Genomic DNA, 113,346 nt, shown 5'->3' on the forward strand with positions numbered 1-113,346 from the left:
GGAGCCGCGCCCTTCTTGGCAGTCGCAGGCGTGCCCTTGTTGAGCCGCTGCTGCTGCATCTTCTTGGCGCTCTCCTCGGTGACGATGATGTCACCCTGCTGCTCGGCCGCCGCCTTGTCGTCGGCGGATTTCAGCGCGTCGGCCCAGGTCTGGCCTGCGGCCTTGCAGGAGCAGGACGGGTTGAACTCGCTGCGGAATTTGAACGCGGTCGGCAGCGCCGTGTAGGGCTGGCCGCTGGTGGAGACCGCGGAGTTCATGTCCTCGCCGGGATTGCGATGGGTGTAGAGCACGGCTTCCGCGGCCGGGCACAGCGCCTTGCAGGTCTTCTCGTCGTCGGGGAAGCGCGCCGGCACGGTGGCAAAGGAGACCGGGAAATAGGCGCCATCGCAGGTGCGCACGCACACGGTGCGGTAGGTGCCGGATTGCGGTCCGAGATCGGAGGGCGGCATGCCTTGCGGATTGTTGGGGTTGTTGCCGCCGCCGCCGAACAGATTGTTCAGGAAGTTGCCGCCGCCTTGCGATTGCGCGGCGTTGGCATATTGCGGGCCGCAATTGTTCTGCGCCAGCGCCGCCAGCACCGAGCGGCGCTGGTTGTCGCGCTCCGGGCTGAAGCCGCCGGGGCCGCCGCCGCGCAGGCGTTCGAGATTGCCGGTGATCTGGTCCAGATTGGCGCGCATCTGCTGGATCTGGGTGTTGACCGGACCGCATTGCGCCGACTGGCCGTTGAACAGCGAGAAGAAGCCGGAGGAATCGCAGCCCATGCGCTTGGCCTGCATGGTGACGCGGTCGAGCTCGGCCTGCTGCTTGGCCTGGGAATCCTGGTAGCGGCGGATCTGGTCTTCGCGCGCGGGGTCGCCACCGCCGCCGCCACGATCGAGCCCGGCGAGCTGGCCTTCCAGCCGCACGCACATCGGATTCGGTCCGAGCCCGTTCTGGCTGGGCTGAGGCGGCGGGCCGGGCGGGCCGGCTTGCGCGAAAGCACCGTTGGCGAGCACGACCGTGCTCAGAAGCACGGTGCAGGCAAGGATGGAGCGAGCACGGGAGAGAGACAAAAATTCAGGCATATCCGCCATTCTAGCGAGGTCACGGCTCGGCGTGATTTTGGGGGCCGACGCGCGCCCTCCAATAGCCGCTTCCTGCGGCATCGTCACGTCGTTTCAGGGGCCGAAAACTGGTCCTAAGGTCCGCCAGCTCCGAGGGAATTCAGCGCTGGCAGGTGATTGCGACATATTCGTCGCAATGGCCATGGGAGCAGTTTGCGCCAGTTTTGGGGACAGAGCCGGTAATTTCGTCGGGATCGACCCGGCGGTAGGCCGAGGCCTGGGCAAAATCGCGTGACTGGCAATAGGTGCGCGCGACCTGTGCGCCGCATTTCTCACCCTTGGCGAGGCACTGGTCCACACCGTAGCCGTCCGCCTGGTTGGCGATGATGAAGACGCGGGTCTCGGCGAACGCGCTGGATGCCGCGACGATGGAGGCACAAGAGACGAGCGCGAGCAGGGATCGCATGGGTGCACCGGGGCTTAAGGGAACCGCCGGGTTCCAAGTAAACTCAAAAGGTTAAGGATGATGAACCATCAAGGCGGGACGGCCGCGCTTTGCGGAGATAAAACGGCGTTTTCGCGGCTCTCTTGACGCAAGGGCCCCTCGTGGCCCATATGTTCCCGCATGAACGGTCTCCTCGCCATTTGTGGCATTTGCCGCGAGATTACGAGCTAGCGATTCGCTGGCTGGAGCCGTCTTTTCTCAAAAACATTGAGAGCCTCGGACGCCCGGCCAACAGCCGACGGGTATCCATATGGAATTGCGTCTTTACGATACGCTGAGCCGGGACAAGCGCACCTTCGTGCCGCTCGATGCGAACAACGTCCGCATGTATGTCTGCGGACCGACCGTCTACGACTTCGCCCATATCGGCAATGCGCGACCGGTGATCGTGTTCGACGTGCTGTTTCGGCTGCTGCGCCATCTCTATGGCGAAGCGCATGTCACATATGTTCGCAACATCACCGACGTCGACGACAAGATCAACGACCGCGCCGCGCGCGATTTTCCGGGGCTCCCGCTCAACGAGGCGATCCGCAAGGTCACCGAGCAGACAGGAAGACAGTTTCACGCCGACGTCGACGCACTTGGCGCGCTCCGGCCGAGCGTCGAGCCGCGCGCGACCGAGCATATCGGCGAGATGCGCGAGATCATCGAGAGGCTGATCGCCGGCGGCTTTGCCTATGCTGCCGAGGACCATGTGCTGTTCTCGCCGCAGGCGATGAACGCGGCCAATTCCGGGTTGCCGCGCTATGGCGCGCTGTCCAATCGCTCGTTGGACGAGATGATCGCCGGCGCCCGCGTCGACGTCGCGCCCTACAAGAAGGACAACACCGACTTTGTACTGTGGAAGCCGTCCAAGCCGGGCGAGCCGTCATGGCCGTCGCCGGCCGGCATCGCTGCGCAGGGTCGCCCGGGCTGGCATATCGAATGCTCGGCCATGGCCTGGAAGCATCTCGGCGAATATTTCGACATCCATGGCGGCGGTATTGACCTCGTGTTTCCGCATCACGAGAACGAGGTCGCGCAAACCTGCTGCGCCTTCCACCAGCAGCGCATGGCGAACTACTGGATGCACAACGGCTTCCTCCAAGTCGAGAGCGAGAAGATGTCGAAGTCGCTCGGCAACTTCGTCACCATCCACGAATTGCTCGCAGACTGGCCGGGCGAGGTGCTGCGCTTGAACATGCTGAAGACGCATTATCGTTCGCCGATCGACTGGACGCTGAAGTCGCTGGAGGAGAGCGCCAGGACGCTCGACGACTGGTATCGGGTCGCGGCCGACGCCGAGCCCGGCCAGCCGGCCGCGTCCGTGGTCGAGCCGCTGCTCGACGACCTCAACACGCCGCTGGCGATCGCGGCGCTGCACGGTCTGCGTGGCAGCGACGTGAGCGCGTTGGCGGGCTCGTTGCGCCTGCTCGGCTTCCTCTCCGAAAGCGCTGCGCAGTGGGAAGGGCGCAAGCAGCAGGCCAGCGGGGTCGATGCCAAGGAAGTCGAGCGCTTGATCTCGGAGCGGACGGCCGCCCGTAGCCGCAAGGATTTCAAAGAGTCCGACCGAATTCGCGATTTGCTTGCCGCGATGGGCGTTGCGATCAAGGACTCCAAGGACGGGACGACCTGGGAGGTCGCACGATGAAGCGGCCCGACACGCCTTTTCCGCGGCACTGGCTCTATTACATCGCGCTGAAGATACTGCTGCTCGTGGCCGCCGTGGCGCTGGCGCTGAAACTCTATGGGATGTGGTGAAGACGATGGGACAGACTTTGCCAAAACCCGGCTTGCGGCCGTTCCTGCCTGATGACGTGCCGGTCCTCGCCGCGATCTTCACGGCAAGCATCGAGGAGCTGACCGGCGAAGACTACAACGAGGCGCAGCAGCAGGCCTGGATGGAAGCGGCGGAAACCGAAGAGTTCGGCAAGCGGCTCGCGGCCGACCTGACGCTGGTCGCGACGCTGGAGGGCTCGCCCGTCGGCTTCGCCTCGCTGCGCGGGGCCGATCACATCCATATGCTCTATGTGCATCCCGCCGTGACCGGTCAGGGCATCGCGACGATGCTGGTGGACGCGCTGGAGAAGCTCGCCGGCGGCCGCGGCGCGACCAGCCTGGCGGTCGATGCCAGCGACACCGCGCAAAACTTCTTCGCCAAGCGCGGCTATGTCGCCATGCAGCGCAACAGCATCACCATCAACGACGAGTGGCTCGCCAACACCACGATGAAGAAGACGCTCGGAGCTGCGCAATGAGCAAGGAGCGTCTCTATCTGTTCGACACCACGCTGCGCGACGGGGCGCAGACCAACGGCGTCGATTTCACCCTGACCGACAAGCAGGTGATCGCGGCGATGCTCGACGATCTCGGTATCGACTATGTCGAGGGCGGCTATCCCGGCGCCAATCCGACCGACACCGAGTTCTTCGGCACCAAGCCCAAACTCAAGCATGCGCGCTTCACCGCCTTCGGCATGACGCGCCGGGCAGGCCGCTCGGTCTCCAACGATCCCGGTGTGGCCGGGCTCCTCGAAGCGAAGGCCGATGCGATCTGCTTCGTGGCGAAGTCCTCGGCCTATCAGGTGCGCGTCGCGCTGGAGACGACGAAGGAAGAAAATCTGGCGTCGATCCGCGACAGCGTCGCGGCGGCGAAGGCAGCGGGCCGCGAGGTCATGCTCGACTGCGAGCACTTCTTCGACGGCTACAAGGAGGATTCAACCTTCGCGCTCGCCTGCGCCAAGGCCGCCTATGAGGCCGGCGCGCGCTGGGTGGTGCTGTGCGACACCAATGGCGGCACCATGCCGAACGAGATCGAGGCCATCGTCACCGAGGTGACGAAGCACATCCCGGGCGACCATGTCGGCATCCACGCCCATAACGACACCGAGCAGGCCGTGGCCAATTCGCTGGCCGCGGTGCGCGCCGGGGCGCGGCAGATCCAGGGCACCTTGAACGGCCTTGGCGAGCGCTGCGGCAACGCCAATCTGTGCTCGCTGATCCCGACGCTGAAGCTCAAGAAGGAGTTTTCCGACGCCTTCGAGATCGGCGTCACGCCCGAACAGCTCGCAACTCTCGTCAAGGTCTCGCGCACCCTCGACGACATGCTCAACCGCGTGCCGAACCGGCATGCGGCCTATGTCGGCGAGAGCGCCTTCGTCACCAAGACCGGCATTCATGCTTCCGCCGTGCTGAAGGACCCGCAGACGTATGAGCATGTGCTGCCGGAATTGGTCGGCAATCATCGCAAGGTGTTGGTGTCAGACCAGGCCGGACGCTCCAACGTCATCGCGGAGCTGGACCGGGCCGGCATTGCCTACGAGAAGAGCGATCCCAAGCTGACGCGGCTGGTCGAGGAATTGAAAGAGCGTGAGGCTGCCGGCTACGCCTATGAATCCGCCAACGCCTCGTTCGATCTGCTGGCGCGCCGGACGCTCGGCAAGGTGCCGCATTATTTCGAGGTCGAGCAGTTCGACGTCAACGTCGAGCAGCGCTACAATTCGCACGGCGAGCGTGTCACCGTCGCGCTTGCAGTGGTCAAGGTCGACGTCGCCGGCGAGCGCTTGATCTCGGCCGCCGAAGGCAACGGCCCCGTCAACGCGCTCGACGTCGCGCTGCGCAAGGATCTCGGCAAGTACCAGAAGTACATCGAGGGCCTGACGCTGATCGACTACCGCGTCCGTATCCTCAACGGCGGCACCGGCGCGGTCACGCGCGTGCTGATCGAGAGCGAGGACGAGAACGGTGATCGCTGGACCACGGTCGGCGTGTCCCCGAACATCATCGACGCCTCGTTCCAGGCACTGATGGACTCGGTGATCTACAAGCTGGTGAAGTCGGGGGCGCCGGCGTAGGGGACGGCAATGTAAGGGACGGCGCGGCCACAAACGCCGTCATTGCGAGGAGCGAAGCGACGAAGCAATCCAGAATCGTTCCGCGGAGGGGCTCTGGATTGCTTCGCTTCGCTCGCAATGACGAGGGGAGGGAGCACGGCATATGATCGACCACATCTCCGTCGGCGTCACTGATCTCGATCGCTCCGCAAAATTCTACGAAGCAACGCTTGCCGCGCTCGGCCTCACGCGCCTCGTCGCGCGGCCGCGGACGATCGGCTTCGGCAAGGCCTATCCCGAGTTCTGGATCAATCTGCGCGAGGGTATGCCGCACGTCCCATCGGAGAGCGGCGTGCACATCTGCGTGCGGGCGAAGACGACGGCCGAGGTCGATGCGTTTCACGCCGCGGCGCTGTCCGCCGGCGGTGCGTCCGACGGCGCGCCAGGCATCCGTCCGCATGACCGCGTGCGCTACTACGCGGCCTTCGTGACCGATCCCGATGGCAACCGGATCGAGGCGGTGACGTTTCCGGCGGAGTAAGGCGCTAGAGCTTGCGCGCCACTTCCGGGGCGAGCTGCGTTTCAGATTCGGCGATCTGTGCCGCTGCCGCTTTCAGCTTCGGCAGAATATCCTCGACGCGATCGGCCTTGAGGATGTCGACCGAAAGGCCGGCGCGGATGAACTCGGTCTGGCGCATGTGCGACAGCAGCGAGAACAGCGGCTCCCAGAAATTGTCGATGTTGGCTAGCAGCACCGGCTTGGCGTGACGGCCGAGCTGTTTCCAGGTCAGCTGCTCCACCAGCTCTTCGAGCGTGCCAACGCCGCCCGGCAGCGCCACGAAGGCGTCGGAGCGCTCGAACATCAGCCGCTTGCGCTCGTGCATGTCGGGGGTGACGATCATCTCCTGCACGCGGGTCAGCGCGTTCTCGCGCTTCCGGAGGAATTCAGGAATGATGCCGGTGACGGTGCCGCCGTGATCGAGCACGGAGGTCGCGACCGAGCCCATCAGGCCGAGCGAGCCGCCGCCATAGACCAGGCGGACGTTGTTCTCGGCGAGAGCCTTGCCGAACGCCTTGGCGCCTTCGGTGAAGCTGGGATTGGTTCCTGGGCCGGAGCCGCAATAGACGCAGACAGTTTTGATCGTGCTCATTGGTGCCATGATGCATTGCAGCGCAGGGGCGTCAAGCCCAATCGGTGATTCGGATCACCCGGAAATCTACCGGTAAATGGCGACAAACAATCAAAGATTCGCCATCTGGCGGGGTGCGCTGGCATCGGGAAGGCTCTATATGACGGGCGAAAACCGCAAATCGTAACGCTGCCCGCACCCGGCGGGCTTTCAGGCTTCTTGATGGACCAACCTCAATCGTTCGACGGCGCAGACGTTCCCGATCCTCCCGCAGGGGGATCGCTGGAGCGAGCCACGCTGGTGGGCACGCTGGCGCATCTGTGGCCCTATATCTGGCCAAGCGACCGTTTCGACCTGAAGATGCGGGTGGTCTGGTCGATGGTGCTGCTGCTCGCCGCCAAGCTGATCACGTTGACCGTGCCGTTCAGCTTCAAATGGGCGACGGATGCGCTGACCGGCGCCAACACCGCGCCGGTGCAGCCCGACAACTGGCACCTCTGGGTGATCGCCTCGCCATTGCTGCTGACCGCAAGCTATGGCGTGACGCGCATCCTGATGGCGGTGCTGACGCAATGGCGCGACGGCATCTTCGCCCGCGTCGCCATGCATGCGGTGCGCAAGCTCGCCACCATCACCTTCATCCACATGCACGAGCTGTCGCTGCGCTTTCACCTCGAGCGCAAGACCGGCGGCCTGACGCGCGTGCTCGAGCGCGGCCGCGAGGGCATCGAGGTCATCGTGCGCATGGTGATCCTGCAGCTGATCCCGACCATCGTCGAGGTCACGCTGCTGCTGGCGGTGCTGCTGTGGCAGTTCGACTGGCGCTACGTGGTGGCGACGCTGATCACGGTCGCGGTCTACATGTACTACACCTACATCGCGACCGAGTGGCGGATCGGCATCCGCCGCAAGATGAACGATTCCGACACCGAGGCGAACACCAAGGCGATCGACTCGCTGCTCAACTACGAGACCGTGAAATATTTCAGCGCGGAGACGCGCGAGGCGCAGCGTTACGACAAGTCGGTCGCGCGCTACGAGGAGTCGAGCGTTCAGGCCTATACCTCGCTCGCGGTGCTCAACACCGGCCAGGCCGTGATCTTCACGCTCGGGCTGACCGCGACCATGCTGATGTGCGCGATCGGCGTGCGCAACGGCACCAACACGGTCGGCGATTTCGTGCTGGTCAATGCCATGATGATCCAGCTCTACCAGCCGCTGAATTTCATGGGCATGGTCTATCGCGAGATCAAGCAGGCGATCATCGACATAGAGAAGATGTTTGGCGTGATCGGACGCGAGGCCGAGATCAAGGACATGCCCGATGCGCAGCCGCTGGTCATCTCCGCCGGCATCGTGCGTTTCGACGACGTGCGCTTTGCCTATGAGCCGACGCGGCCGATCCTCAAGGGCATCAGCTTCGAGGTGCCCGCCGGCAAGACGGTCGCGATCGTCGGCCCGTCCGGTGCGGGCAAGTCGACCATCTCGCGTCTGTTGTTCCGTCTCTACGACGTCTCCGGCGGCAAGATCCTGATCGACGGCCAGGACATCCGCGAGGTCACGCAGGATTCACTGCGCGCCTCGATCGGAATGGTGCCGCAGGATACGGTGCTGTTCAACGATACCATCCGCTACAACATCCGCTACGGCCGCTGGGATGCTGATGATACCGAGGTCGAAGAGGCGGCGCGGCTGGCGCAGATCGACCATTTCATCCGCATGGCGCCGATGGGTTACGAGACCCAGGTCGGCGAGCGCGGCCTGAAGCTGTCCGGCGGCGAGAAGCAGCGCGTCGCCATCGCGCGCACCGTGCTCAAGGCGCCGCCGATCCTGGTGCTGGACGAGGCGACCTCGGCGCTCGACACCCACACCGAGCACGAGATCCAGGGCGCGCTCGACCGCGTGTCGAAGAACCGCACCTCGCTGGTGATCGCGCACCGGCTGTCCACCATCGTTGGCGCCGACGAGATCATCGTGCTGGACCAGGGCCGGATCGCCGAGCGGGGCACCCACGCCAAGCTGCTCGTGCAGGGCGGCCTTTACGCCAGCATGTGGAACAGGCAGCGCGAAGCCGAGGCGGCACGGGAGAAACTGGCCAAGATGGCCGACAGCAGCGAGGCGCCCAACCGGGAGCCGCCGCCGGTCGATGACGCCCTCGCGACATCAGCGGCCGCGGAGTGACCTTGTCTCGGGTCCCAACTCTGGCCTAAACAACTCCACCGCGCGGGGGCGACCCGGCGCCATCAACTCCCAGGCGGCAGATAGCGATGTCCATCCTTGATTCGATCCAGCGTCAGATCCCGCCGATCCACAAGGAGGGCTATCCCTTCATTGGCGGCTTTGCGCTGGCAAGCCTGATCCTGTTCTGGCTGTGGTCGCCGCTCGGGTGGATCGGCACGATCCTGACCGTGTGGTGCGCGCTGTTCTTCCGCGACCCTGTGCGCGTGACGCCGGTACGCGAGGGGCTCGTGGTGTCGCCGGCCGACGGCCGCGTCTCGATGATCACCATGGCGCTGCCGCCGGCCGAGCTCGGGCTCGGCGACCGGCCGCTGCCGCGCATCTCGGTGTTCATGAGCGTGTTCAACTGCCACGTGAACCGCAGCCCGATCGCGGGCAGGGTGGATCGCATCGCCTACCGGCCGGGCCTGTTCATCAACGCCGAGCTCGACAAGGCGAGCGAGGACAATGAGCGCAACTCGCTCGTGATCACGACGCCGACGGCGCGGATCGGCGTGATCCAGATCGCGGGGCTCGTCGCCAAGCGCATCGTCTGCTTCGTCAGGGAAGGGCAGGCGATCGGGGCGGGCGAGCGGTTTGGCCTGATCCGCTTCGGCTCGCGCCTCGACGTCTACCTGCCCCTGGGTACCAAGGCGCTGGTGTCGGAAGGGCAGACGGCGATCGCCGGGGAGACGATTTTGGCCGATCTTGCCGGGGACGACCCAAGCCGCGCCTACCGCGCCAATTAACCAATAGTCGGTCCAAAGGGGCCTTCCGCCGCAATGGCGGAGGGGAACAGGGCTTGCTATATCTCGCATTGAGATAAGGACGAGCCATGACGCCCTACGACTTCAAGGATCCCGACGTCCGCCGCCGGCGGTTCCGCCCGATTCCGGTGCGGATGCTTGTGCCCAACGTCATCACGCTGCTGGCGATCTGCGCCGGCCTGACCTCGATCCGCCTGTCGATCGAGGGGCGGATGACACTCGCGGTCTACGCCATCGTGTTCGCGGCCGCGCTCGACGGCATCGATGGTCGCGTCGCGCGCATGATCAAGGGCCAGTCCAAGTTCGGCGCCGAGCTCGACAGCCTCGCCGACTTCGTCAATTTCGGCGTCGCGCCCGGCCTGATGCTGTACTTCTGGCAGTTGCACGAGCTCGGCAATGCCGGCTGGATCGCCGCCATGGTGTTCGCGATCTCCGGGGGCTTAAGGCTCGCGCGCTTCAACGCCACCATGGACGATCCGAACAAACCGGCCTTCGCCGCCAACTTTTTCACCGGTGTGCCAGCGCCGGCCGGCGCGATCACCGTGCTGCTGCCGATCTACGTCGCGTTTCTCGATCTCGGCCGGCTGCCCGCGGCGGTGACGGCGGCCTATACGCTCTTGATCGCCTTCCTGATGGTGTCGCGCCTGCCGGTATTCTCCGGCAAGACCAAGCGCATGCGCGTGCCGCCCGAGCTGGTGCTGCCGGCGTTCGTCGCGGTGATCGTGTTCATCGCTATCCTGATCGCCTATCCCTGGCACGTGCTGTCGATCGGCACGGTGCTGTATCTGCTCGGTTTGCCGCTCGGCTACAAATCCTACCGCGACCAGGCGCGCGCGATGGCGGCCACCGCGCCGTCCGGAGGCGAGGTCCCGTCGCCGCCTTCGGCGCCGACGCTGGCCAATTTGTCGGAGCCGCCGCTCGACGATGACCGGCCCGGACGGCTGCACTAAAGCGCGATGAGATTTGGCTGAATCGTCATCGCGCTTTAGGTCGTTGTTTGAGCATGATCTTTTCGGAAAACCGCTGCGCACTTTTCCGGATCATGCACTGAGCGGTTTTCGCGGATATCTGCCATGAAGGCGGCCGAGTTGGGTTGAAGCCCGATCTCGGCTATATCGCCCTGTGCCGGCGGCACCGCGCCAACAGCGGCCGCCAATCTGGGAGAGAACGCCGTGACTGATAAAGCGACCGGGCCGCTGCCCGCTTCCGTCCTCGAAGCGCTGGGCCGCTATGACACCCCGACGATCTGCAATGCCATGGAGATCGTGGCGCCCGAGCGCCGGTTGATCGGCTACACCACCAAGCAACTGGTCTGCCCATTTCCCGACCTCCCGCCGATCGTCGGCTACGCCCGCACGGTTGCGATCCGCTCGGTGCTGAAGTCCTCGCTGCCGGCCGAAGAGCAGTCCAAGCGCCGCATCGAATATTACGAATATGTCGGCACCGGCCACGGTCCGCGCATCTCGGTGATCCAGGACATCGACGGTCCCGACGTCGGCTACGGCGCGTTCTGGGGCGAGGTGCAGAGCAACGTGCACAAGGCGCTCGGCTGCCTCGGCGTCATCACCGACGGCTCGATCCGCGACATCCCGCAATGGGCCCCGGGCTTTCAGGCGCTGGCCGGCTCGATCGGCCCGTCGCATGCCTGGGTGCATGCGGAAAGTTTTGGTGGCGAGGTGCGCGTCGCCGGCATGACCGTGAAATCCGACGACCTGATCCACGCCGACCAGCACGGCGCGATCGTGATCCCGCTCGACATCGCCGCAAAGCTTCCCGAGGCTGCCGAACTCTGTGGCCGCCGCGAGACGCCGATCCTGGAGATCGCGCGCAGCCCCGACTTCTCGCTGGAGAAGCTGAAGGCCGCGCTGAAGCGCTCGGCGGAGATTCACTAACGGGCGACCGAACGACTTAGGGCCGCGTTGCCGGCCGTGGGCCGCCCTGTTCCGTCAGAAACAGGGCGGCCTGATCCGGCTCGCCGAAGACCGCGGCGGCGCATCCGATCAGGGTGAAGCCGCCGGCGAGATCCCAGAGGGTGATGTCGTCGGCATTATCAGGGACGTGAATCAAGCGCGCTGCGATCACGGCAAAGCCGGCCTCGACAAACAGCAAGACGCTGAACGCCGGCAGGACGAGCCCTGGCTCGAGCAGGTGGAGCGCCAGTACCGCGGGCAGCGCGGTGAGAAGACCGAACAGCGTCAACATGGCAAAACGGCTCCTGCGATGGAGCATGCCGCCCGGCGATAGAATACTGCATGATCTGTCGTCGCGGATGTGGCGCAGGGCCGCAGTCGGAGGACGCACAATGAAGATGACTGGCAAAACCGTCCTGATTACCGGTTCGACGGACGGCGTCGGCCGTCACGTCGCGCGCCGGCTGGCCGAAGCAGGTGCGAGGGTCCTGATCCATGGCCGCAATGCCGTGCGCGCGAAAGCGCTGATCGACCAGATCGTGCAGGCCGGCCACGCCGCGCCGACATTCTACCAGGCCGACTTGTCGTCGATGTCAGGCACGCGAGAGCTCGCCGCGGCCGTTCTCCGCGATCACAGGCATCTCGATGTGTTCGTCAGCAACGCCGGCATCGGCTCGCAGAACGACGGACCGCAACGTCAGGAGAGTCCCGACGGCTACGAACTGCGCTTTGCCGTGAATTACCTCTCGGGCTTCCTGCTTGCGCACTTGCTGCTGCCGCTGTTGACGTCCGCTGCACCTTCGCGCGTCGTCAATGTTGCCTCCCTCGGTCAGCATCCGATCGATTTCGACGACGTCATGATCAGCAAGGGCTACAGCGGCTCGCGCGCCTACGCACAGAGCAAGCTCGCGCAGATCATGTTCACCATCGATTTCGCGGAGGAGTTGAAGCGCATGGGCATCACCGTCAACGCGCTGCATCCGGCGACCTACATGAACACCACGATGGTGCGCGCCGGCGGCATCACGCCGATCTCGACGGTGGAGCAGGGCGGTGCGGCGATCCTGCACCTCGTCGAAGGCGACGACGTCGCCGGCAAGAGCGGACTGTTCTTCAACGGCATGAACGAGACCCGCGCCAATCCGCAGGCCTACGATGGCGGCGCACGCAGGCTCCTGCGCGCACTCAGCCTCGAGCTGACCGGGCTTTCGTCCTGAGCTGCCGTCCTGGCGCCCCGCAATCATGGTTAGCGAAGTGTTGAGATTCCCGTCGGTCGCGGGCAAAGCCGGCGCCCTGTCAGCGCGCTGCGTCGGTCTGGCGCCCCGGCTCAACTTAACCTTTACGCGGCTTTAAGGGGGGCACTCTAGGGTTTCCGATGCGGTTCGGGGTTGGGCCGCGCCAGCGGCCAGGACGGCCGTTGTTGCGTTCGCGTTGGAGTGTCCCATGGATATCATGACGAGCGTCGGGCTCATTGCGGGCATCATCGTCATTACGGCGATGATCTTCATGGGCGGCGACCTCCACATGTTCATCTCCGAACATGCCATGATCATCATCTTCGGCGGCTCGGTCTCGGCCACCATGATCCGCTTTCCGCTCAGCGCGCTCCTGCACGGCCTTCCGCTCGGCGCCAAGTTCGCTTTCACCATGAGCCGCCTGTCGGCGCACGACCTCGTCGACGAGCTCGCCCGCATCGCCGAGATCGCCCGCAAGCAGGGCCCGGTCGGCCTCGAAAAGGTCGAGACCGACGAGCCGTTCCTGGCCAAGGGCATCCGCTACGTCGCCGACGGCTACGACCTCGACTTCATCCGCGACAATCTCGAGCGCGACCGCGACAACTTCCTCATGCACCTCGACGAAGGCAGCAAGATCTACCGCGCCATCGGCGACTGCGCTCCGGCCTTCGGCATGATCGGCACCCTGATCGGCATGGTGCAGATGTTCGCCAACATGACCGATCCCTCCAAGCTCGGCCCGTTCATGGCGACCGCGCTGCTCGCAACCCTGTACGGCGCGCTCGTCGCGAACCTGTTCTGTCTGCCGATCGCCGACAAGCTGCACGGCAAGCTGCTCGACGAGGAAACCAACCGCACGCTGATCATCGACGGCATCCTGATGATCCGCGACTCCAAGAGCCCGACGCTCGTGCGCGAAATGCTGCTGGCCTATTTGCCGGAGAAGCATCGTCACGCCGAAGGCGAGCCGGTGCCGGCGTAAGGCCGCCGCCCGGGATCTCGAGAGATGGCCAAGAAGAAGCGCGGCGATGCTCACGGTGGCGGTCACGGCTGGTTCGTGACCTTCGCCGACCTGATGGGCCTGATGATGAGCTTCTTCGTGATGCTCGTCGCGTTCTCGACCCAGGACGCCAACAAGCTGAAGATCGTCGCCGGCTCCATGCGCGATGCATTCGGCGTGCAGAGCGAGGCGCGCTACGCCGGTATCGTCGAGTCCGACGGCCTGCCGACCCGCCCGCGGCTGAAGAACGTCGACCACATCCAGCCCGAGGACGCCTCCAACACGCCGACGCCGGATCAGGAGGACCGCGACCGCACGTCGGGCGCGAAGATCAAGGTTGACCGCAATTTTGCGCTTGCCGCCGCCTCGCTGCGCCAGGCGTTGCAGGACATGCCGGAACTGACCGAGATGTCCAAGCACATCATGTTCGAGGAGACCAAGCAGGGCCTCAACCTGGAGATCGTCGATCAGGATGGCCGCTCGATGTTCGCCGACGGCTCCAAGGTGCCGTATGACCGCACCCGCCGCCTGATCGAGAAGCTCGCGATCCCGCTGAAGGCAACGCCGCTCCGTGTCTCCATCGCCGGCCACACCGCCGCCGGATTCGTGCCGACCCGCAGCGACTATGCCGCCTTCGACCTGTCGGCCGATCGCGCCAATGCCGTGCGTCAGATCCTCGAACGCGAGGGCCTGCCGCCGTCTCACATCTTCGCCGTCGCCGGCAAGGCGGACACCCAGCCGTTGTTTCCGGACGATCCTTCGCTCGCGGCCAACCGGCGGGTGACGATCACGCTGATGCGCGAGGATCCGCCGCTGCCGCCGAATTTGAAGCCGTAGAGCGTTTCGCGCGAAGCGGCCTCCGGTTTCGCGTGAAGAAAACGCGTCAAACCCGGAATCTCGAGGCCCGCTCCGCTTCCCGCGGAGCGGACGGCTCCAGGCACTTGCGCTACCATCTTACCTGAGGCATGTCGTCGCGCTGGCGACGATCGTTGCTGCGCCGTCACAGCATCCGCCCCGGCGGCTGCTATGGTGGTGTGCCGATTGACAGGCGCGCCGGAACGGTCAAAAGGCGCCGGATCAATTCTCGCGAAGAAGCGTTTCTCATCTCACATGACGGCGAGCATCACATCGACCGACGCTCAGGACGGGCCGGTCACCTCGGGTTTCTGGGGCCTGACGCTCGGAAGCATCGGTGTTGTCTTCGGCGATATCGGCACCTCGCCGCTGTACGCATTCCACGAGGCGGTCAGGGGCGCGGCCCATGGCGAGCCGGTCTCGCGGGTCATGGTGCTCGGCGTGCTCTCGCTGATTCTCTGGGCGCTCTTTATCGTCGTCACCGCCAAATACGTCCTGCTCCTGCTGCGCGCCGACAATAACGGGGAGGGCGGCACGCTCTCGCTGATGGCACTCGGCCAGCGCGCGCTCGGGCGGCGAAGCTGGTTTCTGATGGCGCTCGGCGTGGTCGGCGCCTCCATGTTCATCGGCGATTCCATGATCACGCCGGCCATCTCGGTGCTGTCGGCGGTCGAGGGTCTGAAGCTCGTGACCCCCGCCTTCGACCACTATGTCGTACCGCTCACCGTCATCATCCTGGTGTTGCTGTTCGCGGTCCAGAGCAAGGGGACGGCGCTGGTGGCCTCGGCCTTCGGGCCGGTGATGGTGATCTGGTTCACCGTTCTTGCGGTGATGGGCGCAGTCCACATCGCCGACGATCCGTCGGTGCTGGCGGCCATCAATCCCTATTACGCGCTGCAATTCCTGCTGTCGCACGGCACGATCGGCCTGGTGACGCTGGGCGCCGTGTTCCTGGCGGTGACGGGCGGCGAGGCGCTCTACGCCGATCTCGGCCATTTCGGCCGCAAGCCGATCCAGTCGGCCTGGATGTTCTTCGTGCTGCCCGCGCTCCTGATCAACTATTTCGGGCAAGGCGCGCTGGTGCTGTCCGACCCCAGCGCGATTGAGCATTCGTTCTATCGCATGGTGCCCGAGAGTCTGGTGCTGCCGCTGGTTGGACTTGCGACCGCGGCAACCGTGATCGCGAGCCAGGCCGTGATCACCGGCGCCTATTCGCTGGTCTATCAGGCGGTGCAGCTTGGCCTCCTGCCGCGCTTCGAGGTGCGCTACACCTCCGAGACCCATGCTGGCCAGATCTATCTGCCGCGTGTGAACCGGCTGCTGCTGATCGGTGTGATGCTGCTGGTGCTGTTGTTCCACACCCCCAGCAATCTGGCTTCGGCCTACGGCATCGCGGTCTCCACCACGATGGTCGCCGACGGCGTCATGGGCTTCGTCGTGATCTGGAAACTGTGGAACTGGCGCGCTGCGACGGCTGCGGCGGTGATCGTGCCCTTCGTCGTCGTCGACATAAGTTTCTTCAGCGCCAATCTGCTCAAACTGCTCGAGGGCGCCTGGGTGCCGCTGCTGTTCGGCGCGGTCATGGCCGGGACCATCTGGACCTGGCGCAAAGGGACGGGGATACTGCTCCAGAAGACGCGCCGGATCGAGGTGCCGCTCGACGACCTGATCCGCAGCCTCGAAAAGCGTCCGCCGCACATCGTCAAGGGCACCGCGGTGTTCCTGACCAGCGATCCCGCCTTCGTGCCGACCGCGCTGCTGCACAATCTCAAGCACAACAAGGTGCTGCACGAGCACAACGTGGTCCTGACCATCGAGACCGCGCACACGCCGCGGGTCGAGCTGTCCGAGCGGTTCCGCATGGAGAAGATCAGCGACAAGTTCTCCAAGGTCAGGCTGCGCTTCGGCTACATGGAGCAGCCGAACGTGCCGAAAGCGCTGGCGATCGCCCGCAAGCAGGGCTGGCAGTTCGACATCATGTCGACCTCGTTCTTCGTGTCGCGAAGGTCGCTCAAGGCCTCGGCGCAGTCGGGCATGCCGCTGTGGCAGGACCATCTCTTCATCGCGCTGAGCCGGTCCGCCAACGACGCCACCGACTATTTCCAGATTCCGACCGGGCGGGTGGTTGAAGTCGGCACCCAAGTCACCATCTGAACGCAATTGGCCTACTCATGCAAATTTCGCATGGCAAGGGCCCAAAATCGGGCTAGGCTATGCCGGCAGCGCAGGACTATAAGCCGCGCGCTCTTTCGCCGTTGTGCAGTGAAGCATTCTAGAGGCCACTGGGCTCTCCCATGACAAGTGACGTAGCGATTTCCGCCCCGGAAACGGCGGCGGCCAATGGGCATGGCGAAGCCCACACCACCGCCCGTTTCGGTGCGCTGACGCTCGGCAGCATCGGCGTCGTCTACGGTGATATCGGCACCAGCCCGCTCTACGCGTTCCGCGAGGCGGTGATGGCGGCCTCGGGCGCGGAGGGGGTGCCGACGCCGGCGGCCGTGCTCGGCGTGCTCTCGCTGATCCTGTGGGCGCTCATCGTCGTGGTGACGCTCAAATACGTCGTGATCCTGCTCCGCGCCGACAACAATGGCGAGGGCGGCACGCTGGCGCTGATGGCGCTGGCCCAGCGCGCGGTCGGCACCGGCGGGGCGACCATCGTCCTGCTCGGCATCATTTCCGGCGCCCTGTTCTACGGCGACGCCGTGATCACGCCGGCGCTTTCGGTGCTGTCAGCCATCGAAGGCATGAAGGACGTCACCCTGCACTTCGAGCCCTACATCGTTCCGTTGACCGTGATCATCCTGGTCGGCCTGTTCGCCGTGCAGTCGCGCGGCACCGCCCGCGTCGCCGCGTTCTTCGGTCCGGTGATGTGCGTCTGGTTCGCGGTGATCGCGATCGCGGCAATCCACCCGATCATCGAGCAGCCGCAGGTGCTGTTCGCGCTGAACCCGCTCTACGCCGTGTCCTTCATGTTCCACCACGGCATCATTGGTTTCGTGACGCTGGGCGCCGTGTTCCTGGCGGTCACCGGTGCCGAGGCGCTCTATGCCGACCTCGGCCATTTCGGCAAGCGGCCGATCCAGACCGCCTGGCTGTTCATCGTGCTGCCATCGCTGGCGCTGAACTATCTGGGGCAGGGTGCTCTCGTCCTCGGCGATCCCGGCGCGATCGTGAGCCCGTTCTTCCAGCTGTTCCCGCAAGGCTTTTTCCGCGGCTGCATGGTCGTTCTCGCCACCGCCGCCACGGTGATCGCGAGCCAGGCCGTCATCACCGGTGCCTATTCGCTGACGCGCCAGGCGATTCAGCTCGGGCTGCTGCCGCGCTTCGAAATTCGCCATACCTCTGAAGCCCATTCGGGCCAGATCTTCATCCCGCGCATCAACCAGCTTCTGCTGGTCGCGGTGGTGCTGCTGGTGCTGCTGTTCCGTTCCTCCAGCGCGCTGGCATCGGCCTATGGCATCTCGGTCACCGGGACCATGGTGGTCACGGCGATGATGGGTTTCGTCGTGATCTGGAAGGTCTGGAAGTGGTCGCCGTTCGCTGCCGCCGCCCTGATCGTGCCGTTCCTGTTCCTCGACCTGACCTTCCTCGCCGCCAACCTGCTCAAGGTGTTCGAGGGCGGCTGGGTGCCGCTGGCGCTCGGCGCGCTCATGATCATCCTGATGTACACGTGGCGGCGCGGCAGCCGGCTGCTGTTCGAGAAGTCGCGCAAACTCGAATTCCCGCTCGCCGACCTCGTGGCGATGCTGGAGAAGCGGCCGCCGCAGCGCGTGCCCGGCACCGCGGTGTTCCTGACGTCGGACCCGCTCAGCGCCCCGACCGCGCTGATGCATAGTCTGAAACACTACAAAGTACTTCACGAAAAGAATGTCATTCTCACCATCGAGACCGCGCAGACTCCGCGGATCGATCCGGCCGAGCGGGTGAGGCTGGAGCAGATCTCACCGACCTTCTCCAAGGTGACGCTGAAGTTCGGCTTCATGGAATCGCCCAATGTGCCGAAGGCGCTGGCGATCGCCCGCAAGCTTGGCTGGCAGTTCGACATCATGTCGACCTCGTTCTTCCTGTCGCGCCGGGCGCTCAAGCCCGCCGCCCATTCCGGCATGCCGCGCTGGCAGGACCGGCTGTTCATCTCGCTCAGCCGCTCCGCCAACGACGCCACCGACTATTTCCAGATCCCCTCCGGCCGCGTGGTCGAGGTCGGTACTCAGGTCACGATCTAGCCCCACCGCCGTCGTCGCCCGGCTTGACCGGGCGACCCAGTACTCCGAGACAGTTGTGGTTGAATCGATAGGCCGCGGCGTACTGGATTCCCCGCCTTCGCGGGGAATGACACCGAGCGCGTGGTGGGATGCGAAGCAGGAGTTTCAGGCATCCTGAACGCCGCACTTCAAGTCGCTGCGATTTAGCTTTAACTTGCGGCATGCAGCTCAAGCCTTTGTAGCGCTTGATTTTCGCCTGCCGAGAGGCGAGGTTGCCGCCCGCCGGGATCGCCCCGGCAGGCGGCTCGTGACGTTGGAGGATGATGTGGCAAACCAGGTACAGGATCTGACCCCGGACGAGGTCTCCAAGGGTGTCGCGGAAGGGCGCTATCTCCTTGTCGACGTGCGCGAGCCGAACGAGGTCGAGGCCGAGGCCTATCCCTACGGCGTCGTCGTGCCGCTCTCGACCTTCGATCCCAAGGCGATCCCCGATCCGCAAGGAAAGGAGGTCGTGTTCGCGTGCCGCTCCGGGAAACGCTCGGTGACGGCCTCGCTCGCGGCGCAGGCGGCGGGTCTGCCTTATGACAAGCATCTGGCCGGCGGCATGCTGGGCTGGAAGGCGGCGGGACTTCCCAGCAAGGTCGGTGGCTGACCTCGCGATGACGACCAAGAGCTCCTCGCTGAACAAGGTCTTTGCCGACCTTCCCGTCACCATCTTCGAGGCGATGTCGCAGGCCGCACGCGACAACAACGCCATCAATCTCGGCCAGGGCTTCCCTGATGATCCCGGGCCTGAGGACATCCGCCGCGCCGCGGCCGATGCCTCGCTGAACGGCTACAACCAGTACCCCTCGATGATGGGCCTGCCGGAGCTGCGCCAGGCGATCGCGACTCATTACGGTCACTGGCACGGCCTCAAGCTCGATCCGATGAGCGAGGTGATGGTGACCTCCGGCGGCACCGAGGCGCTGACCTCGGCGATCCTCGCGGTGGTCCAGCCCGGCGACGAGGTGGTCTGCTTCCAGCCGGTCTATGATTCCTACCTGCCGATCATCCGCCAGGCCGGCGGCATTCCGCGCCTCGTCCGCCTCGAGCCGCCGCACTGGCGGTTGAATGAGGACATGCTGAAAAGCGTCTTCAATTCAAAGACCAAGGCGGTGCTCTTCAACAATCCCCTGAATCCGTCCGCAGTGGTCTATCCGCGCGAGGACCTTGAGCTGCTCGCCCGCTACTGCCAGGAGTTCGACGTCATCGCGATCTGCGACGAGGTCTGGGAGCACGTCACCTTCGACGAGCACAAGCACATCCCGCTGATCACCATCCCCGGCATGCGCGATCGCACCATCAAGGTCGGCTCGGCCGGAAAGATCTTCTCGCTGACCGGCTGGAAGATCGGCTTCGTCTGCGCCGCGCCGCCGCTGCTGCGGGTAGCCGCCAAGGTGCACCAGTTCCTGACCTTCACCACCGCACCGAACCTCCAGGCCGCCGTCGCCTATGGGCTCGGCAAGTCCGACGACTACTTCCTGTCGATGCGCAAGGATTTGACGCGGAGCAGGGACCGCCTGACCAGGGGACTGGAGAGCCTCGGCTTCCCGGTGCTGAAGTCGCAGGGCACCTACTTCCTCACCGTCGACCTGTCGCCGCTCGGGCTCAACGAGAGCGACACCGAGTTCTGCTGGCGGATCGTGAAAGACTACAAGGTCGCGGCGATCCCGGTGTCGGCCTTCTACGAGCAGGACGCGGTGACCTCCGTGGTCCGCTTCTGCTTTGCCAAGAAGGACGAGACTCTCGACACCGCGCTGGAGCGGCTGTCGGACGCGGTGCGCGGACGCAAGAGGTGGGAAAGATGACGAACGTCGGCCGCCCCTGGCGTTGCCTTGGTTTTGCAATCGCCGCGGCGCTGACGTTGCTTTCCGCCCCCGCAGGGGCCGAGGAGCGGGTCGTCAACTTCTACAACTGGTCCAACTACATGGCGCCTGACGTCCTTGATGCCTTCACCAAGGAGACCGGCATCAAGGTGGTCTACGACACGTTCGATGCCAACGAGACGCTGGAGACGCGCCTGATGGCCGGCAAGTCCGGCTACGATGTCGTGGTGCCCACGGCCTATTTCCTGCAGCGCCAGATCAAGGCCAACATCTTCCAGAAGCTCGACAAGTCGAAGCTGCCGAACCTCTCCAATGCCTGGCCGGTGGTGACCGAGCGCCTTGGCATTTATGACCCCGGCAATGTCTACGCCGCCAACTACATGTGGGGCACGACGGGCATCGGCTACAACGTCGCCAAGGTGAAGCAGATCCTGGGAGCCGACGCGAAGATCGACAGCTGGGACATCGTCTTCAAGCCGGAGAATTTGGCGAAGTTCAAAGACTGCGGCGTCCACATGCTCGACTCCGCCGACGACATCTTTCCGGCGGCGCTGAACTATCTCGGGCTCGATCCGAACTCGACCAGGCAGGCCGACCTCGAGAAGGCCGCCGAAATCGTCGCCAAGGTCCGACCGTCCGTGCGCAAGTTTCACTCGTCCGAATATCTCAGCGCACTCGCCACCGGCGAGATCTGCTTCGTGGTCGGCTGGTCCGGCGACATCATGCAGGCCCGCGCCCGCGCGGCGGAGGCCAAGAAAGAGAATAGCAGCGGCGTCGAGATCGGCTACACCATTCCGAAGGAGGGCGCGCAGATGTTCTTCGACAATCTCGCGATCCCCGCCGATGCCAAGAACGTCAAGGAAGCCTACGATCTGATCAACTATCTCTACCGTCCGGACGTCGCCGCGAAGAACTCGGACTTCCTGTCCTACGCCAACGGCAACCTCGCCAGCCAGAAGCTGGTCGATCCGAAGATCCTTGGTGACAAGAACATCTATCCGGACGAGGCGACGCTGGCAAAACTGTTCGTCATCACGGCGCGCGAGCCGGCGACACAGCGGATCATCAACCGGCTCTGGACCAAGGTGAAGACGGGGCGGTAGTCGCTCTGGGAACCGCCCGGAAGCCAAAATCTGCAAAACAACCCCATGCACAGTAGAAGCGTCACCTGCGGGTCGCCGGCGGTGGCGGTGCATAAGTCGCGATGACGCCTGGCTTCATCGACGCGCGGACGCAATGACCTGAAACAGCGCGCGCGGCGCCGATCCGCGGCCGGTCTTCTCAGATTGCGCATACAACCTGACGTCGTTGCGATGGTATCCGGATGTGTCCGTGGGGTGACAGCGTCCGGCGCTGTTCCGGTGTATGGAACCGGAATACATTCGTTCATAGGAATTGCCCCGATGAAGAAATTTGTTCTGGCTGCGGCCGGCTCGTTGCTGTTCGTCACCGCTGCGTCGGCGGCTGACATGGCCCCGCGTTACACCAAGGCTCCTGTCGTGGCGTCGGTCTACAATTGGGGCGGTCTCTATCTCGGTATCAACGGTGGCGGCGGTTCTGCGCACACCTGCTGGGACATCTTCAACGATTCCGGCTTCCCGATCGTGCCGTCAGTTCCCGAGGGGTGCCACAACGCGACAGGCGCCACCGTCGGTGGACAGATCGGCTATCGCTGGCAGGCGACCAACTGGGTGTTCGGCCTGGAGGCGCAGGGCAACTGGGCCGATTTTAGGGGCAGCAACGCGGGCCAGTATGCCGTCTTTGGTACCACCTCTCTCCTCAACGACGTCACCAAGGTCGACGCCTTCGGCCTGTTCACGGGGCAGGTCGGATACGCCTTCAACAACGTGCTGCTCTATGCCAAGGGTGGTGCGGCCGTCGTTCACGACAAATACTCGCTCACGGTGACGCCGGCCGGCGCGGCCGCTCTCGCGCCGTTCTTCGCCGTCGTCGCCGGCCAGACCGGTGCCGTCGGCTCCGAGACGCGTTGGGGAGGGACCGTGGGAGCGGGAATCGAGTTCGGCTTCGCGCCGGGCTGGTCTGTCGCTGTCGAATACGATCATCTGTTCATGGGCAGCCGGGACGTGACCACGAACCCCATTGCCCCCTTCGCCGCGCCGCCAAGCACCCACCGCATCAGCCAGGACATCGACATCGGCACGGTGCGCGTGAACTACACGTTCGGTGGACCGGTGGTCGCGAAGTACTGAACGGTTCGAGAGCTTGAATGCGAGAGGCCCCGGTCATGCGCCGGGGCCTTTTTGTTTGGGACGAAGTCTTTCGGCAGAGAGAAGGCCAGACCCTCACCCTGAGGAGCGCGCTCTTCGCGCGCGTCTCGAAGGGCGAGGCCACCGGCCGGGCCTGCATCCTTCGAGATGCGCGTTCCGCGCTCCTCAGGATGAGGAATAGGTAGCCGCGTTAGCCGTTTGGCGGCTCGCTACCGCCACCGTCTGTGCAGCCAAAGCCACTGCTCGGGATGCTCGCGCACCCAGCCTTCCACCACGCTTGTGATCGCCTGCGTCGTGCCCTGGATGTCGATCTTGCCGTCGGCACCGCGCACCGGCTTGATCTCCTCGGTCAGCTCGCCGCGGAAACGGTTGCCGGGCAGGCGGATGATGCGGACGCCGTGGATCGGGCATTCGACCTGACGCAGCAGGCGCGCCAGCATCGGGTTGGCGCGGGTCTTGCGGCCGAAGAAGGTGACCTCGACGCCGCCGGTCAGATACTGGTCGATCAGCATGGCGACGTGCTTGCCGTCCTTCAGCGCCTGCGCGAGCCGCAGCGGCGCATCGCGCCCCGCGGGGATCAGCGTGCCCATGTTGACCTGGCGCATCTCCTGGATGATGCGATCGGCAGAGGCGATGTTCGGCCGGCGATAGAGGATCGCAGTGTCCAGCCCATGGGCGACGGCGGCGAGCGCCGGCAATTCCCAGTTGGCGAGATGCGCAGCGAAGATCAGCGCGGGCTTGCCGTCGTCGCGGATCTGGTCGAACAGCTCGATGCCGCGCTGGGGCAATTCGATCCGGCTCTTTTCCGGATGATCGCGGTCGTAATCCCAGACCTGGTCCATATGGGCGAATTCGGCGCCGACGCGGCCGAGATTGTCCCAGACGCCCATCAGGATCTCTTCGATCTCTTCGGGCGACTTCTCCGGAAAGGCCGCGGTGAGATTGGCGCGGCCGATGCGGTGCTCGCGCAGGCGCGGGCCGATTGTCTTCACCACGCGGGAGAAGAAGTCCGAGGTCTTGGCCGGATCGAAATAGCGCGTGGTGCGCAGCATGCCGACGGTGGCGGCCCCGATCAGGCTTCCGCCGAGCGATTTGCCAGCCTCCCGCGCGCGGGCCTTGATGCTCGCAGGTAACAGCGCCATGCGTCCGGTCAGGCCGGTTCGCGGGTCAGGATCAGCGAGGCGTTCTGGCCGCCGAAGCCGAACGAGTTCGACATGACAGCCGTGACGCGGGCGTCGCGGGCCTTGTTGCCGACGACGTCGAACAGGATCGTGGGATCCGGAGTGTCGTAGTTGATCGTCGGCGGAATGCGCTGATATTCGAGGGTGAGCAGCGAGAAGATCGCTTCCACCGCGCCGGCGGCGGAGATGGTGTGTCCGACCATCGACTTGTTGGAGGTGACCGGGATCTTCTGCGCGAGCTCGCCGAACACGGCCGACGTCGTGTTGAATTCCATCTTGTCGTTTTCGGGCGTCGCGGTGCCGTGCGCGTTGATGTGGTCGATCTGGTCCGGCGTCATGCCAGCATCGGCGAGCGTCTTGTTCATGCAGCCGATGATCGGCTTGCCATCGGGCGAAGAGCGGGTGCGGTGGAAGGAATCGGTGAGCTCGCCGCAGCCGGCGATCACGCCCAGGATTTTTGCGCCGCGCGCGGTCGCTGCTTCGTAGCTTTCCAGCACGAGGGCGCCGGCGCCCTCGGCCATGACGAAACCGTCGCGGTTCTTGGAGAAGGGGCGGGAGGCCGCCTGCGGCGGATCGTTCTGGGTCGACAGCGCCGAGAGCAGCGAGAAACGCACGAGAGCTTCGGGGTTTACGGTGCCGTCGGTTGCCACGCACAGCGCGGCATCGGTCTCGCCGCGGCGGATCGCCTCGACGCCGAGCTGGATCGAGGTCGCGCCGGAGGCGCAGGCCGTCGACAGCGAGATCGGCGAGCCCTTGGTGCCAAAGGTCTCGGCGAGATATGCGGCCACCGAGCCGAACATGAAGCGGTGGTGATAGGCGCTGTACTTGCCGCCGCCGGAGATGCGCAGCAGATCGTCATAGGTGATATCCTGCGCGCCGACGGCACGGCCGAGCTCACGGCGCTGCGGCCACTCGACTTCGACCGGTGCAACCGCAAGGAAGAGCGGACCGGGGAAATCGGCCTTGGCGCCGATGCCGGCCTGCGCGAGCGCCTCCTGCGTGACGAGCTCAGCCATCCGCTCGGACAGGCCGGTGGAGGAGAACGGATCGACGCTGACGAAATCGACCGTGCCGGCCATCGTCGTCCTCAGGCCGTCGACCGGAAAGCGCGTGATGGTGCGGATGCCGGATTCGCCGGCCACGAGCTTCGCCCAATTGTCGGCCTTGCCGTTGCCGAGCGAGGTCATGATGCCCATGCCGGTGACGACGACGACGGGACGCCCGAGTTTGTCGCGTGGTGCAGTCATGTCGATCCCCCGATTGAGCTAGAGCATCCGCCAAAGCGCGACGCGCTTCAGCTTACGGCCTCGACCAGAGCCATGCCCTCGCCGCGCCAGTGTCCGGCCCCCACCACCACAATCTGGGTGGGCGCGCCCTGCATTTCAATCTCGGTCCCGGTGGAATCGTTCGGCGGGAACAGCGCACCGCGCGAGATCGACAGCGCCGCGAGCGCGATGCCAAGCGGGAATTGCGTTTCCATGGCGTGGCCGAACATCGTGCCGGTCGAACGCACCGGGAAGTCAGCATGGCCCTTCAGGAAGCCGCGCTCCTCTGACGTCGCGGGCTCCGCGCCGGTCGCGCCCGATATGATCGCGCCCTTGCCCTCGCGCCTGGGCAGCTTTTCCCAAAGCTTCTCCAGCGTCGCGGCCGTGTCGCCGGGTTGCTTGCGCCGGGCGAGGTCGGCAACGACGCTCGACAGCTTTGCGAACGGCTTTGCGCCGCGCGCTTCCGCGTGCGCCTTCGATTCCAGCACCAGGAACGCGCCGGCAGATCCCAACGCGAAACCGGGGTGATCCTTGCGCGCCCACACCGGAGCAAACTTGTCTTTCAGGTTGAAGTCGCCGAATTCGTAGAGGACCATCAGGTCTTTGCGCTCGCCATTGTGGGAGCCGCCGATCAGCGCGATGTCGCTCTCGCCCGAGGCGATGCGCGCGAGCGCAATGCGCGCCGCATCGGCACCCGCGACCTCTTCGCCCATGAAAGTGCGCGAGGTGCCGCCGAGACCGTGCACGATGGCGATGTTGCCGGCGAGCAGGTTCGAGAGCTGGGCCAGGAACAGCGTCGGCCTGAGATCGCTCATCAGCCGTTCGTTGAGGAAGCCGGGCGCATTGGCGCCCTTGACCTCGGCCGTGAGCACGCCGGAGTCGACATTGAGGTCGCGCTCGCCGCCGCCGGCGGCCACCACCATGTCGATCTTCGACAGGATGTCCTTGTTGCCCTTGATCCCGGCGGAATCGAGCGCAAGGCCCGCGGCATAGGTGCCGATGCGCTGCCAGGCTTCCATCTGGCGCTGGTCGCCCTTCTTCGGGATCTGGCTGTCGAAGGTCACAGGCATCAGGGGATGCACGATGCAGGGCGCAAAGCCCTTCTCGTCGACATTGATGCGCTTGTCCTGAAGCGCGGCCCAGTTGGCGTCCAGGCCTTCGCCGAGCGAGGTGGCGAGGCCAATGCCGGTGATCCAGACTTCCGTCTGGCCGGGCTTCAAAGCAGTGTCAGTCATGGCGATCCGGCCTGTTGCGGGAAGCCGACGCGTTTGGCGACCGCGTCCATGAAGCCGCGCATATCCGCATTGGGGAAGGGGATCTGCGTGAAGGTGAGCGTCGAATTCGCGCGCAGCTTACCGCCGACCTTGATCTTGGCCTCGGTCACCGCATAGCCCGAGCCCTGATGCGACAGGGTCGCCTCGATGGTCATGAGATCGCCGGGGAAGACCGAGCCGCGGACCTTGGCCTCCTTGACGGCGGCCAGGATCGGCATGCGCTCGAACTTGAGCATGCCGAGCTGAAGCCAGCCCGAGGCCTGGGCCATCGATTCGATCAGGAGCACGCCGGGCATCAGGGGATAGCCCGGGAAGTGCCCCTCGAAGATCGTGCTCTCCTTGGGGACCAGGGCTTCGACGACAATCGTCTTCGCGTCGACGTTGAGGTCGACGACGCGATCGATCATGTGGAAGTATTCGAGTTGCATGACCGCGCGCTTAGGCGCTCGCGCCCTTGGCCGCAACCAGTTCGTCGATGCGGGCGCACAGATTTTTCAGCACGAAATACTGCTCGGTGGTCGCCTTGCCGTCGTTGACCTCCTGGGTCCACTTTTCCAGCGGCAGCTTGATGCCGAACTGCTTGTCGATCGCGAACGCGATGTCCAGGAAATCGAGGCTGTCGATGCCGAGGTCATCGATGGCGTGGCTATCCGGCGTGATCGTGTCGCGCGGGATGTCGCAGGTTTCAGCGATGATCGTAGCGACCTGATCGAATGTGGAGGACATCACTAAGCCTTTGATATATTGCTGATATTTGTCTGAGGTTCCAGAGTGGAACGGTGGGTGGGCATCGCGCCCCGATGACGCCCTCACCCCCCCCTCTGGCCGGGTCGAAAGCCCGTATATCGGAGCGCCGCCCTGAGTTCAATGGAGCCGGGCGGCCCCGGCGACAGGGCTGGGGATGCCGTCGGCGGCCCCTTCGGCCGGGGGACGAGCCTAGATATGGGGCGTCGTGATCTTGGCGCAGTCGCGGCGGCCCATCAGCACGCAGTCCTGGGTACGGCGCAGGTCGGCAATGCTCACCGCGAGCCAGATCCCGATTGCGGTCAGCGCGATGGTGAAGGCGAGCGCCGCAATATTGGCGAGCATGCGGTGGCGGAAATTGTCCGGTTCCGGGCGGGGCTTCTCGTAGCGCGACAGGTCGAGCGACTCGGGCGCGACGCGCAGCGGCTGCACGGTACCGCTGCCCCGTTGGACCGGCGGGGGAGACGCGTTGCGCGGCCTGAACTGGAGCACCCGGTGCTCGTCATCCGAGCTGATGGGCCGCTGTGTTTTCATGGTGAGGGGATCACTCCGAAGCAGCGGTTTTTAGATAGCATACGTCGTGAATGCCTTGCAGAAAATCTTCTCAATGCGCACGTGCATTGCGCTTTCGCACTATCTTGCATGGCATCTTTCCGGAACGGCTCGCGAGCGAACGCGGCGCCGGCTGTCAGGTCGGTGACAGGAAGCGGAGGTTGCGTTGCAGCAACAACCCGAAGCATGCATCGCCGGCTCTCGTGAACATCTGCTTGTGATCTCCGCGGCCAGATCGAACGCATTTTGCCACCGCGGGGCCCATGGCATAATCAAGGGAACCGGACCACCGGTTGCAACCATGTGAGGGGCCTTCATCATGACCACCACCAACGCGCGCGAACCGAGAGTGCATCCGGTGCCGATCCTGTCGCTCCGGCCGACGCAGATGACGGTCGGCATGCGCGAGGTCAAGGAGAAGCGCAAGCGCTGGCGCGAGCACGGCAAGAAGAAGCAGGCCGACCTGCTCGGCAATCACATGATCCCCGTCGTCTACGGACCGGACCAGCGCTACTACGTGATCGATCATCATCATCTCGGCCGCGCATTGCACGACGAGGGCGTCAAGGAAGTGCTGGTGACCGTGGTCGGCGATCTCAGAATGGTCGAGCGCGAGGCTTTCTGGGGCGTGATGGACAACAAGCGCTGGGTCTATCCTTACGATTCCAAGGGTGAGCGGCGGCCGTTCCGCGATCTGCCGAAATCGGTCGTCGATCTCAAGGATGATCCGTTCCGCAGCCTTGCCGGCGAGCTCCGCCGCATGGGCGGCTTCGCGAAGGATACCACGCCGTTCTCGGAATTCCTGTGGGCCGACTTTCTGCGCCGGAAACTGACGCGCAAGGCAGTCGATGCCAATTTCGACAAGGCGCTCGAGAAGGCCCTGTCCGCGGCAAAGAGCAAGGACGCTATCTATCTGCCCGGCTGGTGCGGGCCGGCGGATGACGATTAGGCGCAACCGCTCGCATCAGTCGCGCTGGAAGATCTTGGCGCCGGGGTAGACGCGCCGGGCGTAGCTCACGACCAACGCGCGGTCCTGGGTTGCCAGGAAGGGCGTTCGGATCTGGCACGAGCCGACGACGAGGTGCCATAGACCATTGAGCTTCCGGATGACGACGTTCATTTGAGCAATCCTCGATGACTCCGCATTTCTGCGAATACTGCTTATCGCGGCAGTCTTGCGATTCATGATCGTGGCCGCTGGCGTGAAATTCCCGGTACCGCTCGCGACCGTCGCAAGACAACGACGATGATTATTAGTTGGTTACGGCGCGGCGGCCCGAGAAGCCGTATCTCATCACAGCCGCTTGAGCGAAGTCATTTTCCGCAAGGATGAAACCGTCCTGAAACAGAGCCACCCCATCTCTGTGGGGTAGTCGAGCTCACACAGGAGGCCGAAATGCGCCGTCTGGTTTTCGTAATCGCCTTGCTCGCAGTCGCCACAGCAGGAATCTCGGCGTCGTTTGCCGCAGTTCGCCACGCCAAGACGCTGACATTCTCCGAGCGCTTTGCTCCGGCGCTCGAGTTGATGGCGCAGCGCTAGCGGTGTAGCGCCTCGCAGTCGCCGCTACGCAACGGTGGGACGATCACTTCTGGTGCTGCGGGCCGGGTGAGGACAGAAGGCGTTCGATCTCGGCGGCCGCCTCGCCGTTGCGCGCCTTCTGCAACAGTGTGTGGCGTTCGGTGCCGGCGGGCAGCTTCTTGGCCGCGGCGCGGGCGTCCTGCGTGAACCTGTTCAGGCGCTCCTGGAGTGACAGGGCCGGTCGCGTGCGGTTGCGCTTCTTGGTCATGGCTGCACCTTTCCGGCGCAAAGCCAACCATGGGGAGGCGAGTGGCGTCCTTAACTTTTGTTGGAACCGGGGGCGTGGATCGCGGGTTTTTCATTGCAGCGGCGCTTCGGCGCCAGGGATTGCAATACAGGTCCCATCTCATACCAACCGGAGCTAGCTCGCGTGCCCAGCGATACGATCCGTGCTGCGCTTGTCAGGCGTTTGCGTACATCTTCCGGCATCTCGGACGACGACGTGAAGGAGATCGAGGCGCTCCCGATTGCGGTTTGTCAATATTCGGCGGAGGCGCCCGTGGTGCGCGACGGCGAGCGCGCAACCGATTGCTGCCTGATCGCAGATGGCTTCTGTGCGCGTTCCAAGACGATAGCAAGCGGCAAGCGTCAGATCCTCTCTATCCACATCCCCGGCGAGATCCCCGACCTGATGAGCCTGTTTCTGCACGTGATGGATCACGACCTGTCGACGCTGACGCCGTGCACGCTCGGCTTCATCAGTCACGAAACGCTGCGAAAATTGCACCAGCGCAGTCCAAGCGTTGCCGAGCTGTTTTGGCGAGACACGCTGATCGACGCCGCGATGTTTCGCGAATGGATCGTCAACGTCGGCCAGCGTCCCGCGCCCGCAAGGCTTGCCCATGTCATGATCGAGCTGCGCGAACGCCTCCGGGTCATCGGGCATCTTGACGGCAACAGCTTCGAGATGCCGCTGACCCAGGAGCAGATCGGCGAAGCCCTGGGAATCACCGGGGTGCACGCCAACCGCGTGATCAAGCAGTTGCGGCAGGAGGGCATCGTCGAGCTGCACCGCGGCCGCGTCACGGTGCTGGACGAGCGGAAATTTCTGGACCTTGCCGATTTCGACGGCCGTTACCTGCATCAGTCGCCAACGCTTTGAGGCGCGCAGGCGACTTGACCTACCGCAAATTCGTATCGGTGCAGGGCGCTATGGTCCGTCGGCATGATTGCCGAACCGGTGTTGCCTGAATGTCGAGGGCGCAGGTGGTTCCGAGACATGCTGACCTGGAGGCATCACCGTGAGCGCAATCTTTCGCATTCTCTTCATCGTTGCCGGTGCCATCACCGCGCTGTTCGTCGCGCGCGATGCCCTGAATTTCACGATCATCCAGACCTTCGTTGCCGTTCTGCTCGTCACCGCCATCGTCGGCGTCGGAAGCTTCTGGAGCCAGCGACGGAAAACATGACGGATGTGAGAGCCGCGTGCTGGCGCAGCCGGCTAGGTCCGCGGCGGCGCGTCCGGAGACGTCTCCGCGGTGTGCGCATCCTCCTTCCCGCCGAGCACGCGGTGCAACCGTCGCTCGATGTGGCGGCCCACCGTCAGCAGCACGAAGGCGAGCGCCAGCGCGACGGCGACGATCTTCCACTGTCCGGCGCCGCAGACGATGCCGATGCAGGCCGCGAGAAAGGTGCAGGCGGCGCTGGTCAGTCCGCGGACGCGAAATCCCATGCTTTGATGTACGATGACGCCGGCACCGAGAAAGCCGATGCCGGTGAGGATGCCCTGGATGACGCGGCTGGTGGCATCGGCGACCCTAGTTGGTTCGGCGAGCTGCAGGGCGAGCAGAACCACGGTCGCCGTGGAGAGCCCGACGATGCCGAGCGTCTTCAGCCCGATCGGCTTGCCGTGCAGGTCGCGGTCGAGGCCGATCGCGCCGGCGGCGACGGTCGCGGCACCGAGACGAGCAAGGATTTCGGACCAGTCGAGCTCCGTCATTTTTTCGGCAAGCGCCCCATCAGGTAAAACTCCTCGTTCGGCCTCATGCCGGTGAAGTTTGCCAGCCGATTGGACAGCGCGAAGAAGGCGGAGATTGCGGCGATGTCCCAGATGTCGTCGTCGCTGAAGCCGTGCGGTGCAAGCGCCGCGAAGTCCTCCTCGGAGACGCGCTGCGCGTCGGCCGAGACCTTCATCGCGAAATCGAGCATCGCCTTTTGCCGCGGCGTGATGTCGGCCTTGCGGTAGTTCACAGCGACCTGGTCGGCGATCAGCGGGTTCTTGGCGCGAATGCGCAGGATCGCGCCGTGCGCGATCACGCAATACTGGCACTGGTTGGCCGCCGAGGTCGCGACCACGATCATCTCGCGCTCGGCCTTGGTGAGGCCGCTGTCCTTCTCCATCAGCGCGTCGTGATAGGCGAAGAACGCGCGGAACTCGTCGGGCCGGTAGGCCAGCGTCAGGAACACGTTCGGCACGAAGCCGCTCTTCTCCTGCACGGCGAGCAGGCGCGTGCGGATGTCGTCGGGGAGCGTGTCGAGGGCGGGTGCGGGGAAGCGTTGTGAAGGAGGAGGGGACATGACGATGTTCCGGATGGGGCTCTCGGGGAAACGCGGAACATAGTCGATCGCAGTCCTTCGCGCAAAGCGCTTGCGCGGACTACATCCTGGCTAGTGCAGAGAGAGCCGAGGCTCTCAAAGAGTCTTCAAATATTCGAGGAGTGCCTTCTTTTCGTCGTCGCTCAAGCGCGTGCCATAGTCATGCCCGCATCGGCTGTTTCCTGAATTGAGGTCATTGCAATCGGTGACCGGACGATTTGGCCCCTCTTGTGTGACGTCAAGACCAACATTTTGGATGTCGTATCTCGCGCCAACTTTGAATTGTGACATACGCTTCGCAGGCGGTACGAGCAATTCCGCCAATGTCGGCACCGAGCCGTTGTGCAAGTAAGGCGCCGCGGCCCAAATTCCCTCCAGCACGCGAGCTTCATACTTGCCTCTTTTGAGGGTGCGCTTGAAGAACGTCCAAGGCTCGATCGTCAGGCTTTCCGGCGGTCCCGATGGTTGCGCGCTGGGCGGTTCGGCGGAGGCCCGTGCCGGAGCCGGTGACGCTGGCAGCGGAGACTTGGACGCGGTGCGTGCCACTTGCCCGTTGCGAGGCAAGGAGGAGCCAAAGCCGTCACCGGCACCGAGCTCGCTCCCCAGAGACAGCTTATAGTTCAGAATCGTACCGGCGACTGCGCTGAACATCATGTGGACGGCGTAGTCCTCTTCCTCGAGATCCCTGGCGACGCCCAGGGTGCCTGCTCCCTTCAGCGCGCCGGTCTTCACTCTCCAGCCGAGCTCATCGAATTGACGAGTGTCGGTGCCGACATTCTTGAGCGGCGTCTCCCACGTCGTAGCAAACAAGTCACGCAGGGCGTGTATCTCCTTCTTCTCGTGACACCCGTCACTGCAGTGTCTTTGGTAGAGTTTTTGACCTTCGTCAGCCAGTTTCTTGTCGAAAGGCCATTCCAGTGGCCATTTTGGCGGACCCATCTTCAAGACCAGTTTCTCGAGTCTTTCCAGCCCATCGAAGTTGATGGAGTTGGCGTAGTCGAAGAATAAGCCGAGCGAACGCTTTTTTGGTTCGAAGTTGGCGAACGCCAGAGCCTGCCCGGTGTTCCGGGCAAGTGCAAAAATGCGGTTTCCATTCGACACAAAACCGGCCCAGTCGGTTTGGTTCTGCATCGGTGTATTCCACAGGAAAGGATACCGCACCGGAGCGTCGGCAATCCTCATGTTTTCCTTGATCAAAAAATCAGGCGGCGGCCCAACGTCGGTGCCGGATATGCGGTTGAAGATGATCCCGACGGCGTCCAGCCGCCCAGGCCCCCAGCCAACTGGCGGCAATGTACCGGCCACGAATGCATGGAAGCGCAGGTGCCATGCATCAACCCTCTGACGTAGTGCGTCAACATCGGCATCAGAAGGTATCGCAGGTTTGGAGACGGCCGCAGCAAATGCAGCGAATGCCGTCTTGCTGGCGGTTGCGTCTCCTGTCCAGGTCGCTCAGGAACTCCTGGAAATCCATAAAGGCCGGACCGCCATCGATGCGGTACGTCTTGCCCTCCACTTCAACCTGCCGCGTGTGACACGCGGAGCATGTTATCCCGATCATCGGGGACTCTGCGGGACCTGTGGTGTGGAGGCCGACGGGGAGGTTGGCCTTATTGTCCGGATTTGGGAGAAAGCCGTATCGGGTCAGACCATCCGAGAGGAACGGTTGTCCGTCCTTCGCTTTCAATGCCCGTAACCACGTGAGGTTGATTAAGCGGGAGCCTTGGTCGCGCGTGTAGTAGTCAGCCCTGTCTTCCGCTGTCCAATTCGGGCCTTGGTCGACATATATTGGATCGCCGAGAGCGGTCTCAATTCCCGAACTCGCGGCGACGACCAGCGCAAAGCGAATGAGGAAAGCGACACGACGCATCGCATGACCCTCCATGAACTACAAATGAACCACCCGTTTTCTCGAAATCAGAATCTGTGGAGATATGCGCAGCTCGGCGAGACGCAGCTCGCCCGGTAGCGACGAGAGCTGTCAGAAATAGCCGCCGGATGCTCGAGATTGTACTTCCTGGCAAAATCCCGTCAAGGTCGTTGCTCCGAGCCGAAGTTCCGGATTGCATGCCACGCCCGTCGAGCGCGGCGAGCCCGCGACACGGGTTTCCTGTGAACTGGTGTGTCTCGACACGGGCGGCGTTGCTAAACCGCGAGCCGGGATCCGTCCCAGGCAACAATGCCAAACTGATCGCAAATCGCGTGCATCTCGGCGAGGTCCTCAACGACGCGGGCGGTGCCAGGATTCGCCTCGGCGAACAGTCGCGCCCTCAAGCCAAGACATTCGACAATCAGCCATGGATTCCTGATGGTCCTGGCGATGGAAAGAGCGTCATCCAAGGCGCTCAGGCCACGTTCGGATTTCCCGTCCCGAACGAGAGCCTCAGCGTAACCCGCATAGAGGAGGCAGAGCTCGATCTGGCCTGTCCGCAGATGCGTGCCGCTCTCCATACAAGCGTCTATCAGGTCGACGGCCTGATGTGCCTGGCCTGTTCGTGCCAGAGCGGTCGCCATTGCTCCGGTCAGGTTGGCCTTGCTGGCATCGTAGCCGTTACGTTCGCCGATCTCCCTTGCAATCGACAAGCATTCCACAGCCTGGTCATTTCGATGGAGCATGAGGAGATTTCGTCCCATCGTAATGCGGGCGAGCACTTGCCCATATGTATCCTGTTCACGAACTGCGATCTCCAATGCACGCAATGCAAATCCGAGCGCCTCCGCATATTGACCTGTCGCATTCATGAACCAGCTCCTGAATGCCAAAACCGTGCATTTTGGACCGGCCGGTGTCCCGAGACGGGCAGTCTCGAGTTCTCCTGTGAGCATTTCATTCAGTTCGTCCATCGCCGCAATCGCGCGATGGACGTGGCCCATGCTGTGCAACACATTTGCCATGATGGTCTGATTTGAAAATATGAGTGCGGTCGATTTCAGCGCTCGAGCCGTTCTCAATCCCTCGCTCGTTATTTGCAGCCCTTCTTCATACCGGCCCTCAAACCAGTAGACCATCCCGAGTTGCGACTGGACGCTGCACACGTGAGCAATCCTGCCCTGGCGCCGCGCCAGCTCCAACGTTCGTGGCAAATGCATATTTACCTTTTTGAATTCGCCGAGTTGCAGCATCGAAGCGAAGCTCATTCGACCGAAGTCGACATATTTTTCCTCGGCGGCTTCCCCAAGACGCTCGATGAGCTTGAGCGCCCGGTCGTATATCAAACTGAGCGATGAGGCTGCGGCGTTCCGGCGCGCTTCGACGGCGGCCTCCCAGAGATAGCAAAGTGCAGCATCAGCATCTCCGGCTTCCTCTGCATGAAAGGCCAACTGTTCGTAACGACCATCCAGATTCGGGTAACGCCGAATGATCGCCTGGACAGCGGCCTGGTGGATTTCCAGGCGCCGGCCACGCGGTATCGTGTTTGCACAGGCCTCGGCGATGATCTGATGCCGGAAACGCACGGAGTTACCCGCAAGCGGATGGACAAAAGCAAATCGGGCAAGCTCGAACAACGCAGTCAGCAGCTCGCCTACGTCCACGCCGAGCACCGTCGTAGCCAATTGGATTTCGACCTCCTGTCCCAGCAGGCTGAGCGTCTGCACGAATGCCTTCAACTTCGGAGAAAGTCGTTGCAGCCGCGCATGAATCACGGACTCGACGCTCTGAGGCAGCGAATGTTCGCTCGTTGCGTTCGTCGCGTCCGCCGAACGCAAGAACTCTTCCAATACGAAGGGGACGCCGTCGGCGCGATCGATTGCTCTCGCGAACACGGTCGGGGATCGCGTTTTCGGCCACAATTGGCGTCCCAAAGCCTCCATGCAGGCCCGCGACAGCGGTTGCAGATGAATGAGCGAGTCCGCAATCTCCATTGACTGGTCTGATGATTCCGGACGTCCGGTCGGCAATATGCAAAGCGGCTGCGGGGGACTTGCGCGCGCGAGCAATTTCAGGAAATGGCGGCTTTCCGGATCGATCCACTGGAGGTCTTCGATCAGCAAGAGAGTTGGTCTATCAAGCGCCAATGCGAGGAAGGCATTGACAAGTGCACGTGCAATTTGCGTTTGCGTATTGTCGGTCAATCGTTGACGAGAGGACGCTTTTCCAGCGATGAATAGGGCTTCGAGCTTTCTGCGATCGCCTGCCTCGACGTGCAGTTCCGCGAGAGCCTCACGAATATGTTCATCCGAAGATGAGCTGTTTGCAGCGAGCATGTCGCCCACCAAGGTGCGGGCGGCGGCGAACGCGGTGGCACGTTTCTGTACGCCGCCATAAAAGACGCAGCATCTCACGTCGGATGTCAGTGCCTCGGTCATTACGGCTGTCGCAAGGCGGCTCTTACCGATACCTGGTTCGCCAAGCAGCGTGACGGAGCAGCTTTTGGCGCCCGGGCGCGGGAGGAGCTCCCGAAGCGCCGCAAGTTCGTCGACCCGATTCACGATCGGATTTTGATAGCGGCTGGCGATTTCGTTGTGATCGACATCGTCCGGCCGGGCATTCAGCGTGTAGGCCTCGATGACCCGATCGGCGATTCCCGAAGTCGTCTTGTGTGCCGTAAGTTCGAGTGGGGATCGGCACAGCTTTGCGGTTTCGGCGCTAACCCTGATCTCGCCTGCCGCTGCTTCCTGCTGCAGCTTGGCAGCAACGTGCACGGTCGCTCCGGCAACGTCGAAGCGGGCGATGGCATTTTTGCCGCCTATGCGTAAGCCGACCAGGCCGGAGTGAAGTCCGACGCGAAAGTTGACTGGATCTCCCCTGGGGCCGGTCGACTGGCTATGGCTCTGAATGTCCCAGGCTGCGATGCACGCACGATCCGCATGATCCTCATATGCGGTTGGCCAGCCGAATATGGCAATGCAGAGCTGGCCCCGGTTGTTTGGACAGCGCCCCGCTGGATTTAAGTGGATTCCTGCCGGGTTATGCTGAACGCGGGGCTTTACGGTTTTGTCGTTGCGTCGGGAGGGCGTAGCCCGACCAGAGCGACGACAAAACCGTCGGCGACGGTCATGCGGCCATCACCATAGCTTGCGTGCCGAAGTAAGCCTCGTCGGGCGTGCGCCCGTCAAGGCTCGAGTGAGGGCGTCCCTGATTGTAGAAGGCCAGATACTTGGCAATTGACGCTCGCGCCTCGGACACGCTGTCGTAGGCGCGGAGATATACTTCTTCGTATTTGACCGTGCGCCAGAGCCGCTCGACAAACACGTTGTCGCGCCAGGCGCCCTTGCCGTCCATGCTGATGGCGATCTTCGCGTCCAGCAGCACATCGGTGAACTCGAGGCTGGTGAACTGGCTGCCCTGATCCGTGTTGAAAATCTCGGGCCTGCCGTGCTTCGCCAACGCCTCCTGGACCGCTTCGACGCAGAAGGCCGCCTCCATTGTGATCGAGACGCGATGGGCCAGGACCCGTCGGCTGAACACATCGACGACCGCCGCGAGATAGACGAAGCCACGCCGCATCGGAATGTAGGTGATGTCCATTGCCCACGCATGGTCGGGCCGCTCGATCTTCAATCCGCGCAACAGGTACGGGTAGATCTTGTGACCCGGAGCCGGCTTGCTCGTGTTCGGGCGACGATAGACCGCCTCGATCCGCATGCGCTTCATCAGCGTCGCGATGTGGCGGCGACCGGCGTATACGCCCTCCCGCCGCAGCAACGATCGCAGCATACGCGCTCCCGCGAAGGGATAATCGAGATGCAGCTCATCGAGCCGACGCATCAAGGCAAGGTCCTCGGCCGAAACTGGCCGAGGTTCATAGTAGACCGTGCTGCGAGCCAGCTTCAGGACCTTCGCCTGGCGCACGATAGAAAGATCATGATCGCGGTCGATCATCGCTTTGCGCTCAGCAGGCCCGCCTTGGTGAGCGCGCCGGACAAAAAATCGTTTTCCAACGCCAGCTCGCCGATCTTGGCATGTAACGCCTTCAAATCGACCGGCGTCTCGGCCGATGTCTTGTCATGCCCAAACACGCCGGCGGCGCCTTCCAGGAGCTGGTTTTTCCAGATCGTGATCTGGTTCGGATGAACATCAAACAGTTGCGCCAGCTCCGCCAGTGTCTTGTCGCCTTTGACCGCAGCCAAAGCAACCTTCGCCTTGAATGCCGGAGAATGCGTCCGGCGGCTCTTCTTCGTCATCTTCGCTCCTGATTCGCAGCAAGAATCCTCGCCGCTGTCAGGCAGAAAATCCACTCAAGCTACTGTCCGAATTTGCGGGGCCAGCTCTATGCCACCGTCTCCCGCATAGTGGACAATCTGTCCCCCGAGGCGCTCCACGGAGCTGCGGATGTGATCCAGCCACTGGTCCAAAAACGCTTGAGCTTCATCGGGGTCGCAAGCCGCGATGTGGCGAGTTGAACCCACCATGTCGACGGCGAGCACCGTTATGATGTTACGATCCGCAATATTGGCACCGCCCACGGACATCCTCGCGCCCCGGGTGCTCAAACCGGCTCCAAAAGGCAACGGTAGCACGAAGGGCAAGCCTTGGGCTATCCGCGAGACGCGGCCTTGAGCCGCGATATCCGGGGGCATTCCCCGTCTTTCACGACTGTCCGCTGTTCGGGAAATTCCAGAGGCGATCGTGATTGAATCGAGGGGCCGCGGCGTACTGGATGCCCCGATCAAGCCCGGGCATGACAGCGGAATTTGCCGAAGCGGTGTCCGTTCCTTACCGCAGTGGCTTCTTCAGCAGCGAGAAGCGATCCGGGTCCAGCCCCATCGAGGGCTGCAGCATCGGCGCTTCGGCGGTCGCGAGCGTCTTTGCGGGCGGCTGCGAAAACACCGGATCGTTCGGCACGTCGCGTTGCGAGGTGGCGCCGCGCCAGCGCTCGAGCACGGCGCCGACGAAATGCATGTCGTGACCGGAGGTGACCGACGGCACGCTTGAGATGGTGGCTTCGCCGCGCGGCAATTGGTGCGGCGGCACCTCCTTGAAGCGCAGGCGGGTCGGCAGCGCGACGCCTTCGCCGAACGCCAGCACCTCTCGGGTGCCGAGCGATGGCACGAAGGACAGCAGGTTCGCGGCCGCGTCCGATACCGCGGCGCGCAGCAGCGCCTGGTCGCGCTCGTTGGCCAGACGCATCGTGAACAGCGTGTTGCACTGGGAGATAATGGTGGCGTCGAGCTCGGCCGGACGCTGGGTGATGAGGCCGAGATAGACGCCGTATTTGCGGCCTTCCTTGGCGATGCGCGACACCGCCTTGCGCGTCGGCCCGAAGCCGACGTTGCGGTCGGCCGAGGCATAGCGGTGCGCCTCTTCGCAGACGAACAGCATCGGCGACACGCCGTCGCTCCACAGGCCGAAGTCGAAGGCCATGCGGCACAGCACCGAGACGACGGAATCGATGACCTCGGCCGGGAAGCCGGCGAGCTGCATCACCGTCATCGGCTTGCCGTTGGCGGGCAGGCGGAACAGATGGCTGATCACCTCGGCCATGGTGTCGCCGCGGACATTGGCGTTGTCGAACATGAAGGCGTAGCGCGGGTCGTTGCGGACGGCCTCGATGCGCGAGATCAGCTTGTGATAGATGATGCGCGAGGAGCGGTTTTCCAGCTTGCCCATGCGCTCGTCGATCAGCGAGATCAGATCGACCAGGCGGTATGGCACCGGCGTGTCGACGGTGCAGCCGACCTGCTTGGGGTCGATGCGCTTCAGGCCGAGCCGATCGGTGTTCTGATACTGCGTGTAGATGCCCTTGGCCATCGGGATCACCTCGGCGAGGACGTCGAGCTCCTCGGGCACGCCGGCGCGGCCGCCGAACAGCACGTCGACGATCTCTTCGAAGTTGAACAGCCAGAACGGCAGCTTCAGGTTCCGCGGGTTGAGCACCAGCGCGCGGTCGCCGAAGCAGCGGCCATATTCGTTGTGAACGTCGAGCAGGAAGATGCGCAGGTTCGGGCGTGATTTCAGGATCTCGTTGAGCAGCAGCGACACGCCGGTGGATTTGCCGACGCCGGTCGATCCCAGCACCGCGAAATGCTTGGAGAGCATTTCCTCGACGTCGACATAAGCGACGACGGAGCGGTCCTGCTGGAGGAAGCCGACATTGATCTGGTCCGATCCGGTCGGCGCGTAAATCGTGCGCAGCTCCTGGCTGGTGATCAGGTCGACGGAATCGCCGATGGTCGGATAGTTGGTGACGCCGCGCTGAAACTTGGCCTTGTCGGCGGCATTGTGGATTTCGCCGAGCAGGTCGACCGACGCGATGGCGATGTAGTCGGAGTTCGAGAGGTTCTCGCAGGACACCTCGGTGATCATGGCGACGATCACCGAGCTGGCGCAGCGGATGCTGACGAAACGGCCGACGGTGGCCCGAATTTCCGAGACCGGCATCTGGCTTGCCGCCAGTAGTCCGACCCGGGCGAGCGACCCGCGTACCGAAATCACGCGTCCAAAGGATGTCACGATGAATGAACCTGGCATGAGCAAGAGGTTTAACCCTGACTATGCGTGCCGCGGCTGGACAAACGGTTAAACGGCAGGCGTGGGGGCTTTGTTAAATCTGCGACAATTCGGTTGAGAGATTTGCTCCTAATGCATACTTGCGGGCGGAATCGGTAGGGGAATGCCGCTTTTCTGGGCCGATAGGCCCGACAGCGCTTAAGGAAGATTTTACCATTCGGCTAGTCGGTCCGCCGTTCGGGGGATGGAGGTCATCCCGGCCCGCGCGTCATTCGATCCGGGCGGCCATGTTTTGATTTGTTGACGGGACCTAATCATTTGTACATTAGTACAAATGAACCTGCGGCCTGGATGCCGCCCCCCCGGACACTCGAGCGCGTTTGCAGCCTTGCGTCCGGTTGCGCGATCCGGTCCGGCTGATCGCAGCCACGCCTGGAGGAAAGTATGCAGCCCGAACCAATCCTCGATCTTGCTCATCTCGGCCACATGGAGCTGCTGACGCCGAAGCCCGACGAGAGCCTGAAATTCTTCGTCGACGTCATGGGCATGACCGTCAGCGGGCAGAAGGGCGAGTCGGTTTACCTGCGCGGCTGGGACGATTACGAGCGCTATTCGCTCAAGCTGACGGCGTCGAAGACATCAGGCATGGAGCATATGGCGCTGCGCGCGCGCAGCCAGCAGGCGCTGGAGCGCCGCGTCGCCGCGCTCAAAGGCTCCGGCTTCGACATCGGCTGGATCGACGGCGACATGGGGCAGGGGCCGACCTTCCGCTGCCGCGACCCTGATGGCCATATCGTCGAGCTCTATTACGAGACCGAATGGTACCAGGCGCCGCCGGAGCTTAGACCCGCGCTGAAGAACCAGGCGCAGCGTTTTCCCGCGCGCGGCGTCAACGTTCGCCGTCTCGACCATCTCAACTGCCTCGCCGTCGACATCAAGGCCAACCGCGAGTTCTTCGAAAACTATCTCGGCTGCCGCCTCACCGAGCAGATCGTGCTCAACGACGGGCGGGAAGCGGCGATGTGGCTGACGATGTCGAACAAGAGCTACGATTTTGCCTATTCGCTCGACCATTCCGGCACGCCCGGCCGCTTTCACCATGTCACCTACGCGCTCGACAGCCGCGAGGAGATTTTGCGCGCCGCCGATATCTTCCTGGAGAACGGCGTGCACATCGAGACCGGCCCGCATAAGCACGCGATCCAGCAGACCTTCTTCCTCTATGTCTACGAGCCCGGAGGCAACCGCGTCGAAGTCGCCAACGCCGGCGCGCGCCTCATTCTCGCCCCCGACTGGAAGCCGATCGTGTGGACCGAGGAGGAGCGCAAGAAGGGGCAGGCGTGGGGATTGAAGACGATCGAGTCATTCCACACCCACGGCACGCCGCCGGTGGAGGCGCAGAAGCATGGCTAGAGCATGACCCGGACCCGAAGGGCCGCGTTAGCGCAAAGTGTGAAGCAGCTTTTCGATCAGGTCATGCTCCAAAAATCAATGCGTTGAGGTGCGTACGCGCGTGATCGTCTCGCGGACGCCGGTCCAGGCCGGCTTGTCCGGCGCGAACTGCTTGCGCAGGAAGCTGACGAGCTCTTCGACTTGCGCGTCGCTCATGCTGTTCTTGAACGCCGGCATGTAGCCGAGATCGCTCGACACCGGCTCGGCGATGCCGTGCAGGACGACCTGCACGAGATTGTCCGATGTCGCGCTGTGCAGATTGCTGTTGAGCGCGAGCGAGGGCCGAGTTCCGAACAGCGGCAGGCCGCCGACCTCGTGGCAGACGGCGCAGGCGCCCTGATAGAGCCGCGCGCCGGTGGAAGGCGCCACCGTGACCTGCGTTGAGCGTTCAAGCTTTGCGGCAAGTGCATCCTGGCCCCGCGTATCGATCGCGGTGTCGTTGAACGAGTTGAGATAGACCGCCATCGCGCGGATGTCGGGGTCGGGCAGGGCTTTGAGGTCCTTGACGATCGGCGCCATCGGGCCAGCCGCGACGCCGTGATAGCGCGAATGGCCGGTGCGCAAATAGGCGAACAGCTCGTCCTCGCTCCATGGGATCGGTGCGCGTGAGAGCGAGGTCAGCGCCGGCGCCTCCCAGCCCTCGGCAAAGCCGCCGGCGAGATAGGCCTCACGTTGCTCGGCGCCGAGCGCGTTGCGCGGCGAGTGGCAGGCGCTGCAATGGCCGAGGCTCTCGACGAGATAGGCGCCGCGATTCCACTGCTCCGATTTGGCGGGATCGGGCTTGAATTCTTGCGTGTGGTGAAACAGCGCATTCCAGCCCGCAAGCAGCGGGCGGAGGTTGAACGGGAAGGCGAGCGCATTCGCCGGCGCCGTGGCGCGAACCGAAGGCTGGGTCATCAGGTAGGCGTAGAGCGCCTGCATGTCGGCGTCGCTGGTCTTGGCGAAATGGGTGTAGGGGAAGGCGGGGTAGAGCTGCCGTCCGTCGCGATGCAGTCCGTCGCGCATCGCGCGCTCGAAGGCGGGATAGGACCAGGCGCCGATGCCGGTCTCGGCGTCGGGCGTGATGTTGGTTGAGTAGATCGTGCCGAACGGCGTCTGTAGTGCGCGGCCGCCGGCGTTGAGCACGCCATTGAGGCTGGTGTGGCACTCCGCGCAATTGCCGAGTGCTGCGAGTTGCTCTCCGCGCGCGATCGTCGCCGCGGAATAGACCGATGGATCGGGACGTGCGATCGGCGCGATCGCGCGTCCGGGCAGGAGTGCTGCGCCGATGCCGATCGCGGCAGTGCAGACGGCCGCGATCGTCGCGAAGATGCCGGCGCGCTTGGCGAAGGGATTCTCCCAGATGCGGGACGGCGGCGATGCAGCGGGTGCGGGCAGGGCTTGCGGCACGGGCGATGCCTCACCGTGCAATCCCTTCAGGATGCGCTCCGGCGTGAACGGCGGCTCGCGAAAGCGCACACCGGTGGCATCGAAGATCGCGTTGGCGATCGCCGCTGCGCTCGGCACCGAGGCGGACTCGCCGACGCCGAGCGGCGGCTGGTCCTGACGCGGCAACATCAGCACGTCGATCTTGGGCACGTCAGGGAAAGGGATGATCGGATAGGCGCCCCATTCGCGCGCCGTCACCACGCCGCGCTCGAACGAAACCTCTTCCATCAGCGCGCGGCTGGTGGACTGGATGACGTTGCCGTGGATCTGGTGGCGCACGCCGTCCGGATTGATCATCAGGCCGGAGTCCTGCCCGGCGACGACGCGCGTGACGCTGACATCGCCGGTGGACTTGTTCACCGCAACGTCGGCAACCCAGGCCGACCACGCCGCACCATAGCCGGGAAACTTGCTGTGGACATAGAGCGCATAGGCAAAGCCGCGCCCGTGCACGATGTCGCCGTTTTTCTCTTCGCGGACAGGCCGGGGCGTCCAGCCCGCGCGCTCGGCCACCGCATTGACGAGATCGACGGCGCGCTGGTCCTTCAGGTAACGCAGGCGGTATTCGATCGGATCGACGCCGGCCTCGGTCGCGGCCTCGTCGATATAGGATTCATGCGCGAACGTGTTCGGCAGCGCCGAGACACCGCGAAACCAGGACGCGCGCACGATCGGCGCCATGTCGTGGGCGACGACGCGCATGTGGTCGTAGTCGTAAGGCGGAATCGCGGTGCGGTCGCCCATGTGGAGCACATCGGCCACCGGCGAGATTCGCCCCGTCAACAGCAGCGCCAATGTCGGCGCAGCGTTGGAAGGGTAGCGCGTGGCGAGGTCGTAGCCGGCGACGCCGCCGTCCGCGTCGAGCCCGCCATTGACGTCGATGAGCTGCGCGGTGCCCTTGGGCTCCCAGGCATGCTCCTGCTCGCGCGTCAGCTGCACGCGCACGGGCCGGCCGACGGCGCGCGACAGCAGCAGCGCATCCGCGGTGACGTCATCGGCGCAGTTGCGGCCGTAGCAGCCGGCGGCCTCCAGGCGGATCACCTCGATCTGGCTTTCGGGACGTTCGATCAGGAGCGCCAGATCGCTGCGCAGGACATGCGGGTTCTGCGTGCCCGACCAGACGCGGATGTTACCGTCCTGGACATCGGCGACCGCGCAGGACGGCCCGATCGAGGCGTGCATCTGGTACGGCCACACATAAGTGCGCTGCATCGGCTTGGCCGCGCCTGAGATCGCCTTATCGACATCGCCCTTGTCGATCAGCGTGCGCGGCGTCGATGGATTGGCGCGCAGCGCGGTCTCGACGTCGGCGAGATCGGTCAGATGAGGCGTCGGCTTCCAGCTTACCGCGAGCTGCTCCGCCGCGCGGATCGCGTTCTCCTCGCGCTCGGCGACCACGCCGACGAAATCGCCGATGCGCACGACGGCAATGATGCCGGGAATGTCACGTACCGAGGACTCATCCACCGCGATCAGGCTGGTGCCGACGAACGAGCCGGCATCGACGCCGGCATAGGGCGGACGCACGACCCGGCCGTGCAGCATTCCGGGCACCCTAATGTCGTGCACGAAGGTCAGCTCGCGCGTCGCCTTGGCGGGCAGGTCGACGCGGGGCGTCGACTGGCCGACGATGGCGTAGTCGCCAACGGGCTTGAGTGCGACGTCGTCGGCAAGCTCGAGGCGAATGGTCTCGCCGCCGATCAGTTCGCCATAGCTGACGCTGCGGTTGTGCCCGCGCACGAGGCCGTCTTCGATCTTGAGGTCGCTGGCCGGCAGCTCCAGCCGCTCGGCTGCGCGCGCGATCAGAAAGTGCCGCGCTTGCGCGGCGGCCTTGCGCAGGGGGACGGCGGTGATCTGGATGGTCTCGCTCGCGATCGTCGCGCCCTGGTTCGGCACCACGGCGGTATCGCCGAGCACCACGACGACGCGCGCAAAGGACACATCCAGCTCTTCGGCGACGATCTGGCCGAGTGCGGTGCGGATCCCGGTGCCGAGATCGACATGGCCGTTATAGGCCGAGACCGATCCATCTGCGGTGATGCGGACGAAGGTTTCGGACGTGACTTCGTCCACGGTGCGGACGACGACGAGCGAACCGGATTGCCGCTCAGCTCCGTTCGAAAGAGGGGAGGCCATCAATCAACGGCCTCAGTGATCTGGCCGGATGCGCGCATCACCGCGCGCAGGATCTCGACATGGGTGCCGCAGCGGCAGAGATTGTAGCGCAGCGCCGCCAGCGCCTCCTGTTCGGTCGGCTGCGGGTTGATCGCGAGCAACGCCTTGGTGGTCATGATCATGCCGTTGAGGCAATAGCCGCATTGCGCGGCCTGCTCGTCGATGAAGGCCTGCTGCACCACATCCGGCTTGTCGCGCGTGCCGAGCCCTTCGAGCGTCAGGATGTCGCGGCCTGCGCAGCCGCTCACGGGAATCACGCAGGAGCGCGCGGCCTGCCCGTCGATCAGGACAGTGCAGGTGCCGCATTCGCCCAAGCCGCAGCCATATTTCGGACCGTTGAGCGCGAGATCGTTGCGCAGCACATAGAGCAGCGGCGTCTGCGGCGCTGCCGTGATCTCGTGGATCCTGCCGTTCACGGTGAGGCGGATCGGTGTCTGCGTCATCCTCGTTCCCAAGTCCGTGGCCAAGTGCTCGTCAAAACTTACGTCGCGACGATACCGTTTGTACACAAACGTGCAAGCCGCGCATGCCGCACTGCAGCGCGACTGCCTTCTTTGTGGACAGAGCGGATAGGCAAATGGGGTTTTATGCGGCAGCCGCACCTTTTGCGCCGCACCGCCGCTTGACAGCCTTCGGGAGGGCGCGCAACATCGTTCGTATACGAATGATAACCGCAGTCGACTGGCTTTGGACATGGTGACTGAAACGACGAGCGCCGCCATCGACAAGATCCGTTGCGATGCCTGTCCGGTGATGTGCTACATCAAGCCGGGCGCGGCGGGCGCCTGCGACCGCTATGCCAATCACGACGGCAAGCTCGTCCGCGTCGACCCGCACGTGATCCTGGAACGCACCGTCTCGCATGGCGGCAAGCTCGTTCCGTTCAGCCGCACCGAAGACTGGGACGGCAAGATCGTCCACGAGCCCTCGACCTTTGTGACAGCGATCGGTGCGGGCACAACCTATCCCGACTACAAGCCGGCGCCGTTCATCGTCTCGTCCGAGATCGATGGCGTCGATATGGTGACTGTCGTCACCGAGGGCATCTTCTCCTATTGCGGCATCAAGGTGAAGATCGACACCGACCGCTATCTCGGCCCGGAAACCGCGACCGTTCGCGCGCAGGGCGAGGCGGTCGGCCACGTCACGACAAGCGAATACGGTTCGCAGATGCTGTCGCTCGGCGGCGTGCATCATCTCACCGGCGGCTCCAAGAAAGAGGGCCGCGTCACCTGCGATACGCTGATGGATCTCGCCAATTGCAAGGCGGTCGAGCTGACCATCGACGGCGGCGCCAGCGTGGTGGTGCAGGCCGGCCAGCCGCCGATCGTCAACGGCATGAAGGAAGAGCGCATGCGCGTCGGCTGCGGCTCGGCGACGATCGGCATGTTCGCCAAGCAATGGCACGGCAAGGTCGACGAGGTCGTCGTCGTCGACGACCACATCACCGGCGTGCTCTCGGAGCATCAGGCCGGCAAGCTGCTCGACATCGCCGACACCGGCATCAAGATGAAGGGCCGCCGCTCGACGCCCGGCCGCTATTTCCAGGTCGCCGATCCCGGCACGGGGTGGGGCGGCACCAACATTTCCGATCCGCTGGCGATTCTCGGGCCGTTCGACGCCAAGGAAGCCAAGCCTGGTCTCTCCATGCTGATGGTCTCCACGACCGGCGAGCACTCGTCTTACTATGTGCTCGACGAGGCCCTGAAGCCGGTCGAAACCGAGATGCCTGATGACCTGAAGTTCTCGGTCGAGCGCATCCAGGAGAATTGCGAGCCGGCGCTGTGCACGGTGTTGTTCATGGCGGGGGCCGGCGGCTCCTTGCGCGCGGGCGTCACCGACAATCCGGTGCGGCTGACGCGTTCGGTGAAGGACGCGCTGACGCGCGTCACCAGCGGCGGCGCGCCTGTTTATGTCTGGCCGGGCGGTGGCATCACCTACATGGTCGATGTGACGCAGATGCCTTCAGGCGCGTTCGGTTATGTTCCGACGCCCGCGCTGGTCGCGCCGATCGAGTTCACGATGAAGCTGTCGGACTACGCCGCGCTCGGCGGGCACATGGATCACGTCAAACCGCTCTCCGAAGTGCAGAACGGCGAAGATGTTCGCCAATTGCCCTGGCAGAACCCGATTCCGGGGCGCCGGGCATGACCAGGCTCCCGCAAATCGCATTGCTGTCTGGTGGCCGGCGGCTGCATTTGCAGGATGGACCGATTGATCTGATCGTGGAGGCGAGGGGGCACGCGGACGCAGTGCGCGCGGCCTATGAGGCGGCGGCGCGGCGTTTCACCGGACTGCTCGACGAACTCTGCGCGGAATTGCCGGAACTGCGGACGGCTGCTGAGAAGCAGACTTCGCTGAAGGGCGTGGTGGCGCGTCGGATGCACGCTGCTGTCGCACCCTATGCCGCCGATTGCTTCATCACGCCGATGGCCGCGGTTGCCGGCAGCGTTGCAGAGGAGATTCTTGGCGCCATGCTGGGCGCTGCGGCGCTCGATCAGGCCTATGTCAACAATGGCGGCGATATCGCGCTGCATCTCGGCGAGGGCGAGCATTTTTCGGTCGGCTTGATGGATCGGCCTGATCGTGACGGCGTGCTGCGCAAGATGAGGGTCTACTCAGGTGATCCCGTGCGCGGCATCGCGACCAGCGGGCGTCACGGCCGCAGCTTTTCGCTCGGCATTGCCGACGCGGTCACGGTGCTGGCTGCCACCGCATCGCAGGCCGATGCGGCCGCGACGGTCATCGCCAATGCCGTCGATCTGCCCGGGCATCCCGGCATCATCAGAAAGCCTGCGAACGAGCTTCAGCCCGACAGCGATCTCGGCGCGCGTCTCGTCACCCGCGATGTCGGTGAATTGTCGCAGAACGAGGTCGCGGCCGCACTGGAATCTGGCGCGGAATGTGCACGGCAATTGTTCGATCGCGGATTGATCGAGGGTGCCGTGTTGCAGCTTTGTGGTGATATGCTTGTCATCGGAACCAAGGATATAGAAGAGCAACGAACGCGCCCGCTCATGCTGGAGAACGCGGTCTATGCCTGAACAGGGAAGCGAAACATGAGCGCGATCATCCGCAAGATCGTCACGGTCGTCGAAGAGACGCAGATGGAAATGGGCCGCCAGGTCTCGCCGCCGACGCGGCGCGCCGCGGCGATCGCCGTGATCGAAAATCCCTTTGCCGGCAAATATGTCGAGGATCTCTCGCCCCTGATCGCCATCGGCGAGGAGCTCGGCGATCTCCTGGCGAAGCGCGCGGTGGCGGCGCTGGGCATCGATGGCGCGAAGGCGCAGAGCTACGGCAAGGCCGCGGCGGTCGGCGAGAACGGCGAGCTGGAGCATGCGGCGGCTATCCTGCATCCGAAGATGGGCGCTCCGGTGCGCAAGGTCCTGAGCAAGGGCGCGGCGCTGATCCCGTCGTCGAAGAAGCGCAGCGGCCCGGGCACGACGCTGGACATTCCGCTCGGGCACAAGGACGCCGCCTTCGTGCGCAGCCATTTTGACGGCATGGAGGTGCAGATCAACGATGCGCCGCGCGCCAACGAGATCATGGTCGCGGTCGCCGTCACCGATAGCGGCCGACCCTTGCCGCGTGTCGGCGGGCTGACGGTTGCGGAAGTGAAGGGTGAAGACGGTTTGAAATAGAGTTTGAACCGGGGAGGCGGGCATGGCTTCTCCGACAAGATCACGCTGAAGACGTAGAGAGTTCAAAACTGGAGGTTGGGATGCGAGCGAGAAACACTTTTGTGGGCGCGGCCTTCGCGCTGCTGGCGGGCGGCATGGCTCATTCGGCCGTGGCGCAGGAGATCAAGATCGGCGAGATCAACAGCTACTCGCTGTTGCCGGCGTTCACCGAGCCCTATCGCAAGGGCTGGCAGCTCGCAGTCGAACAGGTCAACGCGGCCGGCGGCATCAACGGCAAGAAGCTCGTCGTCGTCTCCAAGGACGACGGCGGCAAGCCGGCCGATGCGCAGACCGCTGCCAACGAGCTCGTCTCCAGCGAGGGGGTTGCGATGCTGACGGGGACGTTCCTGTCGAACATCGGCCTCGCCGTCAGCGACTTCGCCAACCAGAAGAAGGTGTTCTTCCTCGCGGCCGAGCCGCTGACGGATGCCATCACCTGGTCCAAGGGCAACAAGTACACCTTCCGCCTGCGTCCCTCCAACTACATGCAGGCGGCGATGCTGGTGGAAGCAGCCAGCAAGCTGCCGGCCAAGCGCTGGGCGACCATCGCGCCGAACTATGAATATGGCCAGTCCGCGGTCGCGGTGTTCAAGAAGCTGATGTCGGAGAAGCGCCCTGACATCCAGTGGGTCGACGAGCAGTGGCCGCCGCAGGGCAAGATCGACGCGGGTCCGGTGGTGCAGGCGGTTGCCGCAGCCAATCCCGAAGCGATCCTCAACGTCACCTTCGGCGCCGACCTCGTGAAGCTCGTGCGTGAAGGCAACACCCGTGGCCTGTTCAAGGGGCGCGAGGTCGTCTCGTTCCTGACCGGCGAGCCCGAATACCTCGATCCGCTCAAGGACGAGACGCCGGAGGGCTGGATCGTCACCGGCTATCCCTGGTACTCGATCAAGACGCCCGAGCATGACGCGTTCCTGAAGGCCTACCAGGCCAAGTACAACGACTATCCGCGCCTGGGCTCGATCGTCGGTTACCAGACCATCAAGGCGGCCGCTGCGATCCTTGCGAAGGCCGGCTCGACCGATCCGGAGAAACTGATCGCCGCGGCGGAGGGGCTGTCGATGCCGTCGCCGTTCGGCGAGATCACCTTCCGCAAGATCGACCACCAGTCGACGCTCGGTGCCTATGTCGGCAAGACCGCGCTGAAGGACGGCAAGGGCGTGATGGTGGATTCTTCTTACAAGAAGGGCTCGGACTATCTGCCGAGCGACGCCGAAGTCGATAAGCTGCGTCCGAAGGACTGATGTGAAGAGGAACCGGGGCCTCGTGGTTCGAGACGCGCGGCGTTGCCGCGCTCCTCACCATGAGGGTCCCGGACCTCATCCTGAGGAGGCGCGTAGCGCCGTCTCGAAGGATGAAGCCCCATACTGAGACTTATTCTTAACCCGGACCGCCGATGGCCTTTTATGTCGTACAGTTTCTGACCGGTCTCGCCAGCGCAGCGTCGCTGTTCCTGGTGGCCTCGGGCCTGTCGATCATCTTCGGCGTGACGCGGATCGTGAATTTCGCGCATGGCGCCTTCTACATGATCGGCGCCTACATCGCCTTCACGCTGACGGAGCGGCTTTCGGGTGCGTTCGGCTTCTGGGGCGGGATCGTCGTCGCCGCGTTTGCCGTGGCCTTGATCGGCGTCATCGTCGAGATGGTGCTGCTGCGCCGCATCTATCACGCGCCCGAGCTGTTCCAGCTGCTTGCGACCTTCGGCCTGACCTTGATGGTCGAGGATCTCGTCGTGCTGATCTGGGGCCCCGACGATCTCGTCGGCCGCCGCGCGCCGGGCTTCAAGGGCGCCATCGATTTCTTCGGCCAGAACATCCCGAGCTACGATTTGTTCCTGATCGTGCTCAGCCCGGTCGTACTCGGCATTCTCTGGCTGCTGTTCCAGCGCACGCGCTGGGGCGTGCTGGTGCGCGCGGCGACGCAGGACCGCGACATGGTCGCAGCGCTTGGCGTCAACCAGAAATGGCTGTTCACATCCGTGTTTGCGGTCGGCGTCTTCCTCGCCGCACTCGGCGGCGCGCTCCAGATCCCGCGCGATGCCGTGCATCACGCCATGGATTTGCGGATCATCGTCGAGGTCTTCGTCGTCGTCGTGATCGGTGGCCTCGGCAGCATCGTCGGCGCCTTCGTTGCGGCGGTGCTGGTCTCCGAGCTCAACGCCTTCGGCATCCTGATCTTCCCGAAGATCTCCATCATCCTGGTCTTCCTGGTGATGGCGGTGGTGCTGATCGTCCGGCCCTGGGGTCTGTTCGGCAAGCCCGAGGCGCCCGCGCGCAAGACACCAGGCCTCACTGTTAATCCCTGGCGGCCGCTGACGTCGAACGAGCGGCTCGCGGCGCTTGCCGCGCTCGTCATCGCGGCGACGTTGCCGCTGTTCGCCGGCAATTATGTTCTCACAGTCGGTTCGGAGATTGCGATCTTCGTGATCTTCGCCGTCAGCCTGCATTTCCTGATGTCGGTCGGTGGGCTCGCGTCCTTCGGGCATGCCGCTTATTTCGGTCTCGGCGCCTACGGCGTCGCCTTCCTCGCCAAGATGGCCGGGCTGCCGATGGTCGTGTGCCTGCTGCTCGGGCCGCTGCTGGGCTGCATGGGCGCTGCCGTGTTCGGTTTCTTCGCGGTGCAGCTTTCCGGCGTCTATTTCGCGATGCTGACGCTTGCGTTTGCGCAGATCGTCTGGTCGATCGCGTTCCAGTGGGTGAGTGTAACGGGCGGCGACAACGGCATACTCGGCGTCTGGCCGTCAAGCTGGGCGGCGAGCCCGGGGCATTTCTATTGGTTGGCGCTCGGCGTTGCGGCACTTGTGACGGTCGCGCTTCGGGCCATGGTATTCTCGCCGTTCGGCTACGCACTCAGGGCCACGCGCGACTCGCCTCTGCGCAGCGAGGCGGTCGGCATCAATGCCAAGCGCATCCAGTGGACGGCGTTCGTGATCGCAGGCACGACCGCCGGCATCGGCGGCGCGCTGTTCGCCTACCTCAAGGGTAGCGTCTTCCCCGACAATCTTGGGATCTCGCTGTCGGTCGACGCACTGGTCATGGTGCTGCTCGGCGGCGTCGAGACGGTGTCGGGCGCGGTGATCGGCGCCATCGTCTACAAGGCGCTCAACATCTGGCTGGTCAGCCAGACCGACCTGTCAAAACTTGTGCTCGGTGGCTTCATCGTGCTGATCGTCGTCGTCTTCCCCAAGGGCATCGTTGGCATGCTGGAGATGCTGGCGCAGCGGCGCAGGAAGACATCGCCGCCGGGATCTCCCTTGCTTGCCAAGCCGATCGAGTCCGTCGAATGAGCGTCGCACCCCCACTTCTCGCGGTTGAAGGCCTGTCCAAATCCTATGGCGGCATCCACGCCGTGCGTGGCGTCTCGTTTTCGCTGCGATCAGGCGAAATTCTGGCGCTGATCGGCCCGAACGGCGCGGGCAAGAGCACCTGCTTCGACATGCTCAACGGCCAGAACAAGCCTGATACCGGCCATGTCCGTCTGCTCGGCGAGGAGACCACCGGCAAGAAGCCGCGCGAGATCTGGCGGCTCGGTGTCGGGCGCACTTTCCAGATCACCGCGACCTTCGCGACGATGACCGTGCGCGAGAACGTGCAGGTCGCGCTGATCTCGCACGGCAAGCAGCTGTTCAATCTCTTCGGCTCGGCGCCGAACTTCGACCGCGGCGAGGCGGGCCGGCTGCTCGAGCTGGTGGGCATGGGCGGCTACGCCGATCGACCCTGCGGCGAGCTCGCCTATGGCGACCTCAAGCGGCTCGAGCTTGCGGTGGCGCTTGCCAACGATCCCAAGCTGCTGCTGATGGACGAGCCAACCGCCGGCATGGCGCCGCGCGAGCGCGTCGACCTGATGCGGCTGACGGCGCAGATCGCGCGGGAAAAATCGATCGGCGTGCTCTTCACCGAGCACGACATGGACGTGGTGTTCGAACATGCCGACCGCATTATCGTACTCAACCGCGGCACGTTGATCGCCGAAGGTTCGCCGGCCGAGGTGCGCGGCAATCCGCAGGTGCAGGCCGTCTATCTCGGCGAGGGCCTGCTTTACGATGCCGGGCATGGAGCCTCCGCATGAAGCTCACGGTGCAAGACCTCAACAGCCATTACGGCCCGGCCCATATCCTGTTCGACATCGGTTTCGAGGTCGGCGAGGGCGAGGTGGTGGCGTTGCTCGGCCGCAACGGCGCCGGCAAGTCGACGACGTTCCGCTCGATCGTCGGGCTCGTTGCCCAGCGCTCGGGGCGCATCATGTTCGAGGGCAAGGATGTCTCGGCGCGCCCGACGCATGAGATCGTGCGCGACGGGCTTGGTTACGTGCCCGAGGAGCGGCGCATCTTCACTGATTTGACGGTGGAGGAGAATCTCGAGGTCGGCCGGCAGCCGAAGCGTCCGAACGCCCCGCACTGGACCCGCGAAAAGCTGTTCACGCTGTTTCCAAATTTGGGTGAGATGAAGAACCGACCGGGCGGCCGCATGAGCGGCGGCGAGCAGCAGATGCTCACCATCGCGCGCACGCTGATGGGCAATCCGTCGCTGGTGCTGCTGGACGAGCCCTCGGAAGGCCTGTCGCCGAAGATCGTGGAGCAGATGGTCGATGCCATCCTGACCATGAAGAAGGAAGGCGTCAGCATCGTCGTGTCCGAGCAGAATTTGCATTTTGCGCGGCTGATCTCCGACCGCGCCTATATCATCGAGCGCGGCCGCATCTGCTTCGGCGGCACCATGGCCGAGCTCGACGCGCGTCCGGATGTCCGCGACGCGCATCTGTCGTTGTGAGGGGCGGGGAGCGGATGGCGAGAAGCGTTGCGGCGAAGAAAAGCGTCAAACCGGCAAAATTGTCTTACGTGCTCGACGAGCAGGTCGGCTTCATCCTGCGTCAGGTCTGGCAGCGCCACAGCTCGATCTTCTCGCGCGACATCGGCACCAATCTCACGCCGACGCAATGGGCGGCATTGTCGAAGCTGGCCGAGACCGGGCCATGCTCGCAGAACCAGCTCGGGCGGCTGACGGCGATGGATGTCGCGACCATCAAGGGCGTGATCGACCGCCTGACCGCACGGGGCCTGACCGAGACCAGCCAGGATCCCGAGGACGGACGGCGGCTTCTGGTCAGCCTGACGCGCGCCGGTCAGCAGCTTGCGGAGAAGGTCGCGCCGAGTGCGCTCGCGATCACCAGGGAAACGCTCGCGCCGCTCGACGCCAGGGAGCGCGAGATGCTGATGGCGCTGTTGAACAAGCTGCGGTGAGTAAGGTGCCGTAGGGTGGGCAAAGGCGCGTAAGCGCCGTGCCCACCATCTCTGCGGCTTGGCGAAGAACGGTGGGCACGCTTACGCTTTGCCCACCCTACGGCAGTTGAACAAGCTGCGGGGACTGGCGACTAACCTCGATGAAGGGTTTGTCGAGGTCTTCCGATATGAGAGCGGCGACGCGGTTCACACTGATTTTGGGTCTTGGTGCGGCGCTGGCGGGCGAATGCGCTCCTGCCTGCGCGGCACAGCCCTACGAGGGCTTCTGGGCGTCGACCAGAAAGGATTGCCGCGATCAGGACAGCGCCAACCGGATGAGCATCGAAGGCGGCAACCGCCTCTATTGGTACGAGACGCGCTGCCGCGCCAGCGAGATCACCGCAGACGGCAAGCAAAGCTGGAAGATGCGGCTTGCCTGCGAAGGCGAGGGCGAAAAGTTTCGCTCCGATCCCCGAGTCTCCGTTGCGGCGGATGGCCGGCTGGTGATCGAGAATGGCCCGGTCGGCCAGGCCAAGCGCCAGACCTACGTGCGCTGTGAGATCGCAAAGAAGCGCTGATCCCTTACGTCTTCCCCGGCCATTTGGCGCGGTAGCGGATTTCGCTGCCATCGGCGAGCCGCCGCCACGTGCCGAACTCCGGCGTATGCGGCGCCCGGGCCGTCAGGTCGATCGGATAGATCCGGCTCGGCTGGCCCTGGATGTTGACGGCGAGCTGCCGGTGCGAGGTTCTAAAGGCAAGCTCGACTTCGCCTGCGATGACGGGTTGGTCGCCATCACGATAGAAGGCGTAGGGGGTCACTTCACCCGGCATGGTGTTGATGTCGGTCTGCAGCTCGATGGTAATGCCTTGCGGTGACGTCGGCACCGTTGCTTCTGCCGGAAGACGAACCTCGAACACGAGCAGTGGATTGCTGGCGTTCGGATTGAGCCAGGGCGTGGCGGTCGTATACGCGTAGACGGCGTAAGTGACACCGGCGGCGAGGCAGAGCAGGACGACGACGCCGAGTGACTTCAGGCTGTTGCGTGCGAGGCCGCCGCTATTGTCGTCCTTGCGTGTCGCCAGCTTGGTGGCGAGCACCAGGCCGATGACTGCGCCGATGGGGGCGATGACGAACAGGGCGACCAGCCCCGTCGTGATCGGGTCTGCACGATTGCCGAAGCCGGTCAGCTCGAGCAGCCCGATCGTGGCGATGAAGCCTGCCACCGCACCGGCGATGCCGGCGGCAATCCGCAGCGAACTTTTCATGTCTCCCTCGATGGTCCAGCAATGAACTGCCGCCGCCGAGGGCTGCCTGCGTTAGACGCGGCAGGCAGCAGACTTGTTCAATGCCTTCGAGGCGCGACGCGAAGCGGCGAGCTGCTCCGGCTGCGTCACTTCGCCACCACTTCCGGCACCCGGCCGGCCGGCGGCGTGTTGCGGCTGCGCTGGGTGCGCACGATGCCGTCGATGATGGTCATGCCGATGCCGGGGAGGTCGCCGAGCTGCACGCTCTCCAGGATGGTCTTGCCGGGCGAATGCTGCGCCTTGTCCATGATGACGAAATCGGCGGAGCGGCCGACCTCGATCAGGCCGCAATCGAGCTGACGCATTCGCGCGGTGTTGCCGGTGGCAAGACAGAAGGCGAGTTCGGCCGGCAAATCGCCGAGCGAGGACAGCATCGAGACCATCCGCAAGATGCCGAGCGGCTGCACGCCGGAGCCGGCCGGCGCGTCGGTGCCGAGGATCACCCTGTGCAGATCGTTCATCTCGCGCGCGATGCGCAGCGTGAACAGGGCCGAGCGCTCATTGCCGTTGTGAACGATCTCGAGGCCGCGCTTGCAGCCCTCGCAGATGCAGCGGATCTGGTCGTCGGGAAGCGCGGTGTGGCCGCCATTGATGTGGCCGACCACGTCGGTGTCGGCCTCCAGCACCACGTCCTTGTCGATCAGGCCGGAGCCTGGGATCGAGGGGCCGCCGGTGTGGATCGTGCTCTGGATGCCGTATTTGCGGGCCCAGCCGACCATCTTGCGCGCCGTCGGGCCGTCCTTGACGCCGCCGAGGCCGACCTCGCCGAGCAGCTTGACGCCCGCCGCGGCCAACTCCTTGAAATCCTCCTCGACCATCTCGCATTCGATCACCGGTGCGCCGGCGTGAACCTTCACGCCGCCCGGGCGCAGATTCCAGAATGCGCGCTGGGCGAAGATCGCCATCGCCTTCAGCCCGACGACGTCGCGCGGGCGGCCGGGCATGTGCACCTCGCCGGCGGAGATCATCGTGGTGACGCCGCCATGCAAATTGCTGTCGATCCAGCCGATCTGGTTCTGGCGCGGCGTCCAGTCGCCCGCCACAGGGTGGACATGGCTGTCGATCAGGCCGGGCGCGACCGTGGTGCCGTTGGCCTCGACGATGGTGGTCGCGCCTTCGGTGTTGAGGTCCTTGAAGCGGCCGATCGCGGTGATCTTGCCGTTCTCGGCGACGATGGTGTCGCCGTCCAGGATCGGCTTTTCCAGGGCGCCGGACAGGATCAGGCCGATATTCCGGATCACGAGCTTCGAGGGTCCGGTGGCCTGGGGGGCGTCATGCGCCATGGAAGGGGCTCCTTGTTCCTAACTGCAACGCTCGCGATCTTGGGCAGCCTTGACCCCGGGAGCAAGCAGGATTATTCATTAGTACACGAATGATCGTGTACAAACGACGCATAGCTGCCCGCCTCGGAACCGCATTGGAAGCGACAGGGAAGGTGAGATGAGCAATTTCAATCAGGAAAGCGTTTTGAGCGTCCACCACTGGACCGACACGCTGTTCTCTTTCAAGACCACCCGCAGCCCGACCTTCCGTTTCCGCAACGGCGAATTCACCATGATCGGGCTCAAGGTCGGCGAGAAGCCGCTGCTGCGGGCCTACAGCGTCGCCAGCGCCAATTACGAGGAAACGCTTGAGTTCTTTTCGATCAAGGTGCCGGACGGTCCGCTGACCTCGCGCCTCCAGCACCTGAAGGAAGGCGACGAGATCATCGTCAGCCGCAAGGCCACCGGCACGCTGGTGATCGACAACCTCGAAGAGGGCCGCAACCTCTACCTCATCGGCACCGGCACGGGCCTCGCGCCGTTTCTGAGCGTGATCAAGGACCCCGAGACCTATGAGCGGTTCGAGAAGGTCGTGCTGCTGCACGGCTGCCGGCATGTGAAGGAGCTCGCCTATGGCGAGATGATCACCGAGACGCTGCCGAAGGACGAACTGATCGGCGAGTACATCCGCGATCAGCTGATCTACTATCCGACCGTGACCCGCGATCCCTTCCGCAACCGCGGCCGCATCACCGACCTCATCACCTCCGGCAAGCTGTTCGCCGATATCGGCCTGCCGCCGCTGGAAGCCGCCCATGACCGGGTCATGATCTGCGGCAGCCCGGCATTGGTCGCTGACACCCGCGTGCTGCTGGGCGAGCGCGGCCTCATTGAGGGCAATCACGGCGAGCCGGCCCAATTCGTGGTCGAAAAGGCCTTTGCCGAGCGCTGATCGCGGATTTTTCGCGCAATAAGACCGTATTTTCGCCGTTCGGCGGGCGTTGCGGCGCCGATTCCGTGCGCGATACACTGTGGGAGCGAATCAGCGGAGTTCCCACATGGTTGCGGACAGCGACAGCAACATCGCCTGGCACCGGGTCCAGTTGAAGAAGAACCGCGCCGAGTTGAAGGCGCTGGAGACCGCGCGCTTCACGATGGGCGAGATCGCGTCTTCGAAGCGGAATGGGGAGACCCAGAAGACGATTGCGGAACTCAAGCGCAAGATCTCGCTATCCGAGCGCGTCATCGCCGATCACGACAAGCGCACGCGCCGCCCCCTCGGCACCGATCTGCAAAGCCTCGCCAACGGTAGCTGGAGCCATTGGGACGCCTACACCAATCAGCAGCGCAAGACGGGCCAACGCTCGCCGGGGCGCGGATAGGCTCGCTTCTTCTCGCGCGGTTCCGGCCCTTGCGCGTCGCCGCGTACACACCATCTGGTTGAGGCGCCACCAACCAACACGGTGATCCCATGACACCGCGCCTCGATTTCACCAGCGAGGCCTTTTTCCGCGATCCGCCCAAGGCGATCGCGGCGCTGCGCGCGTCCGGCCCCGTGATCGCGACGCGATTTCCTCTGGTCGGCGATGTCTGGGTCACCACGACCCATGACGCCACGGCGCAGGTCCTGAAGGACGGCACCACCTTCACGCTGCGCAAGGGGGACGGCAAAGTCGCTGGCCTGCGCTGGTGGATGCCAAAACTGGTCACCACCATCGCCAACAACATGCTGACGATGGACGAGCCTGATCACACGAGGCTGCGCAGCATCGTGGACGAGGCTTTTCGCCGCCGCGCGATCGTGGCGATGGAGCCACGCATTCGTGCCATCGCCGACGGCTTGGCGAACGACCTGTTTGCCGATGGCAGCCCCGCCGACCTCGTCCAGCGTTACGCCCGCATCCTGCCGGTGTCGGTGATCTGCGAATTGCTGGGCCTGCCTGCGGCCGATCGGCCACGATTCATCGCCTGGGCCAACAAGATGTCGTCGCTGACGAATGTCGTCAGCTTCTTCCGCCTGCTGCTCGCGTTTCGCAAGATGCGCGCTTATCTCGAACGGCAGTTGCAGGTCGCACGCGTGCAGGGCGGCGAGGGCCTGATTGCGGAGCTGGTTCAGGTCGAGCGTGAGGGCGGCCAGATCACGCCGGACGAAATGGTGTCGATGGTGTTCCTGCTGCTTGCGGCAGGATCGGAGACCACGACGCATCTGATCAGCGGCTCGGTCTACGAGCTTCTCAGAAATCCGGGCTTGCGCGATTGGCTGGAGCAAGACCGAAGCCGCGTCGGGCTCGCTGTCGAGGAGTTTTTGCGCTTCGTGTCACCAGTGCAGTTTTCCAAGCCGCGCTATGTGCGGCGGGATATCGAGCTTGCGGGCGTGCCGCTGAAAAAGGGCGATCGCGTCATGGTCATGCTCGCCGCGGCGAACATGGATCCGGCGGTGCATGACCAGCCCGAGCGGCCCGACCTCACGCGCAAGCCAAACCGCCACATCTCGTTCGGAACGGGAATTCACTTCTGTCTCGGCCATCAGCTCGCACGGATCGAGGCGGCCTGTGCGCTGGAGGCGCTGTTTGCGCGATGGCCGAGGCTCGGTCTCGCCGTCGATCCCGCGCAAATCCACTGGCGCAAGCGGCCGGGCATGCGTGCCATCGCGGAGTTGCCGGTCGTTGCGGTGGACCGTCAGCCCGTCGATTTCCGTGATGCCACGACATCGCGCTCCCAGCCGAACACGGAGCGGCCGTCGAGATCGGGCGAGGCTTCACGCTCTCCGGCGATGTAGGCCTCGACCGACGGACCGCTGGCAGTCCGCTCCAGCCGCCGCGCCTGGTCGTCAAGGCGCCTGATTGCCTGCATCTCCTCTTCGCGTCCGAGCTTGGCGTTATGGATCGCGCCCTTCAGCACGCGGATGGTCTCGTCATAGACCTTGATCGGGACGGGGTAGGGATGCCGGTCCTTGCCGCCATGGGCGAGCGAGAAGCGCGCGGGATCGTTGAAGCGATAGGGCGCGCCATGCACGACCTCGGCGACCATCGCCAGCGAGCGCACGGTGCGCGCGCCGACGCCGGGCGTCAGCAGCAATTCCGGAAAATCGACCGGGCCGCGTTCGGCCGCGGCGGCCAGCGTGCCGTGCAGGCGGCGTGCGAACACGTCCTTGGGCCTGACATCATGATGCGCGGGCATGATCAGATGCGGCAGCATCGCCTGCGCCGGCTCGGGCGCAGTGCCGGTGAGCCGCTCGAATTCAGTGAGGATGCGATCGGGGCCGAGGCCGCTCAACAGCTCGAGCTGCGCGGCGCGCGAGACATCCGCGCGGTGATCGGTGAGATTGACGATCTCGCCCTGCTGCGGCCCGTCGATCGCGCTGTGCGGCGTATCGACAAAACTCTTCAGCGCCTCGGAATGCCAGTGATAGCGGCGGGCCTGGCGCTTGTCGCCGTTCATACCCTGCTGCACCACGGTCCACTTGCCGTCGGCAGTGACGAAGAAGCCGTGGAGATAGAGATCAAAACCGTCCTGAACCGCAGCGCTGTCGACCTTGGCGACCAGGCGACTGGCCCGCGTGAGGCTCGCGCCGTCCAAACCGACGCGATCGCCCAGCTGCAACAGCTCGTCCGGCGTCTTGCGCGAATGCTGGCCGCGTCCGCCGCAAACATAGATGCCGAGCTCATCCTGGAGCGGTCCGAGCCCGCGCTTCAGCGCGCCGATCACGGAGGTGGTGATGCCGGAGGAGTGCCAGTCCATCCCCATGACGGCACCGAATGACTGGAACCAGAACGGATGCGACAGCCGCTGCAGGAACGCGTCGCGGCCGTAGTGAAGTACGATCGCCTGTGTGACGATCGCCCCCAGCGAAGACATGCGGGTGGCAAGCCAGGGTGGAACCCGGCCGGTGTGGAGGGGAAGATCGGCGCTGCCGGTACGTCGAGTCATGATTGACGCAAATTAGCGCAGTTCGGCGACGCTTGCATCGAGGGAATATTGTATTGGGCAGGGCGGGAGGACACCTCACCCAAGTCCGCGAGCTACTCGCGCGTCGCCTTGGACGCGCCGCGCAGGCCCGCCTGCTGCTGGATCGTGTCCAGCGCGCCGGACGACTGCTCGTCCGTCACGAAGCGGTTGAGCAGGGGAAGGGCGTCCTCGCGCCCCTTGGGGATCGCGATGGCCATATGCTCGGCGCCCCAATTGCCGTCGAGGATTTTCGCGCCCGGCATCTGGTCGGACATCTCGAACAGCGTCGGTTTGTTGGTGGCGTAGAGGTCGATCTCGCCGCGGCCGAACATGGCGATCGCGACCTTGACGCTTTCCGCGGGGACGATGGTCGCGCTCCTGAACTTCGTCGGCAATGTCCGTTCCGAGGTCGACCCTTTGGTGACGCCGATCTTCACACCCGGTCTGTCGATGTCCTCGATCCTGCCGATCTGCGAGTTCGCCGGGACGAGATAGCCGAGCTCGATCGCCAGCACGGGCTGGCTGAAGCTGACCTCGTTGGCGCGGGCCGGCGTGGCGTTGGTCACGGTGAAGTCGACCTGGCCGTCGTGGATCGCGGTGACGATGTCGGCGACTCGCTGAAACCTGACATAGTCGATGCCAACGCCGAGCCTTCTGGCCAGTTCGCCGCCGAGATCGTAGGCGAGGCCATGCGGCTTGCCGGCCGCATCCGTCACCATCGAGGTCGGGCTGCCCGGATAGATGCCGACACGCAATCTTCCGCTCGGCGCCAGCAGCCTGGCTTCGCCATCGGCGCGCGCGGGCGCGCCGAGCAGGCCGGTCATTGCAAATGCGAGCAGGACGATGGGCGCAATTCGCCGGGAAGAGGTCCTCATGTGACGAGCCGCACTGTGCGCGGATGTCGGCGGCCTTCAGCACCGGCTCCCATTTGGTCGCTTCGGCGTGCATGTAGGCGTCAAAATCCTTGGCGGAGGAGCCGACCGGCGAGGCGCCAATCTTGCCGAGCGTCGACAGCACGTTCGCGTCCTGCAGTGCGGCCTTCAGATCGGTCTCGAGCTTCGCCACGATCTCCGGCGGCATCTTGGCAGGTCCAAGAACGCCCCACCAGACCGAGACGTCGTAGCCGGGGACGCCTGATTCCGCGATAGTTGGCACATTCGGCAGCGCCTTGGAGCGTTCGGCCGAGGTCACCGCGAGCGCGCGCACCGGGCCGCCTTCGAGCTGGCCGATCGCTTCCGCCAGCGGATTGATGCTGAGCGGAATCTCGCCAGCGATCACGGCGGTCAGCGCCGGTGCGCCGCCTTTGTAGGGGATCGCGACGATCTTGCTGCCGGACATGTATTTGAGCAGCTCGCCGGCGAGATGCGCGGAGGTGCCGTTGCCGGACATGCCGTAGGAGAGCTTGTCGGGCTCCTTCTTTGCGGCGGCGAGGAGATCGCCGAGCGTCTTGTAGGGGCTGTCCTTCGCGACCACGATCGCAAGCGGCGAGGAGGCGACCTCGGTGATCGCGGTGAAATCCTTGAACGTGTCGTAGGGCACGCTCGGATAGATGAACTGGTTGAGCGGATGGCCGCTCGCGACCAGGATCAGCGTGTAGCCGTCCGGGGCGGCCTGCGTCAGCGCTTGCGAGGCGACGATGCCGCCGGCGCCCGGACGGTTGTCGATCACCGGCTGCTGGCCCCAGGTCTTCGCCAGCGCCTGGCCGAGCGTACGCGCGAGCACGTCGACGGCGCCGCCCGCCGCATAGGGCACAAGGATATGGACCGGCTTGCTCGGGTAATTGTCGGCGGCCTGCGCGGTGCCGCCCAGCAGCAGACCGGCACCGAGCATCAAACCGCCGATTGTCTTGTTTAAACCCAGCATTTTCCAGCACTCCTTGCGGGCTTTCGCATCCTGCCTCGGTGTTCCGAGCCGTCCGGACGCCGCCCATGGTTCTTGTTGACGAGACCTGATCTTTTGTACGATAGTGCAAATCACATGGTACGCAAGCCCACCAGCAAGGAAACGGCCCGCAAGCCGAACATGCGCGAGGCGATCCTCGCCGCGGCCGAAGAGCTGTTCGCCACCAACGGCTTCAATGCCGTTTCGGTGCGCGACATCGCGCAGGCCGCCGGCGCCAATCCCGGCAGCGTGACCTATCATTTCAAGACCAAGGACGGTCTGCTGCTGGAGATCTACCAGCGCCATTGCGGGCCGATGAATTTGCGCCGTTCCGAGCTGCTCGCCGCGGCCAAGCGCGTGCGCGACCTCCAGGACCGGCTGGAGGCGATCGTGCGCGCCTATGTGGTGCCGGCCTTCACCTCGGGCAGCGATCTCGCCGGGGGCGGGGCGCGCTTCACGCGGCTGCGCGCCGTGATGTCCGCCGAAGGCAACGAGGTCGTGCGAAAAATCATCGCGCAGACCTTTGACGACACCAGCCACGCCTTCATCGATGCGGTCCACGAGAGCCTGCCGCATATTCCGCGCACCGACATCGTCTGGCGCAGCCACTTCCTGCTCGGCGCGCTCTATTACTCGCTGGTGACGCCGGATCGTGTCTCGCGCCTGTCGCGCGGCGAGGCCGACGGCAGCGATGCCGCCAGCGCCATCGAGCAACTGGTGCAGGCCACCGTCGCCGCGTTCCAGGCGCCGCCGCTCGATCAGGCCGCGCCGGTGCGGCGGCGGCCGGTCGTCAGCAGCAAGACTTGAAAGAAGCGATCTCGCTCGGCGGTTCACCTGATGACGATGATGTACACGCCGACCATTCCGCCGCCCGATCCGAACACGCGCACGCCGAAGTTCAAGCTGCCAAAGCTGTCCTGCGATGCGCATTGCCACATCTTCGGGCCCGGCGCGACATATCCGTATGCGCCTGACCGTTCTTACACGCCGCCGGATGCCCCGCTCGAAGATTTTCGAGCGCTGCATGCCAAGCTCGGCGTCGAGCGAGCCGTCATCGTCAATGCCAGCGTGCACGGCACTGATAACACTGTCGCGCTCGATGCGATCGCACAGAGCAATGGTGCCTATCGCGCAGTCGCCAACATTGACGACACCATCACCGAGCGTGGGCTCCAGGTGCTGCACGACGGCGGCTTCCGCGGCTGTCGGTTCAATTTCGTCCGCCATCTCGGTGGCGTCCCCGACAGAAACGTGTTCAACCGCGTCATCGCGATGGTCGCGCCACTCGGCTGGCACATCGATCTGCATTTCGATGCGATCGATCTGCCCGAATATGCCGACATGCTGGCAAAGCTGCCACTGAGCTACACCATCGACCATATGGGACGGGTGAGGGCGTCAGAGGGGCTCGACCAGCTTCCGTTCAGGATTCTGATCGAGCTGATGCAGCGCGACGAGAAATGCTGGGTCAAGATCTGCGGCTCGGAGCGGGTGTCCTCGGCCGGACCGCCGTTCACGGACGCGGTGCCGTTCGCGCGCAAGATCGTCGAGACCGCGCCCGACCGCGTCATCTGGGGCACCGACTGGCCGCATCCCAACGTCAAGGTGATGCCGAATGACGGCGATCTGGTCGACCTGATCCCGCTGTTCGCGCCGGAGCCGGAATTACAGCAGAAGATCCTCGTCGATAATCCCGCGCATCTGTTTGGGTTCGACACATGACGGTGCTCGCGATCGATACGTTGCTTATCAAGGAAAGAGGGGAGTTCGTCCCATGAAAACAGGTCTCGTGATCACCGCCCATCCCGGCGATTTCGTCTGGCGCGCCGGCGGCGCCATCGCGCTGCATGCGAAGAAGGGTTATCGCATGAAGATCGTCTGCATGTCCTTTGGCGAGCGCGGCGAGAGCCAGTTCGCCTGGAAGGAAAAAGGCGCGACGCTGGAGTCGGTCAAGGCAGGTCGCAAGGACGAGGCGGAGCGGGCGGCGAAGCTGCTCGGCGCCGAGATCGAGTTCTTCGACTGCGGCGATTATCCGCTGAAGCTCACCGAGGCGCATTTCGACCGCATGGTCGATATCTACCGCGAGCTCAATCCGAGCTTCGTGCTGACGCATGCGCTGGAAGATCCCTATAATTTCGACCATCCGAACGCGGCGCATTTCGCGCAGGAGACCCGCGTGGTCGCGCAGGCGATGGGCCACAAGCCCGGCGCGCAGTACAAATATTCGGCGCCCCCGGTGTTCCTGTTCGAGCCGCACCAGCCCGAGCAGTGCAACTACAAGCCGGACCTGCTCCTCAAGATCGACGAGGTCTGGAAGGAGAAGTACGAGGCGTTCCAGATCCTCGCCGCGCAAAAACATCTCTGGGGTTACTACGAGCGCGTCGCGCTCAACCGTGGCATCCAGGGCAGCCGCAACACCGGCGTGCCCATGACCTATGGCGAGGCCTATCAGCGCCTGTTCCCGACGGTTGCGGAGGAGCTGGCATGAAGCCCGTCGTCGTTCGCAACATCAAGCGAGCCGATCCCGCCGGAATGGCGGAATACGGCGTCTCGACCGTGCACGAGGCTTACGGTCGCCTCGGCCTGATGAAGCCTTACTTGCGGCCTGTCTGGGCAGGTGCGTCGATTGCCGGCCCCGCCGTCACCGTTCTGGCACAGCCCGGCGACAACTGGATGATCCATGTCGCGGTCGAGCAGTGCAGGAAGGGCGACATCCTCGTCGTCGGCTGCACCACTGATAACACCGACGGCATGTTCGGCGAGCTGCTCGCGACCTCGCTGCAGGCGCGCGGCGTGCAGGGGCTGATCATCGACGCCGGCTGCCGCGACGTGAAAGCGCTGCACGAGATGAAGTTTCCGGTGTGGTCGCGCGCGGTCTCGGCCAAGGGCACGGTCAAGGCGACGCTCGGCTCGGTCAACGTTCCCGTGGTTTGCGCCGGCGTCAACGTCGATCCCGGCGACATCATCGTGGCCGATGACGACGGCGTCGTCGTGGTGCCCAAGCGCTATGCCGCTGAGGTCGCCGAAAAGGCGAAGAAGCGCAACGCGGACGAGGGCGGCAAGCGCAGGCGGCTGGCCTCGGGTGAGCTCGGCCTCGATATGTACAACATGCGCGAGGCGCTGGCGAAGGCCGGGCTCGTCTATGTCGACAATCCCGAGGACGTCTAAGCGGGACCAGAGAAGCGGAGCGGGCGGATGGATCGTCTCAAGTTGAAGGCCGTGCTCGGCAGTCACCCTCACGTGCAGGCGGTGAAGAGCGGCGAGCTCCGCTCCGACCTGTTCGACCTCGATTTCATCGCGTACACGCCGACCAACACGGCGTTCAAGCCGATGGTGCGCGAGCAGGCTTTCGACGTCTGCGAGATGGCGATCGTCACCTATCTGATGGCGAAGGCGCATGGCAAGCCGCTGGTGCTACTGCCTGCCACCATGCTCGGCCGCTTTCAGCATTCCTACGCGCTCTACAACCCTGCAAGGGGAGCGCTCGGCCCCTCCGATCTCGAAGGCAAGCGCGTTGGCATCCGCTCGTTCACGACGACGACGGGCGCATGGATCAGGGGCATTCTCGCCAACGACTATGGTGTCAATCTCGACAAGATCCGCTGGATCACCTTCGAGGATCCGCACGTTGCCGAATATGTCGACACCACCGAGCGTGCGCCGAAGGACAAGAAGGTCCTGCAGATGCTGCTCGACGGCGAACTCGACGCCGTCCTCGGCGAGACCTCTGATCATCCCACATTGAAGCCGCTATTCCCCGATCCGGCCGCAGAGGCTGCCAAATGGTACACCCGTCGTGGCGTCGTCCCGGTCAATCATCTCGTGGTCGTGACCGAGCAGCTTGCAAGATCGCGCCCCGATGTGGTTGCGGGCGTCTATGATCTCCTGAAGCGGAACAAGGCGCAGGTGGGACCCGCGGCGACGCCCGACCTCGTTCCGTTCGGGATCGAGGCGAACAGAAAGCCGTTGGAGCTGATCGTCGACTACGCATTCCAGCAGGCGCTGATCCCGCGCCGCTATGCGGTCGAGGAGCTGTTCGACGCGACGACGCGAGGATTGAATTGATGGCAGGTGATCCCAGGCGCTGGCAGATCGGGCTCGTCGGCTACGGCGAGGTCGGCAGGATCCTGGCTGAGGATTTGCGGCAGCAGGACATCAAGGTAGCCGCTTACGACATCAAGCTCGGAGGCGGGCACGGCGCTCCGCTGAAGGAGCATGCGGCGAAGTTCGGCGTGACGCTGGCGGTGTCTCACGCCGAGCTGACCGCGAAATCCGATTTCATCATCTCCGCGGTCACGGCGAGCCAGGCCGTGCCCGTTGCAAAAGCCTGCGCGGCTGCGATCAACCAGGGCACCTGGTTCCTGGATTTCAATTCGGCCTCGCCGGGTGCCAAGCAGCGCGCCGCCGCTCTGATCGACGGCGCTGCAGGACGCTATGTCGAGGGCGCGGTGATGACCTCGGTGCCGCCTTATCGTATCAAGGTGCCGCTGCTGCTCGGCGGTCCCGGCGCGAGGGAGCTGGAGCCGCTGCTGAACGCGATTGGCTTTGCGGCCAAGGTCGCGAGCGACAAGCTCGGCGTGTCCTCGGCGGTGAAGATGTGCCGCAGCATCATGATCAAGGGCCTGGAGGCCATGGTCATCGAGAGCTTTACCACCGCGCGCGCCTATGGCGTCGAGGATGCGGTGCTGGCCTCGCTCGCGGAGACGTTTCCCGCGATCGACTGGGAGAAGCAGGGCGCCTATTGCTTCCAGCGCGTGATCGAGCACGGCCGTCGCCGTGCCGAGGAGGTGCGTGAAGTCGCGGAGACCGTGCGCGAGGCGGGGCTGACGCCATGGTCGGCGCAGGGCACCGCCGAACGCCAGGCCTGGGTCGCCGATCTCGCTGACGAAGGCCTGTTCGGCATCAAGGGGACGAAGGAATTTGCCCGCAGCGCCGATTGGTGTACCGAGGCGGATCGCATTCTGGCGAAGATCAAGCGCTGAGATCCAGCGCGCATTCAGCTCAAGACTCTGCTGCCGCCGCGTAGTCCGAGAGTTCGTCGCGCGCGAGCTCGATCAGGCTGATCAGGCTCGTGGCTTCGCGGACGACTTCCGTGGTGCGCTCGGTGCGGAACTCGGTGAGAATCGTGCGAATGCATTTGTCGGCCGTATCGAGCGTCAACAGCGCGCGGGCCATGTCGTCCTGCGTGTGGATTGCCGATATGTCGATGCCCGACAGGACTTCGCCGATGCCGGTCAGTCGCTTGATGGCCATCTCGGCGGGCGTGTTGGCCCGAATGGAATGGTAATCGATGCTGCTGAATGCGCTGAACATTCCATACTTCCCCGGAGAACGCAGATGTCAGTGCGCGTCTTAGTATGATCTCCTTGGCCCGTCGTGCAATGCGCGTATTTACGGTCAGGGATTCTACCGGATTGGGGAGTGAGGAAAGCTAGCGGTATAATCGAACGGAAAAGATCCGATCATTACCGCGCTTCCCGACAATCTTACCGTCGCATGCGACGAGCTTGCCTTCCTTGTACACGGAGCGCCCTTGCGGCACGCCGACAACGGCTTCAGGAATATGCTCGGCATTCAGTGTCACGAAATCGGCCTTGGCGCCGACGCGCAGGCCATAGCCTTCGAGCCGCAGCGCTTTTGCGCCTGATACGGTGACGACATCGAACGCGACACGCAGCTCTTCATCGATGTTGAAGCCCGAGCGATAGCCGAGGGTCGTGGCCCGGCGCAGCATGTCGCCGTCGCCATAGGGCCACCAGGAATCGCGGATGTTGTCGTTGCCGCTGAAGACGGTGACGCCGGCATTGCGCAGGGCCAGGATCGGCGGGAACGGCCGAGCGCCCGGCGCATTGGTCATGATCGCGACGCCCGAGCGGGCGAGGGTGTCGGCGATCTTCTTGAGCTGATCCATGGGGATGTCGCCGAGCCCGTAAGCATGGCTGACGGCAACGCGTCCCTCCATACCGAGCGCGCGGGTGCGCGCTGCGATCTGCTCGATTTCGAACGCGCCCAGCGTGCCCATGTCATGCAGATGGATGTCGACGTCGACGCCGTGCTTGCCGGCCGCGCCGAACACGACGTCGAGATGCTTCTCGATGTCGCGATCGAAGCTTGCGGGGTCGAGCCCGCCGACGAGATCGGCGCCGAGCCCGATGGCCTCGTCCAGCAATTGCGGCGTGCCCGGGCTCATCAGGATGCCGCTCTGGGGGAAGGCGACGAGCTGGATGTCGATCAGGCCCTTGTATTCCTCGCGCACGCGCAAAATCGTCTCGAGCGATTTCAGGCCGACCGAGCCGTCGACCATGACGTGGCTGCGCATCTGCGTGGTGCCGTGGCCGATGCAGAGGTCGAGCTGGTTGCGTGCGCGCACATCCATCGGCGCTGATACGGCCATGTTCTGGGCCTGGAAGGCGACGCGCTCATGCACGTCGAACCCGCTGGTGCATGGCTTGTGCGGACGCCAGGCGTCGCCATAGAAGCTGGTGTCGAGATGGATGTGGCCTTCGACGAAGCCGGGAACGACGAGGACGTTGCCGAGGTCGATGGTCTCGTTCGCGGCGGGACGCTCATCGACGGACGTGATCGCGGCGATGCGGCCGTCGGCGACGACGATGTGATGCCGGGCTCCGCCGTCGAAGCGCGCGTTCAGGAAGATCGTGTCGAAGGCCATCCGGTTGCTCCGTTGGTCGATTGTGATGATCATCGCGCAAGCTGCGGGTAGGGCGCAAGGCGCGGAAACTCGGTCAGCCCGGCCCGAACAAGGTGGGCCGCTGCCGTTCAAACGTCTGCCGGCCAGCCTTGAAGCCCATCACGATGTCCGGCAGTTCGGCGATGGCGAAGCGGCTGTCCTGGGTATCGAGCACGACGAGATCGGCGGGGTTGCCGACCTTGATGCCGTAATCGCCAAGGCTCATCAGCCGCGCCGGCAGTTCGGTCACGAGATCCAGGCAGGTATCGAAGTCGCTGACCGAGGCGTGCGCGACGTTGGCGTAGAAATTTGCCATCCGCAGCAGCGAGGCGTCGCCGAATGGCGTGAACGGGTTGAGCACGTTGTTGGTCGCGACCGAACACAGCACGCCGTCGCCGGCGAGCTTGTGCGCAAGCGTCAGCCCGCGCGGCACGTTGTGGGTGGCTTCGCGGCCCATCAGATAGAGATCGGTTGCGGGCAGGACGGTGACGGCAACGCCTGATGTCGCCAGCTGCGCGGTGGCCGCCTTCATCCGCTCCGGCGGTAGCGCCGAGAGTTTTGTCGCGTGGCCGATCGCCACGCGCCCCTGGTAGTTGCGCCGCTCGGTCTGGCGGCAGACCTCGTCGAGGTGCCACCAGGAGGGGTCGAGATCGAAATCGAGATGGAGGTCGACGTCGACGTCGAATTCCTGCGCGAGATCGAAGATGCGCGCGAGGTGCGCGTTCGGGTCGGTGTCCATGTAGGGACAGCCGCCGATCGCTTCGCCGCCGTCGCGCAGCGCCTGCACCAGCAGCTCTTCGCTGCCGGGGTCGTTGGTCAGGCCTTCCTGCGGGAAGACACAGAGCGACAGGTCGATCGCCCAGGCATAGTCGCGCTTCAGCGCCTTGACCGCCTCGAAGCCGCGCAAGGCGATGCGGGGGTCGATCTCGACATGGGTCCGCATGCGCGTCGTGCCATGCACGATGGCGCGTTCGAGCACTTTTGCGCCGCGCGCGTAGACGTCCTCGACCGTAAAGTCCTTCTTCATCCCGGCCACGGCGCGGATCGCGTCCGAGACGCTGCCGTGATTGTGCCCGCAGCGGCCGAGCAGGCAGGCCTTGTCGAGATGGACGTGGGTGTCGACGAACCCGGGCAGGGCGAGGCGCCCGCCGACATCGACCTCGACGGCCTCGCAGGCAAGCTGCGGCTCGATCGCGGCGATGCGGCCGCCCTTCACGCCGATATCGACGGGTGCGGCGGATGATCGCAACAGCGTGTTGCGGAAGATCAGGTCGAAGGCGGGTTGGGCGGTCATGGTGTCGGATTCAGCTGTGGTAGCCTAGCGGAAGCTGGGGAAGTGGGCAGCTCCAGATTGTGTGCAGTTATGCCACCAAATTGTTCAAAAAATGTGCATGCACTTTTGGGTGTGAATTGTAGAATGCCGGCACCTCGGAGAGCCCACCATGTCTGTCCCCGCAAAAGCCGAACGCCCGATGACCGACGCCGAGATCGTGGAGGCCTATCTCACGGCCTCGATGATACCCGATCCCGATGCGGCTGCGGCCTATATGAAGCCGGGTACGGTGATTACGTTTACCGGCGGGCGCGAGTTCGATCATCCGCGCGGCCCGACCGGCTTCAATGCGAAGCGCTATCGCTGGGTCAAGAAGAAGATGGACCGGTTCGACGTCTGTCCGGGCGCGGACGAGACCGTCGTCTACAGCGTTGGCACGCTCTATGGCGAGTGGTTGGACGGCACGCCTTTCGAGGGCAATCGCTATGTCGATCGCTTTGTCGTGCGGGGTTGGCAGATCGTGAAGATGGACGTCTGGAACGACAGCGCCGAGCGGATTTTGGTCCAGCGCGGTATCGAGGCTTAGCCCCTGCGGGCGATCTTCGGTAGCTTGACGACGCGATCACTCGTCACCTCGTCCGCATAGGGCGCGAGAATATCGAGCAGGTCGCGGCCACGTTGCGGGGTGGGGGCCACCAATGCACGATTGGCCACGGAATCCAGATGATGATGCATCAATTGCATCACCTTGGCTTCGTCGCCCTTGGCGAGCGAAGCGATGATAGCGCGGTGCTCGTTGATCGCGCATTCGGTGGAATGCGGTCGGCTGTAGAGCGACAGCGTCAGGCAGCAGCGATAGGCGACCTCGCTGACATAGCGCACCAGGATCGGGCTGTTCGTCATGTGCGCGAGCAGGATGTGGAATTCGGTGGCGAGCCGGATCGAAACTGCATCCGTGCCGCCGCGCGCGCGGTCCTCGGCGTCAACATGGGCATTCAGCTCGGCGATCTGGCTCTTGCTTAGCTTGCCCGCGAGCTGGCGGACGACAAGGCCCTCGAGCTGGATGCGGATGTCGAAGGCATCGCGCGCCTCCTGCCAGCTCGGCGTTGCCACCACCGCGATCCGGTTGCGGCGGAGCTCGACGAGGCCTTCGGCAGCAAGCTGTCCCAGCGCATGGCGCGCAATGGTGCGGCTGACGCCGAAACGTTCGCCCAGCGCATCCTCGGGCAGCTTTGCACCGGGCTCCAGCGCCTGCTCGATGATCGCGCGCCTGAGTGCGCGGCAGATCACGCCGACCTTGTCCGATGATTCAGACGTCTTGCTGGTGGTGCGCGCCGCCATCGGCGAATCCTTGCGGGGAGGGTCGAAACCTCTCTTTAGCACAGACTTACTCCGATCCAGCGCTCCAATTGCATGCAGTTTGGCGTCTGGATTGCCTAAATCGAATCCGGCCGTTTGGTGCGTCGTTTGGCCAAATCATTGATTTCGCGGGGCCGATCGATTGGCACTCAGCTTGCATGCACTTTGGCTGTGATGCGCATGCAACCCAACGCCCAATTCGACGGCCGGCCCGTTCCCGAAGGCTCCGGCCCTGTCGCCATCGAGCTGTCCGAGGCCTCCGTGACCTTCGGGCGCGGCGACCGCGCCGTGCCCGCTCTATCGAAGACGACGTTGCGGATCGCCGACGGCGAGTTTGTCGCACTGGTCGGCCCGTCCGGATGCGGCAAATCGACCATTTTGCGTCTCGTCAGCGGCCTGGTGCAGCCGACCAGCGGCGTCGTCATCGTCGGCGGCCGCGAGGTCGCGGCGCGGGCGCTGCGGGTCGGCATGGCCTTTCAGAACCCGACCATGCTGCCGTGGATGACGATCGAGCGGAACATCATGTTGCCGCTGAAGATCGTCGAGCCGTTCCGCTCGAACTTCCGCAAGCTGCGTAAGACCGAGTTTCGCGACAAGGCCAATGCGCTGCTGGAGCAGGTCGGCCTCAAGGGATTTGGCAGTCGCTATCCCTGGCAGCTATCCGGCGGCATGCTCCAACGTGCCAATCTCTGCCGTGCGCTGATCCATGAGCCGCGGATGCTGCTGCTTGATGAGCCGTTCGGCGCGCTCGACCAGTTCACCCGGGAAGAGCTGTGGGCGATCCTCCAGAACCTCTGGATGACGCACAAGCCGACGGTGCTGCTGGTGACGCACGATTTGCGCGAGGCCGGCTTCCTCGCCAGCCGCATCTGCGTGATGAGCGCGCGTCCCGGCCGCATCCTCGACGACAGCGGTGTGGAGTTCGCGCGGCCGCGCACCGTCGCGATGACCTTCGAGCCGGAATTCGTCGCGCTGAACCAGAAGCTGCGCGCCTTCATCGAGGATGCGCGCAGTGCGGCCCAACAGGGGACAGGCTGATGTTCGGGATCGATGTCAGGCAGAAGGCGTGGTCGGCCGGACTGATCGTACTGTTCTTCGTCGCCTGGGAGTTGTTCTGCTTGATGACGGGCATGTCCGACCTGGTGCTGCCGCGGCCGTCGCAGGTTTTTGTCACGTTGGTCCAGCGCTTCCCGGTTCTGTGGCCGCACATCGTGCAGACGCTCGCGACCACCATGTTCGGCTTCGTCCTCGGCGTTGCGCTTGGGGTCGCCCTCGGCGCCATCATCGGTGTCTCCAGGACGGCTTATGACACCTGCTATCCGCTGCTGATCGGCTTCTCCTCGATCCCCAAGGTCGCGGTGGTGCCGATCTTCGTCCTGTGGTTCGGCTCCGGTACGGTGCCGGCGGTGCTGACCGCGCTGTCGATCTGCTTCTTCCCGATCGTCGTCAATATCGCCACGGGCCTTGCGACCACCGAGCCCGAGCTGGAAGACGTGTTGAAGGCGCTCGGCGCCAGCAAGTTTGACATCCTCTGAAACGTCGGTCTGCCCAGGACCATGCCGTTCTTCTTCGCCTCGCTGAAGGTCGCGATCTCCTATGCCTTCGTCGGCGCGGTGCTGTCGGAGACGGTTGCCTCCAACCGCGGCATTGGCAACGTCATGATGACCGCGTCCTCGAATTTCAACGTACCGCTGGTGTTCGCCGGGCTGTTTGTGCTCGCCGGCCTCGGTGTCGCGCTCTACGCCGTGTTCTCGCTGATTGAAGGCCGTGTCACCGGCTGGGCCACGCGCAAGAACGACGTGATCGCCACCTGAATTTCTGAACCGTCATGCAACGAAGCTTGAGGAGGTCTCGATGTTGAGAAAAGTAACTGTCGCGCTGCTCGGATTGGCTCTGTCCGCGGGCGCTGCCACGGCCGAGGACACCACGATCAAGTTCACGCTGGGCTGGAAGACGCAAGGCAGCGATGCGGCATTCTTCTACGCCAAGGACAACGGCTACTTCAAAGAGGAAGGCCTCAACGTCGTCATCGACCAGGGCGAAGGCTCCGGCGCGACCGTCACGCGCGTGATGTCGGGGGCCTATGACGCCGGCTTCGGCGACGTCAACGCCATCATTCAGAACGCCTCGACCAAGCCGCAGGAGGCGCCCGTCATGGTCTACATGATGTGGAACCAGCCGCCGTTCGCGATCGTCGCCAAGAAGACCAGCGGCATCAACACCATCAAGGATTTTGAGGGCCACACGCTGGGCGGCGCGCAGGGCACGCCGACGACGCGGCTGTTGCCGGTGTTCACCCGCAAGAACGGGCTCGACGGCGAGAAGATCAAGATCTCCAACATGGCCCCGAACCTGCAGGAGCCGATGCTGATCAAGGGCGATATCGACGCGGCGCTCGTGTTCAACATCACCAGCTACTTTAACCTCGTGCTCAACCGCCAGGACCCGGACAAGGATTTCAAATGGTTCTCGTTCGGTGAGTACGGTCTCGATCTCTATTCCAACGGTGTGATGGTCTCGAAGAAGCTGATCGCGGCGAACCCGAAGGCCGTGGCCGGGCTGGTGCGCGCCATCAACAAGGGCGCGATTGCGGTGGCCAAGGACCAGAACGCCGGCATGAAGGCGGCGCTGAGCTACGACAATCTGATCGACGTCGCCGTCGAGAAGCGCCGGCTGCAATATTCCTTCGACAAGCTGATCGTCTCGCCCGAGATGAAGGAGATCGGCATCGGCGACATCAAGGATGACCGCATGACGCGCGCCATCGGCATCGTGGTCGAGGGCTATCAGCTCGCCCGCGCGCCGACACCCGCAGAGGTGTTCTCTCGCGAATTCCTGCCGCCGCGTGCGGAGCGGGAGCTGGTGTATACTGCCAACTGATCGTCACAGATCTTTGGAGAGACCGTCATGGCCACGGAGATTGCGGCAACCAGCCTGTTCCGTGGCCCTGATCTCGGTGTGACCGACAATGTCGTGCTGCGGCACGATAACGGTATCATCACCGACATTCTTGAAGGAGCGGGGCCTGCTGGCGGGCCTCGCTCCTTCGTCATTCCTGCCTTCGTCAACGCCCATGATCATGCGCGCGCGACCGCGTCGTCCTTCGGGGCGGTCGGCATGCCCCTCGAAAGCTGGATCCTGCGGACCGCGCTCGGTTCGCCCATCGACCCCTATCTGACCGCCGCCTCCGCACTGGCACGTTCCGCCAGGGCTGGTTGCGCGGCGATGATGGTGCACTACACCCGCCCAAGCGGGACGATGCCGTTGCTCGATGAAGCCAAGGCGATTGCGAGGGCGGCATCCGATGTCGGCATCCGCGTGGCATTTGCCCTCGCGGTGCGGGACCAGAATCCGATCGTTTATGGCGATGCCGAGCCGATTCTCTCCGGCCTCCCCAGTGATGACCGCAAGACCATCGAAGACCTCTTTGTCCGCGCGCCGATGTCTCCGAAGGCCTATATCGAGCTGACCGATGCGATTGCCGCCGCCATCTCCGGCCCGATGGTGGACGTGCAGCTCGGGCCCGCCGGTGTGCAATGGTGCTCAAAGCCGCTGCTGGAGGCGGTCGCCGAGAACTCGGCGCAGACGGGCCGCCGCATTCACATGCATCTGCTGGAGACCGTCTATCAGCGCGCCTGGGCCGACCAAAACTTTCCGGACATGGTGCGTTGGCTGCGCGATATCGGCTTCCTCTCGGAGCGGCTGACGCTGGCGCACTGCATCCACGCCCGTCCCGATGAACTGGAAATGATCGCGGCCTCCGGCGCGCGCATCGTCACCAATTTCAGCTCGAACATGCATCTGCGCTCGGGGCTCGCCCCGATCGCCGCCGCGCATAGATGCGGCTGCGCCATCGCGGTCGGCGTCGACGGGTTGGCGCTGGACGAGGACGACGACATCCTGCGCGAGATGCGGCTGGTGCAGATGGCCCATGGCGGCCTCGGCTTCAAGGCGACCTGGACGCCGGCCGAGCTGTTCGCGCTTGCTGTCCGCCATGGGCGCCGTGCCACCGGCGCGCCCGGGAGCGGCGAGCTCATCACAGGCAATCCCGCCGATTTCGTCGTGATCGACCTCGACCGGCTGGACCGAGATCAGATCATGCCCGTTGACCCCATGGCGCTTCTGTTCGCGCGAGGCAATGCGTCGCTGGTGAAGGAGGTCGTCGTTGCCGGTAAGACGATCGCGAAGGACGGGGCCTGCATGGGCGTTGACCTGCCGGCCATCGAGCAGGAGTTGCGGGCGATGTACCGCGCCAATGTCGGCAAGCTCGGCAGTTTTCAGCGCATGTGGCCGTCCCTATCGGAGCGCGTCTCCGGTTGGTTCGAGCAGCAGCTCACCTGCGAATAGGGCGGGGCGCCACGCCCCCCTTAGGTCCGGCCGATATAAAACCGCGATAGCTGATAGGCGGAACCTCGTCTGGCGGTTGGTCCGGCTCTGGGCTATCACACGCGCGGCTGCGCCGCGGCGCAGCCCATGACCCCCTTGAGGAGCCCCCGATGCGTCTTCCCATCGTTATCCTGGCCGTCACATGTCTTGCGGGCGCAGCTTCAGCCGAGGACCTGTCGGGCACGCTCCAGAAGGTCAAGGAGACCAAGAAGATCACGCTGGGCTATCAGGAGGCCTCGGTTCCGTTCAGCTATCTCGACGGCAACCAGAAGCCGATCGGCTTTGCGATGGATATCTGCCTCAAGATCGTGGATGCCGTGAAGAAGCAGCTCGGCATGCCCGACATCGCCGTCGACACGCTCGCCGTGACGTCGTCGAACCGGATTCCGCTGATGGTCAACGGCACCCTCGATCTGCACTGCTCGGCGACGACAAACAACGCCGACCGCCAGAAGCAGGTCGCCTTCACCAACACGCATTTCCTCAGCGCGACGCGGTTTGCGGCCAAGAAGGCCGCGAAGATCAACACGATCGACGATCTCAAGGGCAAGGCCGTCACGGCGGTGGCAGGCTCGGTCAATCTGAATCAGCTTGCCAAGGTCAACACCGAGCGAAATCTCGGCATCAGGATAGTGCCGGCCGTGGATCAAGCCGAAGCGTTCCTGCTGCTGGAAACCGACCGCGCTCAGGCTTACGCGCTCGACGACGTCCAGCTTGCGGTCGCGATTGCGCGCTCGAAGGAGCCGGCGCTGTTCATGATCAGCGAAGAGACGTTTTCGAAGGCCGAGCCCTTCGGGATCATGCTGCGGCGGGAAGACGCGCCGTTCAAGGCGCTGGCCGACCGCGCGACCGCGGAGCTCTACGCGAGCCCGGAGATCGAGGTGCTCTACAAGCGCTGGCTGGAATCGCCGACTCCGCCGAACGGCCTCAACTACAATGTCCCGATGTCGGCGGCCTTGCGCAACGCTTTCAAGTCGCCGAGCTCGAGCGCCGACCCCGACGTCTATCTGGTGAAGTGAGGCGAGGAGCTAGCGCGTTCGCGGTGCATCCAGCAGCTGGCCAGCCAGCGCCGCGCCGATCGCCGCGATGGCGGCCATAGCAAGCGCCCACGGAACGAACAGCCGATGACCGATCAGCGCGCCGCTCAGGAGCGGCGCGCTGATATTCGCGCCCGACATCAGCGACTGGTTCAGGCCCATGATCATGCCCTGACGATTGATCGCGGTCGAGCGCGACAGCTCGGCCGTCAGCGTGCTGCGCGCGAACATGGTGCCGACGATGATCAGTGTCAGGTTGATCGCGAGCAGGCCGACATAGTCGCGGGCCGCAAGTCCGGCAAATCCGAGACCCATGCAAGCGAACGCGGCCATCACGATGCTGCGGTCTGACGCGATGATGCTCACACGCGTGATGAGCAGTCCCTGAACCACCATGTTGATGAAACCGGCATAGGCGAACATCCAGCCGAGCTCGCGCGCGCCGAAGGGATGTCCGTCCCACGAGAACCGCGCCGACAGGAACAGGCCGATCTGCGACAGGAACATCGAGTTGACGAAGAAGAACACGATGAGCAGGCCGAGCAGCCGCCAGGCATAGCGCATGCCGAGCAGGCTGCGGGTCAGCGTCGGCTCGGGCAAGCGATGCTGGCAGAGCGGCTCGGACGCCGGGTGATCAGGCGGGAGCAGGGCGATCGTCGCAACGATGCTGATCAGCGAGAGCGCGGCCGCGGCCCACACCGGCGCGGTCTGGCCGTAGTGCACGAGGAAGCTCGAGAGAGCAGGGCCGAGCAGCAGCCCGGTTCCGATCGCACCGCTGGTCATGCCGAGTGCCTGCTTGCGCGTTGCCGGCGCGCTGTGCTCGGCGGCATAGGCGTGAGCAACCGAGATGTTGCCTGATGTCAGGCCGTCGATGATGCGTGCCAGGAACACCAGCGTCAGGTTGCCCGCCAATGCGAGCAGGATGAAGCCGATGAAAGTCCCGATCTGGCTGACGACCAAAACCTTCCGTCGGCCGTAACGATCCGAGAGCATGCCGACCACGGGGCCGGCAACGAGCTGACAGACGGCATAAGCCGAGATCAGCGCGCCGAGAAGGAACGGCGTCGCGCCGAGCCGCTGCGAGTAGAACGGCAGCAGCGGCAGGATGATTCCCATGCCCGTGGCGTCCACAGCGACGACCACGAAGGTCGGGACCAGCGTCAGCGTGCTCTCGCCAACCATCGTCTCCCTTGCCTCGGTCGCGGAACCCGGTCCCATCCAGCGCTGTCCTCGTTCGCATTTGCGTGATCGCTTGCGACACGCCGGATTATATAGTTGCAGGCTAATAGTTCGCGTCCTATCTAATTTGCATGGCTCCCTCGCAGGCTCATATCCACGGCGAGATCGGCCGGCTGATCGCGCGACTGGCCCGCATCTGGCGCCGCGAGTCGGATCAGGCGCTGTCCGATCACGGCCTGTCCTATGCGACCGCGATTCCGCTGCTGGTGCTGTCGCGGCAGGGCGAGAACGTGCGACAGGGCGTGCTCGCCGACGAGCTCGGCATCGAGGGGCCGTCGCTGGTCCGGTTGATCGATCTGCTCGAGGCCGAGGGGCTGGTTGAACGCCGCGAGGATCCGAGCGACCGCCGTGCCAAAACGCTACATCTGACCAAAGCGGGCGAGGTCAAGGTCGAAGAGACCAACCGGGTGCTGCGCCGGGTCCGGGCGAGCCTGCTCAAGGATATCGGCGCGGACGAACTTGCGATAACCTTCGAAACTCTTCAGCGCATCGAGCAGCGGGCCAGTCGCCTGCAGGACACCAAGACCGGTCCAGAGACGAAATAGCATGCGTGCGCAAGAGCCGTTCCTGGTCCGCCACGCGGACGTCATTTTTGCGTTGAAGACGTTTGCCGCGTCGATGCTGGCGCTCGTCATCGCCTTCGCCATGGACCTGCCGCGGCCCTATTGGGCGATGGCGACGGTCTACATCACCTCGCAGCCGCTGGCGGGCGCGACCAGCTCAAAAGCGTTCTTCCGCGTCATGGGCACGCTGGTCGGCGCCACCATGACGGTGGCGCTGGTGCCGAACCTGATCGATGCGCCGGAATTGCTTTGCCTCGCGATCGCGCTCTGGGTCGGGCTCTGCCTCTATCTGTCGCTGCTGGATGGCACGCCGCGCAGCTACGTCTTCATGCTGGCGGGATACACGGTCGCGTTGATCGGGTTTCCCTCGGTCTCCGAGCCCGGCGCCATCTTCGATACCGCCATTGCGCGGGTGGAGGAGATCTCCCTCGGCATCATCTGCGCGAGCCTCGTCTCCACCATCGTCCTTCCCCGCAGCGTCGCGCCAGCCGTCGCCAACCGCGTCGACGCATGGCTGTCGGATGCGCAGCGCCTGAGCCAAGCGGTGCTGCTTCGTCAGGGAACGAGTGAAACGCGCCGTGGCAGGCGACTCAAGCTTGCGACCGACATCGTCGAGATCGACACGCTTTCCACTCATCTTGCGTATGACCGGCTGACCGATCGCAATGCAGTGACTGGCCTCGGCGAGATCCGGCTACGCATGCTGATGCTGTTGCCGGTGATCGCCTCGCTGGAGGATCGGCTGGCAGCGCTGGGGGAGGAGGCGTTGCGCCGGCAGCCCGAGCTGAAGCGGCTGCTGGAGGATCTTGCGCAATGGATTGCGAGCGATGCCGGCGCGCGGCAACCGGCCGAGCCGATCCGCGCCGCGATCGCAGAGCGACAGGCGGTGCTCGATGACAGCGCATCATGGGAGCGGATCATCACCACGAGCCTGCTGTTGCGGCTGCGCGAGCTGGTCGACCTCTCGCGCGACTGCCACGTGCTCAGCGAGGCCATCGCCGAGAGCCGCAATGTTTCGACGCTCGATCTGGCCTTCCGTTCCGAGGCCGGTGCCGCGCCGGTGCGCCATCGCGACCGCGGCCTTGCCTTGTGGTCGGCGGCCGGCGCGGCCACGGCCATCCTGATCTGCTGCGCGTTCTGGATCGGGACCGGCTGGCCGGACGGCGCCTCGGCGCCGATGATGGCGGCGGTCGCATGCTCCTTCTTTGCCGCGCAGGACGAGCCCGCACGTTTCATCCGCAGTTTCGGCCTGTGGTCGCTGGTCGCCATCGTGGTCGTCGCGATCTATCTGTTCGCGCTGGTGCCCGCGATCTCTCATATCGAGGTTCTGATCGTCGCGCTGGCGCCGACCTTTCTGCTCTACGGCTTCCTGATCGGACGGCCGGCAACGGCGGGAACAGGCATGGCGCTCGCGGCCAACACCGCCACGCTGCTGGCGCTGCAATCGACCTACAGCGCGGATTTCGCATCCTATGCCAATTCCGCGGTCGCCTTCTTCGTCGGCGTCGTCATCGCCGAGCTCGTGACGCGGATCGCGCGCGGCGTGGGCGCGGAGTGGGTCGCCAATCGCCTGGTGCTGTCGAGCTGGAAGACGCTCGCGGTCGCTGCCGAGCGCCGTGGCAAGCATGATCGGGCGGAGTTTGCGGGCCTCATGCTGCATCGTCTGGGCCTTCTGGTGCAGCGGATCGCCTTCCTCTCCGAGAGCGATCGCCACGATGCCGACAGCCTCGTGCAGCTTCGAATCGGGATCAATATCATCGACCTGCGCCGCGCCCGCTATGGGCTTGCCGCAACCACCATTGCCGTCATCGACGACATGCTTGATCAGCTCGCGATCGCTTGCCGCAGCCATGCCGGTGGAGCAATGCCGACCGAGCTGTTGACCAGCGTCGATCGGGCGCTGGCCAAGGCGGTGACGGATTCCAATGACCGCGCGCGCGAAGACGCTCTGATCGGCCTCGTCGGCATCCGCCGCGGCCTGTTCCCGGACGCACCGGCCTACCGGCCGCGTACAGGCGCGAGTGTTGCAGCATGAGATACGTGATCGACATCTATGGCGTGCTCGTGCCGGCGCTGCTGCTGTGGATCATCGTCGCCTATGTCCTGAGCGCGATCCTGCGCCGGCTCATGCAGCGCTTCGACCTCTACCGGCTGGTCTGGCACCGTGCGCTGTTCGATTTCGCGATTTTCGTCTGTCTTCTCGGCGGCGTCGTCTATCTCTCGGAGTTTTTGCCATGAAGGGGAATTTCGCCTGGTTTGGCCGCCTTGCGCTGACCGTTCTCGCCGTCGTTGCCGCGCTCGCGGTCGGCCGTGAACTTTGGGTCTATTACATGGAGCAGCCCTGGACCCGCGACGGTCGCGTCCGCGCCGATGTGGTGCAGGTCGCGCCTGACGTATCCGGGTTCGTCACGGAGGTGCTGGTCAAGGACAACCAGAAAGTCCATCGCGGCGATGTGCTGTTCCGGATTGATCGCGAACGTTTCGCGCTGGCCTTGCGGCAAGCCGATGCATCCGTGGCGGGTCATCAGGCCACGCTCGACCAGGCCAATTCCGATTTGAAGCGCTACAGCGCGCTGACCACCGATGCGGTATCGCAGCAGAAGCAGGAGCAGGTGTTGGCCACCCAGCTCCAGGCCAAGGCGGCGTTCGATCAGGCCGTCGCCGACCGCGCGGTCGCCCAGCTCAACCTCGATCGCAGCGAGGTCCACGCCTCCGTGAACGGTGTCATCACCAACATGGATCTGCGTCCCGGCGCTTACGTCACGGCCGGCAAGGGCGTGATGGCGCTGGTCGACACGGATACGTTGCACGTGGAGGGTTATTTCGAAGAGACAAAGCTCGCGCGCATCCGCACCGGCGACAAGGTGCGGGTCCGCCTGATGGGCGAAACGGTCACGCTGTCGGGCCATGTCGAGAGCATCGCCGCCGGCATCGAGGACCGCGACCGCGCTGAGGGCGCGAACCTGCTTGCCAATGTCAACCCGACCTTCAGCTGGGTGCGGCTCGCCCAGCGCGTCCCCGTGCGCATCGCGCTGGACAATGTCCCCGACACCATGTCGCTCGTCGCCGGCCGCTCCGCGACGGTAGAGGTATTGAACTAACGCAACGAGCCCATGGATCGCGCCTGGCTTGGGGAAAACCGCCAACAGGCGTTTCAATGCCAAATCGCAGGGCTAATCCTGACGCGCTTGTGTGAGTCGGGGGACCGTATGGGCGTTTGGTTTTTAGTCCTAGCAGTCTGCGTCGTCGGCGCGTTGCTCCTTTTGGCATTCTGCCGATAGAGCCGACAGCGGACGCAAATGTTGCTGCGAAGCATCAGCCAGCCGTTGAATAGCGGTTCCAGACCGATGGTTTTTGACTGTGCATGGATGACCGCGTTCACTTCCGGGATCGGAGGCGGACATGAGCTGGTTGTTTGTGTTTCTCATTGCCGCGAGCGCAGTCGTTCTGATCGCCCATGCGATTGACGCGATGCGTTCCTGATACTGCATGCGACTCGGTTTCGTCGGTAGCTAGGTAAGCGACGAAATTTTTCCGAGGCGGGCGAGTGTCAAATTGAGGAACCTGGTCCTGCAGGCCAAGGTTTTCACAGCAGGAGGAATACGATCATGCTTGCGTTCTATCTGCCGATCATCATTTTCGGAGCGATGCTCGAAGCGATTTCGAAGCAAAAGGTCTCTGCACCCATCCAGGAGCCGCCAAGCATCGACTAGACCCCGATGCTCAGGCGTCGGTTAGGGACTGACGAACCAACGTCTGCTCAGTCATTCGAGTATTTCTTCAGCTCGAATCGCGCGATCTGGTTTCGGTGCACCTCATCCGGCCCATCGGCAAGCCGCAGCAGGCGCGCGGTCGCGTAGGCCTGGGTCAAGCCAAAATCGTTCGAGGTGCCGCCGCCGCCGTGCGCCTGGATGGCCCAGTCGATGATCTGGCAGGCCATGTTGGGCACGGCGACCTTGATCATCGCGATCTCAGCCTTCGCGACCTTGTTGCCGACCGTGTCCATCGCGTAGGCGGCGTTGAGCGTCAGCAGCCGGGCCTGCTCGATCATGATGCGGGCTTCCGCGATTCGCTCCTGCGTCACGGTCTGCTCCGAGACCGGCTTGCCGAAGGTCACGCGGCTGCGCACGCGGCGGCACATCTTTTCCAGCGTGCGCTCGGCAAGGCCAATCAGCCGCATGCAGTGATGGATGCGGCCGGGGCCGAGGCGGCCCTGTGCGATCTCGAAGCCGCGGCCTTCGCCCAGCAGCATGTTCTCCTTGGGCACGCGCACATTGGTGAAGACGACCTCGGAAGCGCGGTCGGGCACGCCGTAGAAGCTGAACACGGGCAGCGGACGCTTGACCTCGATGCCCGGCGTGTCCATCGGCACCAGGATCATGGATTGCTGCTTGTGGCGGTCGGGATTGTCCGGATCGGTCTTGCCCATGAAGATGCAGATCTTGCAGCGCGGATCGGTCGCGTTGGTCGTGTACCATTTCCGCCCGTTGATGACGTAATGGTCGCCGTCGCGCACGATCGAGCTTTCGATGTTCGTCGCATCGGATGATGCGACCGCGGGCTCGGTCATGGCGAAGCAGGAGCGGATTTCGCCTGATAGCAGCGGCTTCAGCCAGCGCTCCTTGTCCTTCTCCGTGCCATAGCGCTCCAGCACCTCCATGTTGCCGGTGTCGGGCGCCGAGCAGTTGAACACTTCGGGCGCCAGATGCGTGCGCCCCATCACCTCGCAGAGCGGGGCATATTCGAGATTGGTGAGACCCGCGCCGTGGCCGGACTCCGGCAGGAACAAATTCCAGAGACTTTCGGCGCGCGCCAGCGGCTTCAGCTCCTCGACGACCGGATAGACCTTCCACGGTCCGAGCTCCTCCGCTTCGCGATAGAAGCGCTCCTCGTTCGGATAGATGTGCCGGTCCATGAAACTTTCGAGCTTGCGCTTGAGTTCGACGACTTTGGGCGACATCGGGTAGAGCATCTGGACCTCCTGTAGATCAAGCAGCGCCTGCACGCGGGGCCGGCCTGCATCAGAATCGAGTCGGCGATAGCGGCGCTTGCCTCATCGCATTTTCATCGGCGCGGCTCTGCGCAAATCGCGTCAGAGCTCACCTGTTGCGTAGCGATATTAACGTCCATTCATGCGTTGTCTTGCGTTTGTGCACCGAATGAGAAGCGCGTGGGAAACAATCAGCAACTGTGACTTTGACGCGACTGGCAATCCGAAAGGTCGTGCCTAAGATCGGCCTCAATCAAAAGTGGGGGCAGCAGTCATGACAACACAAGGGGACTACGGAAGCACATCCTTACGGATCGCGCGCCCCTAGTTCGCCAGTCGATGGGACGCGGAGCGCATTGTCCTAGACTGCGCGCGGGTTCTTCCAACAACCGGTAGTTCGTCCCGTCGATCCGCAAGCTGCGCGGTCGCCGGTTTCGTTCGTTCAAAAGCAAGCAAGGGCTTGATCCCAACGTCGCACCTCAAGACACAATCTAAAATAGATTAATATAAGCAACACAATCTTGAATTCGAAAAAGGAAACGGACATCGACATGCACACGCAATCAGAACGCTCCGTCACTCGCCGCATCAGGCTCACCGCCGCCGTTGCAGCGATGAGCGCGATTATCGCTTCACCTGCTCTCGCTGGCGGTCCGCCGCCAGCACCCGTCGTCTCCTGGTCTGGATTCTACGCCGGTGTCCATGGTGGCTGGGGATGGGGGAAGTCGGAGTTTCGCGATCCCCTCAACAGCCCCGCCAACAACCCGTTCTCTGCCTACTACAACGGACCGCTCGCGGGCGGGCAGCTCGGCTACAATTGGCAGCTGGGCAACTATGTCCTTGGTGCCGAGGTCGACGGCTCCTGGTCCTTCGTGAAGGGCAACACCAGCACCTCGCCCCTTCTCACGTCGAGCACCACCAACGGGGTCGGCTACACCGCCCTCGCGACCGCGACGGGCCGTGTCGGCTACGCATCGGGCCAATGGCTCGCCTATGCCAAGGGCGGTGGCGCCTATGCCCGCATGGAGCTCTCGTCGCGGTTCACCCCGGAGATCACCAACTACAACCGCGAGCTGTTCGGTGCCGTCGGCGGCGTCGGCCTGGAAGTGGCCTTCCTGCGCAACGTCTCCGCCAAGGTCGAATACAACGCGATCTTTCTCCCCACCGAAACGCTGCATTGGGTGAGCCAGGACACGACCTCCGAGATCAAGCATTTCGTCCAGGTGGTGAAGGCCGGCATCAACGTCCGTTTCAACGGCGACGGCGGCCTCCCGCGTTAATTCCCCGGCACATCGAATCAACATTCAACAGAAATCCTCGGAGACAACATCATGTCCACCATGTCCAAGATCGCCGCAGTCGTCACCGCCGGCCTCGGCGCCATGATCGCCGCACCAAGCCACGCCGCCGCTCCAGTCGAGTACGTCAAGGTCTGCTCCTTGTACGGCGCCGGCTTCTTCTACATTCCGGGCACCGACACCTGCACCAACGCCAACCAGATCGCGACGAACCAGTTCGATCTCGCGCGTGCGCAGACCCGCGCTTCGACCGGCACCGCGATGGCCGCGTCGCTCGTCGCGCCGTGGCTTCCGACCGGCACCAATTACGCGGTCTCGACCCACTGGGCGACCTATGACGGCCAGCACGCAGCGGGCTTCTCAGGGCTCGTGCGGGTCTCCGGCAATTTCGTGTTCTCGGGCGGCTTCTCGCTCGGCCTCGACAAGGGAAGCCTCACGTCCCTCACCAACCGCACGCAGACGGAATTCGGCACGGCGATCCCGGCGCAATCGTGGAGTGACGTCCGTGGCCTCGGCCGCGCGGGGTTCATGTACGCCTGGTGATGCACGCGACGCTCGCTCCTAAAATTCATTCTGACATTTGAAAGACCATCCCATGACAATCTCTCTCTCGCGATCGGCGCGCCGCTTCCTCTCCTGCGTTGCTGCCGTCACGCCGCTTCTCGCGGCCATGCCGCTCACCGCTACATCCGCGAACGCGGCCGACATGACCGTGAAGGCTCCGGTCGTCGCTCCGGTGCCGCTCTGGAACGGCTTCTACATTGGTGCTCATGGCGGTTATGGCATGGGCAGCAGCCGGCTCGTCGACCCGAGCTTCGCATTCGCGCAAGATCGCTTCACGATGGACACAAAGGGCGCGCTCGCAGGTGCGCAGGTTGGCGCCAACTGGCAGTTCGACAACATCGTGGTCGGTGCCGAGCTCGATCTTTCCTGGGCGTCGATCAAGGGCAATCGTCCGTTCGATCCCGCGAACCCCATCTTGTCCGGGCTTTCAGTGTCGTACCAGGCGATGGCGACGGGCACCGGTCGCATCGGCTACGCGTTTGATAACGTACTGGCTTACGCCAAAGGCGGCGTTGCCTGGGCAAATGTCGCCTACCAGGCCTATGTCGGCACGGTTGCTCCGCTCGACGTGAACCACCAGCGGACCGGCTTGACCGGCGGCGTCGGCCTTGAATACTCGCTGACGAGCAATCTCTCGGCGCGACTGGAGTACGACTACCTGTATTTCGGTCCGGCCGCGATCGCGCTGAGCACACGGATCAGCACCCAGAACGTCGACCATGACCTTCATCTCGTGAAGCTCGGCGTGAACTACCGCTTCAACGGCGATGCCATCGTTGCTCGTTACTGAGCCGCGTCAACGTCACTGATTGGAGACAAACATGTGGAAGCAAATCAACGCGGCACGAGACGTCTTCCGACGTCACCTGCGCGCTATCCTTGCGACTGCCGCTCTGGTTCTGGCGATCCCGACGCCCGGCCATGCTGCGGTCGAGTACGAAAAGATCTGCTCGGTCTACGGTGCCAACTTCTTCTACATACCGGGTACTGACACCTGCGTGAACGCGGGGCAGACGGTGCAGAGCCAGTTCGATCTCGCACGCCAGATTACCCGTGCAGCGACGGGAACGGCCATGGCGACTTCGCTCGTCAATCCGTTCCTGCCCGACGGGACCAACTATGCGATCTCGACGCACTGGGCCGTCTTCGACGGGCAGCATGCCGCGGTGTGGTCGGAATGATCAGGATCCAGGGAAACCTGTCACTGACCATGGGCATCGCGTTCGGTCTCGATCGCGGCAGCTTGACGTCCACGTCCAACCGGACCGCGACGGAGTTTGGCGTGGCGCTTCCGGCGCAGTCGTGGAGCGACGTGCGCGCCCTTGGACGCGTGGGGCTCCAGTATTCCTGGTAGCCGGCGCCGAACACGAAGGCGCCGCCCGGACGATCTTCACGACGTCCGGGCGGCGCAAATGCTGTGAGCGCAGGGAAGGGCGGCTAGCCGATTTCGAGATAATCCGGGCCGGGCAATGTCGGGAAGGGCGGGGTCGGCAGCGTCTGGTACCAGAATGCGACCGAGGCGATGTCGTCCTGCAATGGAAGATACTTCGCCTCCTTGACGCCCGGCAGCCAGCCCAGTGCCTGGATCGTCACGCGCAGATCGGAGCGGAAGCGCACGGGATCGGGGATGTGCCAGCGGTATAGGCCGAAGCGTTGCTGCGACTTGTAGACACCATCGGGACGGATCACCTGCGGCAGGCCGGCATAGGGCGTGGTGAATTCCTGGTAGCGTGATTGCCCCTGGCCGGCATGCGCGACATAGGGATCGAAATTATAGGCGCCGCAGAAATAGTCCTCGGTGCCGGTGCCGCAGATGGTCGGGAATGCACCGTCGCCGTCGATGAAGAACTTGATCTCGCCTTCGCCCCACCAGCCGTTGTTGTTGACGCCCCAGGCCATATAGGTGCCGACATAATGGCCCGCACCGCTGACGCCATCGAGGATGGTGTAGACCTCTTTGTACGGCAGCGGGTTGGTACGCCGGAACTGCGCATGGAAATAGGCGCAGTCCTCGGGCACCTCAGTCAGCGCATAGTTGATCTGGTAGTAGACGGTGAGCTGCTCCTCGCTGCGGTTCTCCAGCGTGAAGCGCGCGCGCTTGCGGAACGGCATTTCCCAGTAACAGTTGAAGGCGCGACCGGGATTGACGCAGACCGCGAGCGAGGACACCTGCGCGAATTCCTCCCATCCGCAGGCGAAGAAATCGCCGACCGGGCATTCCACGCTTGGCTGTGCCTGGTCGTCCCAGTAGACGCGCAGGATCGAGTGACGAAGGCGCCCGCGCGCCAGCGTCATCCAGATCTGCTGGATCGCGCCCTGGCCGTGAATGTCGCCGAGCGTAAAGGTCGCGCCGGGCTCGATGACGACATAGGGCGAGACCTTCCAGCCCTGGCCGAGATCGCGGGCCTGGCGTGCGGCAGGGCCGTCGACCGACATGCCGCCCTTGCCCTTCTCGCCGGTGAAATTCTCGGGGCTGATCGAGCGCGTCTGCGCATTCGACAGGCGCGACAGATTGCCGAGATGCAGGCCCAATCCGGAAAACGCCATGCTGTCCTCTATCCCTGGAGTTAGCGACACCTCGATATATCGCCGTCGAATCTACCAAAAGATGAAGACCGCGCACGCAGGGTGCGCGTACTTCAGGCGACGCGGTATTCCCTGAACTTCTCGCGCAGCGCGGATTTGAGCACCTTGCCGGTGCCGGTCATCGGAAGTTCGTCCAGGAATTCGACCGCATCCGGCATCCACCAGCTCGCAATCTTCGGGCGCATGTGGTCGAGCAGGGCCTTGCCGTCCACGGTCGCGCCCTTCTTGCGGACGACGAGGAGCAGCGGACGCTCCTGCCATTTTTCATGGTTGATCGCGACCACCGCGGCCTGAAGCACATCGGGGTGGGACAAGGCGACGTCCTCGAGCTGGATCGAGGAGATCCATTCGCCACCGGACTTGATCACGTCCTTGGAGCGATCGGTCAGCGTGACGTGGCCTTGGCTGTCGATCACCGCCATGTCGCCAGTGATCAGCCAGCCATCACGGTCGAGGCCTTCGTCGAGCTTCATATAGCCCGAGGCGACCCACGGTCCACGCGCGCGCAGATGGCCGACGGTCTTGCCGTCGCGCGGCAGCTCGTTGCCGCCGTCGTCGACGATGCGCAAGGCTGTGCCGAAGCAGGCGCGGCCCGACACCTGGCGCCGGTCGAATTTCTCCTTGTCGCCGAGATGCTCGGAGCCCGGCCGTAAGCCCGGCATCGAGCAGCCCAGGGCCTCGGTCATGCCCCAGGCCTGGACGTAGTTGATGTCATAGTCGCGCTTCAGCTTCTCGACCATCGCGCGCGGCGGCGCCGAGCCGGACGACAGCGTCGCGCGCAGCGTCGAGAATTTATTGCCGGTGCGACCCAGCCAATCGAGCAGGATCAGCCAGAAGCTCGGCACGCCCGCCGACAGCGTCACCTTCTCGCCTTCGAGCAGTTCATAGAGTTTGTCGGGCTCATAGTTGCGGCCGGGTAGCACCAGCTTCGATCCCGTGTAAGGCGCGGTGAACGGCATGTTCCAGCCGTTGCCGTGGAAGAGCGGCGCCATCGGCATCATCACCTCGCGCACGCCCTCGACATGGCCGGGCAGGAAGTCGAAATTGCAGCAGGTCATGGTTTGCAAGATGGCGGCGCGGTGCGAGTAGATCACGCCCTTCGGATTGCCGGTCGTGCCCGACGTGTAGCAGATGGTGGAGGCGGATTTTTCGTCGAACTCCGGCCAGGCGAAACCGCCGTCGTTCTCGCTGGCGAGGAGATCCTCATAGCAATGCACGTTCGCAAGCTTGGTCTCCGGCATCCGCTCGCGCGAGGACATCAGGACGAAGGCCTCGATCGTCTTCAGCTGCGGCGCGATCGCCTCGACCAGCGGCAGCGTGGCGCGGTCGATGAACAGCAGCCGGTCCTCGGCGTGGTTGATGATGTAGACGAGCTGCTCGGGGAACAGCCGCGGATTGATGGTGTGCAGCACGTAGCCCATGCCCGGCGCGGCATAGAACATCTCGAAATGCCGGTGCGTATTCCAGGCCAGGGTGCCGACGCGGTCGCCTTGCTTCATGCCGAGCCGCTTCAGAGCCAGCGCCATGCGCTTGATGCGTGGATGGGCGTCGGCGTAGGTGTAGCGATGGATGTCGCCCTCGATCTCGCGCGCGACGATCTCGGCTTCGCCGTGATAGTCCGCGGCATACTGGATCAGGCCGCTAATCAGGAGCGGCATATCCATCATCAATCCCTGCATGGTCTCCTCCGCAGCCACGTCGTTGCGTGGCATATGTTGTGATTTGCGCGTGAGGTTAGCGGAACGTCACGGGACGTTCACGCAAAAAGCGAGGGACGCGATTGCATGCGTCACTTTTTCGGGGCTAACTGATCCGAAGCAGCGTCCGCCGTGGAGGAAATCGATGTCAGCGGAAAGACACAAGACCGGTACAGCCGGCGAATCTACGGTCGATATTTCCGCACTCCGCGCGCGTTATCGCGACGAGCGCGACCGCCGCCTGCGCGCGGAGGGCAAGGCGCAATATGTCGAGGTCGCAGGCGATTTCGGCCGCTATCCCTGGGCCGATCCCGGATTTGCCCGCGCAGCTGTCAGCGAGGAGACCGAAGTTCTCATCGTCGGCGGCGGCTTCGGCGGCCTGCTCTGTGGCGCGCGTCTGCGCGAGGCCGGCATCGAGGATTTTCGTATCGTGGAAAAGGCCGCCGATTTCGGCGGCACCTGGTACTGGAATCGTTATCCCGGTGCGGCCTGCGATACCGAGAGCTACATCTATCTGCCGCTGCTGGAAGAGACCGGTTACATGCCGGTGCGCAAATATGCGCGGGCGCCCGAGATCTACGAGCACTCCCGCCGCATCGGCCGTCACTTCGGCCTCTACGAGCGCGCGCTGTTTCAGACAATCATCTCGCGGATGGAATGGCAGGAGCAGGAGGGACGCTGGCTGGTCGAGACCGATCGTGGCGATCGCATCCGCGCGCGCTTCGTCATTCTCGCCGGGGGCCCGCTGAGCCGTCCGAAGCTGCCGGGCATTCCCGGCATCGAGACCTTTAGGGGACACAGCTTCCACACCAGCCGCTGGGATTATGGCTACACCGGCGGCACGGCTGAAGGCGGTCTCACCGGTCTCGCCGACAAGCGCGTCGGCATTATCGGGACCGGCGCGACCGCCGTGCAATGCGTGCCGCATCTCGGCCGCTCGGCGAAGGAGCTCTACGTCTTCCAGCGCACGCCATCGGCGATCGGCGTGCGCGATGACCGTCCGACGGACGCAAGCTGGGCGCAGAGCATCAAGCCCGGCTGGCAGCGCGAGCGCATGGACAATTTCACCGCGGTGATCTCCGGCGAGCCGTTCGAACGGGACCTGGTGCAGGACGGCTGGACCGGCCTGCTTGGCGAGATCCTGCTGGCGCCGCGCCGCCAGCCGCAGCCGGTGACCTCGCTCGAAGAGGCGCTGAAGGTCATCGAGCAGGCCGACTACCGCAAGATGGAAGAGATTCGCGCGCGCGTCGATACCGTCGTGAAGGACGAAGCCGCCGCGGCGGCGCTCAAGCCCTGGTACAAGGCGTTCTGCAAACGCCCATGCTTCCACGACGAATATCTCGACACCTTCAATCGTCCCGACGTGCATCTGGTCGACACCAAAGGGCAGGGCGTCGAGCGGATCACCGAGAACGCCGTCGTGGTTGACGGCAAGGCCTATGAGCTCGACTGCCTGATCTATGCCAGCGGCTTCGAGGTCGGCACCGATTACGCCCGCCGCATGGGCTTCGAGGTTTACGGCCGCGACGGCGTGAGCCTGTCCGAGCGATGGCGCGATGGCGTCAAGACGCTGCATGGCTTCTACAGCCGCGGTTTCCCGAATTGCTTCCTGATCGTCACCGTGCAGGCCGGCCAGAGCGCCAATTTTCCGCACATCATCGACGAGCAGTCGCAGCACATCGCCTATGTGATCGCGGAGGCGCGCAAGCGCAAAGCGCGGACGCTGGAGCCGACGCTCGCTGCCGAGAACGCCTGGGTCGACGAAGTCGTCAAGGCCGCGCTCGGCCGCCAGACCTATCTGGCCGAATGCACGCCGGGCTATTACAACAACGAGGGCGTGTTCGATCCGATCGCGGCGAGAAACAGCCAGTACTGGCGCGGGCCGGTGGCGTTCCTGCGGCTGCTCGACAAATGGCGCAAGGAAGGCAATCTGGATGGCTTGGAATTGACTGAGGGGACCGAGGCGGGCGGCTCTCAGGTTCCGGCTTCAACGGCATGATCGCGGCCCCATCAGGCGCGACGCGGCTCTACGTCATCGTCGGCGATCCCATCGCACAGGTGCGCTCGCCGGCGGGCGTGACAGCCGCCTTCGCCGCGCGCGGCCATGACGGCATTCTCGTGCCGGTCCAGGTTGCGCCAGCGGATTTGCCGGATTTCCTTTCGGTGGCGACGCGGCTGAAGAACCTCGACGGCATCGTCGTGACCATCCCGCACAAATTCGCCTGCTATGAGGCCTGCGCCAGTGCGACCGAGCGCGCACATTTCCTGCGCACCGCGAACCTGATGCGCCGGCGCGCCGACCGCTCATGGCATGGCGACATGGTGGACGGCCTCGGCTTCGTCGGTGCGGCGCGGGCCAAGGGGATCGATCCCCGGGGCATGCGGGCGCTGCTCGTCGGCGCCGGCGGCGCAGGATCGGCGATCGCGCTTGCGCTGGTCGAGGCCGGCGTGAGCGATCTCGCGATTCATGACAGCGTGCCCGAGCGCCGCGACGCACTGATCGGCCGGCTCAACGGGCTCGGCAGAACGCCCGTGCGGGTCGGCACCGGGGATCCCGCGGGCTTCGATTTCGTCGCCAATGCGACACCCGCCGGGATGAAAGAGGGCGATCCGCTGCCGGTCGATGTCGCGCGGCTTGCGCCGACGGCCTATTGCGGCTGCGTCATCACAAAGCCTGAAGTCTCGCCCTTCGTCGCTGCCGCCCGCAGGGTCGGCTGCGTGACCGGGACCGGTACGGACATGTACGAGCAGCACCAGGGCATCATGGTGGATTTCCTGCTCGGCCGCGACGGGGAAGGCTAGGCGGTCGCCCCGGTGTCAAGGCACAGGTTACGCCGGATGGGGCTTGAGCGATCAGGGCCGACGTAGGATCATGGGACCGCGCGAGCCGGTCGCGCACGTTTATGTGAGAGGACCAGGGAATGACCAAGGGCAGGACCGTCGCGACGGCCATGATCGGCGCTGCAGCGCTGCTTCTCTCGCTGGCGCCCATGTCCCTGATATCCATGGCCGAAGCCGCGCAATGCGGCAGCTCGCCAGCGGGCTTTGAGGCCTGGAAGCGCGAGTTCAGCGCGGAGGCGCAGGGCAAGGGCGTCGGACAAACCGCACTCTCGGCGCTGATGCAGACCAATTACGCCGGTGCCACGATCGCAGCCGACCGCGGCCAGCGCAGCTTCTCGCTGACGCTCGACCAGTTCCTCGCCAAGCGCGGCGCCACCACCATCGTCGCCAAGGGGCGGCAGCTCAAGCAGTCGCAGGCCGCCTTGTTCGCCTCGATCCAGCAGCGCTACGGCGTCCCGCCGGGGCCGCTGATCGCGATCTGGGGCATGGAGACCGGTTTCGGCAGCCAGCGCGGCAACCAGAACATGCTGTCGTCGATCGCGACCCTTGCCTATGACTGCCGCCGTCCCGAATTCTTCACCGACCAGCTCTATGCCGCCCTCAAGCTGATCGACCGCGGCACGCTGTCAGGCGCGACCCGCGGCTCCATGCACGGCGAGGTCGGCCAGACCCAGTTCATGCCCAAGAACATCCTGGCCTACGGCATCGGCAATCTCGAGGTTGCCGCCAATGCGCTGAACTCGACGGCGAATTTCCTGAAAGCTCATGGCTGGCGCGCAGGAGCCGGTTACCAGCCGGGCGAACCGAATTTTGCCGCTATCGAGGCTTGGAATGCTGCCGGCGTCTATCAGAAGGCAATCGCCCTGATGGGACGGCAGATCGACGAGGGAGGAGGGGCGGCCGCGTTGCGTTGAGGCCGCATGAAGGCTCGGCCGCGCACGAGAAAGTTCTTGCGTTGAGGAACTGACGGCACGAGGTTTGCTTTGATCGGGGGCAGGGCTGGCATGAGGAGACTCAATATGGCTACCCAGATCGTGATGGACCAGACTGGCGACACGCGCCACGAGTTTGATCCTGACAATGCCGAAGCGCTGGCGCGAGCCGAACGGCGCTTTCGTGAGCTGACCGGAGCGGGCTTCACCGCCGCCTATCGTACTGGACCCGGTGAAGTCACCCGCATCAAGTCATTCGATCCGACCGCGCACGAAACGCTGTTCTATCCCCGCCTGGTCGGCGGTTGATCTGAGCTGCTCATGATCGCGGCAATTTGGCTCCGTGCGCCGGCGCGTGCGCGTCTGCATGCGCTGCGCGAGCTGTATCGGCGCTTCTTCGGCGAGAACACGCCGGATGCCCGCGGCCGCCGGCTTTTGGCCGAATGGCTGTCGCCGGCGCAGCGCGCGCAATTCGAGCAGCATCGGTATTTCGATGTCATCGGCTGCGATACCGGCAAAAGGTACCGCATCCACTACGGCACGGCCGCCAATGTCCATGAGATCGACGATGAGGGGCGTGCGGCGATGGGATGGTGCTTCGTCCCGTCAGGCTTTCTCGTGCCCGGCGACGTGATGCTGGCGCAGAAGGTCGCGCTCGAGACTGACGAGAACGCGGCAATCGCGCTCGCCAACCGGTTTCCGCCGGCCACGCACTCGGAGCACTTTTACCGGCGCCCGTTCTAGCGGCCGGAGGGCGTACCGATCAGGAGTGCGTGGTGCGGTAGGCATCCAGCGCATGCGCCGCGAACACAGCGACGCTGCAAAGGGCGAGCACGGCTGAGATCAGCTCGATCATAGCTCATCCTCCCGCAGCGGCTGGGAGACGAGATTTTGGCAGCAGGCATAATCCAGGATGAGGTCGAGGAAGAATTGCATGGTGGCCGTCCCTGTATGATTTTGACAACCAGATAACCGGCAATCTGTTTCAGGCGTGTTTCGTCGTTTTGGGAAACGGGTTTCGCGGGGAACCCGGGGCTGGTTTGTGCACCGCAGACCCGCTACATCCCGCGCTGCTTAGTCCTTCAGCCGCGCCTTTCCGGTGGGCGGCAAGTCATATTGCGAGGCAAAATCATGGCGCAGGTCGAGTGGTTCGACGATCTCACCATCGGAATGCGGTTCAAATCCCCCGAGGTGCAAGTCACCGAAGCCGACATCAAGCGCTTTGCAGCCGAGTTCGATCCGCAGCCGATGCATCTCGACCATGAGGCCGCCAAGCAGACCTTGTTCAACGGCCTGGCTGCATCAGGATGGCACACCGCCGCGATCGCCATGAACCTCGCGATCCAGGCCCGCCCGTTCGGCCCGCATCCGCTGATCGGCGCGGGCGTCGACGGCCTGCGCTGGACCATCCCGGTACGGCCCAATGACCGCCTGCATCTGGTCGGCGAGGTCATGAGCCTGACGCCGTCGAAGTCGAAGCCGCAGGGCATCGCGCTGGTGAAATGGACCATGTTCAACCAGAACGGCGAGGAGGTTTACACCTTCACCCCGATCGCCATCATCCCCAGGCGGGTGTAGGGCCGGCGACGTTCAGCATCGGCCGGGATCAGCCTCCTCGAGCCCTTGCGGGCCGCAGGCTGAGGTGGTCATCTCCACGTGGGGAACGCTGGAGGCTGACATGAGACGATTCCTTCTTGCCGCTTTGCTGAGCGCGGGCGCCTTGGGCGCAGCCGTCTCGAGCGCAGGGCCGGCGTTCGCGCAGCAATCCAGGGTCGGCGACTGGACCATCGAGAAGCGCGCGCAGGACACGCATTGCAATGCGAGCCGCGGCTACAAGGACAAGGAAGACGAGAACCGCAACTACGTCATCGTGATCACCTATTCCGAGAAGGCCATCGTGATCGTGATGATCTATGACGGTTGGGAGTGGGACAAGGTCGGCGAGATCCTCCGGGCCGACGTCGGCACCGATGACGCCGACATCATGAAGAAGGCGAAGTGGGAGGTCATGGACAAGACCACCGTGCGCGGCATCTTCGAATACGACCAGACGATCATGGACCGGCTGTCGAAGGCCAGGCGTCTCTCGCTCGATTTCGAGGATGATGACGAGGACAGCATCGAGATGCAGATCCCGCGCGCCGGCGAGGCGCTGGCCGCGCTGAAGTTCTGCGAGGAGAACCGGAAGTAAAGCGCTGCGCCGCGCACAGTGTGCGCGATCGAGCAAGCAGCGCGAGGGGCGCGTGACCTACAGCACACAGCTCGCGCGCTGTTCGCTTTTATCCTAGTCTTTGGCGAAAACGTCCAAGCCGCACCCTGCGGTTGACGTTACGCAAGGACGATGTTCGATATTTTAGCATCTCGCTGCACTGCTTTTTCCACGCCGAAGGCGACAATCCGCTCCGTCGGCTCTGCCAATTTCCAATGCGCAAGCTCCCTTCGTCACCAGGGCCGCACGCCGATCGCATCGTCGTTCCGATGACGATCCTCCAGGCAAACCGGTTCTCGTCTCTCGTCGGCGAGATCTACGATGCGGCGGTCGATCCCGCGCTACGCAGCGGCCCGCTGGAACAGGTTTCCCATTTCGTCGGCGGGTGTGCCGCGACCATCCTATCCCGCGATGCGGCAAGGCTCTCGATCGAGATTCACCAGCATTTTGGCACCGAACCCCGCTTCCGCCAGCTCTATCGCGACAGATATGTCGAGCAGGATCCTCTGCTCGATCGTCATCTCGCTTTTGCGGCCGGGCACGCCATCGGCGTGACCGATATCATGCCGCACGCGGACTTCGTGGCGACGAGCTTCTATCGCGAGTGGGTCGAGCCGCAGGGCGCGATCGACCTCGCGACCGTCGCGCTCGAGAGATCGGACGCGCGTACCACGGTGTTGCAGGTGTTACGCCACCGATCCCGCGGAACCGTCGACGAGGCGATGCGCGAACGCATGCGGCTGCTCGCACCCCACATCCAGCGTTCCAGGATCATGGGCCGGCAGATCAGGGCGCGCTCGCATACCGTGGACGACCTTGCCGATGTGCTCGACGGCCTGAGCACGGCGATCTGCCTGCTCGATGCGGATGGCCGGGTCGTCCACGCCAACGCGGCGTGCCGGCAGCTGTTCGTCGATGCAAACCTGCTCGCGATGGTCGGCGACCGGATCGTGGTCCGTAACACCCAGGCCGACAAAATATTCCGCGGCCTGTTCGAAGTTGCCGCAGATGGTGAAACTCACCCGGCCGGTCGCCGCCGCATCGGGCTCGCGACGTCGGCGGACGGTCAGCACTATCTCGTCCAAGTCCTTCCATTGAAGCGGGAGCGCAGCCTGCCGAGAGACGTCGCGGCTACGGTGCTTCTCGTACAGAAGGCCGCGATGGTGCCATCGCTCGTGCCCGAAGCCATTGCTGCGGCCTTCGGGCTGACGCGGTCCGAATTGCGCGTGCTGATGGCCATCGTCGAGGTCGGCGGCGTTCCCGATATCGCGGCAAAGCTCGGCATTGCCGAGACCACGGTGAAGACGCATCTCGGTCGCCTGTTCGAGAAGACCGGTGCCGGCAGGCAGGCCGACCTCGTGAAGATCGCGGCCGGCTTCACCGCGCCGTTTGTACAGCGAACGCGCCGCGACGACGACACCATGTGATTCATTTGACGGGGCGAGCCGCGCGGCGATGCAATCTCAATCCATTGTGATGAGCAGGATCGTCTGGTCCTCCGAACGTACGACGCGCGTCATTTGATACTTTCGTATATGGCGCCACTTGAATGAGAAGGGCGGCGTGCGCCACGGAACAATGCGCGCCGGCACCGGACGCGGGAGACGACAGCGCGTGAGCGAGCTTGCCTGTCGGTTGGAGAAATTGCAGTGAGCGGCAAGGACGAATTTTCCATTCTCAATGTTTCGACGGACCACATTCCCGAAGACGAGCGTGTGCCGCTGCTGCGCGAATTCTATTGCCGCGGCGTGCTCAAGGCGGAGGTCGAGCCGACGGACGAAAAGCCGTTCGCCGCGAGCCTCACATCCCATGGCTTGCCGGACGTCCAGCTGGTGATCGGCGGGCTGGTCGGAGCTCGGGTCATCCGTACCAAACAACTGGTCGTCGACGGCAACGACAGCCTTGGCCTGATGATCAACCGATCCGGCATCGTCGAAGTATCTGCGCGAGGACGAGATCTGAGGCTTCATCCCGGTGACGCGGTTCTGACGAGCGCGGAGGACGCGACGATCTACGAACGCCTCTCGCTTGGAAATTGTCTGTCGCTGCGCGTGCCGCGGCGGGTGCTGGCGCCCATGATCGTGGACATCGACGACACCGTGATGCGAATCATTCCGGAGCGCGCCACCGGACTTCGCCTGCTGGTCGACTACGCGACGTCTCTGGTGCGCGAGCGCGCGTTCGCGGTGCCCGCATTGCGCCAGCTCGCTGTTGCACATCTCCATGATCCGATGGCGCGTGTTCTCGGCGCGACGGATGAGGTTCACGAGCTGGCCGGGCGCCGAGGCGTCCGGGCCGCGCGGCTGCGGAAGGTGAAGTCCTTCATCGTCAACAATTGCTGGCAGCAGGACCTCTCGGTCGCGACCGTGGCGCAGGAATTCGGCGTGACCACACGCTATCTCCAGCGGCTGTTCGAAGCCGACGGCAAGACGTTCTCGTCCTTCCTGACGGGGCAGCGCCTCAAACGCGCCCATCGCATGCTGCGCGAGCCTGACTTCGCCGGGCAGCCGGTGAGCTCGATCGCCTACGACGTCGGCTTCGGCGATCTCTCTTATTTCAATCGTTGTTTCCGCCGGGCCTATGGCGCGACGCCCAGCGGCGTCAGGAGCGGCGAAGCGCTGTGACCGCGCGGTGCGCGGCTTGTGCGACCAGACGGGTGCCTGTCGCAGTGCGCCGCTTTCGGCCGACTACGTCTTCTGAGCGCGCGGAGTAGAACGATGACGCTGTGTTTCGGACGGCGCCGGCAATTGGAGTTGTGAATGCGCCGCTTCTTCTTTGATCTCCTGGTCGACAATGTCGTGAAGATCGATCCGGGCGGCATGGTCTTCGAGCAGGCCAGGGCCACGTTCGTCGTGGCCGACGAGATGGCGAGACATCTGTTTGTCTGGCGTGACGATCTGCGCGATCGCGACGCCTGGATTCGCGTCAGGGATGCCGGCGGACGAGAGGTCTATCGCGCCGCGGTCTGGTCAGAAAATGTCGAGAAGGTCGGCTGGGACCAGGCATGACGGTCCCGGCTTCACCTTCCAGGGCGGCAACGCCGACAACAGGTCGCGGCGCCAAGTGCTCAACAATGCTGCGGTGGCCGGCTTCGGCTTCGACTACCGCGCCAGCCGCAACGTGTCCGTGTTCGGCGCGGTCGAGGGCATGATGATGTCCGACCGGAGCCGCACCGGCCCAGCGAAGGGTGGCGTTCGCGTCGCGTTCTGAGCCGGCATCAGCCCTGGCGGCTCGAATGCGATGCCCGCCGGCCGGGCCCCATCCGCCCGGCCGGCGCCTCCTCCGATCGGAGGACGTCGCATGCCGTGGTTATGGTATTCTTGGTGATATTGATCACTCAGGCCATTTCAAGCCATGCACGGACTACGGAAGCTGCCGGAACTGGTCGAGTCCATCTATGACGCAGGGCTCGATCCCTCGCTGTGGAACCACGTCGTCGCCGGCATTCGCGATTTCGTCGGCGGGCAGGCCTGCGGGCTGTTTTCCAAGGATTCGATCAGCAAATTCGGCGTCACTCATTATTATTGCGGGGCCGACCCGCACTATATCCGGCTCTATTCAGAGACCCATTCGAAGTTCGACCCGCTGACGGTGCTGCCGCCGCATGGCGAGATCGTCAGCATCCCCGATCTCGTCAATTTTGATGAATACCGGAAAGGGCGCTTTTGCCAGGAGTGGATGCAGCCGCAGGGTTGCAGCGACGCGGCCAATGTTGTGCTCGAGACATCGCATGCGAACTGCCCCGTGATGATGACGGTGCTGTCGGGCCGGCGCATGGTGGATCCGGCGATGAAGCATCGGCTTTCGCTGATTGTGCCGCACGCCAGCCGCGCGCTGCTGATCAACCGCGCCATCACCTCGCAGCTGACACTGGCGACGGCGCTGGTGGATGTTCTGGACAATCTGGCGTCCGGCATCTTCCTGCTCGATGCCTTTTGCCGGGTGGTGCATGCGAATTCGGCCGGCCACGCCTTGTTTGCCGCCGCCGACGTGGTTCGGTCCGTTGCCGGGCAGCTCGTAACCAGCAGCGCGGAGGCCAATCAGACGCTGCGCGAGGCGCTTGCGACCCGCAGCGAAATTGCCCTGCTTGCCACACGGGGCCATGCGATCCCGCTGCTTTCGCCGAGCGGCGAGCGTTATGTCGCGCATATTCTGCCGCTGTCGTCCGTGCTGCGAAATGGCAGCGAGCAGGTGGTCGATGCCGCCGGTGCGCTGCTCCTGCGCAAGGTGTCGCTTGGCGGGCAGTCCTATGGCGAGCTGATCGCACGGACCTTCGACCTCACGCCGGCCGAGCTGCGCGTGTTCCTGTCGATCGTCGAGGTCGGTGGCGTCCCGGAAACGGCGGCAGCGCTCGGTATCGCAGAAACCACGGCGAAGACGCATTTGCATCGGGTGTTCGCCAAGACCGGCGTTTCGCGTCAGGCCGATCTCGTCAAGCTCGCGGCGGGATTCTCCAATCCGCTCGTCAACTGATCGGTCAATCGCTGTCGGGGTTGAACCTTTTGCTCCCACGATAGACTCACTAGTGCCGCCGGGCACGACGAACATTTCGCGATCTCCAAGTCACCATTGGCTGTTCTGATGTCCCGACCTCCCAAACAGTCCGAGTTGATCGCGAATATATATGACGCGGGTCTTCACCCTGAGTTGTGGAGCGATGTCGTCGTCAAGCTCAATGCGTTCATCGGCAGCCAGGCTTGCGGGCTGATTTCGAAGGATCCGGTCAGCAAGTCCGGCGCGACGCATTATTACTGCGGTGTCGATCCGCACTACATCCAGCTCTATGCCGAGACCTACGCCCAGTACGATCCGCTGGCACGGCTGCCTCGCTATGGCGAGGTTCGTAACATCCCCGATCTCGTGAATTTCGACGAATATCGCCGCGGGCGGTTCTATCAGGAATGGCTGCGGCCCCAGGGCTGCGTCGATGTCGCCAGCGTGGTTCTGGAACAGTCGAAGTCGCCGTGTCCGATGCTGATCACCGTGATTCCCGGCAAGGGGATGCTCGATGCCGAGCAGCGGGCGCGGATGCAATTCCTGGTTCCGCATGCGAGCCGAGCGCTGCTGATCAACCGGGCGATCGAGCGGAAGCAGCAGCGGGCGATCGCGCTCGCCGATGTCGTGGATCGGCTGAATGCCGGCGTCATCCTGCTCGATCCGGCCTGCAACATCGTCCACAGCAATCCTGCCGCGGACACGTTGCTCGCCGCCGATGATGTCCTGCGGTCTGTCGCGGGCCGGCTGGCGGCACGATCTTCCGCGGCAAATTCGGCGCTGCGCGATATCTTCCGTGACGCAGGCGAGGTTGCCGTCGCCGCGGCCGCCGGGCGAAAGATTCCGCTGATGTCGCATGACGGCTCCTACTACGTCGCGCACGTCATCGCGCTGCCGTCGTTGTTGCGTGAAGGCGCGGCGGAGCGCACGTCGGCGGTCGGCGCCTTGTTCATCTGGAAGGCGGAACTCGACGGCCGCTCATGTGCCGGCCTGATCGACCGCGCGTTCGAGTTGACCCCTGCGGAGCTGAGGGTCATGCAATCGATCGTCGAGGTCGGTGGTGTGCCGGAGACGGCCGTGGCGCTCGGCATCGCGGAGACGACGGTGAAGACGCATCTGCATCGGGTGTTCGCGAAGACCGGCGTCTCGCGTCAGGCCGATCTCGTCAAGCTCGCGGCTGGATTCTCCAATCCGGTTCTGCACTGACGCGCTTTCCGAAGGCGCAGGCGAGTCGCTCCGGCTCGCGATAGGTTCAAACAGCAGCATCATTAGAAAGTTATCGCGGGTCGTTCGATCGAATGACGCGATTCTCCGTGCTGTCTTCTACGAGAACTCACGCGTTTTTTTGTTCGACGCGTTCGATCTTCGTGTGAAGCAACTCACAGCAAGCGGAAGTGAACCTCATCAATCTCTCGCACAAGTTGAGAGGAGATTGTCATGCCAAATGCGTCGCCAGCTCCGGCCGGCAAGTTCCGCGACATCGTCGCCCGCATCGGCGCGGCATTCCGCGCGCAGCGCGAGATCGACGCGAAGCGCGCGTTGCGGCGCTACGGCCATTTGCTGGAGCAGCCGCATGAAACGTCGCGTTTGAATGAAATTATTCCCGTCTGCAATGAAGAGGATACTTTTGAAAATGCCAACAGAGTTGATCCGCGCGAGTGCGCGGCCGGCCGCACCACGTTCGAACGCGCGTAACGTCAACATTGTCGCCGCCGCGCTGACGGCGGCGCTCGTCGCGCTTCAATTGGTCGGGCTGGCAATGCTGGAGCGTTCGCACGCGCAGCCGGTCGTTCGGCCTCTCCTGAATTCGCACGATGCGGAGCTCTGCACCGGGACTGCCGATGTCCCGGCGACGCAGACACCCTACGATTGACCCGGAGAACGCATCGTGCCTGATATCACGACCAGCCTTCTCGTGAGCGTCGCCGTGTTCGCCGGCGCCTTCGTTTCGGGGCTCTCGGGCTTCGCGTTCTCGGCCGTGGCAGGCGCGATTCTGCTGCGCGTGTTTCAGCCGCTGGAGGCCGTGCCGCTGATGATGGCGTGCAGCATCGGCGTGCAGGCCACCAATCTGTGGGCGCTTCGGCGCAGCATCCGGTGGGAGGGTAGTCTGCTGCTGATCGTCGGCGGATTGATCGGTGTTCCCATCGCGGTGTCGCTGTTGCAATCCACGGACACGCATCTGCTCCGCCGCGGCTTCGGCATCATCGTGGCACTCTATGCGGCCTACATGCTGCTGCGGCCGACGCTTGTGACGGCCGGTGAGGCAGTCGGCCGGCCCTGGGTCGCACTGATCGGGTTCGGGGGAGGGCTGGTCGGCGGCCTGACCGCGATGCCTGGCGCGATCCCCACGATCTGGTGCGACATGCGCGGCATGCCCAAGAGCGAGCAGCGCGGCCTGGTGCAGCCGTTCATCGCCGCGATGCAGGTCTTCGCGATCGCGCTGCTGGTCGGACACCAGGACCTGTCGTCCAAGGTGTTCGTCGAGCTCGCGATCAGCCTGCCGGCGCTGTTCGCCGGCTCAGCGCTCGGTGTGATCGCCTTTCAGCGGGTCAACGAGACGGTCTTTCGCAAGACCGTGCTCGTTCTGTTGCTGCTCTCGGGGATCTCGCTGATCTAGTGGCCTGCGCCTTCATGCTTGAGACCCTGGACCGGCGCCGCGCTGGTGTCGCTGCTGTGATGCACCAGCGGCTTGTTGCCGGTGACGGTCCGCAGCAGCACATAGAACACCGGCGTCAGGAACAGGCCGAACACGGTGACGCCGATCATGCCGGAGAACACCGCGACGCCCATCGCGCGCCGCATCTCCGAGCCCGCGCCGGTCGAGAGCACCAGCGGCAAGACGGCCATGATGAACGCCATCGACGTCATCAGGATCGGACGCAGCCGCAAGCGGCTCGCCTCGATCGCGGCCCGGATCGGCGTGCGTCCCGCGAATTCGAGCTCACGCGCGAATTCGACGATCAGGATGGCGTTCTTGGCGGAGAGGCCGACCAGCACGATCAATCCGATCTGGGTGAAGACGTTGTTGTCGCCCTTCGAGATCCAGACCCCGAACATCGCAGCCAGCAGCCCCATCGGCACGATCATGATGATCGAGAGCGGCAGGGTCAGGCTCTCATAGAGCGCCGCCAGCACCAGGAACACCAGCAGGATCGCCAGCGGAAACACCCAGAGGCCGGAATTGCCGGCGATGAACTCCTGATAGGTCAGGTCGGTCCATTCGAAGGCAACGCCCGGCGGCAGCGTCTCCGCCGCGATCCGCGTCGCGACCTCCTGCGCCTGGCCCGATGAAAAACCGGGCGCAGCGGCCGCGTTGATGTCGGACGACAGGAAGCCGTTATAGCGGATAGCACGCTCAGGCCCCGCGCTCTGGCGGATCGTGAGCAGCGCCGACAGCGGCACCATGTCGCCGGATGACGAGCGCACCTTCAACTGCCTGATGTCGTCGGCGCGGGCGCGGAACGGCGCGTCGGCCTGGACATAGACGGAGTAGGTGCGACCAAACTTGTTGAAGTCGTTGACGTAGTAGGAACCGAGGTAGATCTGCAGCGTGTTGAACACCTCCGTCACGGGCACGCCCAACTGAAGCGCCTTGGTGCGGTCGATGTCGGCGAAGAGCTGGGGCACGTTGACCTGGAAGCTCGAGAACACGCCGGCGATCTCCGGCGCCTTCTGCATCGCCGCCATGAACGCCTTGGTCGCCTCGTTCAGCGCTTCATAGCCGAGACCGGCACGGTCCTCGATCTGCAGCTTGAAGCCGCCGATGGTGCCGAGGCCGTTGACCGGCGGCGGCGGGAACATGGCGATGAAGGCTTCCTGGATGCCGGAATATTTCTTGTTGAGGTCCGCCGCGATCGCGTTCCCGCTCAGGGCCGGACCCTTGCGCTCGTCGAACGGTTTCAGCGTCGAGAACACGATGCCGGCATTGGAGGAGTTGGTGAAGCCGGCGATCGACAGGCCTGGAAACGCGACCGAGCTCTCGACGCCCGGCTGGGTCAGCGCGATGTCGCTCATCTTGCGGATCACCTCTTCGGTGCGATCGAGCGCTGCACCGTCGGGTAGTCGTGAGAAGCCGACGAGATATTGCTTGTCCTGACCCGGCACGAAGCCGCTCGGCACCTGCTGGAACAGGAAAGCGGTCACGCCAACTAGCACCACATAGAGGCCCATCACGGCCGCCTTGCCCGAGATCACCTTGGTGACGGTGCTGCTGTAGTTCTCCGACGAACGCGTGAAGGCCTTGTTGAAGCCGCGGAAGAACCAGCCGAGGCCCTTTTCCATGATGATCGTCAGCCGGTCCTTCGGCTCGTTGTGTCCCTTGAGCAGCAGCGCCGACAGGGCCGGCGAGAGCGTCAGCGAGTTGACGGCGGAGATCACGGTCGAGATCGCGATCGTCAGCGCGAACTGCTTGTAGAACTGCCCGGTCAGGCCGGAGATGAAGGCGAGCGGCACGAACACCGCGATCAGCACCATCGCGATCGCGATGATCGGACCCGACACCTCGCGCATCGCCTGGTAGGTTGCGTCACGCGGCGACAGGCCACCCTCGATGTTGCGCTCGACGTTCTCGACCACGACGATGGCGTCGTCGACGACGATGCCGATCGCGAGCACGAGACCGAACAGCCTGAGCGCGTTGATGGAGAAGCCGAACAGATGCATCACCGCGAAGGTGCCGACGATCGACACCGGCACCGCAAGCAGCGGGATGATCGAGGCGCGCCAGGTCTGGAGGAACAGGATCACCACCAGCACGACCAGTGCGATCGCTTCCAGCAGCGTGTGGATGACAGCTTCGATCGAGGAGCGCACGAACTGGGTGGGGTCGTAGACGATCTGGTAGGACACGCCCTCCGGCATGTTCTTCTTGATCTCGGCCATGGTGGCGCGGACGTGGTCGGAAATCTCCAGCGCGTTGGAGCCCGGCGCCTGGAAGATCGGGATCGCCACCGCCTGCTTGTTGTCGAGCAGCGAGCGCAGGCCGTATTCGGACGCGCCAAGCTCGATGCGTGCGACGTCGCGCAGCCGCACGACTTCGCCGCGGGTGCCGGTCTTGACCACGATGTCGCCGAACTGCTCCTCGTTGGCGAGCCGGCCTTCGGCATTACGGACATTTGCAGGTCGATACCCCTGACGTTCGGGGAGGAGCCGACCACGCCGGCGGCGGCCTCGACGTTCTGGGCCTGGATCGACTTGACAATGTCGCTCGCGGTCAGGCCGTGCTCGGCCGCCTTTTGCGGATCGACCCAGACCCGCATCGAATAATCGCCGGCACCGTAGAGCTGGACGTCGCCGACACCGTCGATGCGCGCCAGCCGGTCCTTGACGTTCAGCACGGCATAGTTGCGCAAATACGTCATGTCGTAGCGGTTGTTCGGCGACAGCAGATGCACGACCATGGTGAGGTCGGGGGACGATTTCTTGGTGATGATGCCGAGCTGGCGCACCACGGCCGGCAGGCGCGGCTCGGCCTGCTGCACGCGGTTCTGCACCAGCTGTGTCGCCTTGTCGGGGGCGGTGCCGAGCCGGAACGTCACCGTCAGCGTCATCGCGCCGTCGGTGGTCGCCTGGCTCGACATGTAGAGCATGCCTTCGACGCCGTTGATCTGCTCCTCGATCGGGGTCGCCACCGTCTCGGCGATCACCTTGGGGTTGGCGCCGGGATAGGTCGCGCGCACCAGCACCGAGGGCGGCACCACGTCCGGATATTCGGAGATCGGCATCGCGAACAGCGAGATCAGGCCTGCGAGGAAGATCAGGACGGACAGCACGCCGGCGAAGATCGGACGGTCGATAAAGAACTTTGAGAGATTCATGGCCTTGCCCCTGCAAGAGAGACAGCTCTCCCGTTACCGGGACGCGGGAAATACCCGCGAACCCGGAATCGAGATGCGATGTCTTGGTAGCTCTATGACGTCGTTATTCCGGGCACGCGGTCCGGAATGATGTAACTAGCGTTGCACCACGTCCTGGTTGCTGTGGTTGGAGGCCTGCTGCGGTCCACGCGCGCCCATCGCGGCGACCTCCGTCTTGAGGAGGGCACCGGGACGCACGCGCTGCAGGCCATTGACGATGATGCGATCACCGGGCTTCAGTCCCGCCGTCACGATGCGAAGGCCATCGACCGAGCCGCCGAGAGTGATCGGCCGGTAGACCGCACGGCTGTCGTCGCCGACCCCCATCACGAACTTCTTGTCCTGGTCGGTGCCGATCGCGCGCTCGTCGATCATCACCAGCGTCTGCTGCTTCGGCTGGCCCATGCGTACGCGTGCGAACTGGCCGGGGATGAGACGCCCGTCCTCGTTCCGAAACACCGCGCGGACCCGAATGGTGCCGCTCTGGCCGTTGACCTGGTTGTCGATCAGCTGAATATGACCTCTCGCCGAGAGACCGCCGGATGTCGTCATTTCCACCGGGATCTGGTCGAGATTGCCGCGCTTGCCGGAGGCATCCGCGATCGAATTCAACGCGCGCAGCACGACCTCTTCATCCGCATCGAACGATGCGTAGATCGGATTGACCGACACCAGCGAGGTCAGCACCGGGGAGGCGGTGCCGGCGGCGACGAGATTGCCGACGGTGATCTCGAACTTGCCGACGCGGCCGTCCACGGGCGCACGCACCTCGGTGTAGTCGAGATTGAGCTTTGCGGTCTGGAGCGTCGCTTCGGCCGCCTTCACGTTTGCGATGGCTTCGCGATTGGCATTGTCGCGCTGGTCGTAGTCGCGCCGTGTGACGACGGCGTTGCCGACCAGCTGTGCGCCTCGCTCGAGCTCGCTCTGGGTGAACACGACGCGCGCCTTGGCAGCCTCGAGCTGGGCGTTGGCCTTGTCGACCTCCGCGGCGTAAGGCGCCGGATCAATCTTGAACAGCACATCGCCGGCCTTCACCAGCGCGCCTTCGGTGAAGTTGGTCGCAAGGATCGCACCCGCGACGCGGGGACGAAGCTCGACACGGTTGATGGCCTCGAGCCGGCCGGAGAAATCGTCCCACAGCACGGTCTGCTTCGGTTCGATCAGCGCGACCGTGACAGGGACGGCCTGCTCAGCTGCCGCAGCCGTTGCGGTCGCCTGCGCGGCACGTAAGTAATGGCCGGTCGCGATCGAGCCGGCCACGGCGAGGGCGCCCACGATGGCAACGCCGCCGAGGAGGCGGCGGAAACGGCCAGTGCGGGGGGAGTTTTGCGAGGGATGCATTTGCGCGCTCCAGATATGTAGTGTTCACTACAGATGTGGAGCTGGATGTCGCAGTGCAAGATACTTATGTACCATTCACTAAGAAAATTGTAGCGGCATACCGCAAGAATTGGAAGACGGCAGAGAAAATAAAGCTAGAACAAATAGATAGGATTCGGCGTTAAGCTTCAGGCAGAACGTGAATTCCGAGGAGACAGGCACATGGGCATGGGACGCCCCCGCGAATTCGACGCCGAAACGGCGTTGGACCAGGCGATGGAAGTGTTTTGGCGCCATGGCTATGAGGGCGCCACCATTGCCCAGCTCACCGAGGCCATGGGCATCAATCCGCCGAGCCTTTACGCCTGCTTCGGCAACAAGGAAGGCCTGCTCAAGGCCGCGCTCGACCGTTACACCAAATTGCGGGGCGTCTGGATGGACGAGGTGGTCGCCGCACCGACCGCCCGCGACGTCGCCGAGCGGATGCTGATGGGCATCGCCGACAAGCAGACCGATCCCGCCAATCCGCCCGGCTGCCTGCTCGTGCAAGGCGGCATCGCCTGCGGCAGCGGCTCCGAAAATGTCCCGTTCGAGCTCGCCGCCCGCCGCGCCCAAAATGAAGACCAGCTCCGCGACCGCTTTGTTCGCGCCAAGGCCGAAGGCGATCTCAAGCCGGGCTCTGATCCCGCCGCACTCGCGCGCTACGTCTCGGCCGTCTCGGTCGGCATGGGCGTGATGGCGTCCTCAGGCTCCGACCTCGAGGCGCTGCGTCAGGTCGCGAGCGTTGCCGTGCAGGCGGTCGAGGCGCAGTCGGCCGACAGAACGTGACGGCCGCCGGCCGTTGTCATTTTGAGGATTGCAGTGACGGCGGCGCGACGAAGCCACCGAACTCGCGCTCAATCAGTCCGGCGAGCGCAATCGTCGTGCGGTCCTCGAGATAAGGCCCGATGATCTGAACCCCGACCGGCAGGCCCGACGGCGTTCGCTCGATCGGTACGGCGGTCGCCGGCAGTCCGCAGGTCGAGGCCGGGTCCGCCCAGATGAAGCACGCATCGGCGTAAGGGTGCAGCTTTCCGTCGATGTCCAGCTGCCGCGCATCGAACGGCTCGGACTGGTCCTGCGGAAAGGCAGGCACGGCGGCGGCCGGATAGATCACGGCGTCGAACTCGCGGAAGAACTGCTGCCACCGTTGCTGCAACTGCAGGCGCGCCGCGTCGGTCGCCAGCCATTCGCGATGGATCATGCCCCAGCCGCGGGCGCGCTCGGCTTGCAGGCTGCGGTCGTCGGCCGAGAGTCCCGCGGCAACGCCTTGCGCCTCTGCGAGGGCGGCCGGTGTCAGGCGCGGGCTTCGCGCTGCGTTCAACAGCTTCATGTAGAGCCGCGCGGAGTCGGCGAGGTCGGGCAGCGACGTGCTCGCACGTGCGACCCGCGCACCAGATTTGTCGAGCCGGTCGGCCAATCGCCCAATGGCTGAACGCACGGCATCGCCCGTCGGCATCAGCGGATGGGTATCGATCACGAGGATCCTGAAATCCTTGAGATCGTTGTGCCGCGGGGCCGGTAGCGCAAGGCATAGCCGATCCCGTCGCGCGTCTCGTCGGGGCCGGCAATCACGTCAAGCGCCAGCGCGAGGTCTGAGGCGGTGCGCGCCATCGGCCCGACGACAGCCAGATCGCCCTGGCCGGGGACGGGTAGTGCAGGCGGCAGGCTGTAGCCGCGCAGCGGGACCAGGCCGAGGCTCGGCTTGTGTCCGAACACACCACAGAAGTGCGCAGGTACGCGGATCGAGCCGCCGATGTCCGAGCCGATCGAGAGCGGACCGAAACCCGCGGCCAGCGCCGCGCCCTATCCGCCCGAGGAGCCGCCGGGCGACCGGCCGAGTTCCCATGGGTTGTTCGTCGCTCCGTAGATGTCGTTATAGCTCTGGAAATCCCGGAGCCCGATCGGGATATTGGTCTTGCCGATGATGATGGCGCCTGCCGCCTTCAACCGCGAGACGACAAGGGCATCGTCCGCCGGCTTAAAATCCCTGAAGTGAGGAAAGCCCCATGTCGTCGGCAGGCCGGCGACGTTGAACGGTTCCTTGAGGGTCACGGGAATGCCGAGCAGCGGCAGCCGCTCGCTGCGGCCAAGCGCGGCATCGGCGGCGCGTGCGGCCTCTCTCGCGCGATCGAAATCGCGAACGATGATCGCGTTGATCCGCCCGTCCAGCGCCTCGATGCGCGCGATCGTATGCGCGAGCAACTCGGACGCGGACACTTTGCGAGCGTGCAGGGCGGTCAGCAGTGCGCCGATCGAGCTGTAGTCCAGGTCAGCGGCATCTGCGGTCATCACGAGCTCCATTGTATCCCGGCTGAGACCTTGTAGCCCGGATGGAGCGCAGCGCAATCCGGGAGATATCCCGACGCGGATGCATGACCCGGATTACGCTATCGCTTCATCCGGGCTACGACGTTATCGCATCTGGTCGTCATGCCCGGGCTTGTCCCGGGCATCCACGTTCTCAGTGCGGCGTCGCAAGGCGTGGATGGCCGGGACAAGCCCGGCCATGACGCGGTGGAGAGCCTCAGGAAGCTTCCTTCAGCACCGGCGCGGCAGATTCCTCCGCCTTGAGCTCCTCGAGGCTGCGATGCCGGGGCTCGATGCCCAGCGCCCAGACCGTGATGATCTGCACCACCAGCAGTCCGATCATCAGCGCCATCACGCCGGCCACGCCGCGCGTCTCGAACAGCGACACGACGAGAAACGGTGTGACGATGGTGGCGCCGCGCCCCAGCGTGTTGACGATGCCGGAGGCGCGCAGGCGGACCTCGGTCGGAAACAGCTCGGGGATGTAGATGCCGAACAGGAGGGCGACCAGGACGTAGATCGGCACCGTCAGCGCGAACCCCACGGCCGGCAGCAGAATCGGATCGGAGATCATGGGGTAGAGGATTCCGAGCGCCACCGTGATCAGGGATGCGCCGATGATGGTCGGCTTGCGGCCCCAGCGGTCGGCCATCAGCGCGCCGATGGCCGAGCCTACGGGCGCGCCGAGCGCCATCAGCAGCGAATAGCCGAACGAGGTCGCGATCGAGAGGCCCTGCTTGACGAAGAACACGGGCAGCCAGGTCACGAAGCCATAGAGCAGGGTGTTGATCGTGATCAGGCAGACGGCGCCGACGATCATCCGCGACAGCAAGGGCGCGGTGAACAGCGTGCCGAGATCCGCAGATGCCGGGACCGGTGTCGTGGCCGCGGGAGGAGGCAGAGGCTGACCCTGCGCAGCTTCCTTCTCGATGGCTTGCATGAGCGCTTCCGCCTCGGCGGTGCGTCCCACAGCTTCCAGCCAGCGCGGCGATTCCGGCAGCGACTTGCGCATGTACCACACCACGAGCGCGCCGACGCCGCCGAGCACGAACATGGAGCGCCAGCCGAATTGCGGCACCACCACGGACGCGATCAATAGCGCCACGGGCAGACCGGTGACGACGCACACGGTCGTGAAGCCGAGCCATTTGCCACGGGTGCGCGCGGGCACGAATTCCGTCATCGTCGAATAGCCGACGACGTTCTCCGCCCCGAGCCCGACGCCCATCACGAAGCGGCAGGCGATCAGGAAGGCCATGTTCGGCGAGAACGCCGCGGCCAGGGAGGCAACGCCGAAAAGGAGTAAATTGAATTGATAGGTGAAGCGGCGTCCGTAGCGGTCGCCGAGGAAGCCGGTTCCGAATGATCCCAGCATCATGCCGACGAAGGTCGCGGAGATGAAAACCGCATTCTGGGCGAGGGTCGAAAAGCCTGTCTTCAGCGTGACGCTGAGCACGGTCCCGGCGATATAGATGTCGAAACCGTCGAAAAACATTCCGATGCCGATCAGCAGCATGATGCGGCGGTGGAATGGCCCGATCGGCAGCCGATCCAGACGGCTGCCTGCGTTCACCATTGTCGACATATACGCTCTCCCCTGACTGTTGTTCTGGTCGATGCGGCCCGCCTTCTATGGGCGGTCGGCCGCTCGTCGTTTTTGCAAGTTCAGGCGCTGCTGGTTGGCCGTATCGCGATACCAGTCGAACGGCTGCTCGTGGGTCGCGACCATCACGCTCTTAGTGTTGAAGTGGTCGTTGAAGCTTTCGGTGCCGCATTCGCGGCCGATGCCGGAATCATCGACGCCACCCCAGGGCGAGGCCGGGTCGAGACGGTGGTGATCATTGATCCAGACGATGCCGGCCTTGACGGAGGCGGCGACACGATGCGCGCGCGCGACGTCGCGGGTGCGGATGGCCGCGGCGAGGCCGAAGGGCGAATTGTTGGCAAGCCGCAGCGCATCGGCCTCGTCCTTGAACGGCGTCACCGAGGTGAAGGGACCGAACACTTCCTCCTGGAAGATGCGCATGTCGGATGTGACGTCGGCGAACACGGTCGGCTCGACGAAATAGCCGTTGTCGTGGCCCGGCACCTTCGCGGCAACGCCGCCGGTGACAAGACGCGCGCCATCCTCGTGGCCGTAGCCTACGTAGGTGAGAACGCGGTCGCGCTGCCTGGCGGAGATCACGGGGCCCATCTGGGTGTTCGCGTCGAAGGGATCGCCGACGCGGATCGTGCGGGTCTTGGCCTGCAGCTTCTCGACGAATTCGTGATAGATCGAAGCCTGGACGATGTGGCGCGAGGCACAGACGCAGGTCTGTCCGGCGCCGATGAAAGCGCCGAACGCCGGCGTAGTTGACGGCGCGGTCGACGTCGAAATCGTCGAACACCATCACCGGCGTCTTGCCGCCGAGCTCCATGGTTTGATGCGCGAACACTTTTGCGGCCGCGCTGCCGGCGATGCGGCCTGCCTCGGTGCCGCCGGTCAGGACCAGCTTGTTGATGTCGCCGTGCTCGGCCAGCATCTTGCCGGCGCTCTGGCCGAGGCCGAGAACGATGTTGAAGACGCCGGGCGGAAGGCCGGCTTCGGTGAAGATCTGCGCGAGCTTCAACGTCGTCAGCGGCGTGTATTCGGACGGCTTGACCACGGTGACGCATCCGGTCGCCAGCACCACGGCCAGCGACTTGCACAGGATCATCAAGGGATGATTGAACGGCGTGCAATTGGCGACGATGCCGATGGGGGTGCGGAGCGTATAGTTCAGATAGGCGCCTTCGACCGGTATCACGGAGTCGCGGCGCGCCAGCGCAACACCGGCAAAATAGCGGAAGAAATCGGGCAGGCGGGAGAGCTGGGCGCGGGTCTCGTTGACCGGCCGGCCGTTGTTGAGGGTTTCCAGCCGGTACAGGCTGTCGAGATTGGCCTCGAAAGCATCGGCGAGCTTGTTGACCAGTCTGGCCCGCGCGCGCGTGTCCATGCCGCCCCAGGCTTTGCCTTCGAACGCCGCGCGGGCGCTCTTC

General features: G+C 64.2%; 105 protein-coding genes and 5 pseudogenes (2 of these 110 cut by a window edge). 71 read left to right on the top strand and 39 right to left on the bottom strand.

Annotation, left to right across the window (positions count from 1 at the left end; all coding sequences use genetic code 11):
• Together J4G43_RS20815 and J4G43_RS20820 are read right to left on the bottom strand one after the other, a co-directional pair.
• Positions 1-1,073, bottom strand: partial view of a DUF2865 domain-containing protein gene (locus J4G43_RS20815; RefSeq protein WP_208086128.1) — the 5' portion only. Its footprint begins 127 nt before the window's first position; 1,073 of the gene's 1,200 nt are visible here — the first part of the coding sequence; its start codon is at positions 1,071-1,073; its stop codon lies off the left edge, out of view.
• A 130-nt stretch (positions 1,074-1,203) separates the two neighbouring features.
• Positions 1,204-1,509, bottom strand: coding sequence for a hypothetical protein (locus tag J4G43_RS20820; protein ID WP_166094360.1), 306 nt, complete (start codon positions 1,507-1,509; stop codon positions 1,204-1,206).
• Between the two features lie 289 nt (positions 1,510-1,798).
• Between J4G43_RS20820 and cysS the strand changes: the two genes are divergently transcribed.
• The 4 genes from cysS to J4G43_RS20840 all read left to right on the top strand — a co-directional run bounded on the left by cysS (position 1,799) and on the right by J4G43_RS20840 (position 5,903).
• Positions 1,799-3,181 (top strand): cysteine--tRNA ligase, encoded by a 1,383-nt coding sequence (gene cysS, locus J4G43_RS20825; RefSeq protein ID WP_208086129.1) that lies wholly within the window; start codon positions 1,799-1,801, stop codon positions 3,179-3,181.
• Between the two features lie 115 nt (positions 3,182-3,296).
• Positions 3,297-3,788, top strand: a complete 492-nt coding sequence (locus tag J4G43_RS20830; RefSeq protein ID WP_208086130.1) for a GNAT family N-acetyltransferase — start codon at positions 3,297-3,299, stop codon at positions 3,786-3,788.
• Positions 3,785-5,383 (top strand): citramalate synthase, encoded by a 1,599-nt coding sequence (gene cimA, locus J4G43_RS20835; protein WP_208086131.1) that lies wholly within the window; start codon positions 3,785-3,787, stop codon positions 5,381-5,383. The genes J4G43_RS20830 and cimA overlap by 4 nt, the downstream gene beginning before the upstream one ends.
• A 142-nt stretch (positions 5,384-5,525) precedes the next feature.
• The gene (locus J4G43_RS20840) at positions 5,526-5,903 is read left to right on the top strand and encodes a VOC family protein (RefSeq protein WP_208086132.1); all 378 of its coding nucleotides are present in this window, start codon (positions 5,526-5,528) and stop codon (positions 5,901-5,903) included.
• Positions 5,904-5,907: 4 nt separating this feature from the next.
• On the opposite strand, the gene J4G43_RS20845 is transcribed toward J4G43_RS20840, so the two are convergent.
• The gene (locus J4G43_RS20845) at positions 5,908-6,513 is read right to left on the bottom strand and encodes an LOG family protein (RefSeq protein WP_071915130.1); all 606 of its coding nucleotides are present in this window, start codon (positions 6,511-6,513) and stop codon (positions 5,908-5,910) included.
• Between the two features lie 201 nt (positions 6,514-6,714).
• Here J4G43_RS20845 and J4G43_RS20850 point away from each other — a divergent pair, with 201 nt between their 5' ends.
• The 4 genes from J4G43_RS20850 (at position 6,715) to J4G43_RS20865 (ending at position 11,368) form a co-directional block, all read left to right on the top strand.
• Positions 6,715-8,673, top strand: coding sequence for an ABCB family ABC transporter ATP-binding protein/permease (locus J4G43_RS20850; protein WP_208086133.1), 1,959 nt, complete (start codon positions 6,715-6,717; stop codon positions 8,671-8,673).
• Positions 8,674-8,759: 86 nt separating this feature from the next.
• Entirely contained in the window at positions 8,760-9,458 is a 699-nt protein-coding gene (locus J4G43_RS20855) for a phosphatidylserine decarboxylase (RefSeq protein ID WP_071915128.1), read from the top strand.
• A gap of 86 nt (positions 9,459-9,544) precedes the next feature.
• Positions 9,545-10,426, top strand: a complete 882-nt coding sequence (locus J4G43_RS20860; protein ID WP_028146689.1) for a CDP-alcohol phosphatidyltransferase family protein — start codon at positions 9,545-9,547, stop codon at positions 10,424-10,426.
• A gap of 222 nt (positions 10,427-10,648) precedes the next feature.
• Positions 10,649-11,368, top strand: a complete 720-nt coding sequence (locus J4G43_RS20865) for an RraA family protein (protein WP_208086134.1) — start codon at positions 10,649-10,651, stop codon at positions 11,366-11,368.
• Between the two features lie 16 nt (positions 11,369-11,384).
• Here the strand turns inward: J4G43_RS20865 and J4G43_RS20870 are convergent, their stop codons facing one another.
• Positions 11,385-11,678 carry a hypothetical protein gene (locus J4G43_RS20870; protein WP_166094405.1) on the bottom strand — a complete coding sequence of 98 codons (294 nt, stop codon included), beginning with the start codon at positions 11,676-11,678 and terminating at the stop codon, positions 11,385-11,387.
• Positions 11,679-11,778: 100 nt separating this feature from the next.
• On the opposite strand from J4G43_RS20870, the gene J4G43_RS20875 reads away from it, so the two are divergent.
• The 9 genes from J4G43_RS20875 (at position 11,779) to J4G43_RS20915 (ending at position 22,756) form a co-directional block, all read left to right on the top strand.
• Positions 11,779-12,603 carry an SDR family NAD(P)-dependent oxidoreductase gene (locus J4G43_RS20875; RefSeq protein WP_208086135.1) on the top strand — a complete coding sequence of 275 codons (825 nt, stop codon included), beginning with the start codon at positions 11,779-11,781 and terminating at the stop codon, positions 12,601-12,603.
• A gap of 226 nt (positions 12,604-12,829) precedes the next feature.
• Positions 12,830-13,603, top strand: coding sequence for a motility protein A (locus J4G43_RS20880; protein WP_028146686.1), 774 nt, complete (start codon positions 12,830-12,832; stop codon positions 13,601-13,603).
• Between the two features lie 24 nt (positions 13,604-13,627).
• Positions 13,628-14,458, top strand: coding sequence for an OmpA/MotB family protein (locus tag J4G43_RS20885; RefSeq protein WP_208086136.1), 831 nt, complete (start codon positions 13,628-13,630; stop codon positions 14,456-14,458).
• 273 nt (positions 14,459-14,731) lie between these two features.
• Positions 14,732-16,630, top strand: a complete 1,899-nt coding sequence (locus tag J4G43_RS20890) for a potassium transporter Kup (protein ID WP_085404824.1) — start codon at positions 14,732-14,734, stop codon at positions 16,628-16,630.
• A gap of 140 nt (positions 16,631-16,770) precedes the next feature.
• Positions 16,771-18,699, top strand: a complete 1,929-nt coding sequence (locus tag J4G43_RS20895; protein ID WP_028146684.1) for a potassium transporter Kup — start codon at positions 16,771-16,773, stop codon at positions 18,697-18,699.
• 304 nt (positions 18,700-19,003) lie between these two features.
• Entirely contained in the window at positions 19,004-19,330 is a 327-nt protein-coding gene (locus J4G43_RS20900; protein ID WP_008139644.1) for a rhodanese-like domain-containing protein, read from the top strand.
• Positions 19,331-19,337: 7 nt separating this feature from the next.
• Positions 19,338-20,528 (top strand): aminotransferase, encoded by a 1,191-nt coding sequence (locus tag J4G43_RS20905; protein ID WP_208086137.1) that lies wholly within the window; start codon positions 19,338-19,340, stop codon positions 20,526-20,528.
• On the top strand, positions 20,525-21,649 hold the full coding sequence (locus J4G43_RS20910; RefSeq protein ID WP_208086138.1) for a polyamine ABC transporter substrate-binding protein: 1,125 nt from the start codon (positions 20,525-20,527) through the stop codon (positions 21,647-21,649). The genes J4G43_RS20905 and J4G43_RS20910 overlap by 4 nt, the downstream gene beginning before the upstream one ends.
• A gap of 300 nt (positions 21,650-21,949) precedes the next feature.
• The gene (locus tag J4G43_RS20915; RefSeq protein ID WP_208086139.1) at positions 21,950-22,756 is read left to right on the top strand and encodes an outer membrane protein; all 807 of its coding nucleotides are present in this window, start codon (positions 21,950-21,952) and stop codon (positions 22,754-22,756) included.
• A 227-nt stretch (positions 22,757-22,983) separates the two neighbouring features.
• Here J4G43_RS20915 and J4G43_RS20920 read toward each other — a convergent pair whose 3' ends face one another.
• From J4G43_RS20920 to J4G43_RS20945, 6 genes are all read right to left on the bottom strand, one after another.
• Positions 22,984-23,916, bottom strand: a complete 933-nt coding sequence (locus tag J4G43_RS20920; protein ID WP_071915114.1) for a lipid A biosynthesis lauroyl acyltransferase — start codon at positions 23,914-23,916, stop codon at positions 22,984-22,986.
• 8 nt (positions 23,917-23,924) lie between these two features.
• Complete coding sequence (locus tag J4G43_RS20925) at positions 23,925-25,202, bottom strand: beta-ketoacyl-ACP synthase (protein WP_208086140.1); 1,278 nt, start codon at positions 25,200-25,202, stop codon at positions 23,925-23,927.
• 47 nt (positions 25,203-25,249) lie between these two features.
• A complete protein-coding gene (locus J4G43_RS20930; RefSeq protein ID WP_071915112.1) occupies positions 25,250-26,455 on the bottom strand; it encodes a beta-ketoacyl-ACP synthase in 1,206 nt (401 codons plus the stop codon).
• Positions 26,452-26,922 (bottom strand): 3-hydroxyacyl-ACP dehydratase FabZ family protein, encoded by a 471-nt coding sequence (locus J4G43_RS20935; RefSeq protein ID WP_208086141.1) that lies wholly within the window; start codon positions 26,920-26,922, stop codon positions 26,452-26,454. Before J4G43_RS20935 ends, J4G43_RS20930 begins: the two co-directional genes overlap by 4 nt.
• Before the next feature lie 10 nt (positions 26,923-26,932).
• Positions 26,933-27,220 (bottom strand): acyl carrier protein, encoded by a 288-nt coding sequence (locus J4G43_RS20940; protein WP_007592476.1) that lies wholly within the window; start codon positions 27,218-27,220, stop codon positions 26,933-26,935.
• Positions 27,221-27,430: 210 nt separating this feature from the next.
• Entirely contained in the window at positions 27,431-27,772 is a 342-nt protein-coding gene (locus J4G43_RS20945) for a hypothetical protein (protein WP_208086142.1), read from the bottom strand.
• Positions 27,773-28,109: 337 nt separating this feature from the next.
• On the opposite strand from J4G43_RS20945, the gene J4G43_RS20950 reads away from it, so the two are divergent.
• Positions 28,110-28,739 (top strand): ParB-like protein, encoded by a 630-nt coding sequence (locus J4G43_RS20950; RefSeq protein ID WP_063983964.1) that lies wholly within the window; start codon positions 28,110-28,112, stop codon positions 28,737-28,739.
• 15 nt (positions 28,740-28,754) lie between these two features.
• Here the strand turns inward: J4G43_RS20950 and J4G43_RS20955 are convergent, their stop codons facing one another.
• The gene (locus J4G43_RS20955; RefSeq protein WP_166352319.1) at positions 28,755-28,910 is read right to left on the bottom strand and encodes a hypothetical protein; all 156 of its coding nucleotides are present in this window, start codon (positions 28,908-28,910) and stop codon (positions 28,755-28,757) included.
• A gap of 276 nt (positions 28,911-29,186) precedes the next feature.
• Here J4G43_RS20955 and J4G43_RS20960 point away from each other — a divergent pair, with 276 nt between their 5' ends.
• Positions 29,187-29,330, top strand: a complete 144-nt coding sequence (locus tag J4G43_RS20960; protein ID WP_166094525.1) for a hypothetical protein — start codon at positions 29,187-29,189, stop codon at positions 29,328-29,330.
• Between the two features lie 43 nt (positions 29,331-29,373).
• On the opposite strand, the gene J4G43_RS20965 is transcribed toward J4G43_RS20960, so the two are convergent.
• Positions 29,374-29,577: a hypothetical protein gene (locus J4G43_RS20965; RefSeq protein WP_063983963.1), complete on the bottom strand. Its 204-nt coding sequence runs from the start codon at positions 29,575-29,577 to the stop codon at positions 29,374-29,376.
• A gap of 93 nt (positions 29,578-29,670) precedes the next feature.
• Between J4G43_RS20965 and J4G43_RS20970 the strand changes: the two genes are divergently transcribed.
• Entirely contained in the window at positions 29,671-30,471 is an 801-nt protein-coding gene (locus tag J4G43_RS20970; RefSeq protein ID WP_321576339.1) for a Crp/Fnr family transcriptional regulator, read from the top strand.
• A 139-nt stretch (positions 30,472-30,610) separates the two neighbouring features.
• Positions 30,611-30,778 (top strand): hypothetical protein, encoded by a 168-nt coding sequence (locus J4G43_RS20975; protein ID WP_166094532.1) that lies wholly within the window; start codon positions 30,611-30,613, stop codon positions 30,776-30,778.
• A gap of 32 nt (positions 30,779-30,810) precedes the next feature.
• On the opposite strand, the gene J4G43_RS20980 is transcribed toward J4G43_RS20975, so the two are convergent.
• The 7 genes from J4G43_RS20980 to J4G43_RS21010 form a co-directional block, all read right to left on the bottom strand.
• Positions 30,811-31,308 carry an MgtC/SapB family protein gene (locus J4G43_RS20980; RefSeq protein ID WP_208086143.1) on the bottom strand — a complete coding sequence of 166 codons (498 nt, stop codon included), beginning with the start codon at positions 31,306-31,308 and terminating at the stop codon, positions 30,811-30,813.
• Complete coding sequence (locus J4G43_RS20985) at positions 31,305-31,886, bottom strand: peroxidase-related enzyme (protein ID WP_208086144.1); 582 nt, start codon at positions 31,884-31,886, stop codon at positions 31,305-31,307. The genes J4G43_RS20980 and J4G43_RS20985 overlap by 4 nt, the downstream gene beginning before the upstream one ends.
• A gap of 114 nt (positions 31,887-32,000) precedes the next feature.
• Positions 32,001-33,281, bottom strand: a complete 1,281-nt coding sequence (locus J4G43_RS20990) for a di-heme-cytochrome C peroxidase (RefSeq protein WP_249814856.1) — start codon at positions 33,279-33,281, stop codon at positions 32,001-32,003.
• Positions 33,271-33,774, bottom strand: coding sequence for a hypothetical protein (locus J4G43_RS20995; RefSeq protein WP_225004999.1), 504 nt, complete (start codon positions 33,772-33,774; stop codon positions 33,271-33,273). The genes J4G43_RS20990 and J4G43_RS20995 overlap by 11 nt, the downstream gene beginning before the upstream one ends.
• A 275-nt stretch (positions 33,775-34,049) precedes the next feature.
• Positions 34,050-36,803, bottom strand: a complete 2,754-nt coding sequence (locus tag J4G43_RS21000; RefSeq protein WP_321576348.1) for an ATP-binding protein — start codon at positions 36,801-36,803, stop codon at positions 34,050-34,052.
• A 97-nt stretch (positions 36,804-36,900) separates the two neighbouring features.
• Positions 36,901-38,030, bottom strand: a protein-coding gene (locus J4G43_RS21005) for an IS3-like element ISRj2 family transposase (protein WP_085967151.1) whose coding sequence is annotated in 2 segments (ribosomal slippage) — positions 36,901-37,778 and positions 37,778-38,030 — 1,131 coding nt in all. Because the reading frame shifts where the segments join, the coding sequence is not laid out codon by codon here.
• 532 nt (positions 38,031-38,562) lie between these two features.
• Entirely contained in the window at positions 38,563-40,317 is a 1,755-nt protein-coding gene (locus J4G43_RS21010) for an ATP-binding protein (protein ID WP_208086146.1), read from the bottom strand.
• 423 nt (positions 40,318-40,740) lie between these two features.
• Between J4G43_RS21010 and J4G43_RS21015 the strand changes: the two genes are divergently transcribed.
• Positions 40,741-41,709, top strand: a complete 969-nt coding sequence (locus J4G43_RS21015) for a catechol 2,3-dioxygenase (RefSeq protein ID WP_208086147.1) — start codon at positions 40,741-40,743, stop codon at positions 41,707-41,709.
• Positions 41,710-41,784: 75 nt separating this feature from the next.
• Here the strand turns inward: J4G43_RS21015 and J4G43_RS21020 are convergent, their stop codons facing one another.
• On the bottom strand, positions 41,785-45,312 hold the full coding sequence (locus J4G43_RS21020) for a molybdopterin cofactor-binding domain-containing protein (protein WP_208086148.1): 3,528 nt from the start codon (positions 45,310-45,312) through the stop codon (positions 41,785-41,787).
• Positions 45,312-45,794: a (2Fe-2S)-binding protein gene (locus J4G43_RS21025; RefSeq protein ID WP_028159320.1), complete on the bottom strand. Its 483-nt coding sequence runs from the start codon at positions 45,792-45,794 to the stop codon at positions 45,312-45,314. Before J4G43_RS21025 ends, J4G43_RS21020 begins: the two co-directional genes overlap by 1 nt.
• 250 nt (positions 45,795-46,044) lie before the next feature.
• Here J4G43_RS21025 and J4G43_RS21030 point away from each other — a divergent pair, with 250 nt between their 5' ends.
• From J4G43_RS21030 to J4G43_RS21070, 9 genes are all read left to right on the top strand, one after another.
• Positions 46,045-47,502: a 6-hydroxynicotinate reductase gene (locus J4G43_RS21030; RefSeq protein ID WP_208086149.1), complete on the top strand. Its 1,458-nt coding sequence runs from the start codon at positions 46,045-46,047 to the stop codon at positions 47,500-47,502.
• Positions 47,499-48,395, top strand: a complete 897-nt coding sequence (locus tag J4G43_RS21035; protein WP_208086150.1) for a UPF0280 family protein — start codon at positions 47,499-47,501, stop codon at positions 48,393-48,395. The genes J4G43_RS21030 and J4G43_RS21035 overlap by 4 nt, the downstream gene beginning before the upstream one ends.
• 15 nt (positions 48,396-48,410) lie before the next feature.
• Entirely contained in the window at positions 48,411-48,995 is a 585-nt protein-coding gene (locus tag J4G43_RS21040; RefSeq protein ID WP_085404807.1) for an amino acid synthesis family protein, read from the top strand.
• Between the two features lie 80 nt (positions 48,996-49,075).
• Positions 49,076-50,278, top strand: coding sequence for an ABC transporter substrate-binding protein (locus J4G43_RS21045; protein WP_063983953.1), 1,203 nt, complete (start codon positions 49,076-49,078; stop codon positions 50,276-50,278).
• A gap of 152 nt (positions 50,279-50,430) precedes the next feature.
• Positions 50,431-52,320: an ABC transporter permease gene (locus tag J4G43_RS21050; protein ID WP_208086151.1), complete on the top strand. Its 1,890-nt coding sequence runs from the start codon at positions 50,431-50,433 to the stop codon at positions 52,318-52,320.
• Complete coding sequence (locus J4G43_RS21055; RefSeq protein ID WP_166352338.1) at positions 52,317-53,102, top strand: ABC transporter ATP-binding protein; 786 nt, start codon at positions 52,317-52,319, stop codon at positions 53,100-53,102. The genes J4G43_RS21050 and J4G43_RS21055 overlap by 4 nt, the downstream gene beginning before the upstream one ends.
• Positions 53,099-53,803, top strand: coding sequence for an ABC transporter ATP-binding protein (locus J4G43_RS21060; protein ID WP_166352340.1), 705 nt, complete (start codon positions 53,099-53,101; stop codon positions 53,801-53,803). Before J4G43_RS21055 ends, J4G43_RS21060 begins: the two co-directional genes overlap by 4 nt.
• Positions 53,804-53,817: 14 nt before the next feature.
• Positions 53,818-54,273, top strand: a complete 456-nt coding sequence (locus J4G43_RS21065; RefSeq protein WP_208086152.1) for a MarR family winged helix-turn-helix transcriptional regulator — start codon at positions 53,818-53,820, stop codon at positions 54,271-54,273.
• 167 nt (positions 54,274-54,440) lie between these two features.
• On the top strand, positions 54,441-54,830 hold the full coding sequence (locus tag J4G43_RS21070; RefSeq protein WP_208086153.1) for a hypothetical protein: 390 nt from the start codon (positions 54,441-54,443) through the stop codon (positions 54,828-54,830).
• Between the two features lie 4 nt (positions 54,831-54,834).
• Here the strand turns inward: J4G43_RS21070 and J4G43_RS21075 are convergent, their stop codons facing one another.
• Together J4G43_RS21075 and J4G43_RS21080 are read right to left on the bottom strand one after the other, a co-directional pair.
• On the bottom strand, positions 54,835-55,518 hold the full coding sequence (locus J4G43_RS21075; protein ID WP_208086154.1) for a hypothetical protein: 684 nt from the start codon (positions 55,516-55,518) through the stop codon (positions 54,835-54,837).
• A gap of 125 nt (positions 55,519-55,643) precedes the next feature.
• The gene (locus J4G43_RS21080; RefSeq protein ID WP_085404802.1) at positions 55,644-56,840 is read right to left on the bottom strand and encodes an amidohydrolase family protein; all 1,197 of its coding nucleotides are present in this window, start codon (positions 56,838-56,840) and stop codon (positions 55,644-55,646) included.
• Between the two features lie 157 nt (positions 56,841-56,997).
• On the opposite strand from J4G43_RS21080, the gene J4G43_RS21085 reads away from it, so the two are divergent.
• The 3 genes from J4G43_RS21085 (at position 56,998) to J4G43_RS21095 (ending at position 59,598) form a co-directional block, all read left to right on the top strand.
• Positions 56,998-57,771, top strand: a complete 774-nt coding sequence (locus J4G43_RS21085; RefSeq protein WP_208086155.1) for a ferredoxin--NADP reductase — start codon at positions 56,998-57,000, stop codon at positions 57,769-57,771.
• A 106-nt stretch (positions 57,772-57,877) separates the two neighbouring features.
• Positions 57,878-58,201, top strand: coding sequence for a hypothetical protein (locus tag J4G43_RS21090; RefSeq protein WP_166352348.1), 324 nt, complete (start codon positions 57,878-57,880; stop codon positions 58,199-58,201).
• An 89-nt stretch (positions 58,202-58,290) separates the two neighbouring features.
• Positions 58,291-59,598 (top strand): cytochrome P450 family protein, encoded by a 1,308-nt coding sequence (locus J4G43_RS21095; RefSeq protein WP_208086156.1) that lies wholly within the window; start codon positions 58,291-58,293, stop codon positions 59,596-59,598.
• On the opposite strand, the gene J4G43_RS21100 is transcribed toward J4G43_RS21095, so the two are convergent.
• From J4G43_RS21100 to J4G43_RS21110, 3 genes and pseudogenes are all read right to left on the bottom strand, one after another.
• Positions 59,499-60,749: a DUF763 domain-containing protein gene (locus tag J4G43_RS21100; RefSeq protein WP_208086157.1), complete on the bottom strand. Its 1,251-nt coding sequence runs from the start codon at positions 60,747-60,749 to the stop codon at positions 59,499-59,501. The two genes, J4G43_RS21095 and J4G43_RS21100, sit on opposite strands and share 100 nt — an antisense overlap.
• Before the next feature lie 92 nt (positions 60,750-60,841).
• Entirely contained in the window at positions 60,842-61,642 is an 801-nt protein-coding gene (locus tag J4G43_RS21105) for an ABC transporter substrate-binding protein (RefSeq protein WP_208086158.1), read from the bottom strand.
• Between the two features lie 13 nt (positions 61,643-61,655).
• Positions 61,656-62,630, bottom strand: a pseudogene (locus J4G43_RS21110) (tripartite tricarboxylate transporter substrate binding protein); the annotation flags it as partial.
• Positions 62,631-62,744: 114 nt separating this feature from the next.
• Here J4G43_RS21110 and J4G43_RS21120 point away from each other — a divergent pair.
• The 6 genes from J4G43_RS21120 to J4G43_RS21145 are packed head-to-tail and all read left to right on the top strand — an operon-like array spanning position 62,745 to position 67,630.
• Positions 62,745-63,455 carry a TetR/AcrR family transcriptional regulator gene (locus J4G43_RS21120; protein ID WP_208086159.1) on the top strand — a complete coding sequence of 237 codons (711 nt, stop codon included), beginning with the start codon at positions 62,745-62,747 and terminating at the stop codon, positions 63,453-63,455.
• A 30-nt stretch (positions 63,456-63,485) separates the two neighbouring features.
• Positions 63,486-64,370: an amidohydrolase family protein gene (locus tag J4G43_RS21125; protein ID WP_208086160.1), complete on the top strand. Its 885-nt coding sequence runs from the start codon at positions 63,486-63,488 to the stop codon at positions 64,368-64,370.
• Between the two features lie 52 nt (positions 64,371-64,422).
• The gene (locus tag J4G43_RS21130) at positions 64,423-65,136 is read left to right on the top strand and encodes a PIG-L deacetylase family protein (protein WP_027517331.1); all 714 of its coding nucleotides are present in this window, start codon (positions 64,423-64,425) and stop codon (positions 65,134-65,136) included.
• Positions 65,133-65,816: a 4-carboxy-4-hydroxy-2-oxoadipate aldolase/oxaloacetate decarboxylase gene (locus J4G43_RS21135; protein ID WP_208086161.1), complete on the top strand. Its 684-nt coding sequence runs from the start codon at positions 65,133-65,135 to the stop codon at positions 65,814-65,816. Before J4G43_RS21130 ends, J4G43_RS21135 begins: the two co-directional genes overlap by 4 nt.
• A 27-nt stretch (positions 65,817-65,843) precedes the next feature.
• Complete coding sequence (locus J4G43_RS21140) at positions 65,844-66,713, top strand: substrate-binding domain-containing protein (protein WP_208086162.1); 870 nt, start codon at positions 65,844-65,846, stop codon at positions 66,711-66,713.
• Positions 66,713-67,630 carry a DUF1932 domain-containing protein gene (locus tag J4G43_RS21145; protein WP_208086163.1) on the top strand — a complete coding sequence of 306 codons (918 nt, stop codon included), beginning with the start codon at positions 66,713-66,715 and terminating at the stop codon, positions 67,628-67,630. The genes J4G43_RS21140 and J4G43_RS21145 overlap by 1 nt, the downstream gene beginning before the upstream one ends.
• Positions 67,631-67,649: 19 nt before the next feature.
• Here J4G43_RS21145 and J4G43_RS21150 read toward each other — a convergent pair whose 3' ends face one another.
• From J4G43_RS21150 to J4G43_RS21160, 3 genes are all read right to left on the bottom strand, one after another.
• Complete coding sequence (locus J4G43_RS21150) at positions 67,650-67,961, bottom strand: hypothetical protein (protein ID WP_071915057.1); 312 nt, start codon at positions 67,959-67,961, stop codon at positions 67,650-67,652.
• A 118-nt stretch (positions 67,962-68,079) separates the two neighbouring features.
• On the bottom strand, positions 68,080-69,318 hold the full coding sequence (locus J4G43_RS21155; protein ID WP_208086164.1) for an amidohydrolase family protein: 1,239 nt from the start codon (positions 69,316-69,318) through the stop codon (positions 68,080-68,082).
• 73 nt (positions 69,319-69,391) lie between these two features.
• A complete protein-coding gene (locus tag J4G43_RS21160) occupies positions 69,392-70,630 on the bottom strand; it encodes an amidohydrolase family protein (protein WP_208086165.1) in 1,239 nt (412 codons plus the stop codon).
• A gap of 148 nt (positions 70,631-70,778) precedes the next feature.
• On the opposite strand from J4G43_RS21160, the gene J4G43_RS21165 reads away from it, so the two are divergent.
• Positions 70,779-71,195: a nuclear transport factor 2-like protein gene (locus J4G43_RS21165; protein WP_208086166.1), complete on the top strand. Its 417-nt coding sequence runs from the start codon at positions 70,779-70,781 to the stop codon at positions 71,193-71,195.
• On the opposite strand, the gene J4G43_RS21170 is transcribed toward J4G43_RS21165, so the two are convergent.
• A complete protein-coding gene (locus tag J4G43_RS21170) occupies positions 71,192-71,950 on the bottom strand; it encodes a GntR family transcriptional regulator (protein WP_208086167.1) in 759 nt (252 codons plus the stop codon). The two genes, J4G43_RS21165 and J4G43_RS21170, sit on opposite strands and share 4 nt — an antisense overlap.
• A 198-nt stretch (positions 71,951-72,148) precedes the next feature.
• On the opposite strand from J4G43_RS21170, the gene J4G43_RS21175 reads away from it, so the two are divergent.
• From J4G43_RS21175 to J4G43_RS21195, 5 genes and pseudogenes are all read left to right on the top strand, one after another.
• Positions 72,149-73,006: an ABC transporter ATP-binding protein gene (locus tag J4G43_RS21175; protein WP_225005003.1), complete on the top strand. Its 858-nt coding sequence runs from the start codon at positions 72,149-72,151 to the stop codon at positions 73,004-73,006.
• Positions 73,006-73,782 (top strand): annotated as a pseudogene (locus J4G43_RS21180) (ABC transporter permease). Before J4G43_RS21175 ends, J4G43_RS21180 begins: the two are co-directional and overlap by 1 nt.
• A 40-nt stretch (positions 73,783-73,822) precedes the next feature.
• The gene (locus J4G43_RS21185; protein WP_208086169.1) at positions 73,823-74,848 is read left to right on the top strand and encodes an ABC transporter substrate-binding protein; all 1,026 of its coding nucleotides are present in this window, start codon (positions 73,823-73,825) and stop codon (positions 74,846-74,848) included.
• A 27-nt stretch (positions 74,849-74,875) separates the two neighbouring features.
• Positions 74,876-76,315, top strand: coding sequence for an amidohydrolase family protein (locus J4G43_RS21190; protein WP_208086170.1), 1,440 nt, complete (start codon positions 74,876-74,878; stop codon positions 76,313-76,315).
• 149 nt (positions 76,316-76,464) lie between these two features.
• Positions 76,465-77,373: an amino acid ABC transporter substrate-binding protein gene (locus J4G43_RS21195; RefSeq protein ID WP_208086171.1), complete on the top strand. Its 909-nt coding sequence runs from the start codon at positions 76,465-76,467 to the stop codon at positions 77,371-77,373.
• A 9-nt stretch (positions 77,374-77,382) separates the two neighbouring features.
• On the opposite strand, the gene J4G43_RS21200 is transcribed toward J4G43_RS21195, so the two are convergent.
• Entirely contained in the window at positions 77,383-78,609 is a 1,227-nt protein-coding gene (locus J4G43_RS21200; protein ID WP_208086172.1) for an MFS transporter, read from the bottom strand.
• Between the two features lie 92 nt (positions 78,610-78,701).
• On the opposite strand from J4G43_RS21200, the gene J4G43_RS21205 reads away from it, so the two are divergent.
• From J4G43_RS21205 to J4G43_RS21220, 4 genes are read left to right on the top strand one after another with little or no spacing between them, the layout of a single operon-like run.
• A complete protein-coding gene (locus J4G43_RS21205; protein ID WP_063983920.1) occupies positions 78,702-79,175 on the top strand; it encodes a MarR family winged helix-turn-helix transcriptional regulator in 474 nt (157 codons plus the stop codon).
• 1 nt (position 79,176) lies between these two features.
• Positions 79,177-81,228, top strand: a complete 2,052-nt coding sequence (locus J4G43_RS21210; RefSeq protein ID WP_208086173.1) for an FUSC family protein — start codon at positions 79,177-79,179, stop codon at positions 81,226-81,228.
• Positions 81,225-81,431: a DUF1656 domain-containing protein gene (locus tag J4G43_RS21215; RefSeq protein WP_028146630.1), complete on the top strand. Its 207-nt coding sequence runs from the start codon at positions 81,225-81,227 to the stop codon at positions 81,429-81,431. The genes J4G43_RS21210 and J4G43_RS21215 overlap by 4 nt, the downstream gene beginning before the upstream one ends.
• Complete coding sequence (locus J4G43_RS21220; protein WP_208086174.1) at positions 81,428-82,294, top strand: efflux RND transporter periplasmic adaptor subunit; 867 nt, start codon at positions 81,428-81,430, stop codon at positions 82,292-82,294. The genes J4G43_RS21215 and J4G43_RS21220 overlap by 4 nt, the downstream gene beginning before the upstream one ends.
• Positions 82,295-82,953: 659 nt before the next feature.
• Here the strand turns inward: J4G43_RS21220 and J4G43_RS21225 are convergent.
• Entirely contained in the window at positions 82,954-84,165 is a 1,212-nt protein-coding gene (locus J4G43_RS21225) for an acyl-CoA dehydrogenase family protein (protein WP_208086175.1), read from the bottom strand.
• A 569-nt stretch (positions 84,166-84,734) separates the two neighbouring features.
• On the opposite strand from J4G43_RS21225, the gene J4G43_RS21230 reads away from it, so the two are divergent.
• Genes J4G43_RS21230 through J4G43_RS21250 form a run of 5 tightly spaced genes read left to right on the top strand, consistent with a single transcriptional unit; the run spans position 84,735 to position 87,399 of the window.
• The gene (locus J4G43_RS21230) at positions 84,735-85,463 is read left to right on the top strand and encodes an outer membrane protein (protein WP_208086176.1); all 729 of its coding nucleotides are present in this window, start codon (positions 84,735-84,737) and stop codon (positions 85,461-85,463) included.
• A 51-nt stretch (positions 85,464-85,514) separates the two neighbouring features.
• Positions 85,515-86,024 (top strand): porin, encoded by a 510-nt coding sequence (locus J4G43_RS21235; RefSeq protein ID WP_063983916.1) that lies wholly within the window; start codon positions 85,515-85,517, stop codon positions 86,022-86,024.
• A gap of 52 nt (positions 86,025-86,076) precedes the next feature.
• Positions 86,077-86,835: an outer membrane protein gene (locus J4G43_RS21240; protein WP_208086177.1), complete on the top strand. Its 759-nt coding sequence runs from the start codon at positions 86,077-86,079 to the stop codon at positions 86,833-86,835.
• A 31-nt stretch (positions 86,836-86,866) separates the two neighbouring features.
• A complete protein-coding gene (locus tag J4G43_RS21245; protein WP_225005005.1) occupies positions 86,867-87,226 on the top strand; it encodes a porin in 360 nt (119 codons plus the stop codon).
• On the top strand, positions 87,223-87,399 hold the full coding sequence (locus J4G43_RS21250) for a hypothetical protein (protein WP_225005007.1): 177 nt from the start codon (positions 87,223-87,225) through the stop codon (positions 87,397-87,399). The genes J4G43_RS21245 and J4G43_RS21250 overlap by 4 nt, the downstream gene beginning before the upstream one ends.
• 83 nt (positions 87,400-87,482) lie before the next feature.
• On the opposite strand, the gene J4G43_RS21255 is transcribed toward J4G43_RS21250, so the two are convergent.
• Together J4G43_RS21255 and J4G43_RS21260 are read right to left on the bottom strand one after the other, a co-directional pair.
• Positions 87,483-88,592, bottom strand: coding sequence for a glycoside hydrolase family 172 protein (locus J4G43_RS21255; RefSeq protein ID WP_208086178.1), 1,110 nt, complete (start codon positions 88,590-88,592; stop codon positions 87,483-87,485).
• A gap of 92 nt (positions 88,593-88,684) precedes the next feature.
• Entirely contained in the window at positions 88,685-90,310 is a 1,626-nt protein-coding gene (locus J4G43_RS21260) for a long-chain fatty acid--CoA ligase (protein WP_208086179.1), read from the bottom strand.
• A gap of 163 nt (positions 90,311-90,473) precedes the next feature.
• Here J4G43_RS21260 and J4G43_RS21265 point away from each other — a divergent pair, with 163 nt between their 5' ends.
• From J4G43_RS21265 to J4G43_RS21335, 15 genes are all read left to right on the top strand, one after another.
• Positions 90,474-92,327 (top strand): flavin-containing monooxygenase, encoded by a 1,854-nt coding sequence (locus J4G43_RS21265; RefSeq protein WP_208086180.1) that lies wholly within the window; start codon positions 90,474-90,476, stop codon positions 92,325-92,327.
• A complete protein-coding gene (locus J4G43_RS21270) occupies positions 92,324-93,130 on the top strand; it encodes a shikimate dehydrogenase family protein (protein ID WP_208086181.1) in 807 nt (268 codons plus the stop codon). Before J4G43_RS21265 ends, J4G43_RS21270 begins: the two co-directional genes overlap by 4 nt.
• Positions 93,131-93,249: 119 nt before the next feature.
• On the top strand, positions 93,250-94,083 hold the full coding sequence (locus tag J4G43_RS21275) for a lytic murein transglycosylase (protein ID WP_208086182.1): 834 nt from the start codon (positions 93,250-93,252) through the stop codon (positions 94,081-94,083).
• 105 nt (positions 94,084-94,188) lie between these two features.
• Entirely contained in the window at positions 94,189-94,410 is a 222-nt protein-coding gene (locus J4G43_RS21280; protein WP_028146622.1) for a hypothetical protein, read from the top strand.
• 12 nt (positions 94,411-94,422) lie between these two features.
• On the top strand, positions 94,423-94,845 hold the full coding sequence (locus J4G43_RS21285; RefSeq protein WP_063983909.1) for a hypothetical protein: 423 nt from the start codon (positions 94,423-94,425) through the stop codon (positions 94,843-94,845).
• 387 nt (positions 94,846-95,232) lie between these two features.
• Positions 95,233-95,679, top strand: coding sequence for a MaoC family dehydratase (locus J4G43_RS21290; RefSeq protein ID WP_014496047.1), 447 nt, complete (start codon positions 95,233-95,235; stop codon positions 95,677-95,679).
• Positions 95,680-95,779: 100 nt separating this feature from the next.
• Positions 95,780-96,292 carry a hypothetical protein gene (locus J4G43_RS21295; protein WP_166352411.1) on the top strand — a complete coding sequence of 171 codons (513 nt, stop codon included), beginning with the start codon at positions 95,780-95,782 and terminating at the stop codon, positions 96,290-96,292.
• A 287-nt stretch (positions 96,293-96,579) separates the two neighbouring features.
• Positions 96,580-97,737 (top strand): helix-turn-helix transcriptional regulator, encoded by a 1,158-nt coding sequence (locus J4G43_RS21300; RefSeq protein WP_208089375.1) that lies wholly within the window; start codon positions 96,580-96,582, stop codon positions 97,735-97,737.
• 222 nt (positions 97,738-97,959) lie between these two features.
• A complete protein-coding gene (locus J4G43_RS21305) occupies positions 97,960-98,934 on the top strand; it encodes a helix-turn-helix transcriptional regulator (protein ID WP_208086183.1) in 975 nt (324 codons plus the stop codon).
• A gap of 135 nt (positions 98,935-99,069) precedes the next feature.
• Positions 99,070-99,318 carry a DUF6894 family protein gene (locus tag J4G43_RS21310; RefSeq protein ID WP_085404769.1) on the top strand — a complete coding sequence of 83 codons (249 nt, stop codon included), beginning with the start codon at positions 99,070-99,072 and terminating at the stop codon, positions 99,316-99,318.
• Positions 99,287-99,520, top strand: coding sequence for a hypothetical protein (locus J4G43_RS21315; protein ID WP_208086184.1), 234 nt, complete (start codon positions 99,287-99,289; stop codon positions 99,518-99,520). Before J4G43_RS21310 ends, J4G43_RS21315 begins: the two co-directional genes overlap by 32 nt.
• A 144-nt stretch (positions 99,521-99,664) precedes the next feature.
• Entirely contained in the window at positions 99,665-100,783 is a 1,119-nt protein-coding gene (locus tag J4G43_RS21320) for a helix-turn-helix transcriptional regulator (RefSeq protein ID WP_208086185.1), read from the top strand.
• A 108-nt stretch (positions 100,784-100,891) separates the two neighbouring features.
• Positions 100,892-102,010, top strand: a complete 1,119-nt coding sequence (locus J4G43_RS21325) for a helix-turn-helix transcriptional regulator (RefSeq protein WP_208086186.1) — start codon at positions 100,892-100,894, stop codon at positions 102,008-102,010.
• Positions 102,011-102,241: 231 nt separating this feature from the next.
• On the top strand, positions 102,242-102,499 hold the full coding sequence (locus tag J4G43_RS21330) for a hypothetical protein (RefSeq protein ID WP_208086187.1): 258 nt from the start codon (positions 102,242-102,244) through the stop codon (positions 102,497-102,499).
• 193 nt (positions 102,500-102,692) lie between these two features.
• Positions 102,693-103,421: a sulfite exporter TauE/SafE family protein gene (locus J4G43_RS21335; protein WP_208086188.1), complete on the top strand. Its 729-nt coding sequence runs from the start codon at positions 102,693-102,695 to the stop codon at positions 103,419-103,421.
• On the opposite strand, the pseudogene J4G43_RS21340 reads toward J4G43_RS21335, so the two are convergent.
• Together J4G43_RS21340 and J4G43_RS21345 are read right to left on the bottom strand one after the other, a co-directional pair.
• Positions 103,418-106,620 (bottom strand): annotated as a pseudogene (locus tag J4G43_RS21340) (efflux RND transporter permease subunit). The gene J4G43_RS21335 and the pseudogene J4G43_RS21340 sit on opposite strands and share 4 nt — an antisense overlap.
• A 135-nt stretch (positions 106,621-106,755) precedes the next feature.
• The gene (locus J4G43_RS21345) at positions 106,756-108,000 is read right to left on the bottom strand and encodes an efflux RND transporter periplasmic adaptor subunit (RefSeq protein ID WP_071915009.1); all 1,245 of its coding nucleotides are present in this window, start codon (positions 107,998-108,000) and stop codon (positions 106,756-106,758) included.
• Positions 108,001-108,201: 201 nt separating this feature from the next.
• Between J4G43_RS21345 and J4G43_RS21350 the strand changes: the two genes are divergently transcribed.
• Entirely contained in the window at positions 108,202-108,807 is a 606-nt protein-coding gene (locus J4G43_RS21350) for a TetR/AcrR family transcriptional regulator (protein WP_208086189.1), read from the top strand.
• 16 nt (positions 108,808-108,823) lie between these two features.
• Here J4G43_RS21350 and J4G43_RS21355 read toward each other — a convergent pair.
• The 3 genes and pseudogenes from J4G43_RS21355 to J4G43_RS21365 form a co-directional block, all read right to left on the bottom strand.
• Positions 108,824-110,322 (bottom strand): annotated as a pseudogene (locus tag J4G43_RS21355) (amidase).
• A 223-nt stretch (positions 110,323-110,545) separates the two neighbouring features.
• The gene (locus J4G43_RS21360) at positions 110,546-111,913 is read right to left on the bottom strand and encodes an MFS transporter (protein WP_208086190.1); all 1,368 of its coding nucleotides are present in this window, start codon (positions 111,911-111,913) and stop codon (positions 110,546-110,548) included.
• 45 nt (positions 111,914-111,958) lie between these two features.
• A pseudogene (locus J4G43_RS21365) lies at positions 111,959-113,346 on the bottom strand (aldehyde dehydrogenase) (it continues 173 nt past the right edge of the window).

This window comes from Bradyrhizobium barranii subsp. barranii (assembly GCF_017565645.3).
GTDB classification, from domain to species: Bacteria; Pseudomonadota; Alphaproteobacteria; order Rhizobiales; family Xanthobacteraceae; genus Bradyrhizobium; species Bradyrhizobium barranii.

Bases quoted from the DNA above. Each gene is read 5' to 3' on its own strand.
- J4G43_RS21100 (WP_208086157.1), bottom strand. From the start codon at position 60,749: ATGACTCGACGTACCGGCAGCGCCGATCTTCCCCTCCACACCGGCCGG.
- cimA (WP_208086131.1), top strand. From the start codon at position 3,785: ATGAGCAAGGAGCGTCTCTATCTGTTCGACACCACGCTGCGCGACGGG.
- J4G43_RS21095 (WP_208086156.1), top strand. From the start codon at position 58,291: ATGACACCGCGCCTCGATTTCACCAGCGAGGCCTTTTTCCGCGATCCG.
- J4G43_RS21140 (WP_208086162.1), top strand. From the start codon at position 65,844: ATGGATCGTCTCAAGTTGAAGGCCGTGCTCGGCAGTCACCCTCACGTG.
- J4G43_RS21020 (WP_208086148.1), bottom strand. From the start codon at position 45,312: ATGGCCTCCCCTCTTTCGAACGGAGCTGAGCGGCAATCCGGTTCGCTC.
- J4G43_RS21040 (WP_085404807.1), top strand. From the start codon at position 48,411: ATGAGCGCGATCATCCGCAAGATCGTCACGGTCGTCGAAGAGACGCAG.
- J4G43_RS21150 (WP_071915057.1), bottom strand. From the start codon at position 67,961: ATGTTCAGCGCATTCAGCAGCATCGATTACCATTCCATTCGGGCCAAC.
- J4G43_RS21255 (WP_208086178.1), bottom strand. From the start codon at position 88,592: ATGGCGTTTTCCGGATTGGGCCTGCATCTCGGCAATCTGTCGCGCCTG.
- J4G43_RS20885 (WP_208086136.1), top strand. From the start codon at position 13,628: ATGGCCAAGAAGAAGCGCGGCGATGCTCACGGTGGCGGTCACGGCTGG.
- cysS (WP_208086129.1), top strand. From the start codon at position 1,799: ATGGAATTGCGTCTTTACGATACGCTGAGCCGGGACAAGCGCACCTTC.
- J4G43_RS21195 (WP_208086171.1), top strand. From the start codon at position 76,465: ATGCGTCTTCCCATCGTTATCCTGGCCGTCACATGTCTTGCGGGCGCA.
- J4G43_RS20930 (WP_071915112.1), bottom strand. From the start codon at position 26,455: ATGACTGACACTGCTTTGAAGCCCGGCCAGACGGAAGTCTGGATCACC.
- J4G43_RS21060 (WP_166352340.1), top strand. From the start codon at position 53,099: ATGAAGCTCACGGTGCAAGACCTCAACAGCCATTACGGCCCGGCCCAT.
- J4G43_RS20960 (WP_166094525.1), top strand. From the start codon at position 29,187: ATGCGCCGTCTGGTTTTCGTAATCGCCTTGCTCGCAGTCGCCACAGCA.
- J4G43_RS20955 (WP_166352319.1), bottom strand. From the start codon at position 28,910: ATGAACGTCGTCATCCGGAAGCTCAATGGTCTATGGCACCTCGTCGTC.
- J4G43_RS21200 (WP_208086172.1), bottom strand. From the start codon at position 78,609: ATGGGACCGGGTTCCGCGACCGAGGCAAGGGAGACGATGGTTGGCGAG.
- J4G43_RS21240 (WP_208086177.1), top strand. From the start codon at position 86,077: ATGACAATCTCTCTCTCGCGATCGGCGCGCCGCTTCCTCTCCTGCGTT.
- J4G43_RS20940 (WP_007592476.1), bottom strand. From the start codon at position 27,220: ATGTCCTCCACATTCGATCAGGTCGCTACGATCATCGCTGAAACCTGC.
- J4G43_RS20905 (WP_208086137.1), top strand. From the start codon at position 19,338: ATGACGACCAAGAGCTCCTCGCTGAACAAGGTCTTTGCCGACCTTCCC.
- J4G43_RS21190 (WP_208086170.1), top strand. From the start codon at position 74,876: ATGGCCACGGAGATTGCGGCAACCAGCCTGTTCCGTGGCCCTGATCTC.
- J4G43_RS21135 (WP_208086161.1), top strand. From the start codon at position 65,133: ATGAAGCCCGTCGTCGTTCGCAACATCAAGCGAGCCGATCCCGCCGGA.
- J4G43_RS21225 (WP_208086175.1), bottom strand. From the start codon at position 84,165: ATGCTCTACCCGATGTCGCCCAAAGTCGTCGAACTCAAGCGCAAGCTC.
- J4G43_RS21165 (WP_208086166.1), top strand. From the start codon at position 70,779: ATGTCTGTCCCCGCAAAAGCCGAACGCCCGATGACCGACGCCGAGATC.
- J4G43_RS21030 (WP_208086149.1), top strand. From the start codon at position 46,045: ATGGTGACTGAAACGACGAGCGCCGCCATCGACAAGATCCGTTGCGAT.
- J4G43_RS21250 (WP_225005007.1), top strand. From the start codon at position 87,223: ATGATCAGGATCCAGGGAAACCTGTCACTGACCATGGGCATCGCGTTC.
- J4G43_RS21145 (WP_208086163.1), top strand. From the start codon at position 66,713: ATGGCAGGTGATCCCAGGCGCTGGCAGATCGGGCTCGTCGGCTACGGC.
- J4G43_RS21215 (WP_028146630.1), top strand. From the start codon at position 81,225: ATGAGATACGTGATCGACATCTATGGCGTGCTCGTGCCGGCGCTGCTG.
- J4G43_RS21315 (WP_208086184.1), top strand. From the start codon at position 99,287: ATGTCGAGAAGGTCGGCTGGGACCAGGCATGACGGTCCCGGCTTCACC.
- J4G43_RS21330 (WP_208086187.1), top strand. From the start codon at position 102,242: ATGCCAAATGCGTCGCCAGCTCCGGCCGGCAAGTTCCGCGACATCGTC.
- J4G43_RS21210 (WP_208086173.1), top strand. From the start codon at position 79,177: ATGCGTGCGCAAGAGCCGTTCCTGGTCCGCCACGCGGACGTCATTTTT.
- J4G43_RS21080 (WP_085404802.1), bottom strand. From the start codon at position 56,840: ATGGCGCATGACGCCCCCCAGGCCACCGGACCCTCGAAGCTCGTGATC.
- J4G43_RS20965 (WP_063983963.1), bottom strand. From the start codon at position 29,577: ATGACCAAGAAGCGCAACCGCACGCGACCGGCCCTGTCACTCCAGGAG.
- J4G43_RS21010 (WP_208086146.1), bottom strand. From the start codon at position 40,317: ATGCCAGGTTCATTCATCGTGACATCCTTTGGACGCGTGATTTCGGTA.
- J4G43_RS20935 (WP_208086141.1), bottom strand. From the start codon at position 26,922: ATGCAACTCGAATACTTCCACATGATCGATCGCGTCGTCGACCTCAAC.
- J4G43_RS20910 (WP_208086138.1), top strand. From the start codon at position 20,525: ATGACGAACGTCGGCCGCCCCTGGCGTTGCCTTGGTTTTGCAATCGCC.
- J4G43_RS21345 (WP_071915009.1), bottom strand. From the start codon at position 108,000: ATGCATCCCTCGCAAAACTCCCCCCGCACTGGCCGTTTCCGCCGCCTC.
- J4G43_RS20995 (WP_225004999.1), bottom strand. From the start codon at position 33,774: ATGCGTCGTGTCGCTTTCCTCATTCGCTTTGCGCTGGTCGTCGCCGCG.
- J4G43_RS21290 (WP_014496047.1), top strand. From the start codon at position 95,233: ATGGCGCAGGTCGAGTGGTTCGACGATCTCACCATCGGAATGCGGTTC.
- J4G43_RS20820 (WP_166094360.1), bottom strand. From the start codon at position 1,509: ATGCGATCCCTGCTCGCGCTCGTCTCTTGTGCCTCCATCGTCGCGGCA.
- J4G43_RS20945 (WP_208086142.1), bottom strand. From the start codon at position 27,772: ATGAAAACACAGCGGCCCATCAGCTCGGATGACGAGCACCGGGTGCTC.
- J4G43_RS21350 (WP_208086189.1), top strand. From the start codon at position 108,202: ATGGGCATGGGACGCCCCCGCGAATTCGACGCCGAAACGGCGTTGGAC.
- J4G43_RS21035 (WP_208086150.1), top strand. From the start codon at position 47,499: ATGACCAGGCTCCCGCAAATCGCATTGCTGTCTGGTGGCCGGCGGCTG.
- J4G43_RS21360 (WP_208086190.1), bottom strand. From the start codon at position 111,913: ATGTCGACAATGGTGAACGCAGGCAGCCGTCTGGATCGGCTGCCGATC.
- J4G43_RS20875 (WP_208086135.1), top strand. From the start codon at position 11,779: ATGAAGATGACTGGCAAAACCGTCCTGATTACCGGTTCGACGGACGGC.
- J4G43_RS20870 (WP_166094405.1), bottom strand. From the start codon at position 11,678: ATGTTGACGCTGTTCGGTCTTCTCACCGCGCTGCCCGCGGTACTGGCG.
- J4G43_RS20855 (WP_071915128.1), top strand. From the start codon at position 8,760: ATGTCCATCCTTGATTCGATCCAGCGTCAGATCCCGCCGATCCACAAG.
- J4G43_RS21260 (WP_208086179.1), bottom strand. From the start codon at position 90,310: ATGCAGGGATTGATGATGGATATGCCGCTCCTGATTAGCGGCCTGATC.
- J4G43_RS21155 (WP_208086164.1), bottom strand. From the start codon at position 69,318: ATGGCCTTCGACACGATCTTCCTGAACGCGCGCTTCGACGGCGGAGCC.
- J4G43_RS21245 (WP_225005005.1), top strand. From the start codon at position 86,867: ATGTGGAAGCAAATCAACGCGGCACGAGACGTCTTCCGACGTCACCTG.
- J4G43_RS21285 (WP_063983909.1), top strand. From the start codon at position 94,423: ATGATCGCGGCAATTTGGCTCCGTGCGCCGGCGCGTGCGCGTCTGCAT.
- J4G43_RS21265 (WP_208086180.1), top strand. From the start codon at position 90,474: ATGTCAGCGGAAAGACACAAGACCGGTACAGCCGGCGAATCTACGGTC.
- J4G43_RS21025 (WP_028159320.1), bottom strand. From the start codon at position 45,794: ATGACGCAGACACCGATCCGCCTCACCGTGAACGGCAGGATCCACGAG.
- J4G43_RS21015 (WP_208086147.1), top strand. From the start codon at position 40,741: ATGCAGCCCGAACCAATCCTCGATCTTGCTCATCTCGGCCACATGGAG.
- J4G43_RS20895 (WP_028146684.1), top strand. From the start codon at position 16,771: ATGACAAGTGACGTAGCGATTTCCGCCCCGGAAACGGCGGCGGCCAAT.
- J4G43_RS21090 (WP_166352348.1), top strand. From the start codon at position 57,878: ATGGTTGCGGACAGCGACAGCAACATCGCCTGGCACCGGGTCCAGTTG.
- J4G43_RS21310 (WP_085404769.1), top strand. From the start codon at position 99,070: ATGCGCCGCTTCTTCTTTGATCTCCTGGTCGACAATGTCGTGAAGATC.
- J4G43_RS21070 (WP_208086153.1), top strand. From the start codon at position 54,441: ATGAGAGCGGCGACGCGGTTCACACTGATTTTGGGTCTTGGTGCGGCG.
- J4G43_RS21220 (WP_208086174.1), top strand. From the start codon at position 81,428: ATGAAGGGGAATTTCGCCTGGTTTGGCCGCCTTGCGCTGACCGTTCTC.
- J4G43_RS20860 (WP_028146689.1), top strand. From the start codon at position 9,545: ATGACGCCCTACGACTTCAAGGATCCCGACGTCCGCCGCCGGCGGTTC.
- J4G43_RS21075 (WP_208086154.1), bottom strand. From the start codon at position 55,518: ATGAAAAGTTCGCTGCGGATTGCCGCCGGCATCGCCGGTGCGGTGGCA.
- J4G43_RS21235 (WP_063983916.1), top strand. From the start codon at position 85,515: ATGTCCACCATGTCCAAGATCGCCGCAGTCGTCACCGCCGGCCTCGGC.
- J4G43_RS20915 (WP_208086139.1), top strand. From the start codon at position 21,950: ATGAAGAAATTTGTTCTGGCTGCGGCCGGCTCGTTGCTGTTCGTCACC.
- J4G43_RS21045 (WP_063983953.1), top strand. From the start codon at position 49,076: ATGCGAGCGAGAAACACTTTTGTGGGCGCGGCCTTCGCGCTGCTGGCG.
- J4G43_RS21295 (WP_166352411.1), top strand. From the start codon at position 95,780: ATGAGACGATTCCTTCTTGCCGCTTTGCTGAGCGCGGGCGCCTTGGGC.
- J4G43_RS21120 (WP_208086159.1), top strand. From the start codon at position 62,745: ATGGTACGCAAGCCCACCAGCAAGGAAACGGCCCGCAAGCCGAACATG.
- J4G43_RS21320 (WP_208086185.1), top strand. From the start codon at position 99,665: ATGCACGGACTACGGAAGCTGCCGGAACTGGTCGAGTCCATCTATGAC.
- J4G43_RS21065 (WP_208086152.1), top strand. From the start codon at position 53,818: ATGGCGAGAAGCGTTGCGGCGAAGAAAAGCGTCAAACCGGCAAAATTG.
- J4G43_RS21325 (WP_208086186.1), top strand. From the start codon at position 100,892: ATGTCCCGACCTCCCAAACAGTCCGAGTTGATCGCGAATATATATGAC.
- J4G43_RS21300 (WP_208089375.1), top strand. From the start codon at position 96,580: ATGACGATCCTCCAGGCAAACCGGTTCTCGTCTCTCGTCGGCGAGATC.
- J4G43_RS20920 (WP_071915114.1), bottom strand. From the start codon at position 23,916: ATGGCGCTGTTACCTGCGAGCATCAAGGCCCGCGCGCGGGAGGCTGGC.
- J4G43_RS20845 (WP_071915130.1), bottom strand. From the start codon at position 6,513: ATGAGCACGATCAAAACTGTCTGCGTCTATTGCGGCTCCGGCCCAGGA.
- J4G43_RS21050 (WP_208086151.1), top strand. From the start codon at position 50,431: ATGGCCTTTTATGTCGTACAGTTTCTGACCGGTCTCGCCAGCGCAGCG.
- J4G43_RS21230 (WP_208086176.1), top strand. From the start codon at position 84,735: ATGCACACGCAATCAGAACGCTCCGTCACTCGCCGCATCAGGCTCACC.
- J4G43_RS21130 (WP_027517331.1), top strand. From the start codon at position 64,423: ATGAAAACAGGTCTCGTGATCACCGCCCATCCCGGCGATTTCGTCTGG.
- J4G43_RS21185 (WP_208086169.1), top strand. From the start codon at position 73,823: ATGTTGAGAAAAGTAACTGTCGCGCTGCTCGGATTGGCTCTGTCCGCG.
- J4G43_RS20925 (WP_208086140.1), bottom strand. From the start codon at position 25,202: ATGACTGCACCACGCGACAAACTCGGGCGTCCCGTCGTCGTCGTCACC.
- J4G43_RS20880 (WP_028146686.1), top strand. From the start codon at position 12,830: ATGGATATCATGACGAGCGTCGGGCTCATTGCGGGCATCATCGTCATT.
- J4G43_RS21275 (WP_208086182.1), top strand. From the start codon at position 93,250: ATGACCAAGGGCAGGACCGTCGCGACGGCCATGATCGGCGCTGCAGCG.
- J4G43_RS20950 (WP_063983964.1), top strand. From the start codon at position 28,110: ATGACCACCACCAACGCGCGCGAACCGAGAGTGCATCCGGTGCCGATC.
- J4G43_RS20830 (WP_208086130.1), top strand. From the start codon at position 3,297: ATGGGACAGACTTTGCCAAAACCCGGCTTGCGGCCGTTCCTGCCTGAT.
- J4G43_RS20850 (WP_208086133.1), top strand. From the start codon at position 6,715: ATGGACCAACCTCAATCGTTCGACGGCGCAGACGTTCCCGATCCTCCC.
- J4G43_RS21125 (WP_208086160.1), top strand. From the start codon at position 63,486: ATGACGATGATGTACACGCCGACCATTCCGCCGCCCGATCCGAACACG.
- J4G43_RS21160 (WP_208086165.1), bottom strand. From the start codon at position 70,630: ATGACCGCCCAACCCGCCTTCGACCTGATCTTCCGCAACACGCTGTTG.
- J4G43_RS21170 (WP_208086167.1), bottom strand. From the start codon at position 71,950: ATGGCGGCGCGCACCACCAGCAAGACGTCTGAATCATCGGACAAGGTC.
- J4G43_RS21085 (WP_208086155.1), top strand. From the start codon at position 56,998: ATGAGCAATTTCAATCAGGAAAGCGTTTTGAGCGTCCACCACTGGACC.
- J4G43_RS21280 (WP_028146622.1), top strand. From the start codon at position 94,189: ATGGCTACCCAGATCGTGATGGACCAGACTGGCGACACGCGCCACGAG.
- J4G43_RS20890 (WP_085404824.1), top strand. From the start codon at position 14,732: ATGACGGCGAGCATCACATCGACCGACGCTCAGGACGGGCCGGTCACC.
- J4G43_RS21175 (WP_225005003.1), top strand. From the start codon at position 72,149: ATGCAACCCAACGCCCAATTCGACGGCCGGCCCGTTCCCGAAGGCTCC.
- J4G43_RS20840 (WP_208086132.1), top strand. From the start codon at position 5,526: ATGATCGACCACATCTCCGTCGGCGTCACTGATCTCGATCGCTCCGCA.
- J4G43_RS21270 (WP_208086181.1), top strand. From the start codon at position 92,324: ATGATCGCGGCCCCATCAGGCGCGACGCGGCTCTACGTCATCGTCGGC.
- J4G43_RS21055 (WP_166352338.1), top strand. From the start codon at position 52,317: ATGAGCGTCGCACCCCCACTTCTCGCGGTTGAAGGCCTGTCCAAATCC.
- J4G43_RS21105 (WP_208086158.1), bottom strand. From the start codon at position 61,642: ATGAGGACCTCTTCCCGGCGAATTGCGCCCATCGTCCTGCTCGCATTT.
- J4G43_RS21205 (WP_063983920.1), top strand. From the start codon at position 78,702: ATGGCTCCCTCGCAGGCTCATATCCACGGCGAGATCGGCCGGCTGATC.
- J4G43_RS20985 (WP_208086144.1), bottom strand. From the start codon at position 31,886: ATGTCCCCTCCTCCTTCACAACGCTTCCCCGCACCCGCCCTCGACACG.
- J4G43_RS20980 (WP_208086143.1), bottom strand. From the start codon at position 31,308: ATGACGGAGCTCGACTGGTCCGAAATCCTTGCTCGTCTCGGTGCCGCG.